The following is a 104,414-nucleotide window of genomic DNA, read 5'->3' on the forward strand; positions in this document are numbered from 1 at the left end:
AGCTCGGGGTGAGACATGTTCGCCGAATATCTCTCCTCCGCCCTCGTCACTTTGTTGGTAACGCTCGACCCGCCGGGCCTGGCGCCGATCTTCCTGTCGCTGACGCGCGGCATGTCGGCGAGCGAGCGGCGGCAAGTCGCGGTCCGCGCCTGCATCATCGCCTTCTGCATCATGGCCTTCTTCGGCCTCGCCGGCGATGTCGTGCTGAAGGCGCTCGGCGTCTCGCTGCCGGCCTTCCGCATCGCCGGCGGCTTCCTGCTGTTCTGGATCTCGTTCGAAATGGTGTTCGAGCGCCGCAACGAGCGCAAGCAGCAGACCGCCGAAACCGCGATCACCCAGGACCATATCCGCAATGTCGCCGCCTTCCCGCTGGCGATCCCGCTGATGGCGGGGCCGGGCGCGCTGACCGCGATGATGCTGCTCGCCGGCCGCGCCAATGGCGATATCGCAATGCTGTCCTCGCTCGCGGCGATCTGCGGGCTGGTCATCCTCTCCTGCCTCGTCGTCTTCCTGATGGCGGTGCCGATCGCGCGCCTTCTGGGCGTCACCGGCAATGTTGTGCTGACCCGTCTGCTCGGCGTCATCCTCGCCGCGCTGGCGGTGCAGTTCGTCATCGACGGCGTGCGCGCCGTGATCCGAAGCGGCTGAACCGCCCCGGATCGCGCTTCGACTCAGGCTGCTCGCACCAGCCGCCAGCGGGCGATATCAACGAGCAGGAAGGCCACAAGGCTCATGCCCACCAGCGGCAGCGCCCAGCCCAATCCCGCGGCAACGCCGGCCGCAATCGCCCTGCCCGCCCAGCCAAGCCGTAGCCAGGCCTGGACCAGCGTGCGCGGCAGCGAGCCCGGCGCCGGCCGCTGGCGCCACCAGATTCGGTAGCCGAGCACGGTCGTCACGATCAGCCCGAGGCCGAGCCCTGCCATGAGCACCTGGTTCGGCCAGCCGAACAGGATGCCCATATGGGCATCGATGCCCCAGCGGATCAGCTTGGCGATCAGCGGGAAGGTCTCGAAATCGGCCCGGCTGACCACGGAGAGATCGCGCGGATCGAGCGCGACCGTGTCGACCTGCGTCGGCCAGCTCCGATCGTATTCCCGCACCAGCCAGGCCTGCCCCTCGGCCCGGGGCGGGCGCATCTCGACATGCGGAGAATCGATGCCGGCCGCCTTTGCAGCGCCGAGCACGGCGTCGAGCTGCTGGACGCTACCAGGGGCCGCTGCTCCCACCGCCTGACCATGGTCGCCATGATGGGCATGCTCATTCACGGCAGGCGCGGTGCCGAGCTTCAGCGAGACCGAGGGCGTGACCCAGCCGAGATTGGCCCGCAACGCATCGATCCGGTCGCCGGCGTATTTCGACCAGGTCAGTCCGGTCACCGACAGGAAGACGAGGCCGAGCGAAAGCGCCAGCCCGATCAGCCCGTGCCAACGCCGGTCCCGCAACGCCGGATTGGCGCGCGCCCGCTCGGCGGCCTTGGGGTTGCGTCGCCAGAACCACATCAGCACCCCGCCGAGCACTACCGCCCAGAGCCAGGACGCGGCGAACTCGCTGTAGTTGCGGCCGAATTCGCCGAGCAGCAGGTTGCGATGCAGATAGTCGAGCTGCGTCCGGAACGGCAGGATGCCGCTGGTGCCGTAGACGATGAGGTCGCCCTTGATCGCCAGCGAGACCGGGTCGACGAAGATTGCCCGGCTCTCGGACTCGCCGAGGCCGGCTTGAGCGAACATTACGCGCGTGGTCCGGCCTTCGGCTGGTGCGGGGCGGATGGCGAACAAGCGCGGCCCGTCGCCGATATGCTTGCGGGCAGCCTCGGCCTGGGCGGCGAGCGAGGCGGGCTCGCCTGTCGTCGTTGCCGTCAATTGCTCGCGATAGATCAGGCTCTCGATCTGCGGCGTCAGCACATAGAGCGTGCCGGTCAGCGCCGCGATCAGGATGAACGGGCCGACGAACAGCCCGGCATAGAAGTGCAGCCTCGCGATGAAGGCCTTGAATTCGGACGATAATGCGAAGGCGCGGCCGGCATCGGTGCGCGGGCGGGTATCCGCGTGAGCGGTCATGGCTGGATTTCCCGAAATAGACCTGCCGAGATGCCGCCGGCGCGCTGGGCTGGCGGGACATTCGGTGATTGCACGGAAAGCGGCCAGAAGGCCGCTGCGGCGTCAGGTCCGGACGGGAGGCCCTCTCGGGCGGGCGGCGAGCCGCTCCCGTCCCGGCAGCGGTCGCCCGGTCAGATTGTCGAAACCGACGATCGTGGCGCCGGGCTCGACGTTTTCGGGGAGCGCCGGCCGGTCGGGCGGCGCATAGGCCGCGCCGATCCAGGCGCAGCCGAGCAGGCAGCAGGCCGGCAGATGCGGGGCAGGCTCCTCGCCCGGCAGCGGAACGCTCTCGGAGCCGGGCGCGCACAGAGCGATATGGGTAGCGCGATCGAGCAGCGCCGGTGCAAGGCTCTGCCCGGACACGACCGCGCCGAACAGTCCCTGCAGCACGAGCACATAGGCCGCGATGATCGCGACCCAGGATCTCGCTCTGATAGACTTGGCTGCGTTCAAGGACAGGCTCCCCCGCACCGTCGATAACGACGTGCCTGGTCCCTGTCCATCAGCCGAAGCGCCGCAGCGGCTTCACGCCTTGACGTAGACCCACGCCTCCTTGCCGGAGGCGAGTTTGACGCTGATCCGCTTGTAGTCGGCGACCTCGTAGCGGTCAGCGGCCGCGAGCTCCTCGGCGCTGATGCTGAACACCTTGCCGGGCACGCTGTCGCTGGGATCATCGCTCGGCGCCACCACCGGATGGAAGCGCTTGCCGCTGGTCCGGATCACCTCAGGATCGGTGATCTCCAGCATAGTCTGGGCAAAGCCCGGCATGGCGTCGTCATGGCCGTCGAGCAGGCGCCCGAACGAGGCGAACTGGACGTTCTCCTGCTGCAGCGTGCCGTAGGAGAACAGAAGGATGCTGCGTTCCTCGGCCATGCTGCGGCTCCTGCCCTGGCGGCTAGAGTGCCGCCAGCAGCTTTTCGCGTGCCGCGCGCGAGCCGGCAAGGCGCTGCCGTGCCGCAGCCAGGATCGCCTCCGGCGCCTCCTGCGGCGTCCCCGCCCGGAACGGCGGCTCAGGCGCATATTCGAGCGAAAGCTGGATCGTCTGCGCCTCCTCCTCGCCGAGCAACTCGGCGATGACGGTCAGCCCGAAATCGATCCCGGAGGTGACGCCGCCGGCGGTGATCAGATTGCCGTCGCGCACCACGCGCCCTTCCGTAGGAATGGCTCCAAATCGAGCCAGCAAGTCATGCGCGTTCCAGTGGCTGGTCGCGCGCTTGTCCTTCAGCAAACCTGCCATCCCCAGCACCAGCGATCCCGTGCAGACCGAGGTGAGATAGCGCACCTGCCCGGCCCGCTCGCGCAGGAAAGCGAGGACCGCCTCGTCCTGCAGCAACGGGTTCACCCCGGCCCCGCCCGGCACACAGAGCACATCGAGCGGCGGGCACTGGGCGAAGGTCGTGGTCGGCGTCAGCGTCAGCCCGGTCGCGGCTTTCAGCGGCGCCGTATCCTTCCAGATCAGATGCACCTGCGCATCCCTCGCCGAGGCGAAGACCTCATAGGGGCCGGTGAGGTCGAGCTGCTGGACCTGCGGAAAGACAAGAATGCCGAAGCTGAGGGACATGGCGCGGTTCTCCTGATTGACGATCCAAGCCTAGCGCGCAAAGCTCTGGCCGAACTGCCAAGCACCCCTCGCTTCATGCCAAACATGCGCCGCATCGAGATCCTGACCTTCGCCGGCGGACAGTTGCTCGACATCGCCGGGCCCTTGCAGGTCTTCGCCACCGCCAACGATCTGGCTCAACTTGCCGGCCGGCCCCTGCCCTATCAGACCGCGGTTGTCGCCGCGGAAGACCGCGTCGTCACCAGCGCAAGGCTCGAACTGGGCGCGGTGCCGCTTCCTGAGCCGGCCACGCCGCTCCACACGCTGGTCGTCGCTGGCGGCTACGGCGTCAACGCCGCCTGTCGCGATGCGGCGCTGGTCGACTGGGTCCGGCAGCGTGCGGCCACCGCCGAACGCATCGCCTCGGTCTGTAGCGGCGCCTTCCTGCTGGCGGCGGCGGGCCTGCTCGATGGCAAGCGCGCCGTGACGCATTGGGGTCGCTGCGCCGAATTCCGGGCGATGTTTCCGCAGGTGCGGCTGGAGCCCGATCCGATCTATATTCGCGACGGCGATGTCTGGACTTCGGCCGGCGTCACCGCCGGGATCGACCTCGCGCTCGCTCTGGTCGAGGCCGATCTCGGCCGCGAGCCGGCGCTCGCCATCGCCCGCCAGCTCGTCGTCTTCCTCAAGCGCCCCGGCGGGCAAGCCCAGTTCAGCGCCGCGCTCACCTTGCAGGAAAAGGACGAGCGCTTCGACCGCCTGCATGGCTGGATCGTCGAGAACCTGCGCGGCGATCTCTCGCTGGAGCGGCTGGCCGGGGAGGCGAATATGAGCCTGCGCAGCTTCGCCCGGCATTATCGCCAGGCGACCGGCCGCACGCCGGCCCGCGCCGTCGAGGAGATCAGGATCGAGACGGCGCGCCGCCTGCTCGAACAAGGGCTTTCCGTCGCCCAGGCCGGCCGGCGCTGCGGTTTCGGCTCGGAGGAAACCCTGCGCCGCGCCTTCCTGCGCCGGCTTGGAGCGAGCCCGCAGGCCTATCGCGACAGGTTCGCGGGGTAGCGGACTATCCGCCTCTACAGCAGCAGCTCCATGACCCTCTCGCCATTGGCACGCTGTTCGCCCGTATCCTCAAATCCTTGCGCCCGATAGAAGCCATGCGGCCCGGCAGCGCCGGGCAAATAGCTCAGCCTGGCGATCCTGTACCCAAGCGCGGGCAGGCCCTTCAGCCAGAGCGCGATCGCTTCGCGCCCATAGCCTTTGCCCTGGTGGCGACGATCGATCATGAAGCGCCAGAGGAAGCAGTTCGCGCCGTCGCCCTCGGGCCGCCACATGATGAAGCCGACCGGCTCCTCGTCGGCATAGATCGCCCGAAACACGGCGGCGGGGTTGAAATGGGCTTGCGCGATCGAGACCGCATTGGGCGCAACGAAACCTTTCTGCGCCTCATGCGGCTCGAGATCGCAGATCGTCCGCACGGTCTCGGCCGTGATCTCGCGCAGCGTGACGACAGGCGTAGTCAAGCGATCAGCCTCACTTCTCCAGGAAGGCCTTCACTGCCCCTTCCGCCTGCTTCATCGAGATCACGCCGTCGAGATGGCCGCGCGTGCCCTGGATGGTCACATGGGTAATGTCACGCCCGGCCTTCTTCGCTTCCGCGACGGTGCGCTGGATCATCTCGTCCGGGAAGACCAGGTCCTTGGGCTGGCTGACGATCAGCAGCGGCGCCTTGATCCGGCTCATCGCGTCGGCGAGCGACTTGCCGCCGGCGGCATAGAGCTGGTTGGCCTTGACCAAATAGAGAAAATGATTGGCATCCGAGACCTTGGCGCGCGCCTCGCCGGCATTGTCCAGAATGCTCTGGACCTGGAACTTGTTGCCGAGCGCTTTCCCCGGATCCTCGCCCTCCTTGGCCGGACGGCGGCCGAAGGTGCCGTTGGTCCAGTCGCCATGGTTGGCCTGCAGCGTCACAACCGTCAGGGCCTTGGCGAGGCCGGCATTGGGCGGCGTCTTGCCGTAATAGTCGCCCTTGTTCCAGTTCGGATCGACCAGGATCGGCGCCGCCCAGACATCGAGCCAGGCGATCAACTGGGCGTCGGCCTCGGCCGCCCCGATCACCGCCATCGCCTTGCCGACCATGTCGGGATAGCTTGCCGCCCACTCATAGGTCTGCAGCGCCCCCATCGAGGGGCCGGCAACCATGACCAGCTTCTTGATGCCAAGACTCTCGACCAGGGCCTTCTGGACGTTGACGAAATCGCCGATGGTCACGACCGGGAAATCGAGCGCGTAGGGCTTGCTGGTATCCGGGTCGATCGAGGCCGGGCCGGTGGTCGTCACCTTCGGGTCGCCGGTGTTGAGATTCACCAGCGTGTCGGAGGACAGCACGAAATACTTGTTGGTGTCGATCGCCTTGCCAGGCCCGATGATCGCATCCCAATAGCCGGGCGCCGCGTCGGCGGCCGCATATTTGCCGGCGGCGTGCGAATTGGCCGAGAAGAAATGGCAGATCAGGATCGCATTGGATTTATCGGCATTGAGCGTGCCGTAGCTCTCCCAGCCGACCTTGACGTTTTTCAGCGTACGCCCGCCTTGCGTGGTGTAGCTCGGCAGCTCGAAGACCTTCTTCTCGACGATCAGATCCTGCGCCTCAGCCATTCCCGCCACCACCACGCCTACCACGCCGAGCACACCAGCGATCCAGCCCTTCATGCCGCACTCCTCCGCTCCGGCCGGGTTCTCGGCCTTGAGCAAGATCAGAGCGGATTTGTCCGGCTAACGGAAGGGGCTGTTTGCCGTCATTCTCGGGCGGAGCGCAGCGCAGATCCGAGAATCTCTGGACGAGAAGGCGTGGACGAGAGCCCCATTCGGCCTGAGATGCTCGGGTCAAGCCCGAGCATGACGCCAAGCCGGCCTCACAGCGTCTCGAGCAGCCCCTTGATCAGCGCCCTGCGCGGCGCGATCGAGGAGATCAGCGCGTATTCCTGCAGGGTGTGGGCCCCGTCGCCGTCGATGCCCAGCCCGTCCAGCGTCGGGATGCCGAGCGCGGCGGTGAAGTTACCGTCCGAGCCGCCGCCGGTCATCGGGCAGTCCTGAAGGTCGAAGCCGACCTTCGCCGCCACCGCGCGTGCCTGTTCGTAGAGCGCGGCGACTTCCGGAGATTTCTCATAGGGCGGCCGGTTCATGCCGCCGGTGACGCTGAGCTTCACATCCCGGTCATGCGATTTGAGGCCGAGAATGCGCTCCTCCATCGCGACACCATCAGCCACCGTGGTGACACGGCAATCGACGCTGAACCAGGCATGCTGGGGGATGACGTTGGCGGCGGTGCCGCCGCCGACCAGCGCCACCGTGGTGGTGATGCCGCGCGCATAATCGGTCATGCCCTCGATTGCCAGGATCTGGTGCGCCGCCTCGCGGATGGCGTTGCGACCATCGGCATGGCGCGAGCCGGAATGCGCCGGCCGGCCTTCCAGCTTGACCTCGAACCGGCCGACGCCCTTGCGCGCGGTGACGATCTTGCCGCCCTCGCGGGCCGGCTCGGTCACCAGCACCGCCTTCGCCTCGCGGCCGATATCCTCGATGAGGGCCCGCGAGGTCGGCGAACCGATCTCCTCGTCCGGCGTGAACAGAAAGACCAGCGGGCGCTGCACCGCGCCGGATTTCGCGGCGTCCTTGAAGGCCTGCAGCGCCAGCCAAGCGCCGCCCTTCATGTCGTAGACGCCGGGGCCGTAGAGCCGGTCGCCCTCGACGCGGACGGGCAGGTCCTTCGCACTGGTGCCGACCGGATGGACCGTGTCGAGATGCGACATCAGTGCGATCGCCTTCTCGCCGTTCCGGACACCGGCACGCAGGATCAGGGTGTCGCCGAGTCCGTCACGGCCGGGAATGCGCTCGACGGCGATCGGCAGGCCTTCGACCTCATTGGCGACGAGGTCCATCATGCCGTTGACGCCGGGCACGTGATGAGTGGGGCTCTCCAGCGCAACCCAGACGGAGAGCGCGGGGACGGCGGGATCGTGAATGGTCATGATGGGAGGTTTTTCGCAGGAAAGCGTGGCGACAACAGGACATCGGCCGATTTGCCGGCTTTGTCCATGCGCAAACAAGCCCGCCTGACCTGCAAAGCGACGATTATTCTTTATTTTATCGGAGCCCTGTCGGGAATGCCTCCGCTGCTTCGTCCTCGTAGCAAATCTACCGAGGACCCGACCATGCTCCCGCCTGCTGCCCCAGCCTCAGCCAGACTGCCGGCCTGGCCCCTGCGCGGCCTCGTGACGGCGCTTGCCGGGTTCATTGCGGTCCTCGCGCTCGCGCTGCTCGCAGATCAGCTCCTGCGCTCGCTCGGCCTGCCGCCACCGGCAGCCCAGCCCATGCCCGAGCTTGGCCGCCAGGCGCTTACGGTTTGGCTGCGGGCAGGCTGCCTGCTGCTCGGCGGCCTCGTCGCCAGAGCCGCGTGCTCTAGATGCGCTTGACGTTCCAGAAGGTCGGAAAGCTCGGCAGCACGCCTTCCAGCTTGCGGCTGAAGGCCGTCGGCTGAAAATACTGGCCGAGCGGCGCGTAGGGCACGTCCTCGAAGGCCTGCTTCTGCAGCTCGGCCGCGATCTTCTGCTTGGACGACAAGTCGGAGGCTTCCATCCAGGCCTCGCGCAGGGCCTCGATCTTCGGCGCCACCGGCCAGCCCGGCCAGGCGGCCATGCCATTGCCGCGCAGCGAGATGTGGCCGACGGGGTCGAGGATATCGATGCCGTTCCAGCCGGTGAAGAAGCAGTTCCAGCCGCCATTGCCGGGCGGCTCCTTGTTGGCCCGGCGTGTCACCACCGCGCCCCAGTCCATCACCTGGTAGTCGACATTCATGCCGATGCGCTTCAGCATTTCGGCGCCGACCTCGCATTCTGCCTTGAGATTGGCGAGATCGGTGACACCGAGCAGCACCACCTTCTCGCCCTTGTAGCCGGCCGCCGCCAGCGCCTGCTTGACCTTTGCGATGTCGCGCGGCCCGTTCAGCACCTCCATGCCGGCATCGTTCGCCATCGGCGTGCCCGGCGGGAACAGGCCGACGCCGGTGCGCCACAGCGTCTTGTCTGGGCCGCCCACCGCCTCCATGAACTCGGCCTGGTCGATCGCCATCAGCACGGCGCGGCGGATCGCCGGATTGTCGAAGGGCGGATGCAGATGGTTCATCCGCATGATCGCGATCGAGCCGGTCGTCTCCTTGATCGCGACCTCGAGCTTCGGATCCTTGGCCAGTAGCGGCAGAATGTCCGGCAAGGGCTGCTCGACCCAGTCGATCTCGCCGCTCTGCAGCGCCGCCGCCGCGGTCGCCGGGTCCGGCAGGGTATGCCATTCGATCCGCTCGACATGGACGATCTTCGGCCCAGCGGTGCGGCCGGGCTTGCCGTCGCTGCGCGGGACATAGCCCGCGAACTTCTCATAGACCGACCGGTTGCCGGGCTGGCGCTCGCTCGCGATGAAACGAAACGGTCCGCTGCCGATCACCTCGGTGATCTGCGTCGTCGCCTCGGTCTTCGCCAGGCGCTCCGGCATGATCACCGGCACCGAGGCCGTCATCTTGGCGAGCGCGTCGGGCAGCAGCGGGAACGCCTTCTTCAATCTGAACCGCAAGGTCTTGTCGTCGACGGCGACCAGTTCGTCGGTCTGCGCCATCAGCGTCTGGCCGAAGGAATCGCGTTTGGCCCAACGGTTCAGGCTGGCGACGCAATCCCTGGCCAGCACCGGCGTATCGTCGTGGAATTTGAGGCCCTCGCGCAGCTTGATCGTCCAGCTCTTGCCGTCGGCCTCGCCGAGCGCGCCTTCGGCCATTTGCGGCTGCGCCTTGTAGCTCTCGTCCTGCCCGAACAGCGTGTCATAGGCCAGGAAGGCGTGATTGCGGGTGACGGTCGCCGTCGTCCAGATCGGATCGACGACGGCAAGATCGCCCTGCGGCACGAACTTGATCACGTTCTTGTCGGCCCCGCGGCCGATATTGGGTTTGCTGACCGCAAAGGCGGCAGCCGTGCCTGCGATGAAAGCGCGACGTGTCGGCATTTCAAGCTCCCTGGCAACAGGGCGTCGATCCGGGATGGTGAAGCCCTGGCGATACGGCGGGCGTCAGGCAACCAGCATGCCAGCAGACGGTCAAGCCGGCCGCCGGCGATCACCGGGATCGTTCAAGCTGCGTCGCGCAGGTCGCCGAGATCGAGCTCGACCAGGAAGTTAGGATCGGCCTCGACAAGCAAGGCCAGGGCGGCATCGTCTGCGAGGGAATCGGCCAGCAAACGTGCCTCGTCGCGGGCAGCCTCGGCGTCGAGCCGGCGCAGCAGTGCCATCAGCGCATTGGCCTGCGGTCCTTCCAGGCCCTCGCAAGCGATCAGCACTTCCGCCAGCAGGTCCCGGTCGATGCCGCCCCCTCGCCTCTCGTCCGGGCCCGCCTGCTTCAGCGCCGCCACAGCCGCAGCGAAGGCCGGTAGCAGGGCCTCCGGCATCGCCGCCTTGCGATAGAGCGCCTTCACGCCGGCGCCGCGTCGGTCCCAGAGCAGCGCCCGCACACGCTTCAGCGGCAGGTCGGAGAGCGCCGCGAAGGCAGCCTCGGCCAAAGCCGGCTCGCCGCTCAGCAGCGAGCGCAGGATCACGCCCGGCGTCAGGCGGCCATTCTCGCGCAGGCAATCGACGATCGCGGGGGCATCGCTCGCCTCGCCGCCGGCCGCGAGCGCGACCGCGACCCGCTCGGTCGATTCGCGGGCGAGCCGGGTGCTGCGCTCCTCGGTCAGCCAGCCGCAGCCGGAGACGAAGGCAGCGAGCGCATCGGAAACCTTGGCGGCGATCGCTTGCCGCAAGCCCATCGGCAGGTCGTCGCGTGCCAGCATGGCTTCGCGGACGGCGCCGGCCTCGCCCTCGCGCTCGAAGATGCGCTCCAGCGAGAAATCCGGAATCTCCGCCGTCGGATTGGCGAGCAAGGCGACCAGCGCCTCCTCGCAGCCGACTTCAGCCAAGGCAGCGCAAATGCCGGGCGACAGCCAGGCCCGCTGCGCGATCGCGCGCTGGGCGAGATCGTCGCCGATTGCCGCGGCATCGACCAGATCGGCCTCGGTCAGCACCGGCGACTGCGCCAGCAGCAGCGCCGCAATATCGCTCTGCTCGGCGATCAGCCCAAGCACTAGATTGCGCGGCGCCTGCGGCGCGGCCGCGAGCACTTCGGCGAGCGCCCGGCGCACCAGGGGCGAAGGATCCTCCACCAGTGCGATCAGGGCCGTCTCGGCTTCTCGCCTGTCCGCGGGCGACATCGCCGAGCGCAGATAGGCTCCTGCCAGCGCGGCGGCGCCTTGAGCCCGCGCCTCGGCCGGGGCGGTGCGGGCCCAGAGCAAGAAGCGTCGTACGATCATCCGCGCCTTCCATGGGTCATGAACTGGCTGAGATCGAGTGGTCCGCGCCGCGCCTTGCGCATGGCGACCGGCTCGCCGGAGGCTGTCTGGGTATCCGCGACCGAAAGATCGCGCGGCCGCGACGGCGGCAGCGGCGCGTTGACGGTCGCAGCGGCGGCGCTGGTCGCGCCGCCCGTGCTTTCAGTCTTGGCGGTCTTGCCGGAGGAGGACGCCTCGCTTTCGCTCGCCGACGAGCCAACACGCGGGAAGTAGCGCGTCGCCGGATCGTCCGCATTGCGGGAGGCACCCCCGCTGCGCGGCGTGGTCCAGAGATTGGCGACCGCCTTCGAGACAGGCGCGCGCGGCCCTTCGGTCGAGAACAGGCCGATGAGCCCCTTGGCTCGGCCAGGCGCCAGGGCGGCGGCGATCGGCGCCACCGGCGGCTCGGCGGCATAGGCGGCAGCGGTCGCGGGCGCCCCAGCCGGGCGGGCTTGCGCCAGCATGGCGCCGGTCGTCGCCGCGACCTGGGTGTTGGCGTGACTGGCGGCGAGCAGGCCGTAGACCTCCTGGGCGCTGCGGGCCCGGCCGGCCTTGTCGTAGAAGATCGAGCGGTTTGCGGCGGCAGCTTCGGGAAAGTCGCGGGCGGCGGCGCGGGCCGGGTCGTTCGCAGCCGTCCGGATCAGGTCGGACGCGCCACGCGCGCCGAGCACATGCGCCATATAGAGCTCGCCGGCCTGCGGCTGGCGCCCGAGCGCCTGGCCGAGCTGCTCGGCATTCTTCTGGGTCAGCGCGCCGGCCATCACCGTCGCGACGTGCGGATCGGTGCGCAATTGCAGGATCTTCTCGCGCAGCGCCGGATCGGCGACGGTCAGACGGCCATTGCCGTCTTCGCTGATCGCGCCGGCATAGTTGGCCATGCCCTGCTTCGGGCCTTCCTGACGCATCATCGACAGCCAGGTCTGCTCGATGAACTGGAACAGCCCGGTAGCGCTCGAGGTGCGCGCTTTCGCATCCGGTTCGAGCGCCGATTCGCGTTGCGCGGTCTTGAGGAGATAGTCGAAGCCGATACCGGTCTTGTCCGCGCCTTCCTTGATCGCGCTGACGACAGGACTGGCAGGCGTTGTCTCGCGGGTGCTCGGCGTGCTGAAAAGGAACATGAGGTCACTCGGGCCGCTGCCGTTCCAGGCGGACCGGAGCACCCGCAGAGACTGGACCGATTATGGTAAGCGAACCGTTAAAGCGGCCGTTTGCCAGAGGCGGCTCGGAACCGAAAAAATCCCACAGGAGCAAGACGATGGCGGAAGCGGCGCGGCATAAGCGGGGCGGGCTCTATTTCGAGGATTTCGAGATCGGCGCCTCGATCGACCATCGGCTGACCCGGACGGTCACGCAGATGGACAACATGCTGTTCTCCAACATGACGCTGAATCCGCAGCCCTTGCATATCGACGCGCATTTCTGCGCGACCGAGACCGAATGGGGCAAGCCGCTGATGAACTCGCTGTTCACGCTCGGCCTGATGATCGGCATATCCGTCAACGACACCACGGTCGGCACCACCATCGGCAATCTCGGCATGACCGACGTCACCTTCCCCGCCCCCCTCTTCGAGGGCGACACCGTGAACTGCGTGACCGAGATCGTCGCCAAGCGCGAATCGAGGTCGCGGCCGGATGCCGGCATCGTCGACTTCCACCACCGAGCCTACAAGCAGGACGGCACGCTGGTGGCGCAGTGCCGCCGCCAAGCCTTCATGAAGAAGCGCCCGACCGGAGGGCAGGCCTGATGCGTTCGCTCCTCTTCGTCCCCGGCGACAACCAGAAGAAGCTGCAGAAGGGCCTGGACAGCGGCGCCGACGCGCTGATCCTCGACCTCGAGGATTCCGTCGCGCTCGATGCCAAGCCGGCGGCGCGCGAGCTTGCCCGCGATTTCCTCACGGACGTCACCACCCGCGCAAAGCGCCCGCGCCTGATCGTGCGCGTCAACGCGCTGACGACGGGCATGACCGAGGCCGATCTCGATATCGTCATGCCGGGCGGGCCTGATGCGATCATGCTGCCGAAGTCCGAAGGCGGCCCCGACCTCAGCCATCTCGCCGCCCATATCGCGGTGCGCGAGGCCGAATACGACCTGCCCGACGGCGCGACCAAGATCATCGCCATCGCCACCGAGACCGGAAAGGGCATCTTCGGCCTCGGCAGCTATGCCGGCGCCAGCCACCGCCTCTCCGCTCTCACCTGGGGGGCGGAGGACCTCTCGGCCGATCTCGGCGCCGAGACCAACCGGCTGGAGAGCGGCAGCTACACCGATCCTTACAGGATCGCCCGCTCGCTCCTGCTTTTTGCGGCTTCAGCCGCGCAGGTCGACGCGATAGACACGGTCTTCACCGCCTTCCGCGACGAGGCGGCCTTGCGCGCCGAATGCATCGCCGCGCGCCGCGACGGCTTCACCGGCAAGATGGCGATCCACCCGGCGCAGGTGCCTGTCATCAACGAGGTCTTCTCGCCCTCGCCCGAATCGCTCGCAAGGGCCGAGGCGATCATCAAGCTCTTCGACGAGAACCCCGGCCTCGGCGTGATCGGGCTCGACGGCGAGATGCTCGACCGGCCACATCTTATGCGCGCCCGCCGCTTGAAGGCGCGCGCGCAGAAGCTGGGCTGATCGGCATCAGGCATCGGATTGGGCGCAGGCGGGCGCTGCGCCGGCCAGCGCCTGGCGCTTGGCACCACCGAAGATCAGGAAGCTGATCGCAGCCAGGACGCCGGCGCTGACGCCGCCATAGAGCATCACCCAGCCGAAGCCCTGGACCAGCGCCGCATGCGCTCCGGCACCGGACGGGTCGTGCAGCGCCAGGGCCGGATAAGCCTCCCGCAGCGAGCCGAGATTGCCGGCTGCGATCGATGAGGCCAACGCCTGCAATTGCAAGCGATCGAAGGCGGCCGAGACGGCGTCCGGCAGCGAGCGCCTGATGCCCTCGACCAGGATCAGCCCCATCACCGCGATGTTGATCGCGAGCGCGATCAGCCGCGCGCTGATGTCGATGCTCGACGCCATGCCCGAGCGGCTGCTTGGAACCGAGCCGGTTGTCGTGTTGGTCACGGCGGTGTTGGTCAGGCCGAGACCGATTCCCGCCAACAGGGCGCCGGGCAGCAGGGTTGCCCAGCTCGCCTGGACAAGGCTACTGCCGAACCACATCGCGATGAAGCCGGCGCCCATCGCAAGCATCCCCAGGGGAATGACGGCTTGCGGGCCATGGCGCCGCAGCAAATGGTCGGAGACCGGCGGCATCAGCATGAAGGGCACGGTATAGGCCAGCAGCAGCAGCCCGGCGGCCTCGCTGCCGAGTCCGAGCCCGCTCTGGAAGTAGATCGGCAGATAGATGATGAACGGCCAGTAGCTGAAATTCATGCCGATGCAGCCGATGATCGCGCCGCTGAAGCGGCGAATCCGGAACACCGAGAAGTCGAACATCGGCTGCGCCGCGCGCCGCTCCACCGCCAGGAAGGCGAGGAAGCTGGCCAGGGCCAGGCCGGCGAGGCCGAGTGCCGCGGCGGCGCCGAGCTCGGCCCCCTGCGTGATCACATAGGCAAAGCCGAACACCGCCAGGGTCAGGGTGACGATGCCGGCGACGTCGAGCGTCTTGGCCTGCGGATCCCGCGATTCGCGGATACCGATCGCAGCCGGCGCCAGTGCCAGGACGGTCAGCGGGACATGGACCAGGAAGACCCATTGCCAGCCTGCCAGGCTCGCGATCAGGCCGCCGATCACCGGGCCGAAGCCGAGCCCGACCCCGGTGACGACGCCCCAGATGGTGAAGGCCCTGCCCCGCTCGCGCCCCTCCGGGAACTGATGAGAGATGATGGCGACGGCGCAGGTGAGCATGGCGCCGCCGGCCATGCCCTGCAGGAACCGGCCGGCGATCAGGATCGCGGCGTTCGGCGCCAGCCCACAGATCAGCGACGTCACGCCGAAGGACGCGGTCGTCGCTACGAAGAGGCGCTTGCGGCCATAGCGGTCCGCCAGCGTTCCCGTCGCCATCAGCACCGCCGTGCAGGCGATGGTGTAGGCGTTCATGATCCATTGCAGCGCCTTGAAATCGGCGGGCAGCACCGCTTCCAGCGTCGGCAGGATGACCGGGACGCTGGAAATCTCGAGGCCGAACATCAGGCTCGCCAGACAGGCGCCCGCCAGTGCGGCTGCATTTCGCGTGGAATGAGAGATCGCCATGACGAGCACCTTTCGGGATCGATCCGCATCGCTCGGGATCGACGGAGGCACCTCGTCTAGGGGCAGCCTAGACATGATAGAAATGATTTAATTTCCTATAATTCAGTCCATATGATAATAAATCTTCGCCATGGATTTCGCTCCTGAACTGTTGCGCGCGCTCGTCGCCGTCGCCGAGGCTGGCGGGTTCACCCGCGCGGCAGAGCGCCTGCACCTGACCCAATCGGCGGTCAGCCATCAAATCCGCAGGCTGGAGGACCAGATCGGTACGCCGCTCTTCGTCCGGACTACGCGCAAGCTGGCGCTGACCGAGGACGGCGAGGAGTTCCTGCACCATGCCAGGCAGATCTTGCAGGCCCATGCCGCCCTGAGCCGGCGCTTCCAGGCGTCCTCGCTCGCAGGCTCGGTTCGTTTCGGCGTGCCGGAGAACTTCCTCGGCGATGAGCTACCGCATTTGCTGAGCCGCTTCGCCCGCACCTTCTCGGCCGTGCGCGTGGAGGCCTCGGTCAGCGTCTGCCAGGATTTCAGCGCCAGGATCGAGAGCGGCGAGCTCGACCTCGCCGTGGCGATGCGCCGGGCCGGCGAAACCGGCGGGGCCGTGCTGCGCCGATCGCGCTATGTCTGGGCCGCGGCCGAGGACTTTGCGGTTCCGCCGGGCTCGTCGCTGCCGCTGGCGCTGTCAAACCCGCCCTGCCTCTGCCGTACGGTCGCCGTCGAGGCGCTGGCCGGCTCCAACGTCGAATGGCATATCGGCTTCACCTCGGCCAATCTGCACGGGCTGCGGGCGGCGATGCTGGCCGGGCTCGGCGCGTCCATCATCGCCTCAGACGAGATCGAGCCGGGTATGAAGGTTCTCGCGCCGAGCTATGGCCTGCCGCCGCTGCCCGATCTCGAATTCGCGCTGATCTGGTCTCCCGGCGGCAAGACGCCCTGCGCGCGCGAGCTCGGCCGGCTGATCGCCGACGCTGCGAGGAGCTTCGGCAGGCCGGTGCTGCATCGGTCCGCGCCGCCCAAGGCACTGGCTGGAAAATTGGGTTAGCCGAATCCGCCAACCGATTCGGCTGATCCGGGTTTTCCGGACCCCCGCCGGGAAACGACGACCGATTTAGGAACGGCTCGCCTTCACTTGATCTGCCGGCATTGGTGGCGCGCCGCGCTTGCCAGGCACTCCTGCGCCTTGCTGGCGGCGTTCAGTTCGCGCAGCAGCCAGAACCCCGCCCCGGCCATCACCAACACGGCGATGATCGCGAGCAAGTTGACGGTCATGCGCCAATGCTCGTCCGGCTCCTCGTCCTGGGGCCGGACCATGGCGCTCAGCCTCCGGCCGGCCGAACGATCGAGAACAATTCGCTGACTTCGGCATAGTCGCTGTAGCCGCAGCGCGCGATCGGATTGGCCTTGGCCGTGTCGAAGCGGCCGTCATGGACGAAGGCCTCGCCGACATAGGCCGCGACGACCTGGCCGAGGACCATCCAGCGCGGCACGTCGTTGCCGTCGATGTCCTTGAGCTGCTGGATGGAGAGCAGCTTGCATTCGAGCGCGGCGGGACTTGCTGCCACCCGCGGCGGCTTGACGATACGGGACGGCGCCATCTCCAGCCCGGCATGGACATATTCATTCTCGCCGCGCGGCAGTGGCGCCGAGGTCAGGTTCATCTGCTGGTCGAGCGCCTTGGTCACCAGGCTGCAGGTGAACTCGCCGGTCTCCTCGATGAAGGCGACAGCATCCTTCTTGTTCTCGGAGGAGAACATCACGATGTTCGGCCGCGACGAGATCGCGTTGAAGAAGCTGTAGGGCGAGAGATTGACCTCGCCCCTGGCGTTGACCGCGCTGATCCAGCCGATCGGCCGCGGCGCGACGATCGCCTTGAACGGGTCGTGCCTGAAGTCGAGATCGAGGCCCTCATCGGTGTAGTACATCGCGCTCACGCTCCGAACCGGCTGACGATGGCGGCGAGATCGGGCCGCTCGCGGTCGGCCGGGCGGCCATCCGCCTTGCCGAGATGGACGAAGCCGGCGATGCGCTCGTCGGATTCGAGCCCGAAGGCGTCCAGCACCTTGCGGTCGAAGGCGAACCAGTTGGTCAGCCAGGAGCCGTTGAAGCCGAGCGCCTCGGCCGCGATCAGCATGTTCATGCAGACGGCGCCGGCCGAGAGCTCCTGCTCCCATTCCGGAATCTTCTCGTGCTTGCGGGCCCGCGAGACCACGGCGATCACGATGGGGGCATGGAGCAGGCGCTTGCGCTCGAACGCGACCTTGTCCTCGTCGGCCTGCGGATTGCGCTCCTTGAAGACGGCTCCGACGATCTCGGCTGCCTTCTCCTTGGCAGCCCCGGAGAAGACGATGAAGCGCCAGGGCGCGAGCTTGCCATGGTCGGGCACGCGCGCCGCCACGGTCAGGATCTCGCGCAGTTGCGCATCGTCCGGCCCCGGAGCGGTGAGAAATTGCGGCGGCACCGAGCGACGGAGCTTGAGCAGGGAGAGCGTGTCGGTCATGAACGATCCGGATGATGGCGCAGCGACGGGGATGACGGTTCCCAGTTAAGGTTTCGCCATGATGAGGACAAGCGAACCTGCTCCTTCACCGGTGCAAGGACGATGACGGCGCAGCGCATGTTTCAACGCGACGAGTTCAAGGTTTCGATGGCGCTTCCCGTCACGGCAGCGCGCGCGATGGTGGCAGCACTGCTTGTGTCCTTGTCGGTCTCGGGCCTCGCTATCGCCCAGGTGCCCGGTGCGGCGCCGTCGTCGACGACACCCGCCCCCTTGCCACCCCTCGCAGCGCCGACGGCACGCCCCGGCCAAGCCATGCTCACGCTGAGCGCCCAGTTTTCTGGCAACCGCAAGCCGATTCGCTCCGGGCTGGTCTGGCGCGTGCTGACCGAATCCGCCGACGGCTCGCCGCCCAAGATCGTCGCGCGCTCGAACGAGGCCGAGCCCAGCTTCGTGCTCGATCCCGGCGTCTACCTGCTGCACGCCGCCTATGGCTTCGCCAGCGCGACCAAGCGCGTCACGCTCGGCGCGCAGGGCCTGAGCGACCGGCTCAGCGTCAGCGCCGGCGCACTCTCGCTCGCCGGCTCGATCGGCGAGACGCCGATCGCGCCGGCCCAGCTCAACTTCTCGATCTTCGTGCCGCTGCAGGGCAATTCGGAGGGGCGCCTCGTCGCCTCCAACGTCAAGTCCGGCGAGCTGATCCGGTTGCCCGAAGGCACCTATCACATCGTCTCGACCTATGGCGATTCGAACGCCATCCAGCGCTCCGACGTCCGGGTCGAATCCGGTCAGGTCACCCAGGCGACGCTGCATCACCGCGCCGCGCAGGTGACTTTGAAGCTGGTCGCCGGACCGGGCGGCGAGGCTTTCGCCGGCACCGCCTTCAGCGTGCTCACACCGGGCGGCGACGTCATCCGCGAAGCGATCGGCGCCTTCCCGCAAGTGATCCTGGCAGAGGGCGACTATGTGTTGATCGCCCGACAGGAAGGCCAGGTCTTCTCGCGCGACTTCAAGGTCGAGGCCGGACGCGACCGCGATATCGAAGTGATCGCGCGCTGAGGCGGTTCCGCACCGTCTTTCCGAGGCTTCGCGCAGCGAAGAGCCCGGAATGCAGAACCGATGCCATGGATGGACTGAACACCGCAGCGTCGAGCTCCTGCTATGTCTGCTATCGGTTCTGGATTCCGGGCTCGCTGCTACGCAGCGCCCCGGAAAGACGAAGAGGTTCGCGTCCTCAATTCGTCGGCTTGCCGGGCTCGCTCCCCTCGCCGAGTTCGGCGACGATGCCGTCGGCAAGACGAATGCCGAGGCAGCGGTAGCCGGACTCGACCACCTGGAGCCCGTCCATGCCGACGATCTCCTCCTCGCTGAATTGCTTCGAGCCCGACCAGCTCTTCATCATGCCATAGCGCGGGAAGATCGGAACCCCGCTCTCGCTTGCCGTCTTCGCCAGCACCGCGCGGTAATCGTCGTATTTGGGGTAGCGCCCTTCGCGCGGCAGCCAGGGCATGTCCATCAAGACGAGATCGATCGCGGCCTCCTGCAGCTTGTGGGTGCCCTTGCGCAGGATCTTCGCCAGCTTCTCTTCGCCGATGTCACGAATGGCGTCGTTCACCGCCGTCTGCCAAATCACCAGAGACGGCTTCTCGGGGATGACCTCGGCCTCGAGCCGTAGATACATCTCATAGGCCGATTGGCCGCCGACGCCGAGATTGAGCACCTTGATCTCACGCCCAGGCAGGCGCCGGCGCAATTCGGCTTCGAGAACGGCAGGGTAGCTGCGGTCGGGATCGCTCGCACCGGTTCCGGCAGTGCTCGATGAACCGAGCGCGACAATGGTGAGCCGGTTGGTTTCGGTCAGGGCACGTTTCGATGCCGGCAGCGGCGGCTTGAAGGGATGCTGGGCCGAGCTGACGCGGCAGCGTCCCTCGTTCATCGGCGCAAGCGATCGTGGCCCCGCCTCAGCCGGCAAGGCCGACGCCAGAAGCAAGAGAGCAGCGCTCAGACCGTAGCGGCCTGCTCGCGCGGGGCGCTGGCGGCGCGTGCCGTGAGCGTCTTGTACCACGAGAGAAATGTTCCTAGCCCGAGCAGGATGGTAATCCCGCCCAACGTCACGAGCAACTGGACCCAAAGGGTGAAAGAGGTCTCCGCAAGGATGATCTGTCCGGCGATCGCGAGCACTATACCCGCGCAGAACACTTCGAGCGAATGCCGCCCTAGCGCAGCCAGCCGCCGGCCGGCCAGTCCGCTCAGCATGGCCGCGTCGGGCCGCACGAAACGCAGCACGAGCCAGCTCAGCGCCGCCAGATGGACGACGCGCGGCCAGGCAAGATTGGTCTTGTCGGTGCCGATCTGCAGGCTGTCGATCCAGTCGTTCATAAAGGCGATGCCGAACGGATTGCCCGAGGACAGCTTCACCATCGCGGCGAACAGCAAGACGGCCCCCGCCGCGATATCGAGCAGGCGCAGCTTCGGCATGCTCGCCCCGACGAGACCGAGGCGGCCGATGACGACGCCGAGCGTGAACAGCAACTGCCAGGCAAAGGGGTTGAAGAACCAGCCCCCCTCGCCCGGATGGTTGGGCAGGTTGAGGCCGAGATGGGTCGCGCCCTGCCAGATCGCGACCGAGATCGCGAGCGCCGCGAGCGGGCTCGTCCGGGCGGTGACGTAGATCAGTGGAAAGGCCGCCAACAGCACGATGTAGAGCGGCAGGACGTCGAGATAATAGGGCTGGTAGATCAGTCCCAGCGCGTTGACGATCGCCGCCGGCGTGTCGCTGAAGAAGGGCTGGATGTTGATCGCCTCGACATAGAGCGCGTTCTGGGTGCGCACCACCGCCGTCGCGACGATGCCGCAGACCAACACGAACAGCGCCAGATGCGCGATGTAGAGCGTCCAGATCCGAGCGCCGACCTTGAGCGAGCCGACGAAGAGCCCGCGCTGGTCGATCAGCCTGCCATAGGCGAAGGCGGCCGAGATGCCGGCCAGCAGCACGAAGACGTCGGCGGCGTCGGAGAAGCCGTAATTGTGCGGCATCGCGGCCGAGACGATGTTGCCCGGCATGTGGTTGACGAAGATGACGAGCAGGATCAGGCCGCGGATCACGTCGATGCGCAGGTCGCGGCCGGGCGAAGCCGCTTCGCGGGGCCCCTTTCCGAACAGCATCAGGCGCCAGAATCCGCTCACGTCACCACCGCATCCACCTGCACGGCCTGTGAGGCGGCCGCACATTCGTTCATCTACCGTTCATCTTAACATTGTGTTGCGAGCAAGGCTCCGCAGCAGCGGATCACAAGCCTGTGCGCCAACGTGAAGGACGAGCTTGGGTTCGGCGGTAGCGGGCGCCCGCAGCGCCGCGATCCGTCATTGGCTTCAACAGCCTGTAACGGATCGCATCACTATTGAACGAGTGATGGCATGTCCTAGGCGAGCGGCGGAGCTGCGCTAGGCGCTTGCATCCTCGGCAGCCTTCGCCGCATCGCGCTTCTTCTCGACCCGGCGCACCGAGAACACCGAAAGCTCGTAGAGCAGCAGCATCGGGATCGCGAGCATGAGCTGCGAGATCACGTCGGGCGGGGTCAGCACCGCAGCGACGACGAAGACGAAGACGATGGCGTAGCGGCGCTTGTCCCTCAGGAACTGGGCATCGATGATTCCCGCCTGGCCGAGCAGGGTCAGGATCACCGGCAGCTGGAAGGAGATGCCGAAGGCGAAGATCAGCGTCATGATCAGCGACAGGTATTCGCTGACCTTGGGCAGGAGGGCGATGCCGGCCTGCCCGTCCGTCGCCGCCTGCTGCATGCCGATCGAGAACTTCATCAGCACCGGCATGGCGAAAAAGAACACCATCGCCGCACCGAGCAGGAAGAAGATCGGCGTCGCCGCCAAATACGGCGCGAAGGCCTGGCGCTCGTTCTTGTAGAGACCGGGCGCGACGAATTTGTAGATCTGCGTCGCGATCACCGGGAAGGCAAAGAAGCCGGCGCCGAAGGCTGCGATCTTGATCTGGGTGAAGAGGTACTCCAGCGGCGCGGTGTAGATGAGCTGAACGTTTGCGCCCGGGCCCGCCGCCCAGATATAGGGCTGGACCAAGATGTTGTAGATCTGCGTCGCGAAAGCAAAGCAGATGAAGAACATGATCAGGAAGGCGATCAGCGACTTGATCAGCCGCGAGCGCAATTCGATCAGATGGTCGATCAGCGGCGCGCGCGACGCCTCGATCTCGTCCTCGCCGGCACGCTTTGGCTCGGTATTGGCCTCGACGACGCTGCTCATGCCGTCTCTCCGCCCTCGACCTCGGCCGCCTTGGCCTTGCGCTTGCGGACGGGCTTGGCCGGCGGCTCCTCGGCCGGAACAGCTTCAGCGGCCACGACAGGCTCTTCGGTCGCGACGGTCTTGCGGCGACGCTTCGGCTTTGTGTCCGCATCAGGCTCGGCGACAGGCGCCGGCTCGATGCTGACGGGGGCCGGCAACTCAGGTGCCGGCAGCGCAGCGAGCGTCGCCTCGGCGTCCCTGATCACCTTGTCGTCGGCCGCGGCCGGCTTCGAGGCGTCGGCGGCGCCGAAATCCTTCATCGGCTCGATCGGATCGAAATTGGTCGAGGCCTGGATCGAGTTACCGATGTCGTCAACCTGCTTCTTCAGGTCGGTGAGCTCGGCCTCGCGCATCGCGTCGTTGAACTGGCCCTGGAACTCGGAGGCCATGCGGCGAATCTTGCCGATCGCCTGCCCAGCCGTGCGCAGCGCCCCGGGCAAGTCCTTGGGGCCGATCACGATGAGCGCGACGCCCCCGATCAGCAGCATTTCGCTCCAGGCGATGTCGAACATCGACGGCCGGTCCTTCAGGAAACGTCATGCGCCGCCATGGCGGCGCGGACTCAGGCCTTGGTCTCGGCCTTGGCCGGCTGCGGCTGCGCGGTCTGCGCCGCCCCGTCGATCACCTTGGGATCGGCCGGCTGCTGGGCGGCCGGCGGCGGCGTCTCGTCCTCGGCCATACCCTTCTTGAACGACTTGATGCCCTTGGCGACGTCGCCCATCAGTTCGGACACCTTGCCGCGGCCGAACAGCAGCATGACGATGACGCCGACGACGATCCAGTGCCAGATGCTGACGCCACCCATGGCGGTACTCCTCCGAAATTGAACGCGCGGCCCGACTTGTCCCGACGGGCCAGATGCTTGTGCCGGAAACTAGGTGTCCCCTACAGGGAACACAAGGACTTCGTCCATCGTAATATCGATACCGACATCCTCGCCCTCGACGACGGAATCCCGCCGCGTCGGCAAGCGCGCCATCAGCAGCTTGTCGATGCCATCGACCGCGAGCTCGATATGGTCGACCTCGCCGAGGAAACGCCGCGTCACCACCCGCGCCGGCAGGCAGAACCCTTTCGGAACCAGCCTGACCGCCTGAGGACGGATAGCGAGCACCGCGGCTCCGTTCGGCAGGGCCGGCGCTGGAAAGCGCCCGAGCGGCGTATCGACCTCGCCATCGCGGACGACCGTCTCGATTTCAGTAAGATCGCAGAAAAATCGGGCGGCAAAGAGGCTGGCGGGGCGGCGGTAGAGTTCCTCGGCTGTGCCGGTCTGGACAATGCGGCCCTGCTGCATCAGCACGATCCGGTCGGCGACGCGCATCGCATCCTCGGGATCATGCGTCACGATGATCGAAGTCGCGCCGATCTCCTGCAGCAGCGCCATGGTCTCGTCCCGCACGGCATCGCGCAGGCGGCGATCGAGATTGGAGAAGGGCTCGTCCATCAGGAGCACGCCTGGACGCGGCGCCACTGCGCGCGCCAGGGCCACACGCTGCTGCTCGCCGCCGGAAAGCATGTGCGGATAGGCCTCGGCGAGGTCGGCGAGGCCGACGCGGGCGATGGCGCGCAGCGCCGTCGCGTCGGCTTCGGCATTGCCATAGCCGCGCAGGCCGAAGCGGACATTCTCGCGCACCGAAAGATGCGGGAAGAGCGCGTAATCCTGGAAGACGAGGCCGACCCCCCTCGCCTCCGGCTCGACGAAGTGAGCCGGCGAGGAGACGTCGCGCCCTTCGAGCAGAACACGCCCCGAACTCGGCCGCTCGACGCCAGCCGCGAGCCGCAGCAGCGTCGTCTTGCCGCAGCCGGAATGGCCGAGCAAAGCGACGATCTCACCCGGGGCGACCCTGAGCGAGACATTGTCGAGTGCCGTCACCGCGCCGAATCGCTGGGTGACGCCGTCGAAGCCGAGCGCCATCGGGATCGCGGCGCCGGCGGTGCCGCGCCGTCCCCACCCCAGCCAGCGCATCCTGCTTTCGGTCCGAGCCAAGTCGTTCTCCTGCCGGCCCGCCGGGCGCGATCGCCTGCGCTGTGCTAGCTGGCGTCGCCGTCGTCAAGCGGCGTGAAGAGGTCGCCGAGCGGATCCTCGTCGTCGCGCAAGCCCGGATCGTCGTCCGGCACCGGCACGGTGAGGTCCTTGGCGAGGCGTCCCTCAATGAAGCCGGCGCCCTTCAACTCCTCCAGCCCCGGCAGGTCGTCGATGCGGTCGAGCCCGAAATGGTCGAGGAAGGCGGGCGTCGTGCCGAAGGTCACCGGCCGCCCCGGCGAGCGCCGTCGCCCGCGCAGACGCACCCAGCCGGCTTCGAGCAGGATGTCGAGCGTGCCCTTGGCGGTGGCGACGCCGCGGATCTCCTCGATTTCGGCCCGCGTCACCGGCTGGTGGTAGGCAATGATGGCGAGCGTCTCCAGCGCGGCGCGCGAGAGCTTGCGCGGTGGCTCAGCCTCGGGCGCCAGCAGATAGGCGAGATCGGGCGCGGTGCGGAAAGCGTAGCCGCCGGCGACGCGCTGCAGCGTCACCCCGCGCAGGGCGTAGGTCTGCTGCAATTCGGCGATCACCCGCTCGATCGGCACATTCGCGGGCACCGATTTCGCGAGGTCCTCGGCCAAAAGCGGCTGCACCGAGGCAAACAGCAAGGCCTCGACGATGCGGCAGGCGCGCGCCAGCGCCTCGTCGGCATCCCAATCCTCCTCGTCCTCGCGTTCGGCTTCAGCGACGGCCATCAGCGCCTCACATGCCGAGCGTCGGCGGCCGCGCCGAGCGGCGCCGGACATACAGCGGCGCGAAGGCACCATCCTGGCGCAGGTCGAGCAGGCCCTCGCGCACCATCTCCAGCATGGCTGAGAGCGAGGAGGCCCGGACCGTCGCGCTCATCGTCTCGGCGGGCAGGCCATGGCTGCTAATATAGCGGGTGAGATAGCCGTCGATCGCGGTCCATTCGCCGGCCTCCCCGACCAGCCGCGCCAAAGCCTCGCGCGCCTCGGCCAGCGACAGCACCTGGCGCTGGCCGACGCTCATCGGCTGGCGGATGCGCTTCTGGCGCTGCTGCGCATAGGCGGCCAGGAGGTCGTAGAGTTCGGCCTCCCAGACCGGCCGCCCCTCGGAAGCGATCACCTCCGGTTCGCCGCGGGCGAAGACGTCGCGGCCGAGCCGTTCACGGGTGGCGAGCCTCTGTGCCGCAGCGCGGATCGTCTCCAGCCGCTTCAGGCGCAGCGCCAGCGCCGTGGCGAGATCGGCCGCGCTCGGCTCCTCGCCCTTGGGCGGCTCCGGCAGCAGCATGCGTGACTTGAGGTAAGCGAGCCACGCCGCCATCACGAGATAATCGGCGGCGAGTTCCAGCCGCAGCGCCCGCGCCGTCTCGATGAAGGAGAGATATTGCTCGGCCAGCGCCAGGATCGAGATGCGGGAAAGATCGACCTTCTGGCGCCGCGCGAGATCGAGCAGCAGATCGAGCGGCCCTTCATAGCCGTCGACGTCGATCACGAGCGAGGGTTCGCCGGACGCGCGTTCCGGCGTGCCGTCCTCCTGGAATGGCAGCTCAGCGGCCATCGATGGCCAATTCCCCATGACGTGCCCCGCCGGATCGGCGGAGCCACAACCCCGGGCAGAGAATCAGCCTAACCGCCGCCCAAAGCAAGGGTGCTGGCAAGCTGCGCGCGGGCACTGTCCACATCGAGCGGCTCGGGCTCGTGCCGGATCCGCGCCAGCGCCATCGCGGCGCGGCGGGCGCGCTGGCCGGTCATCTCCGGAACGGTGCCGGCGATCGCGACCATCTCCTCCATGATGCCATGGCAGTGCAGCACCACGTCGACGCCGGCGCGGACCGCCGCCTTGGCCTTCTCCTCGAACGAACCTGAGAGCGCCTTCATCGAGATGTCGTCGGTCATGATCAGCCCGTCATAGCCGAGCTCACCACGCATGATCTCTCTGACAATCTTCCGCGAGATCGTCGCCGGCCGGCGCTTGTCGAGCGCGGTGAAGACGACATGCGCCGTCATCGCCAGCGGCATGTCGGCGAGATGCCGGAACGGCCGGAAATCATGGGCGCGCAACTCGTCGAGGCTGGCTTCGACCACCGGCAGGTCGTGATGGCTGTCGGCCTTCGCCCGGCCATGGCCAGGCATGTGCTTGATCACCGGCAGCACACCGCCGGCCAAGAGTCCCTCGGCCGCCGCGCGGCCGAGCGTCGCCACCATGGCGGGATCGCGGGCATAGGCGCGGTTGCCGATCACGTCATGGCTGCCGGCGACGGGAACGTCGAGCACCGGCAGGCAGTCGACATCGATGCCGACGCTTTTGAGATCATGCGCCATCAGGCGCGCCGAGAGCCGGACGATCTCGCGCTGCTGCACGGGGTCGTTGATGGCGAGGAAGGCCAGCGCCGGCGGATAGGGCGGCCAGTGCGGCGGGCCCATGCGCTGCACCCGCCCGCCCTCCTGGTCGATCAGGATCGGCGCCTGCCAGCCGACGCAATCGCGCATCTGCGCCGTCAGCGCAGCCACTTGCGCCGGATCCTGCGTATTGCGCTTGAACAGGATGAAGCCCCAGGGCCGCGCGTCGCGGAAGAAGGCCCGCTCGTCGGGGGTGAGGCTCGTGCCGAGGCAACCGGCGATGAAGGCGCGCGAGATCATGCGGTGGTTATCGCCGATTCGGCGGCGATGAGCATTGCTTACCCGTCATTGCGGGCTCGCCCTCTCCGCCATGCAAGCCCTTGTGAGGAGAATGACCGCAGCGCTCGGTCGGCGCTCAACGCGCCTTCTGGCCGAACAGGACAGCCTTTTCCTCTGGCGTCGAGATGCCGGCCGGGTTGCGCAGCTCCTCGGCAACCTTGAGGCCGCGCTGCACGGCGGGCCGCGCCAGCATCGTCTCGAGCCAGCGCCCGACATTGGGAAACTGCTTGATGTCCTGGCCCTGGCGCTCCCAGCCGCGGGCCCAGCCGACGCAGGCCATGTCGGCGATCGAATAGTCGTCGCAGATATAGTCGCGGCCTTCGAGGCGCCGGTTCAGCACGCCGTAGAGGCGGTTCGCCTCGTTGGTGTAGCGGTCGATCGCGTAGGGCACCTTCTCGGGCGCATAGATGCGGAAGTGATGGGTCTGGCCGAGCATCGGGCCGAAGCCGCCCATCTGCCAGAACAGCCACTCGTCGACGGCGACGCGGCCGCGCTCGTCCGTCGGATAGAACTGCCCGGTCTTGCGACCGAGATATTGCAGGATCGCGCCGGATTCGAACACCGAGATCGGCTTGCCGTCCGGCCCATCGGGATCGACGATCGCCGGCATGCGGTTGTTCGGCGAGATCGCCAGGAATTCCGGCTTGAACTGATCGCCCTTGCCGATGTTTACCGGGATGACGTTGTAGGGTAGCCCGGTTTCCTCGAGCATGATGGTGATCTTCCAGCCGTTCGGCGTCGGCCAGTAATGGAGATCGATCGGCTTGCCCTGCACTGCTGACATTGTCCCAGTCCTCGCGGGTTGTTGCGGGTCGACAGGACATCTAGGCCTCGGGCGAGCCTCCTGTAAGAACCCAGCCTGCGCGCCGGGCGCGGGCGCGGCATGCGGGCAACGCGCTCACAGCTCCAGCTTGAAGCCCTCATGGCTCTGGTCGAAGCCGAGGCGACGATAGAAGCGGTGCGCCGCCTCGCGCGACTTGTTCGAGGTGAGCTCGACCAGGCCGGCGCCGTTCTGGCGAGCGAAGTCGACCGCATGGGCGACCATGGCCTCGCCGATGCGCCGGCCGCGCAAGGCCGGATCGACATGGACGCTTTCGAGCTTGGCGCGCTTGCGGCCGCGATTGATCAGGCCGGGAATCAATGTGACCTGCAGGGTGCCGACGACCTCGCCCTCCAGCTCGGCGACGAAGAGCGTGTTGTGCGGGCTGGCGGCAACCTCGTCGAAAGCGTCGAGATAGGAGGGATGTGCCGCCTCCTGCGCGATCTCGCCAGCGCTGCGCGTCTGCTTGGCGGAGCCGAGCATGATCAAGGTGGCGATGCGGGCTGCGTCCTCCCGGCGTGCCTCGCGCATCGTGACGCCGGAAAGGGCGGCGGTCTCGGTCATCTCGGTCTCCGTGGATTTGCCGGCGATGCCCTCAGATCATCACCAGGCGCTTGGCCATGATCAGCGTGTTGGGCGTGTCCTCGCGCCCATCGAAGCGAGCCTGGCGCTGCAGGAAGAAGCCCATGCGCTCATAGAAGGCGATCGCCAGCTCGTTCTGGCTCTCGACCTCGAGCCGCGCCACCGGCGCCTCGGGAAAGCAGGCGAGCGCGACCTGCAGCAAGGTACGCCCGATTCCCTCGCCCTGCCGCGCCGGCGAGACATAGAGCCGCGTCAGCATCGCCGCCCGGTCGGGCTCGCGGCGAGCAGAGGCGGTACCGACGATCTCCTCGCCCAGAAGCGCAACCAGGAAGACGCCGCTGTCGCGGCCGAGCTGGGCCGCCAGCGCATCGAGCGAGTGCCAGGCATTGGTGATCTCGGCGACGCGGCGCCAGCCATAGATGCCGTCATAGGCGTCGTGCCAGGTCTCGACCAATAGCGAGCGGACCGCCGGCAGATCGGCGGCGAGCGCATCGCGGATGATCAAGTCCTTCTGCGTCACTCGATGCCTAATTTCTTCTTCAGGATCTCGTTAAGCGCCTGCGGATTGGCCTTGCCGCCCGAGGCCTTCATCGCCTGGCCGACGAACCAGCCGAGCATGGTCGGCTTCGCCTTGACCTGCTCTACCTTGTCCGGATTGGCGGCGATGATCTCGTCGACCGCCTTCTCGATCGCGCCGGTGTCGGTGACCTGCTTCATGCCGCGGGCCTCGACGATCTCGCGCGGGTCGCCACCCTCGGTCCAGACGATCTCGAACAGGTCCTTGGCGATCTTGCCCGAAATCACGCCCTCGCCGATCAGATCGACCAGGCCGCCGAGCTGCGCCGCCGAAACCGGCGAGGCCGAGACGTCCTTGCCTTCCTTGTTGAGGCGGCCGAACAATTCGTTGATCACCCAGTTCGCAGCGGCCTTGCCGTCACGCCCCTTCGCGACCGCCTCGAAATAATCGGCCTGCTCGCGCTCGGCGACCAGCACCGAGGCGTCATAGGGCGAGAGCCCGTATTCGGCGATGAAGCGAGCCTTCTTGGCGTCCGGCAGCTCGGGCAGATGCGCCTTCAGCTCGGCGATGAAGGCGTCGTCGAATTCGAGCGGCAGCAGGTCCGGATCGGGGAAATAGCGATAGTCGTGCGCCTCTTCCTTGGAGCGCAGCGAACGGGTCTCGCCCTTGCCTGGATCGTAGAGCCGGGTCTCCTGGTCGATCGTGCCGCCATCCTCGAGGATACCGATCTGGCGGCGGGCCTCGACCTCGATCGCCTGCCCGATGAAGCGGATCGAGTTGACGTTCTTGATCTCGCAGCGCGTGCCGAAGGGCGCGCCCGGCTTGCGCACGGAGACGTTGACGTCGGCGCGCAGGTTGCCCTTCTCCATGTCGCCGTCGCAGGAGCCGATATAGCGCAGGATGGTGCGCAGCTTGGAGACATAGGCCTTGGCCTCGTCGGCCGAGCGCAGATCCGGCTTGGAGACGATCTCCATCAGCGCAACGCCCGAGCGGTTGAGGTCGACGAAGCTCATGGTCGGGTGCTGGTCGTGCATCGACTTGCCCGCGTCCTGCTCGAGATGCAGGCGCTCGATGCCGACACTGATCTGCTCGGTCGGCGACAGATCGACCGCGATCTCGCCCTCGCCGATGACCGGGTGCTTGTACTGGCTGATCTGGTAGCCCTGCGGCAGATCGGGATAGAAATAGTTCTTGCGATCGAAGACCGAGCGCTTGTTGATCTGGGCGTTGAGGCCGAGGCCGGTGCGGACCGCCTGGCGCACGCACTCCTCGTTGATCACCGGCAACATGCCGGGCATCGCCGCGTCGACAAGGCTGACATGGGCATTCGGCTCGCCGCCGAAGGCGGTCGAGGAGCCGGAGAACAGCTTGGCGTTGGAGGTGACCTGCGCATGGATCTCGAGGCCGATCACGATCTCCCAGTCGCCGGTCGCGCCCTTGATCAGCTTCTTCGGGTCGGCGGGACGGACATGCGCATTCATGAGAGGACTTCCATGCGGTGTTGCTGCTGACGCGGGCGCGCGCGTCCTCCAGGTAGAGCTTCCGCCCGTCGCCAGCAAGCGCATGTGCGCGGCCGGCTTCACGGAGTCTTGCAACGACAATGAGCCGCCGCGATGAAAATTACACCAAAATGTCGAGTGAAGAAACTTGACAATCGTCAGCGGGATGGAGTTGTTGCGCGTTGGCCGGAAACCGTGAAGGTTGCGCCGCGCCCGCATTTTCGGAGTTTCACATGATCCGCCGCTCCAGCCGGGCCTTCGTCGCCCTGGCGGTCCTGCTTCCGGCCCTCTCAGCCGAGGCTCTTGCGCAAAGTGCGCCGCCGGCCCCCCCGGTCACCGTCGCGACCCCGCTCGCCAAGCGCGTCACCAATTGGGACGAGTTCACCGGCCGGTTCGAGGCCAGCGAGCAGGTCGATGTGCGCGCCCGCGTCTCGGGCTTCGTCGAGTCCGTGCATTTCCGCGATGGCGACCTCGTCAAGTCGGGCGATCTGCTGTTCACCGTCGACCAGCGGCCCTACAAGCTCGCCGTCGACGCTGCCCGGGCCGAGGTGGCGCGCGCCAAGGCGCAGGTCGACCTCGCCCAGAACGAGGTCGAGCGCGCCGAAGGCCTGACGCAGAACCGCACCATCACCGCCCGCGACATCGACCAGCGCCGCGCCAATCTCAACAGCGCGATCGCCAGCCAGCAGGCGGCCGAGGCCAATCTGAAGACGGCCGAGCTCAATCTCGAATGGACGCAGGTGCGCGCGCCGCTCGCCGGCCGCGCCTCGAACCGGCGCGTCGACGCCGGCAACCTGATCGCCGGCGGCCAGTCGGGCGCGACGCTGCTGACCACGATCGTCGCGGTCGATCCGATCAAGTTCGTCTTCGACGCCTCCGAGGCCGACTATCTGCGCTATTCGCAATCGCAGGATCTGCGCAAGCCCGGCACGCCGGTTCGCGTGCGGCTTTCGAACGAAACCAAATGGGACCGCGAAGGCAAGATCGACTTCGTCGACAACGCGCTGAACGCCCGCTCGGCGACGATCCGCACCCGCGCCGTCTTCCCGAATCCGGACGGCCTGTTGACGCCTGGCACCTTCGGGCGGCTGCGGCTGTTTGCCGGCGAAGCCGATGCCCTGCTGGTGCCGGACTCGGTGATCGTCTCCGACCAGGCCAACAAGATCGTGCTCACCGTCGGCGCTGAGAACAAGGTCGTGCCGAAGCCGGTTCAGCTCGGCGCGATCAGCGACGGGCTGCGCGTCATCACCAAGGGCCTGACCCCGGCCGACAAGGTGATCGTGACCGGTATCGCCAACCCGATGGTGCGCCCGGGCGTGGCTGTGACGCCGCAGCCGACCGAGATCAAGGCGGCCGCCGCCAACTGATGGCCTGAACAGGCCGCGCCAAGAGCGGACGGCATCTTCCGTCCGCCCTCCTCTCTTTGGCCAGGACCAAAGCATGTTCCGCTTCGCCCATTTCTTCATCGACAGGCCGATCTTCGCCACCGTGCTCTCGGTGCTGCTGACGATCGCCGGCGCCATCACGCTGCGCACGCTGCCGATCGCTGAGTATCCCGAGATCGCCCCGCCGACGGTTACGATCACCGCGAACTATCCGGGCGCCTCGGCAGAGGTCGTCGCCTCGACGGTGGCCGCACCGATCGAGCAGGAGGTCAACGGCGTCGACGACATGCTCTACATCTCGTCGCAGTCGACCGGCGACGGGCGCGTGACGATCAACGTGGTCTTCAAGGCCGGCACCGATGTCGACCAGGCCCAGGTGCTCGTGCAAAACCGCGTCTCGGCCGCCGAGCCGCGCCTGCCGCAGGAGGTGCGCGCGCTCGGCCTGCAGGTCCGCAAGGCCTCGCCGGACTTCCTGATGGTCATCCACATGCTGTCGCCGGACGGCTCGCGCGACCAGCAATACGTCTCGAACTACACCACGCTCAACGTCAAGGACGTGCTGACCCGCGTCGAGGGCGTCGGCGACGTGCAGGTCTTCGGTGCGCGCGACTATTCGATGCGCGTCTGGCTCGATCCGGCCAAGGTCGCGGCCCGCAACCTGACCGCCGGCGACGTCGTCGCCGCGATCCGCGCCGCCAACATCCAGGTCGCGGCGGGCGCGATCAACCAGCCGCCGGCGACGTCGGATGGCGCCTTCCAGCTCTCGGTCAACACGCTCGGCCGCCTGACCAGCATCGACGAATTCTACAACATCGTCGTCCGCTCCGATGCCGATGGCGGCACGATCCGCGTGCGCGACATCGCCCGCGTCGAGCTCGGCGCGCAGGACTATCTGTCGAACTCCTATCTCGACAACAAGGAAGCCGTCGCGATCGGCGTGTTCCAGCGCCCCGGCACCAACGCGCTAGCTGCGTCTGACGCTCTCATCCGGACGATGAAGACGCTGTCGGCCAACTTCCCGGCCGGCGTCGAATACACCATCGTCTACAACCCGACGGAGTTCATCCGGGAATCGGTCTCGGCCGTGGTGACGACGCTGTTCGAGGCGGTCGTGCTCGTCGTGATCGTCGTTATCCTGTTCCTGCAGACCTGGCGCGCCGCGATCATCCCGATCATCGCGATCCCGGTCTCGCTGGTCGGCACCTTCCTGGTGATGAGCGCGGTCGGCATCTCCTTCAATACGATCTCTCTGCTGGCGCTGGTGCTGGCGATCGGCATCGTCGTCGACGACGCGATCGTCGTTGTCGAGAACGTCGAGCGCTATCTGGCGCAGGGCATGAGCGCCGTGGACGCGGCCCACAAGACCATGGACGAGGTCGGCGGCGCCCTGCTCGCGATCGCCCTGGTCCTCTGCGCCGTGTTCATCCCGACCGCCTTCATCACCGGCCTGCAAGGCACGTTCTACCAGCAGTTCGCGGTGACGATCGCAGCCTCGACGGCGATCTCGTGCTTCGTCTCACTGACGCTGTCGCCGGCGCTGGCCGCGATCCTGCTGAAGCCGCACAGCCATGAGGAGCCGAAGGGCTTCCTGGCCGTGCTCAGCGCGCCGCTGCGCTGGTTCTTCAAGTACTTCAACAAGGGCTTCGACTGGCTCTCGCGCGCTTATGGCGCGGTGACCTCGCGCCTGATCCGCTTCGGCGTCATCATGCTGCTGGTCTATGCCGCGCTGATCGCCGTTGCTGGCCAGCGCCTCGCCGCCATCCCGACCGGCCTCGTGCCGCAGCTCGACCGCGGCTACTTCATCGCTGTGTTCCAGCTGCCGCCGGGCTCGTCGCTGCCAAGAACCGACGCAGTCATCCGGAAGGCGACCGACATCCTGCTGTCGCGGCCGGGCGTCGCCCATGCCGTCGCCTTCGCCGGCCTCGATGGCGCGACCTTCACGCTCGCGCCCAATGCCGGCGTCGCCTTCGTCACGCTCTCCGACTTCCGCGAGCGCGCCAAGGCCGGTCTCACCACTCAGGCCATCCTCAACGACCTGCGCACCCAACTCTTCGGGATCGGCGAGGCCTTCGCGCTGATCATCGAGCCTCCGGCGGTTCCAGGAATCGGCAGCGGCGGCGGCCTCAAGGGCTATGTCCAGGATCGCGGCGGACGCGGCCTGCCCGCCCTGGAAGCCGCGACCTGGGCGGTGGCGGGCACGGCCGGCCAGACACCGGGCATCCAGCAGCCCTTCACCCTGTTCTCGACCAGGACGCCGCAGATTTATGCCGATATCGACCGCACCAAGGCCGAAATGCTCGGTGTGCCAGTGACCCGCATTTTCGAGACGCTGTCGGTCTATATGGGCTCGGCCTATGTCAACGACTTCAACATCCTCGGTCGCACGTTCCGCGTCACGGCCCAGGCCGACAACCCCAACCGGCTCGACATTCGCGACGTTGCCGATCTGAAGACGCGCAATGCCGATGGCGAGATGGTGCCGATCGGCTCGGTCGCGACCTTCTCCGACACGACCGGCGCCTATCGCGTGCCGCGCTACAACCTCTATCCGGCAGCCGAAGTGCAACTGTCGATGGCGCGCGGCTACTCGACCGGTCAGGGCATCGCAGCGGTCGAGCAGATCGCGCAGAAGGTCCTGCCGGCCGGCTTCGGCTTCGAATGGACCGAGATCGCGCTGCAGGAGAAGCTCGCCGGCAACACCGCGATCATCGCCTTCGGCCTCGCCGTCGTCTTCGTCTTCCTGCTGCTGGCGGCGCTGTACGAAAGCTGGACCTTGCCGCTGGCGGTCATCCTGATCGTGCCGATGTGTATCCTCGCGGCCATGGTCGGCGTCGACTACCAGAACTTCGACCGCAACGTGCTTGTCGATATCGGCCTCGTGGTGCTCGTCGGCCTTGCGGCGAAGAATGCGATCCTGATCGTCGAATTCGCCAAGCAGGCCGAGGACGAGGGCATGAGCCGGCGCGATGCGGCGATCGCGGCGGCCAGGACCCGGCTGCGGCCGATCCTGATGACCTCGCTCGCCTTCATCCTCGGCGTGCTGCCGCTGACGATCTCGATCGGCGCCGGCGCCGAAATGCGCCAGGTGCTCGGCGTCGCCGTGTTCTCGGGGATGATCGGCGTGACCGCCTTCGGCCTGCTGTTCACCCCGGTGTTCTACGTCGTGGTGCGCTGGCTCGCCTCGCTCGGCAGCAGGAAAAAGCTGGCGGAGCCAAAACAGGCGACGCCGCAGGCGCACTGACGGGGCAGAGCAATGAGCGCCGCCGCCATTATCATCGGCATGATGGTGGCGGTCGTTCTCCTGCTCGTCGCGGGCAAGGCGCTGGCTTCGTACAAGCGCCTGCGCCGCGCGGAGTTCATCCGCCGCTACCCTTGGCCACGCGGACTGCTCGACAAGCTGGACGCCCACCATCCCGGCTTCACCCGCAAGGAGACGGCGCTGGTCTCCGAAGGCCTGCGGCAGTTCTTCCTGGCCTATCTCAACTCCGGGCGACGCGAGGTCGCGATGCCCTCGCAGGTCGCGGACGATCTCTGGCACGAGTTCATCCTCTACACCCGCGACTATGGCCGCTTCTGCAACCAGGCCTTCGGACGCTTCCTGCACCACACGCCGGCGGTCGCCTTGCGAGAGGGCGCGCCCAGCGACAATTCTGCGCTGCGCCGCGTCTGGTGGCATTGCTGCCGCGACGAAAACATCGACCCGATCCGCCCGACGCGCCTTCCGCTGCTGTTTGCGCTCGACACCAAGCTCAAGATCGCGAACGGCTTCGCCTACACGCCCGATTGCGAGGCGCTCAGGCGCAATGGCGACCGCGGCACGCAATGCGGCGGCGACTTCTCCAGCTCGTCATTCGACGGCGGCACCAGCGGCTTCGGCGACAGCGGCAGCTCCGATGGTGGAGGCGGCGATAGCGGCGGAGGCGATGGTGGCGGCTGCGGCGGTGGCGGCGGCGACTGAGCCGAGCCTCAGTTCTGCTTGATCTTCGAGCCTTTGATCACGACGTCAGAGCTCGCCGTGACGTTGATCTTGCCGCTCGCCCGGATGCTCACGTCCTTGCCCTTGAGATCGACAGAACCGTCCTTCTTCAGGTCGAGCTCGGCCGAGCCTGCGTCGAGCAGAATGGCGTCGGCAGCCTTGACCGCGAGCGACTTGCCGCTGGCGATCTCGAAATCCTTGCTGCTGTCGAGATCGATGCTGACGGCGGCTGCGACCTCGAAGGCCCGCGTCGCCAGGCTGATCTCGCGATTGGCGTTCATGGTCAGCGCAGTGCCGGCGAAAACGCCGATGCTGGTTCCCGCGGTAGTCCGCATGCCGGCGCCGACATTGACGACATAGGCCGAGCCGACCGCCGTGCGAAAATTGCTGCCGACCGTGAGCGCCAGCTCGGCACCAACATTGATGGTGCAGGTGCCGCCGACCGTGATCGAGAGCCCGGCCGGGGCGGTGATCGCGACAGTGCCGCCACGCCCGACATTGACCGCCTGCAGCAGGGCCGCGAGCTGCGCTTCGAGTGCGGCGATCCGGCGACTCAAGGCCTCGACTTCCGGACTCGCCATGGCCCATCCCCTGCTTTTGCGCGCAGCCGACCTAATCTATCACGAACTGCGGCGGCTCGCGGCAGCCCTATCCCTTTGCGCCACGAAACCAATCCGCCTCAATAGGCGTATCAGAGCACCGCAGCGAGAAGGCCCGATCGAGTGACAGCACGCCCTGCCCTGCTCTGGTTTCGCGACGATCTGCGCCTGTCCGACAATCCGGCCCTCAGAGCTGCGATCGAGCGCGGTCCGCTGATTTGCCTCTACATCCTCGACACATCGCCCGATCGCCGGCCGCTCGGCGGGGCAGCGCGCTGGTGGCTGTCGCGCTCGCTGACGGCGCTGTCGGAGGCCATCGCGGCCAAGGGTGGCGAGCTGCTCATCCTGCGCGGCGATCCGGCGGAGCTGTTGCCGCGCGTCGCTCGCGAGACGGGTGCCGGCTACGTCGCCTGGAACCGACGGTACGACAAAGCTGCGATCGAGCTCGATAAATCGCTGAAGGCCACGCTCATCGACAGCAGCATCGAGGTCGAGAGCTTCAACGCCAATCTGCTCAACGAACCCTGGCAGGTCACGACCAAGGCGGATGGGCCGTTCAAGGTGTTCACGCCCTATTGGCGCGCCGTGCGCGAACGCGGCGAGCCGTCGGCGCCGCTTCCGAAACCGCGCCAGCTCAGCAAGGCCCGACTGCCGGCCGCGCTACGCCAGCAGGCTCTCGCGGTCTCGGATCTTGCCCTCGAACCGACGGCGCCCGACTGGGCCGGCGGGCTGCGTGAAGCCTGGACGCCCGGAGAAGATGGAGCCCGGCAGCGTCTCAACGCTTTCGTAGGCGAGGCGATCGCCGGATATCGTGAAGGGCGAGATCGGCCGGATAAGCCCTCGACCTCTCGGCTGTCGCCACATCTGCGCTTTGGCGAGATCAGTCCGCGCCAGATCTGGCATGCGACGACGGCGGCGCTGGCGGCAGGCGATACGCCGGGTTCGGCTGGCGACGTCGAAAAATTCTTCAGCGAGATCGGCTGGCGCGAGTTCTCCTACCATCTGCTCTTCCACAATCCGGGCCTCGCCAGCGTCAACTATGATCGCCGCTTCGACGCGATGTCCTGGGAGAAGGACGAAACCGGCCTGAAGGCGTGGCAGAAGGGCCTGACCGGCTATCCGATCGTCGATGCTGGCCTGCGCGAGCTCTGGCAGACCGGATGGATGCATAATCGTGTCCGGATGATCACCGCGTCCTTCCTGATCAAGCATCTGCTGACCGATTGGCGCGCCGGCGAGACCTGGTTCTGGGACACGCTGGTCGATGCCGACCCCGCCAACAATCCGGCGAGCTGGCAATGGGTCGCCGGCTCCGGTGCCGATGCCGCCCCCTATTTCCGTGTCTTCAATCCGGTGACACAGGGCGAGAAATTCGATCCGAAGGGCGTCTACGTCCGGCGTTTCATCCCCGAGTTGGCTAGGCTCGACGACAAGTTCATCCACCGCCCCTGGGAAGCGCCGGCGGGCGAACTGAACAAGGCGGGGATCGTTCTCGGCCAGGACTATCCAAAGCCGATCATCGCGCTGGACTTCGGCCGCCAACGCGCCCTCGACGCCTTTGCCGCCCTTCGTTCAGAATAGCCCGCCACCATGACGCCGCCTCCCGCCTCCTTCGTCACGCGCGCTTCGCTGGCCGTTGATCTCACCAAGCTCGGCCTTGCTCCTGGCGATGCCGTGATGGTCCACGCGGCCGTGAGCAAGGTCGGCCGTCTGCTCGATGGCCCTGACACCATCATCTCCGCGCTCTGCGATGTCATTGGCCACGAGGGCACCGTCCTCGCGTATGCCGATTGGGAAGCGCGCTATGAAGATCTGTGCGACGAGGACGGCCGCGTGCCGCCGGAATGGCGCGACCACATCCCGCCCTTCGATCCGCAGCGCTCACGCGCGATCCGCGACAACGGCGTGCTGCCGGAGTTCCTGCGGACGACGCCCGGTGCATTGCGCAGTAGCAATCCTGGCGCCTCCATCGTCGCGCTCGGAGCGAAGGCGGAATGGTTCACCGCCGATCATCCGCTCGACTACGGCTATGGCGAGGGCTCGCCGCTCGCCAAGCTCGTCGCCGCCGGCGGCAAGGTGCTGATGCTCGGCGCTCCGCTCGACACGCTGACGCTGCTACACCATGCCGAGCACCTGGCCGACATCCCCGGCAAGCGCATCAAGCGGGTCGAGGTGCCGCTGGCGACGCCGGCCGGCAGGCAATGGCGCATGATCGAGGAATTCGATACCGGCGATCCGATCGTCGACAGGCTGGCCGAGGACTATTTCGCGGAGATCGTGACCCAATTTCTCGCCAGCGGCCAAGGCCGACAGGGTTTGATCGGTAGCGCTTCTTCCGTGCTGGTCGGTGCGGCGGCGATCACCGCCTTTGGCGTGAGCTGGCTCGAAACGCGGTTCGGCTCAGGCTCGCCGTGATTGTGAACGCCACCGCCCAAGCAGTTGGGCACAGAATCTTCTCCGCTACACCGCCCCGTCGCGCCTGCCGCCGCGATGCTCGCCGGCCAGTTTTCGGATCGCCCAGAAATAGGCCGGGTAAGGCAGCAATCGCATCCCCTTCATTAGCCAGGCGAGACGACGGGGGAAGACGATCTCGAAGCCGCCTCGGGCAAAGCCCTCGACGATGCGCACGGCCGCCGCCTCCAGCGACACCATGAACGGCATCGGAAAGCTGTTGCGCTTGGTCATCGGAGTTTCGACGAAACCCGGATTGACCAATTGCAGGCGGATGCCGTGCCGTTCGCAATCGAACCGCAGCGCCTCGCAGAGATGGATCGCAGCCGCCTTGGAGGCTCCGTAGGCGGCCGCGCCCGGCAGGCCGCGATAGCCCGCCAGCGAGGCGTTGACCGCGATCTGGCCCTTGCCGCGCGAGGCCATGCGCTCGGCGACGGCGGCGGCGCCTCGCACGACACCGATGAGATTGACCGCGAAGACCTGCTCAAAGGCGGCGACGTCGATCAGGCCCGGTCCGTTGCGCGGGGCGATGCCGGCATTGAGGAAGGCGAGCGCGATCGGCCCGTGCACGCTCTCGATGCCCTCGACCACTGCGGCCATGGCGGCGGGATCGGCGACGTCGCCGACATGGGCGACGATCCGCCCCGGCAGCCCGCCGGCGCTGAGCGCCAGCGCCTCGAGCTTGTCGAGCCGGCGCGCCGTCGCGGCGACCGTCCAGCCGCGCCGCGCCAGTTCCAACGCCACAGCCGCGCCGATGCCGGAGCTCGCCCCGGTCACCCAGGCGACGCCATCCTGCGGTTCGATGCGCGGCGGGGTCATGTCTCGATCGGGCCTCCATGCCGCGGCAGTCTTGTGCCGGACCCTAGTGATGACAGGCCCGCAGCGGAAGCCCTGCCGATGACGGGGCCACTTGGCCTCCACCGGCTTTTCCAGCCCGGCCTCGCCTGCGATAAACCGAGCGAACCATGGAGATCGCGATGCCGACCGAATTGCTGTTCCGAGACGACGCCTATCTCAGCGAGACGCCCGCGACCGTCGTCGCGATCAATGAGCGCGGCGGAATCGAGCTCGATCGGACCGTATTCTACGCCACTGGCGGCGGCCAGCCGGGCGATGCCGGCGTGCTCGTCCGCGGCGACGGCTCCGAAATCGCGATCGGCACCGCGATCTACAATCCCGAGGACAAGAGCCGCGTCCTGCATGTCCCGCTCGAAGGCCAGGCGGCGCCCGCCATCGGCGATATCTTAACGGCAAAGCTCGACTGGGAACGCCGGCTGAAGCGCATGCGCATCCATACAGCCTTGCACCTGCTCAGCGTCGTCCTGCCCTATCCGGTCACCGGCGGCGCGATCGGCGACGGCGACGGAAGGCTCGACTTCGACATCCCCGAAGGCGGGCTCGACAAGGCCGAGCTGACCGAGAAGCTCAACGCCCTGGTGGCGAAGAACGCAGCGATCAGCGAGCGCTGGATCACCGACGAAGAGCTCGATGCCAATCCCGGCCTGGTCAAGACGATGTCGGTCAAGCCGCCACGCGGCTCAGGCCGGGTCCGGCTGGTCTCGATCGAGGGCATCGACCTGCAGCCCTGCGGCGGCACGCATGTGCGCAACACCTTGGAGATCGGTGCCGTCGCCGTCACCGATGTCGAGAAGAAGGGCAAGCAGAATCGGCGCGTGCGCATCGCACTCGCGTGAAGTTTCCATCATAACATCCTGAGAACAGACTCTTTCGAGGAACCGCGCATGGCCCGCAACGACATCTTCGTTTCCACGCAATGGCTGGCAGAGCGGCTCGACGCGCCGGATATCGTCATCGTCGATGGCTCCTTCTATCTTCCCGCCCAGAACCGCGATGCCGATGCCGAATATCTGCAGCAGCGCATTCCCGGCGCGGTGCGTTTCGACATCGACGCGATCAAGGACGAGAATTCCAGCCTGCCGCACATGCTGCCGCGGCCGGACGCGTTTGCCGCCGCGGTCGGTGCCATGGGCATCGGCGACGGCATGCGCATCGTCGTCTATGACGGGCTTGGCCTGTTCTCGGCGCCGCGCGTGCGCTGGACCTTCCAGACCTTCGGCGCCAAGGACGTGGTCATCCTCGAAGGCGGTCTGCCGCAATGGCTGGCCGAAGGCCGGCCCGTGAGGGATGGCGCGCCACGTATCCGTGCGCCGCGCACATTCACCGCCAGGCTCGACCATTCCGCCGTCGCCGACATCGACGACGTGGCGCGGGCGCTTGAGAGCGGCGCGATCCAGGTGGTCGATGCCCGCCCGGCCGATCGCTTCCGCGGCGAAGCGCCGGAGCCGCGCCCGGGCCTGCGCTCCGGCCATATGCCCGGCGCGCTCAACCTGCCCTCCTCGACGCTGGTGGCCGATGGCAAGCTCAAGGAACCGGAAGCCCTCGCCGCTGCCTTCCGCGAGGCCGGCGTCGACATCGACAAGCCGCTGCTGACCAGCTGCGGCTCGGGTGTCTCGGCGGTGATCCTGTCGACGGCTCTGGAGCTGCTCGGCAAGCCGGCGCGCGCCGTCTATGACGGCTCCTGGGCCGAATGGGGCGCGAGCGAGCGCCCCGTCGCGACCGGGCCGGCGAAACAGAAGGACTGAAGCGCACTATCTCGTCATGGCGAGGAGCGCAACGAGGAAGCATGTCGAGCGAGCCCTGCTGGATTGCTTCGCGGAGCTGTCCTCGGGCTTGCCGAAGGCAAGACCCCGGGAGCTCGCAATGACGGAGAAATCAGCGCCAAAATTGCATGAGCCTCCCTTGGCAGAGGCGGCAACCCTGCGCATGCTGCATCCGTTCTGGGGAGCCGCTCATGACCTATTGCCTCGGGATCCTGCTGCCGTCGGGGCTGATCCTCGCCTCAGATTCCCGCTCCAGCGCCGGTGTCGACCAGATCGCCGTGGTCAAGAAGCTTGCTCTGTTCGAGGTACCGGGCGAGCGGGTGATCGCGATCCTCTCGGCCGGGAATCTGGCCACGACGCAGGCCGTGATCACCATGATCCGGCAATACACCAGGCATAAGCAGGACAGCGCCGCGGGCGGCGAGAATCGCGACATCCTGGCGGCGCGCACCATGTTCGACGTGGCGCAGATCGTCGGCGGCGTGCTGCGCGAGGTGCTGCGCCTCAACCGCAGTTTCGTCGAGCCCTATGGCGATCCGAACGGCTCCTTCCTGGTCGCCGGCCAGATCGCCGGCGAGCCGCATCGGCTTTTCCAGGTCTATTCGGCCGGCAATTTCGTCGAGGCCTCCGGGCGGACCCAGTTCCTTCAGCTCGGCGAGACCAAATACGGCAAGCCGATCCTCGACCGGGCCTTGCAGGAGGCCAGCGGCCTCGACGAGGCAGCCAAGCTCGCCCTGCTCTCCTTCGACGCAACGGTGCGCTCCAATCTCTCGGTCGCACCGCCGATCGACCTGTTGCGCTACGAGGCCGACAGCTTCTCGACCCGGCATCTCGCCAAATATGACAGCCACCATCCCTATTGGACGGATCTGCGCCAGCGCTACAGCGATGGACTGACGGCGCTGGTTGCGAGTTTGCCGGCGCCGGATTTCCCCGCCTGACTACTGCAGCAGGGCAACCATCGCCGCATAGCCGCGGCGACGGGCATGTTCGAGCGGCGTCGTGCCCTCGCGATCGGCTAGGTCGCGCCGTGCGCCCGCCGCGACCAGCGCCTTCACCGTCTCGACATGGCGCGGGCCGCCATTGCCGAGAATCACCGCCTCGATCAGGGCGGTCCAGCCGAGATTGTTGACATGGTCGAGCGGTGCGCCGGCCGCGATCAATTCACGCACCACGCCGTCATGGCCGAGATGGGCGGCCGCGATCAGAGCCGTGCCCTGATAGGGGCTGGTTATGGCGCGCGGATCGCCGCCAATGGCGAGCGCGGTACGCATCGTTTCGATATCGTCGGCGACCGCCGCGATGGTGATCGCATCATAGGCCCGGCCATCGAGCGCGCGCGGATCGGCGCCCGCCTTCGCAAGCTCGCGCATCGCCTCGCGCTGGCGGGCATGGGCTGCGACATGCAGCGCGGTGCGGCCCTGGCCGTCGCGAGCTTCGAGGCCACCGCCAGCCGCAACCGCCTGCCGGAGGGCCGGAAGGTCGCCGCGCCAGGCCGCCAGATGCAGCCCGTCATAGACGGATATCTCGGCCGGAGACGGCGGCACCTGAGCTTCTGCGATTTCGCTCGCGCCCATTGCCGCAGCGATGAACAGTGCCGAAAATCCATTTCGGCAAACGTTCGCCCCGCGTCGTTTCGTCTCAGGCATCTGCTTACGGCCCCCATTTTCGCGCAAACGGCGCGAAAAATCGCAGTGTGCTCAAATTAAGGTCAGCCTTGCTGCCCCCTCCCCCTTGCGAGCCGAGCCGGAGCGCCCTATCTCCTGTGCACCGCAACAGAGATGTTGCGGCGCCCTCCTTGGGCGTTTCCTCCCTAGACTTGGGCCTGCGCTCTGGCGTGGGCCTTTTTCTTTGCGGGGAAGGCTAGCGCGGCCGGCATCGGGCACGCAACGATCAATCGATCGCAATCATCACGTCGGAGGCCTTCACCACAGCATAGGCTGCCGCCCAACTGCGAGCGTGAGCTCGTCGACCGCGGCATCGGTGATCGCCGAGGTGACGATGGCGCCGCCGACATCGAGCGTCACATGGGCGGTGGTCGAGCCCTTCACGATCTCGACGATGGCACCATTGAGCTGGTTGCGGGCGGAAATCTTCATGCTGATCTCCTCGATCTGACATCGTCGCGAGATCGTACCAGGCGGACTCGACCTTTGGTGACTCGCCGTTATATTCAGCCGCACATAGCGACGGCTGCCGCAGCGAGGACCCTCATGTCATCGAACCGCCGAAACGTGGGCTTCAGCTTCGTGGGCTTCACGGCCGCGCTGCTGATCGGCGTCGCCTCCTTCACCGGCCCGGCCTTGGCTCAGAGCAAGGAACTGGTGGTCTTCGCCGCCGCGAGCCTGAAGAACGCGCTCGACGAGGCCACAGCTAACTGGACCAAGGATAGCGGCAAGCCCGCGCCGAAGATCTCCTATGCGGCGAGCAATGCGCTGGCCAAGCAGCTTGAGCACGGCGCGCCGGCCGATCTCTTCCTTTCGGCCGATCTCGACTGGATGGACTACGCCCAGCAGAAGAACCTGATCGTCAAGGAGAGCAGGGTCAGCCTGCTCGCCAACCGGATCGCGCTGATCGCGCCGTCCGATGCCAAGACCACGGCAACCTTGGCGCCGGGCGTCGACCTCTCCGCCGCGCTCGGCCAGGGCCGGCTCGCCATGGGCAATGTCGATTCGGTGCCGGCCGGCAAATACGGCAAGGCGGCGCTGGAGAAGTTGGGCAGTTGGGACAAGGTCAAGGACAAGGTGGCGCAGGCCGACAACGTCCGCGCCGCGCTGCTCCTGGTCTCGCGCGGCGAAGCGCCGCTCGGCATCGTCTACACCACCGACGCCGCCGCCGACCCGAAGGTTAAGGTGATCGCGACCTTCCCGGAGGATACGCACCCACCGATCGTCTATCCCGTCGCCATCACCAAGGAATCGGCCAATCCCGACGCACAGGCCTTTCTGACCTGGCTGCGCGGCAACGGCGCCAAGGCCAGCTTCGAGAAGCAGGGCTTCACGGTGCTGAACAAGCCCGCCTCGTCATCGTGAGCGACTGGCTGTCCCCGGAGGAATGGACGGCCGTCCGCCTCAGCCTGATTGTCGCCACCACAGCCATGCTGGCGAGCCTCCCCTTGGGGCTCGCCGTCGCCTGGCTGCTGGCGCGCGGGCGGTTCTGGGGCAAGTCGCTGCTCGAGGCCGTCATCCATCTGCCGCTGATCCTGCCGCCGGTCGTCACCGGCTATCTGCTGCTGATCGGCTTCGGCCGTCGTGGGCCGATCGGCCAGTTCCTCCATGACTGGTTCGGCATCGTTCTCTCGTTCCGCTGGACCGGGGCTGCGCTCGCCTGCGCCGTGATGGGCTTTCCGCTGATGGTCCGGGCGATCCGGCTCTCGATAGAGGCGATCGACCGCAAGCTGGAAGACGCGGCCGGAACGCTCGGCGCCAGTCCGTTCTGGGTGTTCCTCACCGTGACGCTGCCCCTTGCTCTGCCCGGCATCCTGGCCGGGATGATCCTGTGCTTCGCCAAGGCGATGGGCGAGTTCGGCGCAACCATCACTTTCGTCTCAAACATCCCCGGCGAGACGCAGACCCTGCCCTCGGCGATCTACACCTTCACCCAGGTGCCCAATGGCGACGCCGGGGCGATGCGGCTGACCCTGATCTCGATCGCGATCTCGGTCGCGGCGCTGTTCGCTTCGGAGTTCCTGGCACGTTTGGTCGGCCGGCGGATCGCCGTCGAATGAGCGCGGTCATCGAGGTTTCCGTGGCGCATCGGCTGGGCGCCTTTTCGCTCGATGCTGCCTTCGCCTCCGACGGGCGGCTGACGGCTCTGTTCGGCCGCTCCGGCTCGGGCAAGACCTCGCTGGTCAAGGTGATCTCCGGGCTGATCCGGCCGCAGGAAGGCCGCATCGTCATCGACGGGCGGGTGATGGTCGACCGCGCCGCCGGTATCTTCGTGCCGAAGCACAAACGCCGCATCGGCTATGTCTTTCAGGAGGCGCGGCTCTTCCCGCATCTCTCGGTGCGGCAGAACCTGCTCTATGGCCGCTGGTTCGCGCCGAAGGCCGAGGATGGCGGCAGCAGGCTCGACGACGTGCTCGACCTACTCGGCATCGGCCATCTGCTGCAAAGGCAGCCGGGCGCGCTGTCCGGCGGCGAGAAGCAGCGCGTCGCGATCGGCCGGGCGCTGCTGGCTAAGCCGCGGCTGCTGCTGATGGACGAACCGCTCGCCTCGCTCGACGAAGAGCGCAAAGCCGAGATCCTGCCTTACATCGAGCGCCTGCGCGACGGCTTCGGCATCCCGATCGTCTATGTCTCGCATTCGATCGCCGAGGTGGCGCGGCTGGCGACCCATCTCGTCATCCTCGACCAGGGCAAGGTCTCGATGAGCGGGCCGACGGCCGAATTGATGTCGCGCCCCGATGTGCCGATCCTCTCCATGTCGGCGGAAGCCGGCGCGATCCTCGATGCGCGCGTCCTGCGCCACGAGCCGGGGCACGCGCTGACGATCCTGGAGACTGCGGCCGGCCCCTTGCAGATAGCCCGCCGCAACGTTCCGGAAGGCACGGCGCTGCGCGTGCGCATCGTCGCCAGCGACGTGATGCTCAGCCTGAAGCCGCTCGACGGGATCAGCGCGCTCAACGTCCTGCCCGGACGCGTCTCGGCGATCGGCGCCCGGCACGGCGATGGCGGTTCGCTGGAAGTGAGACTCGACTGTGGTGGCGCCGGCCTGCTCGCCCGCCTCACCGTGAAATCGGCCGAGCAATTGCAACTGAAACCGGGCAGCCCGGTTTATGCCGTGATCAAGAGCGTCTCGATCGATACCCCCTGAGGGCTCAGGCCTTCTTGCTGGGCTCGCGGGCAGGCGCCGTCGGCGAGACGGCCGCGCGCAGGGCTGCGATCTGCTCGGCGGCGGCCGCCAGCGTCTTCGCTTCGATGGCGCGGTAATTCGCGACGATCTCGCGGCCGAGCGGGGTCAAATGCGCGCCGCCGCCCTTCGCCCCGCCAGGCTGGGCCTCGACCAGCGGTGACTTAAAAATGCGGTTGAGATCGTCGACCAGCAGCCAGGCACGGCGATAGGACATCTTCATCGAGCGGCCGGCGGCGGAGATCGAGCCGGTCGCGCCGATCGCCTCCAGCAACTGCACCTTGCCGGGGCCGAGGCGCCCGCCCGGCGTGAAGTCAAGCCGGAAGCTGAAGCGCGTCGCCGGCAAGGGCTGGTCAGCCTTCGACAAATCCCCGCCCCTCCGCAGCCGCGCGCGCTCAATAGAGCCGCGAGCGATAGGCCTCTTCGAGGTTGGCGTCGGCCTCGGCAGCGTCGACCGCCCTGGTCTGCTCCGCGACAATGCGGCCGAGCGTCGGGAAGCTCGAGCGCTCGACCTGCGCCTCCTGCGCCCAGAGCTTCGAGCGCAGCAGCGCCTTGCCGCAATGGAAATAGGCCTCGTCGACCTCGACGATCAGGCCGAGCTTCGGCGCCTTCTCCTGCATCGCCATGGGCTCCAGCAGCACGGCGTCGGTGGTCATCCGCGCCCTGCCGTTGACGCGCAAGGTCTCGGTGATCCCCGGAACGAAGAAGACCAGGCCGACGCCCGGCGAACTCAGCACGTTCCGGAAGGAATCGACCCGGTTGTTGCCGCGCCGATCCGGGATCAGCAGCGTGCGCTCATCGAGGACCTCGACGAAGCCCGGCCCGTCGCCGCGCGGGCTGGCATCCACCCCGCCCTCCCGATCGGCAGTGGCCAGCACCAGGAAGGGCGACAGCGCGATGAAGTCGCGGCAAAACTTGTCGAGCCGATCGAGCACCTTCTTCTGAACGACCAGGGACTCCTCGCCGACGATCGCGCGCAGCTGGGCTGCATCGTCGACCGTGGTGCCGGGCTTCTGGCTGATCGCGCTCATCTCAATTCTCCAAAAGGCATGCCGGCCCAGCCGGCGAAGCAGCCATAACATGGGCTTCGAAATCGGTCGAAGCTCGCCGCACAACCTTCAGGTGATGCGCCGGACGCTGTCGGCGATCGCGTCCGGCTCGAACAGGCGCTTCCAATCCGGTTTCAGGATCGTCTCCTTGCCGAAGACGATCGCCTTGTTGCAGGCGTCGGAGAACACGCCCTGGACCTCGCCGAAGGTCACCGCCGCCAGGATGTTCATATGGCCGAGCAGGAAGTCGCGCGCCGCCTCGCGTGGCACGCCGCGGGCGATCGCCTCCTCCATCGCCTCGCGCATCGCATCAAGCAAGGTCGCGCAGACGGTTTCCGAGAGGCCGGGCTCCAGGATCGCCATCTGCTCGACGGTGACGCGGTGCGAGCGCATCACCGGCGCCCAGATCGCCCGCGCGACCTCCTCGCCGAGGGCGTAATGCGCCTCCGGCCCCTGCATCAGCGCGTTGACGATGTGCTGCTTGGCCGCAACGCCGCCGAAATGGTCGGCCCGCGCCGCCGCCTCGGTCTCGTCATTGAAGATCGGCGGGTGGCAGGGATGGGTGACGAAATAGGTGATGTCGGCGCGCTCGGGCAAATGGCCGGCATGGGGCGCCGCTGCATCGAGGATGACGACGATCGTCCCGGCCGCCAGCTTCGGCACGAGGCCGGCCGCGACCACCCCGACGGCGGTATCCGGCACCGCGAGAATCGCGACGTCGGCTCTCTCGATCGCCGCGTCCGGATCGACGCACTCGGCACCGAAAGCTTCGCGGATGCGTTCCCGTCCCGCCGGGCTGATCTCGACATGGCGGGTCTCGAACCGCGAACGGGCGAGATTGTGGCCGAGCCGCATGCCCATCTTGCCGCCTGCGCCGAACAGTGCGACCACCGTCATCGTTGTCCTCCCGCATCCGCGCGTCCGTTGCCGACGCTGCCCGACAAGCTCGCAAGGCTTTCCGCCGGACGTCAACGCTTGTGTCCCAGCGCTTTCGTGTCCCCGTTGTCCGGCTGGCGCATAGGGTGCCCACCAATCTTGCATGCAAGACAGCGCTGACAATTGACGCCTCGGATTGATGACGGGATAGTCGCCGCCTCTGTCACGCTTTCCGGACCATCATGCCCCGCCCGACGCCGTCCACTGCCCTTCAAGCCTTGCGCGTGCTCGATCTGACGCGCGTGCGCGCCGGACCGACCTGCACCCGCATCTTCGCCGATTTCGGTGCCGACGTGATCAAGGTCGAGAGCCCGCCGGGGCTCGATCCGAACGAGAACATGAGCGGGCCGCGGCATGGCTACGACATGCAGAACCTGCATCGGAACAAGCGCTCGCTGACGCTCAACCTCAAGAAGGAACCGGCCAAGGAAATCCTGCGCAAGCTGATCGCCGATGCCGACCTGCTGGTCGAGAATTTCCGGCCCGATGTGAAGGAGCGGCTCGGCCTCGATTTCGAGACACTGCATGCGCTCAATCCGCGCCTGATCCTGGTTTCGATCTCGGGCTTCGGCCAGAGCGGGCCTTACCGCCTGCGCGCCGGGTTCGACCAGATCGCGCAGGGCATGGGCGGGATGATGTCGGTCACCGGCCTGCCCGGCCAGGGGCCGGTGCGTGCCGGCATCGCCGTCGCCGATTCCGCCGCCGGCCTCTATGGCGCGATCGGCGCGCTGGTGGCGCTGCAGGAGCGCGCCGTCTCGGGCAAGGGACAGTGGGTGCAGACCTCGCTGCTCGAAGCCCAGATCGGCATGATGGACTTCCAGGTCGCGCGCTATCTGGTCGAAGGCAAGGTGCCTCCGCAGGCCGGCAACGACCATCCCTATGCGACGCCGATGGGCGTCTATGCGACGCGCGACGGCCACATCAATCTCGGCGTCGGCGCCGAGGGGCACTGGCGCTCCTTCTGCGGCGCGCTTGGCCGGCCTGAGCTCGCGACCGATCCGCGCTATGACAGCATGGAGAAGCGCTTCGCGGCGCGGCCGGAGCTGCGCGTGCTGCTCGAGGAGATCATGTCGACGCAAGACAGCGCCTACTGGCTCGACGCCTGCGAGAAGGCCTCGGTGCCGGCCGGGCCGATCTACGCGGTCGATGCCGTCTTCGACGACCCGCAGGTCCAGCACCTTGGCATCGCGCAGCCGGTCCGGCATCCCAAGCTCGGCGAGATTCGCGTCGTCGGCGAGCCGGTCAGCCTGTCACGCACACCCTCCAGCATCGCGACTCCGACGCCGGACGCCGGCGACCACAATCTCGAAATCCTCACCGAGCTCGGCTTCGACGAGGCGGCCATCGCCGACCTCAAGGCCGAAGGCGCGATCTGAAAGGCATTTAGATGAACGATGAGATCCTCTACGACGTGGCCGGAGGGGTCGGCACGGTCACGCTCAACCGGCCGCAGGCGCGCAATGCGCTGACCTTCGCCATGTATGAGGGACTGGCCGAGATCCTCGGCAATCCCGAGAAGCACGGCGCGCCGAAGGTGTTCGTGGTGACGGGCGCCGGCGAGAAGGCCTTCGCCGCCGGTACCGACATCTCGCAGTTCCGCGAGTTCAAGACGGCCGAGGACGCCCTCGCCTATGAGAACCGGATCGAGCGGGTGATCACCACGATCGAGAGCTGCCCGGTGCCGACCATCGCGGCGATCGCCGGCGCCGTCACCGGCGGCGGCGCGGCGATCGCCTGCGCCTGCGACCTCAGGATCGCAACGCAATCGGCCCGCTTCGGCTTCCCGGTGGCGCGCACGCTCGGCAACTGCCTGTCGATGGCGAACTATGCCCGCCTCGCCAGTCTGCTCGGCCCCGCCCGCGTCAAGGACATCATCTTCACCGCAAGGCTGGTCGAGGCTGAGGAGGGCCACCGCATCGGGCTCTACAACGAGCTCGTCGCCGACCATGCCGCGCTGATGGCGCGGGTGAAGGAGCTGGCGGAAACGATCCGTGGCCACGCACCTCTGACGATGCGCGCCACCAAGGAGGCGCTGCGTCGTCTCACGGCAGCGGCGAGCGCCGATATCCACGGCGATGACCTCGTCACCCTCTGCTATACCAGCGCCGATTTCCGCGAGGGCATGGAAGCCTTCCTCGGCAAGCGCACGCCGAACTGGCAAGGCAGATGAGCGAGACCGTCGGCTTCATCGGCCTCGGGTTGATGGGCGCGGGCTTCTGCAAGCGCCTGATCGCGACCGGCCGCAGCGTCGTCGGCTACGACCTCGACCCGGCCCGGCGGGCTGAAGCCGAAGCGCTCGGCGTCGTCCTCGCCGCCTCGCCTGCCGAGGTGGCCGAGCGCGCCAATCCCGTCTGCATCGCGGTGACCACCACCAAGGCGGTGCAGGCCGTGGTCAGCGGCGACGGCGGCATCCTCTCGGCGAAGCTGCAGCTAGGCGCCATCGTCATCGACTTCTCGACGACCGAGATCGGCGTGACCAAGGCGCTCGCGGCGGCGCTGGCGGAAGCCGGCATCGGCTTCATCGACGCGCCTGTCTCGGGCGGCCCGCCGGCGGCTGAGGCCGGCAAGCTCGCGATCATGGCCGGCGGCACACCGGAGGCAATCGCCGCGGTGCGGCCATTGGCGGAGAGCCTCGGTCTCTTTACCCATATGGGCGCGGTCGGCGCCGGCCAGGCGACCAAGCTGGTCAACCAGGCACTGTGCCTGACCAACTATGTGGTCGTGGCGGAATCGCTGCGGCTGGCGGAGGCCTATGGCGTCGACGCCGACAAGATCCCGGCAGCGCTGGCGCCCGGCCTCGGCAATTCGGCGGTGCTGCAGGCAATGATGCCGCGCATGGTCGCACGCGACTTCGCGCCGAAGGGCTATGCCAGGCAGGTATTGAAGGACCTCGAAATGCTGATGGAGGCCGGGCGCGAGCAGCACCTCGCCATGCCCATGGTCGCCCAGGCGACGACGCTCTACCGCATGCTGGTCGCGCAGGGCGATAGCGAACTCGACGCGATCGCAGTGCTGAAGATGCTTCCGGAGGTTGGGCAGGCGAACTGAGGATAGGCACGCAACTGCCTATGCCGTCTTTCCGGGGCGCTGCGCAGCAGCGAGCCCGGAACCCATGAACACGACATGGATCCAGTTCGTCATGCTCGCCCTTGTGGCGAGCATCCACGTCTTGAACACCGAATTGCCCGGAGGAAGACGTGGATGGTCGGGACAAGCCCGACCATGACGGAAAAGGCCGTGTTCATGGGTTCCGGGCTCAGGCCTGCGGCCTGCCCCGGAAAGACGGTGTGCGGCTCAACGCCCCTCGGCAACCCCTCCCCTCTCCTTCAAGGCCGCGACGAGTCCCGACAAGCCGTTGCGGACATGCTCGCGTAGGCGCTGGCTCGCCAGGGCGGCGTCGCCGGCGGTGAGCGCCGCCAGAATCTGCTCATGCTCCTGGATCGCCATCTTCCAGCGCTTCGGCCAGAGATTCGACGAATAGCGGGCGCGGTCGACCCGAAGCGCCAGCAATTCCCAGATCCAGAGCAGGACCGGATTGCCGGCGAGCTCGACGATCCGGCGATGGAAGGCCTTGTTGGCCTCGAAATAGCCCGGCAGCTCGTCGCGGGTGTGATGCAGCATCATCCTGTAGTGCAGCATGCCGATCTCGGCGACGGCCTCGTCCGTGGCGCGCGCCGCAGCGAGTTCCCCCGCCAGCCCCTCTATCGTCGAAACGACATCGATCAGCGCCTCGATCTCGCCGACATCGAGCTCGGCGACGACCGAGGACTTATTCGGGAGCGCGCGCAGCAACCCGTCCTGCGTCAAGGTCTTGATCGCCTCGCGCACCGGCGTGCGCGAGACGCCGAGCTGCAGGCAGAGCTCGCGCTCATTCAGCTTAGCACCCGGCGCCAGCGCCCCGGTGACGATCAGATTGCGCAGTTTTGCGACCGTGCTGCCGTGCAAGGCGCCCTTGCGCCGGCCCGGCTCGGGCTGCGGAACCTGAGCGAGAAGCGCTGCGAGCGGGGTCGTATCGGCCGAACTATCCATAACGCCCTGTATATCGCGCGGCCGGCTCGCTGTCGAAAAATTCTTGCATACAAGAATTCAGAGACCTAGAACGGAGCCGCCGGCTCGCCGGCACCCCTTTCCGCAATCCGGACAGCGCCATGCACATCGTCGACCTTTCCATGCCGATCGCGCCGCATTTCCGCTGGCCGGTGGAGCTTTCGATCAAGGGCGACATCGCGGCCGGCGACCAGTTCCGGGTGTCGAAGATCAACGGCCCCTGCCATGGCTTCTCGCATGTCGACGCCGCCGCGCATTTCGTCGCCGGAGCGCCGACGATCGAGGCGACGCCGCTCAGCCAAGTGGTCGGGCCCTGCCGCGTGCTCGATCTGAGCGCGCGCCCGGCCAATCAGCCGATCGGCCCCGAGCACCTCGCCGCCGCCGATCCCGGCGGGGCCGAGGGCGAGATCCTGCTACTGGCGACGCAGTGGAACGACCGGCGCGATTACAACGACAAGAGCTTCTGGACTGAAGCACCCTGGCTGACGCTTGAGGCGGCGCAGTGGCTGGCGCAGCGCAAGCCGAGCGCCGTCGCTTTCGACTTCCCGCAGGACTACCCGATCCGGCTCCTGCTCGAAGGCAAGGAGGTGCCAAAGCCCGAGCATGTGACGCACCATGTCCTGCTCAGCCATGGCGTCACGCTGATCGAATACGTCGTCAACACCAGCAAGCTGACGGCGCCGCGCAACCTGTTCTCGGCGGCGCCGCTGCTGATCCCGAACGCCGACGGCGCTCCCGCCCGCATCTACGCCATCGAGGGCCTGGCCGTCTGACAGTCCGCTCCAAACTCATCAGCCCTCATCCTGAGGAGCGCTCGCAGAACGCGTTTCGAAGGATGGTCCCAGGAGGCTCCGGAACCGGCTGGAGCATCCTTCGAGACGCAGCCTAAAGGCTGCTCCTCAGGATGAGGGCTGAGGAAACGTCCCAATCGAACGAAAGATGCAATCCCAGTGAACATCGAGAACCTGTTCGCGCTGAAGCCCAGCACCCCCGATCGCGTGATCTCAGCCGCCTTGGTCGGCGCCGGCGAGTTCGGCGCGAGCTTCATCGGCCAGGCCCGCCGCGCGCCGCACATAGAGCCGCGCGTCGTCTGCGACCTCGACATCGGCCGCGCCCGCAAGGCCGCGCTCGCCGGCGGGCTCGACGAGAGCGAGATCGTCGACTGCCATAGCGGCACCGAGGCCAAGGCGGCACTCGATCGCGGGCTGGTCGCGCTGATCGGCGATGCCGCCCATCTCGAAGGGCTGCCCATCGACGTCGTCGTCGAGGCGACCGGCGATCCGGAGGGCGCGGCGATGACTGCGCTGGCGGCGATCGAGGCCGGCCGTCATCTCGTCATGGTGACCAAGGAGGCCGAATGTATCATTGGCCCGATCCTGGCCCACCGCGCCAGGCTGAAGGGCGTCGTGCATACTCCGGTCGACGGCGACCAGCCGAGCCTGCTGATCGGCCTGATCGGCTGGGCGCGCATGCTCGGCCTGCCGATCGTGGCCGCCGGCAAGTCGTCGGAATCCGATTTCGTCTGGGATGCCGAGGCCGGCACGGTCACGGCCTGGGAAAAGGCCGCGCCGGCCGCCGATTTCGCCGCGGCCTTCGGCAAGCTCGGCAGCGATCCGCTCGCACTGCTGGACGCCCGCGCCAGATTGCCCTTCCCCCGCGCCACCGTGCCCGATCTCTGCGAGATGGGCATCGTCGCCAACCATACCGGGTTGATGCCCGATGTCGCGGCGATGCATGCACCGATCGCCCGCACCACCGAACTGCCGAGCCTGTTCCGGCCGGCAGCCGAGGGCGGCCTGCTCTCGGGAATCGGCCGGGTCGACATGTTCAACTGCTTGCGACGGCCGGACGAGCTTTCGTTTGCCGGCGGCGTCTTCGTCATCGCCGAGACGCCTGACCTCGCCACCGGCAAACTATTTGCCGGCAAAGGCATCCCCTGCTCGCCGGATGGCCGCTATGTCCTGCTGCACAATCCGGTGCATCTGCTCGGGGCGGAGGCGCCGATGTCGGCGCTGTCGGCCGCGCTGCTCGGCCAGTCGACCGGCGGCGGCGAGGTGCTGCCGCGCGTCGACCTGACGGCGCGGGCAAGCCGCGACCTTGAGCCCGGCGAGACGCTGACCATGGGCTATCGCCATGTCATCGAGGGGCTGGAGCCGCAATTGACCCCTGCCCGGCCGCTCGGCCCGAGCGAGCCTGTCCCTTACTACCTCACCACCGGCCGGCCGGTGGTGCGCAAGGTCGCCCGCGGCGCCGTCGTCACCTGCGCCGACATCGCGCTCGACGAAAGCACCACACTGGTTCGCCTTCGCCGCGAGCAGGACACGTTGTTCAACCCCGGCGCGCTTTGACTTTGCGGCAACATTCTGTATGCAGCATACAATAATCGCCTCAACCTAATCGGACGTGGCGGCGCTGAGGAAACGATCGGGAGGCAGGGATGACGGGCGCGAGCTCCGGACCGGCCGGGCACAGCCCGAAGGACACCTGCCTTCCGTCGCAGCGGAGCTGAGCCATGGTGGCCAGCTCCGACCAGCGCGTCCGCTTCCTCGCCTCCGGCGCCGATGACGACCTGCCGATCATCGACGCCCACCACCATTTCTTCGACCTCGCCCGCAATTATCACCCCTGGCTGAGCGACCATCCTGTCGCCTTCCGCTATGGCGACTACAGTGCGATCAAGCGCGACTTCATGCCGGCCGATTATCGCCGCGCAACCAGTGGGCATCTCGTCGTCGGCAGCGTGCTGATGGAAGGCGAATGGAACCCGCGCGATCCGATCGGCGAAATGCGCTGGGCTTCCGAGGTCGCGCACGAGCACGACCTGCCGAGTGCTGCGATCGGCCAGATCTGGCTCGATCGCGACGATGTCGGCGAGGTCGTCGCGGCCTATCGCGAGATGCCACTGGTCCGCAGCGTCCGGCACAAGCCCAAGGCCGTCGCGCGCGACGAGCACCGCCCGGGCTTCGTCGCGCCCGGCTCGATGCGCGATCGAAAGTGGCGCGACGGCTATGCCCTGCTCGCCGCTGCCGGGCTCAGCTTCGACCTGCAGACGCCCTGGTGGCATCTTGATGAGGCCGCCGAGCTCGCCCGCGATTTCCCCGAGACCACCATCATCCTGAACCATGCCGGCCTGCCGGCCGATCGCAGCGCCGAGGGGTTCAAAGCCTGGCGGGCGGCAATGGACCGGCTGGCGCGTGAGCCGAACGTCGTCGCCAAGATCTCCGGCATCGGCGTGCCCGGGCAGGCCTGGACGCTGGAGCTGCAGGCGCCGGTGATCGAGGGCGTAATCTCGGCCTTCGGCGCCGAACGGTGCGCCTTTGCCAGCAATTTCCCGGTCGATAGCCTCTGCGCCTCGTTCGGCACGATCTTCGACGTGTTCAAGGCGGCGGTCCGCGAGCGGCCGGCGGCCCAACGCCTCGCTCTGTTCCACGACAACGCTGCGCGCTGGTACAGGCTCGCTGCCGGGGGAGATCAACCATGAGGCTGCGCGGCCTGCTCCTGCGCCTGACCGAGGATGTGCTGATCGCCGGCTTCGTCGTGATGATCGCGATGGTCTTCGGCAATGTCGTGCTGCGCTATGCCTTCAGCTCCGGCATCATCTCCTCGGAGGAATTGTCGCGGCTGATCTTCGTCTGGCTGACCTTCGGCGGCGCCTTCCTGGTGGCGAAGGACGGCCAGCATCTCGGCATGACCACCGTCGTCACCATGCTCGGCCGCAATGGCCGCTGGTGGTGCCGCCTCGCGGTCGAGACGTTGTCGCTGCTCTGCATGGGCATGCTGGTGGTCGGCTGCTGGCAGCAGGCTTCGATCAACATGGAGAACCATCAGCCGGTTACCGGCGTGCCCGTCGCGGTGACGTATCTCGCCGGCCTTCTCGGCGGCATCGGCATCGGCGTGCTCAACCTGATCGCGCTGGCAAGGCTGCTGACCGGCCGCATGCCCGATGACGAGCTCGTCGTCGGGGCGGAATCGGAAGAGCTCACCGCCTTCGAAGCCCATCAAGCGGCGGAGAAGCGGCCGTGACCGTCCTCGTCTTCCTCGGCTCGCTGATCGGCGCGATGATGCTCGGCATGCCGATCGCGATGGCGCTGCTGGTCTGCGGCGTCGCGCTGATGCTGCAGCTCGGCACCTTCGACTCGCAGATCCTGGCGCAGAACCTGATCGGCGGCGCCGATTCCTTCCCGCTGATGGCGGTACCCTTCTTCATGCTCGCCGGCGAGCTGATGAATGCCGGCGGCCTGTCGCGCCGGATCATCGCGCTGGCGGTGACGCTGGTCGGCCATGTCCGCGGCGGCCTCGGCTATGTCGCGGTGCTGGCGGCGCTGGTGATGGCAAGCATTTCCGGCTCGGCCGTCGCCGACACCGCCGCGCTCGCGGCCATCCTGCTGCCGATGATGCGTCAGGCCGGCTACAACCTGCCGCGCGCCGCCGGGCTGATCTCGGCCGGCGGCATCATCGCGCCGGTGATCCCGCCCTCGATCGGCTTCGTCGTCTTCGGTGTCGCTGCCGGGGTCTCGATCACGCGGCTTTTCCTAGCCGGCGTTGTGCCCGGCATTCTGATGGGCCTCGCGCTGATCCTGACCTGGTACATCGTCGCCCGCGACGAGCCGGCCGCCCGCGTCAAGCGCGCATCGCTGCGCGAGATCGGCCATGCCGTCCTCGACGGGCTCTGGGCGCTCGGCCTGCCGGTGCTGATCATCGGCGGCATGAAGGCCGGCGCCTTCACCCCCACCGAAGCGGCGGTGGTCGCGGCGGTCTATGCCGGGTTCGTCGGCGGCTTCATCTATCGCGAATTGAAGCTCGAACATCTGCGCCCTGCCCTTTTGGCGGCGCTGAAGACCTCGGCGGCGGTGATGTTCCTGGTCGCGGCGGCGATGGTCTCGGCCTGGCTGATCACCATCGCCGACATCCCGGGCCAGGTCTCGGCTCTGCTCGGCCCGCTGATCGAGTCCAAGACGCTGCTGATGCTGGCGATGATGTTCCTCGTCGTCATCGTCGGCACCGCACTCGACTTCATCCCAACCGTGCTGATCCTGACGCCGGTGCTGATGCCGATCGTCAAGCAGGCCGGGATCGACCCGGTCTATTTCGGCGTCATGTTCATCATCAACAACGCCATCGGCCTTTTGACCCCGCCGGTCGGCACCGTGCTCAATGTCGTCTGCGCCGTCGGCCGCATCCCGATGGATCGCGTCATCAAGGGCGTGATGCCGTTCCTGCTGGCGCAGCTCGCCGTGCTGCTGCTGCTGATCTTCGTGCCCGAGATCGTCACGGTCCCGGCGCGCTGGCTCTACGGGCGCTGACGCGCCCGCCCGAACGACAACACAGGGAGGAGACGCTCATGACCATCACCCGCAGGACTGCCCTCACCGGCGCTGGCGCCGGCATCGCCCTCTTCGCCATCGGCCGCCCGGCCCTCGCGCAAGCGACGAAATTGCGCTTCGCCCACCCGCATCCGGAGGCCGACAGCTGGCACAAGGCGGCGCTGCTCTTCGCCGAACAGGTCAAGGCCAAGAGCCAGGGCCGCTACGAGGTCCAGGTCTTCCCGAATGGCGCGCTCGGCTCGGACGCGCAGACGATCAGCGCGGTGCGCGGCGGCTCGCTCGACATCTGCCTGACCGGCAACCCGTTCTTCACCGGCCTCGCGCCGAAGCTCAACGTGCTCGACCTGCCGTTCCTGATCCAGAGCCGCAAGCATGCGGCGGCCGTGATGGACGGCCCGATCGGCGACGGCCTGCGCAAGGAGCTCGAAGGCTCGAACCTCAAGGCGCTCGCCACCTGGGAGATCGGCTGGCGCAACCTCACCAACAACCGCCGGCCGGTCGCGACCGCCAACGACATCAAGGGCCTGAAGATCCGCACCACGCCGAACCCGGCCCATATCAAGGCCTTCCAGCTGCTCGGCGCCATCCCGACGCCGATGGCCTTCACCGAGCTCTTCACCGCGCTCGAGACCGGCACGGTCGACGGCCAGGAGAATCCGGTGACGCTGATCCTCAACGCCAAGTTCAACGAGGTGCAGAAGCATCTCTCGCTGACGCGCCACGCCTTCACCACCGGCCCGGTCGTGATGAACAAGGGCAAGTTCGACGCGATGCCGGCCGACATCCAGCAAATGCTGGCGTCCATCGCGATCGAATGCGCCGGCATCCAGCGCAAGATGAACGAGGACACGGAAGGGTCGAGCCTCGACGCGCTGAAAAAGGCCGGCATGCAGGCGGTCGAGACGCCCGACCGCGACTCCTTCGCCAAGGTCGTGACGGTCGAGGTCGAGAAGGAGTTCGTCGGCAAGTACGGCAGCGACGTGCTGGACGCGATCAAGAAGACCGCGGTCTGAGGGCCCACGCCTCAACACCGCCTTGTACGATGGAAGAGTGGATGGTCGGGACAGGCCCGACCATCACGAGAAGGGCTCCGCGGGAAGGAGAGCAATTCTCTCGATCTCACAGCACAGACAGACAATTTTGGCGTAGCTGTCGACCTAAAGAGAACGTTGTTGGCTTTTTGCGCGGCGCCATGGCGCAGCGACGGACTCAGGCATAGCTCAGCCTCCACTGAGCAACTGCCTTCCGAGGCCAGCCATGACGACCGCGCGCCAGCTTCACTTGGGGGCCTTCACGCGCCCCGTCAGCATCCATACCGGCGCCTGGCGCTATCCCGGCGCCTATCCCGATGCGAACTTCAATTTCGGCCACCTCAAGCGCTTCGCGCAAAAGCTGGAGGCCGGCAAGTTCGACGCCTTCTTCATGGCCGACCATCTCGCCGTGCTGAACATGCCGGTCGAGGCGCTGAAGCGCAGCCATACCGTGACCTCGTTCGAGCCGTTCATCCTTCTCTCGGCGCTCGCCGGCGCGACCCAGCGCATCGGGCTCGTCGCCACCGCCTCGACCACCTTCGACGCGCCCTATCACATCGCCCGGCGCTTCGCTTCGCTCGACCATATCAGCGGTGGCCGCGCCGGCTGGAACATCGTCACCACCTCGAATCCGGACGCCGCGCTGAATTTCGGCCTTGATGCCGAAGTCGACCACGGCGAACGCTATGACCGGGCGCGCGAGTTCTACGATGTTGTCACCGGACTATGGGATTCCTTCGCCGACGACGCCTTCATCCGCGATCGCGACAGCGGGCTTTATTTCGACCCGGATAAAATGCGGCGGCTCGATCACAAGGGCGAGCATCTCTCGGTGCGCGGGCCGCTCAATATCGCAAGGCCGCCGCAGGGCTGGCCGTTGATCGTCCAGGCCGGCGCCTCCGAGCCCGGCCGCCAGCTCGCCGCCGAGACGGCCGAGGTCGTGTTCGCCGCGCATGGCACGCTCGCGGCCGGCCAGGCCTTCTATGCCGACGTGAAGGGCCGGATGGAGAAAATCGGCCGCAATCCCGACCACCTCAAGATTCTGCCGGGGGTGCTGACCGTCGTCGGCGACAGTGTCGAGGAAGCGCGCGAGAAACGGGCGCTGCTCGATCCCTTCGTGCACTATGACAGCGCCATCGCCTCGCTTTCGATCGCGCTCGGCCATGACGCGACCGGCTTCGATCCGGACGGCCCGCTTCCCGAGATCCCCGAGACCAACCACAGCAAGAGCGGCCGCGAGCGGACGATCGCGCTCGCCCGCCGCGAGAACCTGACCGTCCGCCAAGTCGCCCAGCGCCTTGGCGGCTATGGCGGGCTCGCCTTCGTCGGCACGCCTAAGACGATCGCCGACGAGATGGAGCAATGGCTCACCGAGCGCGGCAGCGACGGCTTCAACGTGATGTTCCCCTATCTGCCGGAGGGGCTCGACGACTTCGTCGACAAGGTCGTGCCCGAACTGCAGCGACGCGGCCTGTTCCGCCGGGAGTATCAGGGGCCAACGCTGCGCGATCATCTGGGCCTGCCGCGGCCGGCCAACCGGCATTTCGCCTGAATATTCCCCGGGAGACCGCCGCCGGGGACAATTGCGCCTGCTGTCATCAAACCTTTGAACAGCCGTTTCATTGACCCGGCAGCGGCGTTTGCGAATGATCTGAATATCGAGCCGCAGCGATGCGGGCCGGTCGCGGGATTTGCCGGAGCAGCTTGCACCGCGTCACCAAAGCTAAAAGCGCCACGAGACTGTCGTGGGCTCCCAGTCAGGAGACGCATGATGGTCTACGTGCTCTATTTTGCTACACGGCAGCTGCGGCGGCTCTCTGCCTTCCTGCTCTGGACGCGCAGCTGCCCCCCGCGCTCCGACCGGTCATAACCCTCGCAAAATCCGCGCAGACGGCGCATATCCAGCCTCGACGGTACGGAGGCGACGATGTTCCAAGCGGCGACGATCTCGGCCACCGACAAGCCGGGCTTCTACACGGAGCTCCTGCAGCAGCTGGAAGGCCTGCTGCATGGCGAGCGCGACGCGATCGCCAACGCCGCGAACCTCTCAGCGCTGCTCTTTGACGCGATGCCACGGCTGAACTGGGCCGGGTTCTATCTGATGCGCGGCGGCGAGCTGGTGCTCGGCCCGTTCCAGGGCAAGCCGGCCTGCGTGCGCATCCCGGTCGGGCGCGGCGTTTGCGGCACGGCCGTTGCCAAGCGTGAATCCATTCGGGTCGAGGACGTGCATGCCTTCCCCGGCCATATCGCCTGCGACGCCGCTTCGCGCTCCGAGCTGGTCGTGCCGCTGATCCGCGATGGCGATGTCATCGGCGTGATCGATCTCGACAGCCCCGAGCCCGGCCGCTTCGACGCCGACGATCAGGCCGGCATCGAAGCGATCGCCAGCCTCTACCTCGAAGCCAGCGACCGCTTCTGAGGGGCTCAGTTCGCCCGGCGCGGGTCGGGCTTGCTGCGATTGGCGCCCTGACGCTCCAGCATCCAGCCCGGATATTCCTTAGGCAGCGCGCTGACAGCGTCGAGCTTCGCCAGCTCTTCGGCAGTGAAGCTGATCTCGCTCGCGGCAATGTTCTCCGCGAGCTGCTCGGGCCGCTTGGCGCCAATGATCACGCTGGTCACGGCTGGCTGGTGCAGCAGCCAGGCGAGCGCCACCTGCGCGACCGAGGCCTTGTGCGCCTCGGCGATCGGCCGCATCGCGTCGATGACGTCATAGCCGCGCTCGCGATCGACCGGCGGGAAGTCGAAACTGGCCCGCCTGCCCTCGCCGCCCTGCTCGTTGCGGCGGTCATATTTGCCCGAGAGCAAGCCGCCGGCGAGCGGGCTCCAGACCATCAGACCGACCTTCTCGGAGAGCAGCATCGGCGCGATCTCACGCTCGAGGTCGCGGCCGGCAATGGTGTAATAGGCCTGCAGCGAGGCGATGCGGGCCAGATGCTTTCGCTCGGAGATGCCGAGCGCCTTGGCGACCTGCCAGGCCGCCCAGTTCGAGACGCCGACATAACGCACCAGCCCCTGCCGGACGAGCGCATCGAGCGCTTCCAGTGTCTCCTCCATCGGCGTGACGCTGTCGAAGGCGTGGATCTGGTAGAGGTCGATATGGTCGAGCTGGAGCCGCTTCAGGCTGGCCTTGGCCTGTTCGAGGATATGATAGCGGCTGGCGCCAGAGCCGTTCGGCCCCTGCCCCATCCGGCCGTAAACCTTGGTGGCGATGACGACCTCGTCCCGCGCGATGCCGAGATTGCGCAAGGCCTGGCCGGTGATCAGCTCGGAATTGCCCTCGGCATAGACATTGGCGGTGTCGATAAAGTTAATGCCGGCATCGAGCGCGGTCTTTACAAGCCCATCGGCCTCCTGCTGGTCGAGCCGGCCAATATGGCCCCAGATGCCGGCATCGCCACCCCCGAAGGTCATGGTGCCCAGGCACAGTTCGGAGACGAGCAGGCCGGTCTGGCCAAGCGTTTGATAGCGCATGACGTGTCTCTTTCGACGATTGGATTTTTTCGACTGACGAGGCCGCGGCGCGAAACGCCGATATGGCGTGAGGCGGCCTCCTGACAGGATAGGAGCCCGACCTGCGACCGCGCAACGCGCCGGCGCTCACCGTTGCGTGATCAGCCGGCGACGATCAGTTCGCAGCGCGCGTCGCGGATCATCTGTGCGGTCGCGGCAACCGGTTGCCGGTCGGTAACCAGCGTCGAGATCTCGCTGAGATGGGCAAGGCGCGACATCGCTACACGGCTGAACTTGGTGTGGTCGGCGAGCAGGACCGAACGGCGGGCATTACGCAGCATGGTGCGTCCGACCACCGCCTCGTCGTCGCGATATTCGAGCAGGTTCCCGGCCGCGTCGATACCGCCGATGCTCGTCAGGTGCAGGTCGCAGCGATAATTCTCGATGAAGGCGGCGGCATGCATGCCGCCGCAGGCCCGGTTCGGCCCGAGCCAGTGCCCCCCCGTGATCAGGATCGAGATCTCCGGACACTTGTCGAGGATCGCGGCCGCCGCGGTGCTGTTGGTGACGACGCGCAGGCCGCGCGGGCGGCGCTCGGCGATCGCCTTGGCGAGCGCGTCCATGGTCGTGCCTGGCGTGATGAAGAACGAGGTTCCGGGCGTCACCAGCTCGGCGGCGGCCCGCGCCATGGCGGCCTTCTCGGTTGCCGTCTCGACCACGCGCAGGCCGTAATCCGTGTTCGCCGTCGAAAGATTGGCGCTGGCCCCGCCATGATGGCGGCGCAGCAGGCCGCGATCGGCGAGGTCCTGCAGATCGCGCCGCACGGTCTGCGGCGTGACGTTGAAGGCCGAGACGATCTCCTCGATCGCGACATAGCCGCGCTTGCCGAGGATATCGAGAATGTCGGCGTGGCGTTTGCTCAGCGGTTCCATTGCAGGCCTGCGTCAGAGCCTCATTCGGGTCGGCGTCATAGCTCGATTGCTTGGAAGTCTCTACGACCGCAGAGTCTCTACACGCAACGCGCGTTTGCGAAAATGGTGTTGCGAAAGTGAAAGCCTCGGGCATCATCCATTTCGCCGCGCAGCCGGATCCTGCCGGCACGACAGAGAATGAGATCCGGCGGGACGAAACATGCTGACCACGCGGCCAGGAAGCCGGCGGACACGCCTTATCCAATCGATCGCCCTTTCCGGCAGGGAATGCCGAGCATGAGCGGCCGCCGGATCGTCTGTGTCGGCAATCTCGTCCAGGACGAGGTTTTCGAGGTCGAGGCCCTGCCCTCGGCCGGCATCAAGACCGGCGTGCTCGGCTATACCGAGCGCTTCGGCGGGCCGGCCGCGACGGCAGCGGTGGCGATCTGCCATCTCGGCGGGAAGGCCGCCTATTGGGGCCGGGTCGGCGCCGACGCCGCCGGCGAGACGGGCTTGCGGCTGCTGCGTGGCCATGGCGTCGACTGCAGCGGCGTCGCCATCCTGCCGGAAGGGCGCACGCTGCGGGCGATCGTCCTGGTCGACAGGCGCGGCGAGCGCAGCATCGTCTCGAACCGGCACAGCCTCTCGCAGGATGCGAGTGTGCTGCCGCAAGCTGGCCTCGACCAGGCGGGCGCCGTATTGGCCGATACACGCTGGCCGGGCGGCGCGGGAATCGTTCTCGATCGCGCCCGTGCAGCCGGCATTCCCAGCGTGCTCGACGTCGACGGCGGCACGCCGGAGGACAACCAGCGTCTGATCGCCAAGGCCGACCATATCGTCTTCTCGGCCGAAGGCCTGCGCGACTACGCCGGCGACGGCCCGGCCGAGGTGCTGCTGCAGCGCTGCGCCGATGGTTCCAGCAAGGTCGTCGCGGTGACGCGCGGCAGTGCCGGCAGCCTCTGGCTGATCAATGGCGCGCTCGTCAGCGTCCCCGCCTTCAAGGTCGCAGCGAAGGACACCACCCGCTGCGGCGATGTCTTCCACGGCGCCTATGCGCTCGGGTTGTGCGAGGGGCAAAGCCCGGTCGAGGCGGCGCGCATGGCGGCGGCTGTCGCGGCGCTCAAGGCCGAGCGCGCCAATGGCTGGGATGGCATGCCCGACCGCGCCGCCGTCCAGGCGCTGCTGGCGACCGGCGAGACCCATCCGGACTGAGGCTCCCGTCGATTGCGCATTGCAACACGGCTTATGCTGCAATGCGCGAAAACGATAATATTACTTGCGATAACGAAAACGCCGTGCATTCATGTGAACGTGACGAGGCAGCGGCCCAACCAGCCTCGCCGGACGCCCCGGACACCCGCCGGCGCTGTCCGTTTCGCAGCCGTTTTCGAAGGTATAACCCATGGCATGCGCCTCGCTCGCTGAACTGACCGATGACCTCAAGACGATCGGCGTCGATCTTTCCAGCTCCTCGCCCGACTTCAGCAAGAGCAAGCGCCCGCCGGATGCGATGATCGACCGCTGGGCCGAGACTGCGGCGCTCGCTGAGCTTGAGGCACGCTCCGTCGCGATCTGGGCGATCCGCGAGGCCGCCCATGCCGCCGGCATCGTGCCGGCCTCGATCCAGGAGCTTTATCTCGCCTGCGCCGCCGGCAAATGGTCGGGCAAGACCGTGCCGGCGATGAACCTGCGCGGCTGGAGCTACCATACCTGCCGCGCCGTCTTCCGCGCCGGCAGGGAGCTCGATTCCAAGCTGTTCATCTTCGAGCAGGCGGTGGGCGAAGCGCTTTACGCCCAGCAGCCGCCACTGGAATACGCCGCGGCGGTGCTGGCGGCGGCGCTGCGCGAGGGCCATGTCGGCCCGGTCTTCCTGCAGGCCGACCACGACCAGATCAACGCCAAGGCCTATCTCGCCGATCCGAAGGCGGAAGTTCGCAAGCTCGAAAACATCATGCGCGAGCAGATCGCGGCCGGCATGTACAGCATCGACATCGACGCCTCGACGGTGGTCGACCTGTCGCTGGCGACGGTCGAGGACCAGCAGCGCGTCAATGCCGAGCTGACCGCGCATTTCACGCAGTTCGTGCGCGGCATCGAGCCCAAGGGCGTCTCGATCTCGCTCGGTGCCGAGATCGGCGAGGTCGGCCACGAGAATACGACGCCGGAAGAGCTGCGCGCCTTCATGAAGGTCTATCTCGAGGAGATGTCCAAGCGCGGCCCCAAGCTGCCGATCGTCAGCAAGATCTCGATCAATTCCGGCACCTATCACGGCGGCAAGGTGCTGCCGGACGGCACGCTTGCCGAGGTCAATGTCGACTACGACCTGCTGAAGACGATCTCGACGATCTGCCGCAAAGAGTACAACATGGCCGGCGCGGTCCAGCACGGCGCCTCGACCCTGCCCGGCACGCAACTCGCCAAGCTTCCGAAGGCGGAAGCAGTCGAGGTCCATCTCGCGCTCGGCTTCAACAACCTGATCTTCGACCACCCGGCTCTGCCGCAAGCGATCAAGGACCAGATCCGCGAGTACACCTTCGCCAATCACCTTTCGGAGAAGGGGGCGGGCGAGACGGATGCGCAGTTCTTCTACAACACCCGCAAGAAGTCCTGGAAGGTGATGAAGAAGCCGTTCTGGGAAATGCCGAAGGAGGCCGAGACGGCGATCATGGCCTCGCTGCAGGAGATGTTCCGCAACATGTTCACCTGGATGAATGTCGGCGGAACGAGCAGGCTGGTCGACGAGAACACGACCCTGGTCAAGGTCGCCCCGGCGGTGCCGGAGGCCCTGCGCAAGGCACGCGCGGCCTAGAAACCTACGCCCGTTCCGGCGCCCGCAACGACGGATGCGCCGCTGACCAAGAAGACTGCCAACAAGATAACCAACGGGAGGAAACGCATATGGATCAGCACCGCAGGTCTTCCTTGCTGACGCTCGCGGCAATGGCGTTCGCCTCGGCGATCAGCCTGCCGACGCTCGCCCTCGCCCAGCAGAAGGAGGTGCGCTGGGGCCAGTGGAAAGGCACCGAGGTCGGCGAGAAGTTCATGGGCGAGCTCAAGGCCGCCTTCGAGAAGGACCATCCCGACATCAAGCTGACGCCGGTCGACTCGCCTTTCACCGGCTTCCATGACCGCGCCATCGTGCTGCACCAGGCCAAGAAGCTGCCGGACGTGCTGCTGGTCCAGGTCGATTGGGTCGCCGAATTCGCCGATCTCGGCATGATCGAGCCGCTCGACGCGCGCATCGCCAAGGAGCCGAAGGAATTCTTCGCGAACATCCCGGAGACTTTCCACGCCAAGTGGAAGGGCAAGCAGTACTATCTGCCGATCGAGAGCGGCGCGGTGGCGCTGTTCTGGAACACCGACCGGTTCAAGGAAGCTGGCCTGTCCGGCCCGCCGAAGACCTGGGATGAGTTCGCCGAATACGCGCGCAAGCTGACCAATCCCGACAAGCGCCAGTTCGCGGTCACCGGTACGCTGCAGGCCGAGCCGCCGACCAACATGACCTATGACATCTACCCGCTGCTGCTGCAGGGCGGCGCGACAATCATGGATCCAGCGACCAACAAGGCCGTGTTCAACAGCCCCGAAGGAGTCGCCGCGATCGAGTGGTACATCGAGCGGATGAACAAGGACAAGGTCTCGGTGCCGGGCGTGCTGAGCAATGGCGAGAAGGAAAAGCGCGCCAACTTCGCCTCCGGCAATGTCGCGATGATGTTCGAAGGCCCCTGGGGCGTCGCCATCCAGAAGCAGCTCAATCCGAACCTCAATTACGACATCGCGCCGCTGCCGAAGGGCAAGAGCACCGGCACCATGGTGCGCGGCTCGCTCAACACCATCAGCAGCCAGGCGCAGGACAAGGACGCGGCCTGGACCTTCGTGAAATGGCTCTCGGGCCCGAAGGGCATCGAGATGTGGGCGAAGGGCACCGGCGGTTTCCCGGCTCGCACCGACGTCGCCAACCAGGACTGGTTCAAGGAGCGCAAGCTCTTCCAGGCCTTCGTGACACAGATGGCGCAGCCGAACGCGCAGTCGCCGTTCCTGTCGATGCCGAACGCCGTGCAGATGAACAAGGTGATGACCACCGAGATCCAGAACGCGGTGCAGGGCAAGAAGACCGCCAAGCAGGCGCTCGATGACGCTGCGGCCGAGTGGAACAAGGTCCTCGCCGCGGCGAAGTGATCCGGACCCATCGGGTCTTAATGTGCAAGTCGTCCCGGGCGACCGAAGGGAGACCCGGGACCCATGCCTGAGCCTTCGTCTGTGAGGCTCCGGCATGGATCCCGGATCTCCGCTTCGCTGCGTCCGGGATGACCACCGATTTTCTGACAGGCCGGCCATGAGCCGACCTTCCGCAACGATCGGCGAGTCATGCTGCTGACGCTCAAACGCAAATACCGCGAGGAAGTTCTGGCCGCGTCCTTCCTGTGGCCATCGCTGCTGATCCTCGTCGCGCTCCTGATCTATCCGCTGATCGATGTGGTCCGCCTGAGCCTCCACGACAGCAACCTCCAGCGCGAGGTCTGGGTCGGCTTCGACAATTATATCGCGCTCGCCAACGACCCGCTGTTCTGGCGCGCCTTCTGGCAGACCGTCGTCTTCACCTTCTTCAGCGTCGTGCTGCATCTGGTGATCGGGCTCGGCCTGGCGCTCCTGCTCAACATGAACCTCGACCCGGCCTTTCGCACGCTCGCGCGCGGCCTGCTGATCGTGCCCTGGCTGCTGGCGCCGACCGTCGCCGGCATGATCTGGGTGCTGATGCTGCAGCCTTTCGGCGTGCTCAACGGACTTCTCGCCTCGCTCGGCATCATCGACGCCAACTTCACCATCTCCTGGCTCGGCGATCCCTCGACGGCGCTGGGGTCGGTGACGGCGATGAACGTCTGGCGCGCCTTCCCCTTCTTCATGGTGATGCTGCTCGCCGGCCTGCAGGCGATCCCGAAGCAACTCTACGAAGCCGCCGAAATCGACGGCGCCTCGCTGTTCCGGCAGTTCTGGCACATCACCCTGCCGCAGCTGCGCGGCGTCATCACCACGATCGTGCTGCTCGACTCGATCTGGACGTTCCGCGCCTTCGACCCGGTCTATGTGATGACCGGCGGCGGACCGGCGCACGCCTCGGAAGTGCTGGCGACGGCGATCTATTTCGACGGCTTCCAGAAGCTGAAATTCGGCTACGCCTCTGCCGAGGCCGTGGTGATGTTCATCGTGCTCTTCATCGTGAGCGCCATCTATGTCCGCCGCACCATGAGCAATCAGCAATGACCGTCGCCCAGCTTGGCGCTGCCGCACACACACGGCCCTATCTCGGCAAGATCGGCATTCGCGGGCGCGAGCGCCTGATCAACGCCGCGTCCTATCTTCTGCTGCTGATCGCGATAGCGATCGTGTTCTTTCCGCTCGCCTGGATGCTGACGGTCTCGGTCAGGCCGAACATCGAGGTAATGCGGATGCCGCCGACATGGCTGCCGGAGATCTTCACGCTGGAGGGCTACCGCAAGATCTTCGCGAGCCCGCGCTATCTCCTCGTCTTTGCCAACACGATGGTGATCTCGCTCTTGGTGACCGTGCTTTCGCTGATCCTCGGGGCGATGGCGGCCTATGCGCTGGCGCGCTTCAAATTCGCCGGCCAGCGGGCGGTGCTGATGTTCCTGATCACCACGCAGATGTTCCCGCTGGTGCTGCTCTGCATCCCCTATTTCCGGATCTTCATCACGCTCGGGCTCTACGACACCCGGACATCGCTGATCGTCGTCTACCTGACCTTCACCTTGCCCTTCTGCATCCTGATGCTGCGCAGCTATTTCATCAACATTCCCCGCGACATCGAGGAAGCGGCGATGGTGGACGGCTGCTCGCGGCTGGGCGCGATCTTCAGGACGCTGGTGCCGATGTCCTATCCCGCCTTCATCGGCGCCGGGCTCTACACCTTCCTGCTCGCCTGGAACGAGTTCCTGTTCGCGGTGGTGCTGATCGAATCCTGGGAGAACCGGGTGCTGACCATGGCGATCTACAGCCTGATGGCCGAGTTCGTCACCGACTGGAACACGATGATGGCGTTCTCGGTGCTGGCGAGCCTGCCGCTGGTGATGGCCTTCATCTTCCTGCAGAAGTTCATGGTCCAGGGCATGACGGCGGGCGCGCTGACCTCGTGAGGCAGTAGCGGGAGAATGATCGCCGTCATTCCGGGGCGATCCGCAGGATCGAGCCCGGAATCCATGAACATCGTCTCTTGCCGCAGGAGGCACATGAAGGCCGGTTCTTTGCGGGAGCGTCGTGTTCATGGGTTCCGGGCTCAGGCCTATCGGCCTGCCCCGGAAAGACGGTGATCACCCACCGGCACGCTGAGCCCCGCCTTGACGCGGTCCATCGCCACGAAAGTCCGGAACTTGCGGATGTTGGCGTCGGCGAAGAAGAGCCGGCGCGTCAGTGCCTCGTAGGCCGCCATGCTCGGCACTAGCACGACCAGCATGAAATCGACCTCGCCGGTGACGTAGTAGCATTGCTGCACCTCCGGCGCGGCGAGGAAGGCACGCTTGGCGGCGTCGATATCCCTGGCCGTTTCGCTGACCAGCTCGATTTCGACGAAGATAGTGATCGGGTGGCCGAGTGCCGCCGGCTCGACGATCGCGACATTGGCGGTGATGACGCCGTCCTTCTCCATCCGGCGGATGCGGCGCTGTACCGCCGGCGCCGACAGATTGACCTTCTCACCGATCACCCGCTGCGGCGTGGTGTTGTCCTGCTGCAGGATGGAGAGGATCGCCCGGTCGAAGGCATCGAGGGCGGCAGCGGTCGGTTCGCTCAAGCGCGGCTCCAAGGACGATGATCGTGAAACAAACTTGCAAGGCAGACGGCTGATTGCAGCGCCTGTTTCACGCCGCTTGCAATATCCATTCGCTGGACATCGCAAAGAGGCAAGCCATGCTCCTGCTGAACCAGCTCCCGGATTTCCGCCAGCCGCTCCATCCGGTCGATGCGGAGACGCTCGGCCCCGTCGGCGCCGACGCGATCGAGCGGCACCTCGCAGGCCGGGCCGAGCATGTGCCGACGCCGCTGCGGGCCCTGCCCAGCCTGGCCACGGAGCTCGGCATCGGCGCTCTGCATCTCAAGGATGAGGGCCAGCGGCTCGGCCTCGGCAGCTTCAAGGCGCTCGGCGGCGCCTATGCCGTGACGCGCCTGGTGCTGGAGGCGGCAGCTGAGCGGCTTGGACGAACGCTCGACGAAGCCGAGCTGACCTCGCCGGAGGTTCGCGCGATCGCGGCCGGGATGACTTTCGCCTGCGCCACCGACGGCAATCACGGCCGCTCGGTCGCGCAGGGCGCACAGCTCGTCGGCGCGCGCTCGGTGATCTTCATGCATGGCGGCGTCAGCGAGCCGCGCGCCGCGGCGATCGCCCGCTTCGGTGCGCAGATCGTGCGCGTCCCCGGCACCTATGACGATTCCATCGTCGAGGCCGCCCGCGTCGCCAAGGAGAACGGCTGGACCACCGTCTCCGATACCTCCTGGGACGGTTATGAGCGCATCCCCGGCCTCGTCATGCAGGGCTACACCGCCATCATCCGCGAGGCGCTGCGGCAGCTGCCGGAGCCGCCGACCCATGTCTTCGTCCAGGCCGGCGTCGGCGGCATCGCGGCGGCGATCGCAGCGCAACTCTCGCTCGTTCTCGGCGACAAGCGACCGATCTTCACCGTGGTCGACCCGGCCCGCGCCGCCTGCCTGTTCGAGAGCGCCCGCGCCGGGCGACCGACCAAGATCGCCCATGGCGAGCCGACTGTGATGGCAATGCTGGAATGCTACGACCCCTCGCCGCTCGCCTGGCGCGTGCTGTCGCGCACGGCCGACGCCTTCATGACGGTCGAGGATGCAGTCGCGGTCGAGGCGATGAACCGGCTCGCGCGCCCCGCGGGCAGCGACCCGGCGATCGTCGCCGGCGAGAGCGGCGCCGCCGGTTTCGCCGGACTGCTCGCAGCGCTGCGCGATCCGCAGGCGCGCGCGGCGTTGAAGCTCGATGCGTCCTCGCGCGTCTTCGCCGTTGTCACCGAGGGCGCGACCGATCCGGAGCGGTATGCCGAGCTGGTCGGGCTGACGCCGGCCGACGTCGCCGGGACGGCGTGATGTCGGACAAGCTGACGCTGCTCTACCAGAGCCATTCGCCCTATGCCCGCAAGGTTCTGGTCTGCGCCCATGAGCTCGGACTGGCCGATCGCCTCGATGTGATCCATCACGAGACCAGCCCGACCAACCGCAACGACGCCGTGTTCGCGCAGAACCCGCTCGGCAAGGTGCCGGTGCTGCTGACGCCGGATGCCGGCGCGCTCTTCGATTCCGTGGTGATCTGCGACTATCTCGACCGGCTCGCCGGGCAAGGCTCGCTGATCCCGCGCGACGGGCCGGCACGCTACGAAGCGTTGCGCCTGCAAGCGCTGGCGCAGGGCCTGTGCGATGCCGGCATCGCGGTGCGCTGGGAGACCGAGCGCCGGCCGGAAGCGCTACGCTACGCGGCGCTCGCGGCGGGCCAGACGACCAAGCTCATCGAGGCCTATGACTATCTAGAGGCGCAGACCGATCTCGACGGGCCGGTCACGGTCGGCCAGATCGGGCTGGCGACGGCGCTAGCCTGGCTGAGCTTCCGCCGCCTGCCCGATTTCCGCGCGCGGGCGCCAAAGCTCGCCGGCTGGTATGACCGCTTCAACCAGCGCCCGTCGATGCGCGCCACGGCCTATGAGGGCGAGACGCAGGACTGATCCTCAGCTCTCGATCGGGACCATCGCGGCAACAGCCAAGTCGCCAGGACGCTCGCTCTGGGCCAATCCCTCGGCGACGCCGACGCGATCGGCCAGCGGGCGGTTCTGGCTCATCTTGCGCTTGCCTTCGAGCCTCGTGATCGCGATGCGCAGGCCGACGATGCCGCGTAGCTGCGCCCGCACGAACTCCGGCGGCGCGTCATCGACCGCCCAGGGCTGCGCCCGCGTGCTCTCGTGCAGGTTGGTCAGGCGCGTGACGGCCTCGAGCAGGCGCTCGGGATCGTCGAAGAACTCGGCCTGGCCATAGGCGTGGACCGCCTGGTAGTTCCAGGTCGGCACCACCTTGCCGGTCTCGCGCTTGGTTTCGTACCAGGACGGCGTGACATAGGCGTCGGGGCCATTGAACAGGACCATAGCCTCGCCGATCGCCGCGGCCTTCCATTGCGGATTGGCGCGGGCGAGATGGCCATGGAGCACGCCGAACTCGCCCTCCTCCGGCGCCAGGATCAGCGGCAGCGGTGTCGCGAGCAGCCCCTCGGCCGTAGCGGTCACGAGCGTGGCCAGCCGGGAGGCACGCATCATCGCGTGGATCTCGGCGCGGTCGTCGACGCGGAAGGCCGGTGGGGTGTACATGGTGAGTCTCCTTGCGGTCGCCGCCCTCATGCCGCTAATCTGGCCTGCATGAAACGACCAGTTTCGAGCATTCCGACTGGACCAGTCGAAAGTGAGATCGGCGCCCAACGCCGGGTCATCGCGGCGATCAAGCGGGAGATCGCGGCCGGTGTCCATGCGCCTGGCTCGCGCCTGCCGTCGACGCGGGCGCTCGCCGCCGAATGGGGCCTGTCACGCGCCACCGTCACAGCCGCCTTCGAGCAATTGGCTGCCGAGGGCTATCTCGAAACCCGGCCGGGTGCGCGGGCTCGGGTTGCCGCAGGACTGGTGCGGATAGAGCCGACGCCAGGATACACGCCCTCGCGCCCAGCCGAGCTGTCCGCCTATGGCCGGCGGCTGGAAGCGGCCAACCCTATTCCGTGGGCCCCGCAGCCCTTCGCGCTCGATTTCCGCTATGGCGAGCTTGCCGGCAGCGATTTCCCAACGCTCGCCTGGCGGCGGACGCTGGCGAAGGCGGTGACGAAGCGGCCAGCCCGGCTGCGCTATGGCGACCCGCGCGGCCTCCCGGAGGTGCGGACAGCCTTGCAGGGTTATCTCTGGCGCGCCCGGGGCCTACGCTGCGAGATCGACGACATCCTCGTCGTCAACGGCTCGCAGCAGGGCTTCGATCTTTGCACCAGGCTATTGCTCGATCCCGGCGACCGCGCTGTGATCGAGGACCCTGGTTACAACCTCGCACGCCAGGCCTTCCTGGCGGCGGGCGCCGAGCTTGCGCCGCAGCCGGTCGATCGCGAGGGCATGCAGACCGCTGCGTTGCCGCCAGCGCGGCTCGCCTTCGTGACGCCCTCACATCAATTGCCGCTCGGCAGCATCCTGTCGGCGCCGCGCCGGCAGGAACTGCTCGCCTGGGCGGCGCGCCATGGCGCGGCGATCATCGAGGACGATTACGACGCCGAGTATCGCCATGGCGTCGGCCCAGTGCCGACCTTGCGCTCGCTCGATCAGGCCGGCAGCGTGATCTATCTCGGCACTGTCTCGAAGACGCTCTCCCCGACCCTGCGGCTCGGCTATCTCGTGCTGCCGCCAGCGCTGCGCGAGGTTTTTGCCCGGGCCAAGCGAATGGTCGACCGCCATACGCCCGAGCTCGAACAGGCCGCCCTGACCGAGCTGATCGAAAGCGGTGCCTATGAGCGGCATGTCCGCCGCATCCGGCGCCGCAATGGCGAGCGACGAGCCGCCCTGCTGAAAGTGCTGCGCGAGCGGCTGGGCGAGCGCGTCAGTATCGTCGGCACCGATGCCGGCCTGCATATCCTCGCCTGGATCAACGGGCTGCCGCAAACGCGCGAGGCCGAGCTGACGGAGCGGGCAGCGGCGGCCTCGCTCGGCCTCTATGGCGTCAGCGGGCTCTATGATCGGCCGAACGATCCCGAACGCCGTGCCGGGCTCGTCATCGGCTATGCCGCGCTCGACGAGACGCAGATCGCTGCCGGCATCGCGCGGCTGGATGGCTTGCTGTCGGAGCTGGGCGCCTAAACCTCAATCCCGGTACACCGGCTCCTCGGCGTCGAGCTGGCGGCGGATCGAAGCCAGGTGCAGCCGAGCCGATTCCGGATCGCCCTCACGCATCTGCTGGTAAGCCGCTTCGGCGATCTCGGGTTTGACCGGCAGCACCTGGCGGCCGGTCGAAAGCGCCAGCGCCTGCACCTCGCAAGCGCGCTCGAGATAATAGAGATCGTCCCAGGCCTCGGCGATGGTCGGGCCGAGCACCATGACGCCATGGTGCTTCATGAAGACGATGTCGGCGTCGCCGACCGCGCCGGCGATGCGGTCACCCTCGCGCTCGTCGAGGGCAAGGCCGTTATAGTCGCGATCGACCGCGGTGCGGCCGTAGAACTTCAGCGCGGTCTGCCCGGCGAAGATCAGGGGATCGCCCTCGGTCATCGAGAGCGCCGTCGCATAGGGCATGTGGGTGTGGAAGGCGACGCGGGCGCGCGGCAGGTTCTTGTGAATGCGGGCGTGGATGTAGAAGGCCGTCGCCTCGGGCTGGCCCTCGCCGGCGACGACATTGCCGTGGAAGTCACAGATCAGCAGCTTGGAAGCGGTGAGTTCGCGGAAGGCCCAGCCATAGGGATTGACGATGAAGAGGTCGTCATAGCCCGGCACCAGCGCCGAGAAATGGTTGCAGATGCCCTCCTCGAAGCCATAGCGCGCCGCCATGCGGAAGCAGGCGGCGAGATCGCGCCGGGCCTCCCAGACCGCATCTGAGTCGAGGTTCGGCTGGTTCGGGCCGGCGGAGACGACTGCCGGCGTCGCACCGGGCTTGAGGGAATGTGCCATGACGCCAGTCTAGGGCCGTGTCGACGCCGGGCAAGCGTGTCGCCCTGCATCGGGGGAACAGCCCCGCGGTGATCGCCGCATATCGGCTGAACCGCTCCTATCTGCACGCGCCTGCGAATGCGCCGGCACCGCCGCTCCGGGCCCTTGCAAGAGGCGCTCTGCCTTGCCCCGAGATCAGCCGTAGCGCGCTTCCGAGCGCCGATCGATCGCCAGCGCCGCCAGCGTGCAGAGCGCGCCGGAAAGCAGGTATATGCCGACCCAGGCAAGACCGAAGGTGCTCGACACCGTCAGCGCCACCAATGGCGCAAAGCCGGCGCCGATAAGCCAGGCGAGGTCGGAGGTGAGGGCCGCGCCAGTGTAGCGGTATTGCTGGCCGAAGCTCGAGGCGACGGCGCCGGCCGTCTGGCCATAGGAGAGGCCGAGCAGCCCGAAGCCGATGATCACATAGATCGTCTGCCCGGCCAGGCTATCGCCAAAGAGCAGCGGCGCGATGATGCTGGAGAGGCTGAACAACCCGATCATCGCGCCGGACAGCAGCAGCGTGTTGCGACGCCCGATCTGGTCGGCGACCAGGCCGGAGGTGACGATCGCCCCGGCGCCGACGACGCCGCCGGCGGCCTGGACCAGCAGGAATTCCGAGACCGAGCGATTGGTGAAGAGGTTGATCCAGCTCACCGGGAAGATGGTGACGAGGTGGAAGAGCGCGAAGCTCGCCAGCGGCACGAAGGCGCCGAGGATGAGCGTGCGGCCATGGGCGCGAACGAGCTCGGAGACTCGCATCGGCACCAGCTCGCGCGTGGTCATCAGCTCCGCGAATTCATGGGTCGCGACCATGCGCAGCCGCGCGAACAATGCGACGACGTTGATGGTGAGCGCGACGAAGAAGGGATAACGCCAGCCCCAGCTAAGGAAATCCTCCTTCGAAAGCGCGCCCTCAAAATAAGCGAAGAGCCCGGCGGCAAGGATGAAGCCGAAGGGCGCGCCGAGCTGCGGCAGCATCGCGTACCAGCCACGCCGGTTGGCCGGGGCGTTGAGGGCCAGCAGCGAGGACAGGCCGTCCCAGGCGCCGCCGAGCGCGATGCCCTGCAGCAGGCGGAAGGCAGCGAGGATGACGCAGGACCAGATGCCGATCGTCTGGTAGCCCGGCAAAAAGGCGATCGCGGCAGTCGAGCCGCCGAGCAGAAAGAGCGCCGCAGTGAGCTTGGTCGTCCGGCCGTAATTGCGGTCGATCGCGAAGAACAGCACCGAGCCGAGCGGGCGCGTCACGAAAGCCAGCGCGAAGATGCCGAACGCGTAGAGCGTGCCGGTGAGTCGGTCGACGAAGGGAAAGACCAGCTCGGGGAAGACCAGCACGCAGCCAAGGCCGAAGACGAAGAAGTCGAAATATTCGGACGTCCGCCCGATGATGACACCGAGCGCGATATCGGCCGGGCTGACATGGTCCTTCCCGTGATCCTCCGCCGGAAGGGCCGATGTCTGGATCGTCGCGTCAGCGCTCATGACCGCGAATTCCTACGCTGGCGGCCGCCCGGAGAGACCGGACTTGCCCGCACCTCTGACAAATGGATACGGTGGATAGAAGCAACACGTCAAACTGCCGCAATGGGACAGATTGTCTTATGTGCGGCGCGAAAGAATGGACCTAGAGAACGTCAGTTCCCGGAACGGGGAGGCCTCGACTCTCTTGCGGATCTTTCGAATCATAGCGGTTCTCCCGCTTTTCGCGCTCCTCGGCGGCTGCCAGTGGGTGCTCCTGGCACCATCAGGCGATGTTGCGCTGCAGCAGAGAAACCTGCTTCTGGCCTCCACCGCGCTGATGCTGCTGATCATCATTCCGGTGATGGCGCTGACGATCTTCTTCGCCTGGCGCTACCGCGCCTCGGCCAAGGCGGTCTACGATCCGGACTGGAACCATTCGCTGCCGCTCGAGGTGGTGATCTGGTCGGTGCCGCTGCTGATCATCGTCGTGATCGGCGCGATGACCTGGATGGGCACGCATCTGCTCGATCCCTATCGCCCGCTCAACCGTATCGCGGCCGGCAAGCCGATCGTCGAGGCGCGTGCGGGCAGCGCCGCGGTCAGGAAGCAGCCGCTGGTGATCCAGGTCGTGGCGCTCGACTGGAAATGGCTCTTCCTCTACCCGGCGCAGGGCATCGCCTCGCTCAACGAGGTGGTGGCGCCGGTCGACCAGCCGATCGAGTTCCGCATCACCTCCTCGGCGGTGATGAATTCGCTCTTCATCCCTGCGTTGGCCGGCCAGATCTACGCCATGCCGGGCATGCAGACCAAGCTCAACGCCGTGATCAACCATCCTGGCGAATTCGAGGGCTTCTCGGCCAATTACAGCGGCGCCGGCTTTTCCGACATGCGCTTCCGCTTCCGCGGCGTCGACGACAAGGCCTTCGGCGACTGGGTGCAAAGCGCGATCCGCAATGGCAGCACGCTGGGGCGCGAGGAATATCTCGTGCTGGAGCGCCCGAGCGAGCGCGAGCCCGTGCGCTATTTCCGCGATATCCCGCCTGATCTCTTCACGGCCATCCTCAACATGTGCGTCGACCGCGCCAAGATGTGCACGCGCGACATGATGGCGATGGACGCCAAGGGCGGCGGCGGCAAGGAGGGCATCCATACCGTCGCAGCGCTCGAATACGACAAGAGCGTGCGCCGCGGCGGACAGCCGCTGCCGCCGCGCCCGTTCGTGATGGCGATCTGCAGGCCGACCGATGTGTACGGCGCCGCGGGCGTGACCGCCCGCGCCGTCAACTGAGCCGCGAGGCGAGGCGAACATGACCTCCTATCCCGACTGGTGGAAGCTCCTCTTCGGACGCCTCACCCTCGAATCGTTCCCCTATCACGAGCCGATCCTGGTCGTGACCTTCGCCGTCGTCCTGCTCGGCGGTCTCGCCCTCGTCGCGCTGATCACGAAGTACAAGCTCTGGGGCTATCTCTGGCATGAGTGGTTCACCAGCGTGGACCACAAGAAGATCGGGATCATGTACATGATCCTCGGCGTCATCATGCTGCTGCGCGGCTTCGCCGACGCGCTGATGATGCGCGGCCAGCAGGCGATCGCCTTCGCCGGCAACGAGGGCTACCTGCCTCCGCACCATTACGACCAGATCTTCACCGCCCATGGCGTGATCATGATCTTCTTCGTGGCGATGCCTTTCGTCACCGGGCTGATGAACTATGTCGTGCCGCTGCAGATCGGCGCGCGCGACGTCGCCTTTCCCTTCCTCAACAATTTCAGCTTCTGGATGACGGTCGGCGGCGCCGTGCTGATCATGGCCTCGCTCTTCATCGGCGAATTCGCCAAGGTCGGCTGGCTCGCCTATCCGCCGCTCTCGGGGGCCGCCTACTCGCCCGGGGTGGGCATGGACTACTACCTCTGGGGCCTGCAGATCGCCGGCATCGGCACGACCTTGTCCGGCGTCAACCTGATCGCGACCATCGTCAAGATGCGTGCGCCCGGCATGGACATGATGAAGATGCCGGTCTTCACCTGGACGTCGCTGTGCACCAACGTGCTGATCGTCGCGACCTTCCCGATCCTGGCGGCGACGCTCGCGCTGCTGACGCTCGACCGCTATGTCGGCACCAACTTCTTCACGAACGATCTCGGCGGCAACCCGATGATGTACGTGAACCTGATCTGGATCTGGGGTCATCCTGAAGTCTACATCCTGATCCTGCCGATCTTCGGCGTCTATTCCGAGGTCGCCTCGACCTTTTGCGGCAAGCGCCTCTTCGGCTACGCCTCGATGGTCTATGCCACGGTGGTCATCACCATCCTGTCCTATCTGGTCTGGCTGCACCACTTCTTCACGATGGGCTCCGGCGCCAGCGTGAACTCCTTCTTCGGAATCACGACGATGATCATCTCGATCCCGACGGGGGCGAAGATCTTCAACTGGCTGTTCACGATGTATCGCGGCCGCATCCGCTTCGAATTGCCGATGATGTGGCTCATCGCCTTCATGCTGACCTTCGTCATCGGCGGCATGACCGGCGTCATGCTGGCGGTGCCGCCGGCCGACTTCGTGCTGCACAACAGCCTGTTCCTGATCGCCCATTTCCACAATGTCATCATCGGCGGCGTGGTCTTCGGCGTCTTCGCCGGCATCGCCTACTGGTTCCCCAAAGCCTTCGGCTTCAAGCTCGACCGGTTCTGGGGCGTCCTCTCCTTCTGGTTCTGGGTGATCGGCTTCTACGTCGCGTTCATGCCGCTCTACGTCCTCGGCCTGATGGGCGTGACGCGCCGCCTCAGCCGTTTCGAGGACCCTTCCCTGCAGATCTGGTTCGTGATCGCGGCCATGGGTGCCGTGCTGATCGCGCTCGGCATCCTCTGCTTCCTGATCCAGATCGGCGTCAGCATTCTGCGCCGTGAGCAATTGCGCGATACCACCGGCGATCCCTGGGATGGGCGCACGCTGGAATGGTCGACCTCCTCGCCGCCGCCGGCCTACAACTTCGCCTTCACCCCTGTCGTGCACGACCTCGACACCTGGGCCGACATGAAGAAGCGCGGCTACCAGCGCCCGCTCGGCGGCTACCGGCCGATCCATATGCCAAAGAACACCGGCGCCGGCGTGATCATCGCCGGGCTCGCGACGCTCTGCGGCTTCGCCCTGATCTGGTACATCTGGTGGCTGGCGGCGCTGTCCTTCGTCGCCGTGATCGCGGCTGTGATCATCCATACCTTCAACTACGACCGCGACTTCCACATCCCCGCCGACGAGGTCCTGCGGGCGGAAGATGAGCGCACCCGGCTTCTGGGCCAGACCTGAGGGCGACGATGACGGCGACAGCGCAAGGTTCCGACAAGGCGGACGTCCCGGTCTTCCATTTCGGCGAAGGCGAGCCGGAGCACCATCCCGGTGATTCGACCGTGCTCGGCTTCTGGCTCTATCTGATGAGCGACTGCCTGGTCTTCGCGGTGCTCTTCGCGACCTATGGCGTGCTCGGGCGCAACTACGCGGCCGGCCCGTCCGGTGCCGACCTGTTCGACCTGAAGCTGGTGGCGGTCAACACCGCCATGCTGCTGTTCTCCTCGATCACCTATGGCTTCGCCATGCTGGCGATGGACAAGGGCCGACAGGCGGCGATGCAGGGCTGGCTCATGGTCACCGGGCTCTTCGGCCTCGCCTTCCTCGGGATCGAGCTCTACGAGTTTGCCCATCTCATCCATGAGGGCGCGACGCCGATGCGCAGCGCCTTCCTCTCCTCCTTCTTCACCCTGGTCGGAACGCATGGCCTGCACGTCACCTTCGGCCTGATCTGGCTCGTTGTGCTGATGGTACAGGTGTCGCAGCACGGGCTGATTCAGGCTAACCGCCGGCGCCTGATGTGCCTTTCCATGTTCTGGCACTTCCTCGACGTCGTCTGGATCGGCGTCTTCACCTTCGTCTACCTGATGGGTGTGCTGAAATGAGCCAGAACCAGGCAGAGGCGCAGCGCGGCCACCACGACGCCCATCATGACGGGCACGACGCCCATGGCGCGGCGCATGGCAGCATGCGCGGCTACGTCACCGGCTTCCTGCTCTCCGTCGTCCTGACTGCGATCCCGTTCTGGCTCGTGATGAACGACGTGCTGAGCAATTCGACGCTGACGGCAATCGTGATCATGCTCTTCGCCGCCGTGCAGATCGTCGTCCACATGGTCTATTTCCTGCACATGAACGGCCGCTCGGAGGGCGGCTGGACGATGCTGGCGCTGATCTTCACGATCCTGATTGTGGCGATCGCGCTCGCCGGCTCGCTCTGGGTGATGTACCACCTCAACACCAACATGATGCCGGATATGCACCGGATGTGAGGCGAGGCCCGTGTCCTCCAACACGGCTGGCCGGCGCGGCGGCGCCGTCCGGATCGGCTTCATCGCGGGCTTTTGCGTCGCCGCACTGGTCTGTGCCGGCCTCGGCATCTGGCAGGTCCAGCGGCTGTTCTGGAAGCTCGACCTGATCGCCCGTGTCGAGGCGCGACTGAAGGCACCGCCCGTCGCCGCTCCAGGCCCGGCGCAGTGGAACGGCATCAACGCCTCTGCCGACGAATATCGTCGGATAGCCCTGGAAGGTCGCTATCTCGAGGCGCCGGAAACACTGACGATGGCAGTGACCGAGCATGGCGCCGGCTTCTGGGTTATGGCGCCGTTCCGGGCCGATGCCGGCTTCACCGTCCTCGTCAATCGCGGCTTCGTGCCGGAGGGCAAGCGCGCCACCGACGACAGGCGAAAAGCCTCAAACGACAAAACAAGACTCGTCGGCCTGCTACGGCCGAGCGAGCCCGGCGGCGGTTTCCTGCGCGCCAACGATCCCAGGGCCGGCCGCTGGTATTCGCGCGACGTGGCCGCGATCGCGCAGGCGCAGGGATTGGGGCAGGTCGCGCCCTATTTCGTCGATGCGGATGCGGCTGCCGAACCCGGCCCGCTGCCCCGGGGCGGGATGACGCAAGTCAGCTTCCGCAACACGCATCTGGTCTATGCGCTGACCTGGTTCTGCCTGGCGCTGATGAGCGCCGGCGCGGCGGCGTTCCTGATCACCCGCCGGGCCGACGACCCGACCATGTCCTGAAGGACAAGGCGAAGCGCCCGGCCGGTCAGCAGGCCCGGCATTCGAACGGCTGGATCTGCGCCCGCCCCTGCAGGACGACGATCCGTTCGGCCGCACCGTCGGGCTTCACTCGGATCACGCCCTCGTCCTCGCATTCGTCGATGAAATACGCGGGAAGACCGGCACGAAGGGCCTTCTCGATCGACTGCTGGCGAAATTGCTTCAGCTTCTCATGGTCCATGGCGAGCTCCATTGCGCATGAGCCGGTGGCACCCTTCGAGTGCGATTTGGGGTTGTGTCGGAGATTTTCAAGCGCCGGGCCCGAGCGCAGCGCCCCAGCTCGCACCGCTCGGTCATGCGCACAGCGCGCGTTCAGGAACCGACGGCACCCGTATTGGCAATTTTAAATGATTATACGTATAAACTATTGTAATTGCTATATTTTTTGAACGATGGCAGGTTGCCACGGCCTCTCGCGGCACTGTTTTTCACCAGAACGCTCATGGACATTCCGACTTCCCCGCCATCGTCCGAGCCTATGCCGGCAGGCGATCATGGCTGCTGCGTCGCCGGCCGATCTGGCAAGATCGTGAAGGTGGTCCCGAGCTCCGCGGTCTTTAACGGCGAGACCGAAATCGGGATCGAGCATCATGGAGAGATCTATCGGCTGAAGATCACTCGTCGGGGGAAACTGATCCTCACCAAGTGACCGGCGCCAAGCCGCCGACCACCCTGCCCTCTCAGTCGCTCTGGCGATCCGCGCACGGAAATTGTCCTGCGCTTCCCAATGAACCGGATCCAGCATGGGGCGGGACGCAAGCCCCGCCACCCGATCAACCCGCTGCGCTCTCTTCCTCAGAACGTGCCCTTGAGGCCGGCGCCGAACATGCGCGGTTCGGTCATGCTCGCCTCGGTGCCGCCGATGCCGCGATTCTGCTGCATATAGGTCGGCTTGCGCTCGTCGAAGACGTTCTTGACGTAGCCATAGACCTGCAGATTGTCGGTGATCTGATAGCTCGCCCGCATGTCGGCGATCGTATACGGCTTGATCAGATAGAGGCGCGTATTGGCGACGTCGGAATAATAGCCGTCGGTGTGCCGAAGCTGGGCGGTGAAGTTGAGCTTGCTGGTGATGTCCCAGCTCACGCCGAAGCTCAGCATGTAGCCCGGCGACTTGGCGAACTCGTTGCCCTTGTAGCCGGCATTGGCTGAGATCCTGTCGATCTCGGTGCGCAGCAGGCCGGCGCCGGTCTTGAGCGTCAGATTGTCGAGCAGGCGGTAGTCGGCGTTGACCTCGAGCCCGTAGGCGTGCGCCTTCTCGGCGTTGATCGCATAGGACTGGACGACGCCCGTCGTCAGTACGACCGGGATGAAATACTGGGCGTTTTCGAAGTCGGTGTAGAACAGGTTGCCGCTGACGTTCAGCCGGTTGTTCAGGAGGCTGGCGCGGGTGAACAGCTCATAGTTCCACAGCGTCTCCTCCTTGAACGGCTGCCAGCGGCCGGCGGTGAGGTTGAGCGAGACGCCGCCGGGATTGTAGCCGCGATTGACCAGCGCGCCGACGGTCCAGTCCGGCGTCACCGCATAGGCGATCGAGGCCTTCGGCAGCACCGCCTGGAAGGTCTTGTCGAAATCGACGCCCTGCCGCGCGAAGACGGTCCTGCCCTCGCGCTCGATCTGGTCCTGCTGGAAGCGCAGCGAGCCGTTGAGGGTCCAGCGATCGGTCAGGCGATAGCTGACTTCGCCAAAGACGCCGAGATTGCGCTTGGTGTCGTCGAAGGTGGATTGGCCGTTGAGGTAGAGGATCTCGTCGGTCTTGGTGTGGGCGTAATAGACGCCGGCGACGCCGCTGAGGACGTCGCTCTGCTCGCCATAGGTCAGGCGCAGCTCGTTCGAGATGTTGGTCTGGTCGATATGGGCGTCGCCATTGCCGAGAAGGTCCGTCTTCCGGCTCACCGAGAGGTCAGTGTATTGCGTCTGGTTGAACAGCTTGAACCGGTTGCCGAAATCATAGCTGAGGTCGAGGATGCCGGTGTTGCTGATCTGCTTGAAGCTAGGCATCGTCGTGGTGACGTGCTTCAGCCGGCTGAACGGGAAAGAGGCCGCTTCCTGGCTCGGCCGATTGCTCTCATTGCGCGAATAGGTCAGCTTCGCCTCGAAGCCGGGCAGCTCGGTCGGGCGCCAGAGCAGCTTGGCGCGCAGGTTCAGGTTCCGGAAATCCTGGTCGGCATAGCGCCGCTGGAAGTTCGGGCTGACGTAGTCGATGAAGGTGTCGCGGCCGGAATAGTCGAGCGTGATCCGCCCCGCGAGCTGCTCCTTGATGATCGGGCCGGACAGCATCAGCGCCGTGCGCCGGGTCGCATAGCTGCCGTATTCCGCGAGGAAACCTGCTTCCGGCGTGAAGGTCGGGTCCTTGGTGTTGACGATGATCGCGCCGGCGATGGCGTTCGCCCCTTGCGAGGTCGTCTGCGGCCCGCGGAAGACCTCGATGCTCTTAACGTCCCAGGGCGAGACCGCGCCGAAATAGAACTCATTGTAGCTGAGATAGTGGCCGTCGACGTTGATCGTCGCGCGCGGCACCGTGCCACCCCAGAACGAGTTCTGTCCGGTGAGCGGACCTTGCGTGTCCTGGCCGCGGATGATCGGAGCGCTGACCGTGTCGGTGTAGATCACGTTGGGCGTGCCGACGAGGATTTCCGACACGGTTGCGTTGCCGGTGTTCTCACGGGCGATGTCCTTGTCGGTTTTGACCGAAACCGACGTGGCCGTGTTCTTCAGGTCGCGTTCGACTTTCTCGCCGGTGACCGTGATCGCGTCGAGCTCGATCGTTCCCGCGTAGGCAGCCGGATTGCTTTGCGCGAAAGCCGGCGCCACGGCAGCGACAGCGATGAGCGATACGAAGCTGACGCTGCGCATCGGGACAAGCTTGGACGACATGATGTTCCCCACCACTCGAATCTCGCTGGCTGGGGACAGGGCCGTGGCTTGCGAGGATCACATCAGATGATCCTACAGTGCGGGATGCGTTCCGCATGTCAACATGAGCCAGGCCAGTCTTGCCATATTGCCCCAGGCTGTGCTTTTCCGGTCGCAGTGATCGGGCCCGATCACTGCCGGGCGTTTGGAAGTGCTCGAATGAGAGCGCAGCTTGTCCCGGTACGGCTGCCGGTGCCACAAAGCGCAGGCCGGCCTCCGGCGCGCCCTTCCGCCGCGATTCGCATGATGACGAGCCCCGACACCACCAAACGCTCCGCGACGATCCAGTCCGTCTCGATCGCCGCCCGCTTCCTCGACATCCTGGCCAAGGCGGACGGACCTCTGGTCCTGGGCGAGATCGCCCGGCGGGCGCGCACCGGCTCGTCCACCGCGCATCGCTACATGCAGAGCCTGGTCCGGGAGGGGCTGGCGGCGCAGGACGAGGTCACCGGCCATTACGATCTCGGCCCGGCCGCGCTGAGCATCGGGGTTCGCGCCATCAGGCGGATCGACGCCGTCGAGGTGGCGGCGCGCGCGATGAAGGCGCTGGCCTCGCGCATCGCCGCGAGTTGCGGCGTCGCGATCTGGACGGAGCGCGGCCCGACCATCGTGCGCTGGTATCGCAGCACGGATTTCGCAATCAGCACCGTGACGCTGGGCGATGTCCTGCCGGTCGACAACACCGCCTGCGGCTTCGTCTTCCAGAGCTACCTGCCTAAGGACGCCATCGCCGCCGCCCGCAAGGAGCAGCCGGCTTCCTTTCGCGGTGGCAATCGCCCGCCGGCCCAGATGCTCGACGCCATCAGGCGCGACGGCGGCGCGGAACTGAACGAGCATCTGTTCTCGCTGCTGACCGGCAAGGCCGCACCGGTGTTCAACGCGCTCGGCGAGATCGCCTGCGTCGTCACCACCGTCTCCTTCGTCAAGACGGCCGAGGCCCAGGGCCATCGCGCCGCGCTGTTCGCGGCGGCGCAGGCGGCGACGCGGGAATCGGGTGGTTAGCCAGCTCATTTCCCGTCGGCGAGACGCAGGTGCTCGCGCAGCGTCGCACCTTCATAGTCGCGGCGGAACAGGCCACGCCTTGCCAGTTTCGGCACCAGCTCGTCCAGAAACAGCTGCAGCGATTGCGGGGAGCCCCCGGGTATCGCGATGACGCCGTCGATCGCGCCCGCCTCGAACCAGTCGACGATCTCGGCCAGGACCTCGTCGACAGTTCCGACGCAGACCCAGTGGGCCGAGCCGACGACTTCGGGCCGAGCCAACACCTGCTCCACCGTCGGACGGTTCGCCAGGATGAAGCGTCGCAGCAACTCGGCATGGGTACGGCTGCGAACCGGCGCATCCGCCGGCGGCAGCATCTGCGGCGTCAGGCGTGCTTCGGCCGGCAGATCGCCGAGGTCGAGCCCCAGGACCGATTTCACTGCGTTTCGCCTCTGTTCCGAGGTGATATGGGCATGCGCCCGCGCATGCAGTGCCCAGGCCTCTTCGCGCGTCTCGGCGAGGAAGAAATGCAGGCCGGGCAGCACGCGCACCGAATCCGGGCTGCGGCCATGTCCCTGCGCCCGCCGGCGCAGATCGCCGCGCAATTCGATGCCGGCCTCGCGATCGGGCGTGGCGGCGAAGGTGGCGTTGGCGATCGAGGCGGCGAAGTCGCGCCCGATATCAGAGGCGCCGGCCTGGAACAGCGGCGGCGGCCCAGCGGCGTGGCCGGGCACGTTGAGCGGCCCTTTCACGCTGAAGAATTCGCCGCGATGGTCGATCGCGGCGCTCGGCGTAGTGCCGGTCAGCGCCGCATGCGGATAGCTCCGCCAGAGCCGGCGCATGACATCGGTGAATTCGGCCGCCTTGCGGTAGCGGACCTCCGGCGGCGGCATCGGTGCATCGCCGAAATTCTCCGCGCCCTCGATCGAGGTGACGATGTTCAGCCCGGCGCGCCCCCGGCTGATCCAGTGCAGTGACTGGATCTGCCGGGCGACGACATAGGGCGGATTGAAGCTGGTCGAGACGGTGGTGACGAGCCCGATTCTGTTGGTCTCGCGGGCGATGGCGGTCATCAGGAGCGTCGGGTCGAGGCCGACGAAGCCGCCACCGGCCATGCCCGGATGCAGCATGAGGTAGTCGGGCTTGAAGACGAAATCGAGCTTTGCCCGCTCCGCCATCCAGGTCAGCTCGAGAGTGAATGCGACAGGATCGTTGACCGGTCGGAGCGGGCCGTCGGCGCGCTGCCCTTTCAGCCAGGTCGGCGTGAGGCTCAAGCCGATATGGAGCTGCCGGGTCTCAGCCATGGCTCCGCCCTTTCGGCACGATCAGCGGCGCCCCTGCGACCGGATCGGGAATGACGACGCAAGGCAGGCCGAAGACCTTCTCGACCAGCTCCGCCGTGACGATGCCGGCCGGGCTGCCCTCGGCGATGATCGCCCCGTCCTTCATCGCGACGAGATGACTGGCGTAGCGGCAGGCCTGGTTGAGATCGTGCAGCACCGCGACGACCGTCCGCCCCTGCGCATTGAGCTCGGCGAGCAGGTCGAGCAATTCGATCTGATGGGCGATGTCGAGGAAGGTCGTCGGCTCGTCGAGCAGCAGGATCGGCGTCTCCTGCGCCAGCACCATCGCGATCCAGACCCGCTGGCGCTGGCCGCCGGAGAGCTCGTCGACCGGCCGGGCCGCCAGCGCCTCGATGCGCGTCGCCCGCATGGCGGCGGCAACAGCCGTCTCGTCGGCCTTCGACCACTGGCGCAGGAAGGATTGGTGTGGATAGCGGCCGCGGGCGACGAGGTCGGCGACCGTGATGCCGTCGGGGGCGATCGCGCTCTGCGGCAACAGGCCGAGCCGCCTTGCGACCTCCTTCGCCGGACGCTGGCCGATCTGTCGCCCGTCGAGGATCACCTGGCCGGCGGCGGGCGTGAGCAGCCGCGACAGCGCCCGCAGCAGGGTCGACTTGCCGCAGGCATTGGGGCCGACGATCACGGTGAATGAGCTATCGGCAATCCCCAGCGAGAGGCCGGTCGCGATTGTGCGCGCCTCGTAGCGGAGCGTGACCGCATCGGCATGGAGGCGATAGTCTGGTCGCGCAGTACTTTTCAATTCTTCCAATCTACAGTCGATGTCATCGAATTTGCAGGCTTCGACGGCATCCCTCTCGGCTCTATTTGTGGTAAAGCAGTCACCGCGGGCGGCTTTACGCTCGATAGCGGACTTCCAGTGCCGCGTCCATATTGCATGGCGGGACACGATCCGTCATGAGGAATGCTCTGCGTGTGTCGACACGCATAGTCGCGGTCGGGGCCCGACTCCGCCCCCCGCAGGACCACACCGGCCAGATGGATCGACGATGCCCTTCATCAAGCTCTTCATCGCCGTCATCGCTGTCGCAGCCGCCTTGGGCGGCACCGGCCGGCCGGCCAACGGCCAGGACACCGGCTGGCCCCGGACCATCCGGCATGCCGGCGGCGGGCTGACGCTGGCCAGGAAGCCGCAGCGTATCGTCTCGACCACGCCGAGCGTGACCGGCATCCTGCTGGCGATGGAGGCGCCCCTGCTCGCGAGCACCGCGACGACGCCGAGCTCGCTCACCGACGCCAGGGGGTTCTTCTCGCAATGGGCCGGCGATGCCGACAGGCGCGGCGTCAAGGTGCTCTATCCCAATCTGAAGTTCGACATCGAGGCGGTGCTCGGCTGGAAGCCGGACCTGGTGATCGCTTCGACCACCGGCGCCGACAGCATCCTGCCGCATCGGGCCGAGCTGGAGGCGCTGGGCGTCCCGACCCTGGTGGTCGATTATTCGAGCCGGAGCTGGCAGGAGCTGGCGAGCGAGCTCGGCAAGGCGACCGGCCTGGAACAGGAAGCGGCCGCCGCGATCGGCCGCTTCGACGCCGATCTCGCCGCCGCGGCAAGCGCCATTGCGGCGAAGGGCAGCAAGGCCAGCATCGTCGGCTACAACATCGCCGGCAGCTATTCGGTGGCGCGTGTCACGAGCCCCGTCGCCAAGCTCATCACCGGGCTCGGGTTCGAGGTGGTCGGCCTGCCGCCGGAGCTGCGGCCGAATTCGGCGCGCCCCTCCGATTTCGAGTTCTTCTCGCGCGAGAATCTCTCGGCCGCCATCGCTGCCGATACCGTCTTCCTCCTGCGGGCGACCGAAAAGGACGTCGAGGCCTTCCTGGCCGAGCCGATCCTTGCCAATCACCCGGCGGTCGCCGGCAAGCGGGTCTATCCGCTGGGCCTGACCTCCTTCCGCATCGATCCCTATTCCGGACGCCAGATCCTCGAACAGCTGCGCGCGAGCTTCGCCAAGCCATGAGACACCGCAGGCGCCGATGGTGGGTCGCCATCGGCATCATCGCGCTCGCTCTGCTGGCGTTGGCGAGTCTCGCGGTCGGCTCGCGGCCGATCCCACCCAGCACGGTGCTCGCTGCACTGCAGGCCCATGACCCAGGCAACGACCTGCATCTGATCGTCTGGGAGCTGCGGGTCCCGCGTTTGATCACCGCGGTCTTGGCCGGTGCGGCGCTCGGCCTCGCCGGCGCGATCATGCAGGCGGTCACGCGCAATCCCCTGGCCGAGCCCGGCCTGCTCGGCATCAATGCCGGCGCGGCGGTCGCCGTGGTACTCGCCGTCACGCTGCTCGGGCTGACGCGGCCCGCTCACTATGTCTGGTTCGCAAGCCTCGGCTCCGGGCTCGCCGGCGCCGCCGTCTTCCTGCTCGGACGGGTGCATGAGACCGGCACCAATCCCGTCCGTCTCGTGCTCGCCGGCGCTGGGCTTTCGATCGTGCTGATCGCGATCACCGGCATCGTCATCCTCAACGCGCCGCCGACCGCCTTTGACGATTTTCGCCACTGGGCCGCCGGCTCCGTCGAGGGAGCGAGCATCGAGGCCGTCGCGGTGCTGGCGAGCTGCACCATCGCGGGCTTTGCCATCGCCCTCTCGATCGTCGGCGGCCTCAACGCCCTGGCGCTGGGCCAAGAGCTCGGCCAGGCGCTCGGCGCCGCCCCGCGCACGATCTGGCTCCTCGCCTGCCTGGCCGTGATGCTTCTGGCCGGAGCCGCCACCGCCGCCGCCGGGTCGATCGGCTTCGTCGGCCTGATGGCGCCGCATCTGGCGCGCGCCGTCGTCGGACCGGACCATCGCTGGATCCTGCCTTCCTCGGCGCTGTTCGCCGCGCTTCTCCTGCTCGGCGCCGACGTGATCGGACGCGTAGTCGCGGCTCCGTCGGAGATTGCGGCGGGAATTGTCGTCGCGCTCATCGGCGGCCCATTCTTCATCCTCGCCGTACGCCGTTTCCGTGTGAGCCGGGCATGAGTACACACGCGATATTGAGGCTTGGCCCGCTCTCGCTGCGCTGGCGGCCGCGCACGGTGATGATTTGCATGGGGCTGACCGCAGTCGGCGTCGCGCTCGCCATCGTCCTGCTCGGCACCGGCACGCTCGCCTTCACCTCGGCCGAGATTGTCGCCGCCTTGTTCGGCCGGTCGGAGAATCCGATGGCCGAGCGCGTGATCTGGGGCTTGCGGCTGCCGCGCATCGTCACCGCGGCCTGCGTCGGGGCGGCGCTCGGCATGGCGGGCGCGATCTTCCAGTCGATCTCGCGCAATGCGCTCGGCTCGCCCGACATGATCGGCTTCACGACCGGTGCCGCGACCGGCGAGATCGTGCAGATCATCCTGTTCGGCGCCGAACCGCTCGCGGTCTCGCTGGCGGCGGCGCTGTCCTGCATGGCGACGGCGGCGCTCGTCTTCCTGCTGGCCCTGAAGGGACGCGTCACCGGCGGCCATCGGCTGGTGCTGATGGGCATCGGCGTCGGCGCGACGCTGACGGGCGTCAACACGATGCTGCTGGTGGCGAGCGATCTCGACCGGTCGATCTCCGCCCAGATCTGGCTGGCGGGCTCGCTTTCGGCCCGCAGCTGGTCGCATGCCGTGCCGGCGGCGCTGGGCCTTGCGCTGATCATTCCGGTCGCGCTGCTCTACGCTCGCCGTCTTGCCCTTCTCGAAATGGGCGACGATGCCGCCCGCCAACTCGGGATTCCCGTCGAGCGCACAAGGCTCGCCATGGTGATGACCGCGGTCGGGCTGACCGCGCTGGCCACCGCCGCGACAGGCCCGATCGCCTTCATTGCCCTCGCCGGTCCGCAACTGGCGCGGCGCCTTTGCCGCTCGCCCGACGTGCCGCTGTTGTCCGGTGCTGCGATGGGCGCCGTGCTGCTGCTGGCGGCCGATCTGATCAGCCAGCGCTTTCCGTCGGGGCTCAACCTGCCGATCGGATTGACGACCGGCCTGCTGGGCGGAGCCTATCTGCTCTGGCGGCTGGCCCGCGACGCAAAGGTCTAAAGGCGGCGAGCGACCCAAGCACGTTCCAATCGTCAGGGCCTGTGCCGCAGGCTCTCCCTGCGATCGCTCGCCGAAGCCCCGGGAACGACCAAGCCGCAATGGCACGATTCCTGATTGGCCGATTCCCGGGCTTCCAGGGGAATGACTGAAAGGCATGATGCCAAATCTGCGGATCCTCATCGTCGATGCGAACCAGGTTCGGGCCGCGATCATCGAGGAAGGGCTGCGCGAAGCGGGCTATGACCAGCTCATCCGCCTCTCCGCCACCACCGGCCTGGTCGCCGCCATCGAAGCCCATGACCCCGATGTCGTGGTCATCGATCTCGAGGACCCGAGCCGCGACGCGCTCGCCGACATGTTCCTCGTCAGCCGGCATGTCCGCCGGCCGATCACGATGTTCGTCGACCAGTCGGACTCCGCCTCGATCGAGGCGGCGGTCGAGGCCGGCGTCTCCGCCTATATCGTCGACGGGCTGAAGAAGGAGCGGATGCGGCCGATCCTGCAGACCTGCATCAGCCGCTTCAATGCCTTCCGCAAGCTGCGCGAAGAGCTCGACGAAGCCCGTTCCCAACTCGAGGATCGCAAGACGATCGACCGCGCCAAGGCCATCGTCATGCGCTTGAAGGGTCTCTCGGAAGAGGACGCCTACGCGCTGATGCGCCGCACCGCGATGAACGAGAAGCGCAAGCTCGTCGACATCGCCCGCTCCCTCATCACCGCCGCGGAGATGCTCAAATGACCACGCTGCACCTTCGGGTCGGCTTCATGCCCCTGGTCGATGCGGCATTGCTGGTCGCTGCGGCCGATAGCGGCATCGCCGAGGGCCACAGTCTTTCGCTCGAACTCGTGCGCGAGGTGTCGTGGTCGAATCTGCGCGACCGCCTGCACGTCCGGCTCCTCGACGCCGCGCACATGCTGGCACCGGCGGCGATCGCCTCGACGCTCGGGATCGGCGGTGTGACCGCGCCGATGGCGGCACCGCTGATGTTGAACCTGAACGGCAATGCGCTGACCCTGTCGCTGCGGCGCTTCGAGGAATTGGCACGCCTCGCACGAGGTGATCTGGCCGACCCGTCGGTGTCAGCGCAGGCGCTCGCAGCACTCGTCGCCACCCGCAAGACTTCCGGCCTGCCGCCGCTCGCCTTAGCCGCGGTCTTCGGCTTCTCCTCCCACACCTATCTGCTGAACGACTGGATGGCGCGCGCCGGCATCCGCCTCGGCGAGGATATCCGGCTCGCAATCGTGCCGCCGGTCCGCACGGTCGAGGCGCTGGCCAGCGGTGAGATCGACGGCTTCTGCGCCGGCGCGCCTTGGAACACCCTGGCGGTCGAGGCCGGGATCGGCGCGATCCTGCATTGCGGCGTCGATCTCATGCCAAATTGCCCGGAAAAGGCACTGGCTTGGCGTGCCGACGACATCGGGCGTCGCGGCGAGGCGGTTACGCGCCTCAACGCCGCCCTCATCGAAGCGAGCCATTGGGCTTCGGACGAACGCAATTGGCCAGCACTGGCCCGGTTGCTCGCAGCGCCCGATCGCCTGGCCGCTCCCCCTGCCCTGATCGAGGCGATCCTGCGCGGTGAGATTATTCAGGGCGGCGGCCGCCCACCCCGGCAGGTGCGGTCCTATATCCGCTTAGACCCCGCCGCGATCCGCCCCGATCCGGCTCATGCCGATGCCCTGCTCGCGGCGATGTCGCGGGCCGGGCACGTCGTGATCACACCCGAATTGAGCGAGCGGGCGCGGGCGGTTTTCAGGCCGATCGCTGCAGGCGTCGCGCAAAGGTGAAATTCTAGGCGCGCCTAAAAATTATGCGGATGCGGCAGAATTGTGCGACGCACAAGAGCTTCAGTCGGATGCAAGTCGCGCCGGGCCATCATTAAAAATTGAGACAATTCAAATACTTGACAACGGTCAGCGAGTTGGCACGGTCTTTGTAAAGATCATCTCGACCGCGGCCAACGCTGCCCGCGAGCAAGTTCGAAATCGGAACGCACAGCAACGCCGCTGTCGAAGGAGCCCGGCAGGGCGCTTTCGCGCGGCGTTTTTGTTTTCGCGGACACCCCAACTTCGCCGCTTACGAGAGGGATCGATGACGAAGACCGTTCAGAGCAGGGCCCTGGTCCTTCCGGTTAAGCCGAGCCGCCGCAATTTCCTGAATCTGACTGGCGCGGCGGCGGTCGCCGCCGCGGCTAAGCTCGCCCTGCCGAACGGCGCCTTCGCGCAAGGCACCGGACCCGAGGTCAAGGGTACGCGCCTCGGCTACATCGCGCTGACCGACGCGGCGCCGCTGATCATCGCCAAGGAGAAGGGTCTCTACGCCAAATACGGCCTGCCCGACATGGACATCGCCAAGCAGGCCTCCTGGGGCGCGACGCGCGACAACATGGCGCTCGGCTTCAAGAACAACGGCATCGATGGCGGCCACATCCTGCGCCCGAAGACGCATCTTTATTCGACCGGCAAGGTCATGCAGAACGGCCAGCAGCTGCCGATGTACACACTGCTCAACCTGAACCAGGACGGGCAGGCGATCTCGGTCTCCAACGAATACAAGGACCTCAACGTCCAGAAGGACGCCTCGCCGCTGAAGCAGGCCTTCGAGCGCAAGAAGGCAGCCGGCAAGGAACTGACCGCCGCCATGACCTTCCCGGGCGGCACGCACGACCTCTGGATTCGCTACTGGCTCGCCGCCGGCGGCATCGACCCCGACAGCGACATCAAGGTGATCGTGGTGCCGCCGCCGCAGATGGTGGCGAATATGAAGGTCGGCACCATGGACTGCTTCTGCGTCGGCGAGCCCTGGAACGAGCAGCTGGTCAACCAGAACATCGGCTACACCGCGCTGACCACCGGCGAGCTCTGGTTCAAGCACCCCGAGAAGATCCTCGGCATGCGCGCCGATTTCGTCGACGCCAACCCGAAGGCGACGCAGGCCATCCTGATGGCGGTGATGGAAGCCCAGCAATGGGCCGACAAGATGGAGAACCGCCAGGAGCTCGCCGAGATCGTCGGCAAGCGGCAATGGTTCAACGTCCCGGTCGGCGACATCAACAAGCGCCTGCAGGGCGACATCAACTACGGCAATGGCCGCGAGGCTAAGGGCACCAATCTCTACATGAAGTTCTGGGGCGAAGGCGGCACCGTCTCATATCCCTGGAAGAGCCACGACAGCTGGTTCGTCACCGAGAACATCCGCTGGGGCAAGTTCGACACCAATACCGACATCAAGGCGCTGGTCGACAAGACCAATCGCTCGGATCTCTGGTCGGAGGCCGCCAAGACGCTTGGCGTCGCCAATGCGGTGAGCGGTGACTCGCGCGGCGTCGAGACCTTCTTCGACGGCGTGAAGTTCGACCCGGCGGCGCCGCTCGACTACCTCAAGGCGCTCAAGATCAAGCGGGTGGCGTGACGCCATGGCCGAGCCGCTCGTCATCGTCGGCAAGGGCATGGCGGCGACCAGGCTGGTCGACGAGCTCAGCCAGCGCGCGCTCGGCCGCTATTCCATCGCGGTGATCGGGGCCGAGCCCCGGCTCGCCTATAACCGCGTGCTGCTCTCGCCGCTGCTCGCCGGCGAGATCGGCGAGCCCGAGATCGAGCTGAAGCCCGCCGCCTGGTGGCAGGCGCGCGGCGTCTCGATGCTCTATGGCAAGCCGGTCACTCGTCTCAACCGGGCCGCGAAGTCGGTGACGCTGGCCGATGGCCTGACCCTGCCATATGGCAAGCTTGTCCTCGCCACCGGCTCGAAGCCGCTGAAGCCACCTTTCCCGGGCGGCGAGCTGCCCGGGGTCGCGACCTTCCGCGACACCGCCGATGTCGAGGCGATGCGCGGCTATGCAGAGCGCGGCGCCCGCGTCGTCGTCATCGGCGGTGGCCTGCTCGGGCTGGAAGCGGCCTATGGGCTGGCGCGGGCGGGCGGCAAGGTGACGCTGCTGCATCTCGTCGACCGTTTGATGGAGCGGCAGCTCGATGCCGAAGGCGCCGGCCTGCTTGCAGCGGCGATGGCCCAGCGCGGCATCGCGGTCCGTCTGAACGCCTCAACCAAGGGCTTCGTCGGCAGGGACAAGGTCGAGGCGGTCGAGCTCGCCGACGGCACTCTCATCCCGGCCGATCTCGTCGTCATCGCCATCGGCGTACGCCCTAACATCGATCTCGCCGACAACGCCGGTATCGCCACCAACCGTGGCATCGTCGTCGACGATCACCTGGCGAGCGACGACCCGTCGATCTTCGCCATCGGCGAGTGTGCCGAGCATCGCGGCCAGGTCTATGGCCTGGTCGAGCCGGCCTATGAGCAGGCCCGCGTGCTGGCGACGCGGCTCGCCGGCAAGGATGCGAGCTATTCCGGCTCGCTGCTCTCGACCAATCTCAAGGTCTCTGGCGTCGGCGTCTTCTCGGCAGGTGAGTTCGAGGCCGGCGACGGCGCCGAAGTCATGGTGCTGCGCGACCCGTCATCCGGCGTCTATCGCAAGTTCGTGCTGCGCGAGGGACGGCTCGCCGGCTGCGTCCTCGTCGGCGATACCGCCGGCGCGCTGTTCTATCTCGGCCTGATCCGCTCGCAGCAGGACATCGCGCCGATCCGCGCCGACCTGCCCTTCGGCGAAGCCTACTGCGCGAGGGCGGCCTGATCATGCGCCACGACGCCCCGCTCGCCGGTCCGGTCCCGACACGCACCACCTGCCCCTATTGTGGGGTCGGCTGCGGCGTGCTCGCGACACCGGACGGAAAGGGCGGCGCGGCGATAGCCGGTGATCCCGACCACCCGGCCAATCGCGGCCGGCTCTGCTCCAAGGGCTCGGCGCTGGGCGAGACGCTCGGCCTCGGCACCCGTGTGCTGCATCCGCTGAAGCGCAGCGCCCGCGGCACCTATGACCGCGTGTCCTGGGAGGAGGCGCTCGATGCGGTCGCTGCCGGGCTGAAGGCGATCATCGACCGCGATGGCCCCGAGTCGGTCGCCCTCTACCTCTCTGGCCAGCTCCTGACCGAGGATTATTACGTCGCCAACAAGCTGATGAAGGGCTTCATCGGCTCGCCGCATGTCGACACCAATTCGCGGCTGTGCATGGCCTCGACGGTAGCGGGCCAGCGCCGCGTGTTCGGCTCCGACACCGTGCCGGGCTGCTATGAAGACCTCGACAGCGCCGACCTGATCGTGCTGGTCGGCTCCAACACGGCCTGGTGCCACCCGATCCTGTTCCGCCGTATCCAGCAGAACCGGGCCGAGCGCGGCGCGAAAGTTGTCGTGATCGATCCGCGCGTCACCGCGACCGCGGAGGATGCCGATCTCACTTTGGCCCTTAAGCCGGGTTCGGATAGCGCGCTCTTCGCTGGCCTGCTGATCCATCTCGCCGATACCGGACTGCTCGACCACGACTATATCGAGCGCCATGTCGCCGGCTTCGAGGCCGCTCTCGCCAATGCCCGCGACATCGCGCCGAACCTCGCTGCGGTCGCAAACCTGACCGGACTCTCCAAGACGGATATCGCAAGCTTCTACGCACTCTGGGCCAGCACGCCGGCCGTCGTCACCGCCTGGAGCCAGGGCGTCAACCAGTCGGCGCAGGGCACCGACAAAGTCGCCGCGATCCTGCATTGCCATCTCGCCAGCGGCCGCATTGGCAGGCCGGGTGCCGGCCCGTTCTCGCTGACCGGACAGCCCAATGCCATGGGCGGGCGCGAGGTCGGCGGACTCGCCAACATGCTCGCCGCCCATATGGGCTATTCGTCCGCCGAGATCGACCGGGTCCGCCGCTTCTGGCGCGCGCCGCGCATGGCCCAGGCCGAAGGCCTCAAGGCCGTCGCGATGATGGAGGCCGTCACTGAGCGCCGCATCAAGGCGATGTGGGTGATGGCGACCAATCCGGCGGTTTCGCTGCCGCGCGCCGACGCGGTTCAGGCGGCGCTGCGCGGTCTCGATCTCTTCATCGTCTCCGAGAACGTCCTTTCCAACGACACGCTCGCCGCCGGCCCGCATTACATCCTCCCTGCCGCCGCCTGGGGCGAGAAGGACGGCACCGTCACCAACTCCGAGCGCCGCATCTCGCGCCAGCGCGGTTTTCTGGCCCTGCCGGGCGAGGCGAAGCCGGACTGGTGGATCATCTGCGAGGTCGCCGAACGGCTCGGCTTCGAGGAGGCGTTCGACTATGGCGGCCCGCACGAAATCTATGCCGAGCATGCCGCGCTATCGGCCTTCGAGAACGCCGGCAGCCGCGACTTCGACATCGGCGCCCATGCCGAGCTGACGCGCCGCGCCTATGATGGGCTCGCCCCGGTGCAATGGCCGGCTCCCGTCGATAGGCCGGAAGGTACGCCGCGGCTCTTCGCCGATGGCGGCTTCTTTGCCGCCGACCGCAAGGCGAAGCTGCAGCCGCTCGCCATTCCTGCGCTCGCCGCCGCGACCAGCGACACTTTCCCGCTGCTGCTCAACACTGGCCGCGTCCGCGATCACTGGCACACGATGACCCGCACCGGCCTCAGCGCCCGGCTCTCGGGCCATATCGCCGAACCGACCGTGCTGGTGCATCCGGACGATGCGGCGCGCTTCGGCCTTGCCGAGAAGGGCTTTGCCCGGATCGCCACAACCCATGGCGCTGTCATCCTGAAGGTCGCACTCGATCCGGGTGCGCAGCCGGGCTCCCTCTTTGCTCCGATCCACTGGTCAGCGGAGAACGCCTCCGGCGCCCGTGTCGGGGCCGCTGTCCAGCCTCTTGTCGATCCATTCTCCGGCCAGCCGGAGCTGAAGGCGACGCCGGCTGCGATCGTGCCGGTATCCTTCCGTTCGCGCGGCTTCCTGCTCGGCGCCGACGGTTTCGTACTGCCTAAACGAAGTTGGTGGACGCGCGTCGCGGTCGAGGGCGGGCAAGGCCTGCTCTTCGCGACGCCGGCCGATGTCGCCGAGATCATGCAGCTCGCCCGCGAGGCCTTCGGTCCGGAAGGGTTGCTCGAGATGGTCGATGCCGAACGCGGGCTCTATCGCTGCGCCCTGATCCGCGACGGCCGGCTCGCCGCCGCGCTCTTCCTCGGGCCGGATCACGACGCTCCCGTCTGGGATGCGGTCAAGCTCGCATTCGCCGGCGGCGAGGTCGATCCGGGCCAGCGCCTCGCGCTCCTCTCCGGCCGCAGCCTCGACGGCGCCGCCGATCAAGGGCCGACCGTCTGCGCCTGCTTCGGCGTCGGGCTGAATGCGATCCGCGCCGCCTTCGCCGAAGGCGCCACCATCACGGTCGAGGATATCGGCCGCAAACTGAAGGCCGGCACGAATTGCGGTTCGTGCCTCCCGGAGATCCGCCGCATCGGCGCGCAAGCCCGCGTCGAGGTGCCGGCATGAACGCACCGATCGATCACAGGAGTGACGTAATGGGTCAGGCTGCCTTGAAGTCGGCGAGCACGGGGGCGGAGGTCATCGCCTTGCCGGCAAACGGCGCCGCAGTCGTGGCGTTGCCGCAGGCGACCGGAAAGCCCCTGCGCGAAACGCTGGCGCCGCTGGTAAAGTCGGTGCTGGTCACGGTGCTGCCGCCGCTCGGCACCGTCGCCCTCATCCTGCTGTTCTGGCAGATCGCCGCCTCCGGTCCGCAGTCGTCATTGCCACCGCCGAGCAAGATCTGGGAAGAGGCCAAGGACCTGATCACAGAGCCGTTCTACTGGGCCCGCTCGCAGGATATCGGCCTCGGCTGGCGCATTCTGGTCTCGCTCCAGCGCGTCGCCATCGGCTTCAGCCTTGCCGCGATCGTCGGCGTCCTGCTGGGGGCGCTCGTCGGCCAGTCGGTCTGGGCGATGCGCGGCCTCGACCCGGTCTTTCAGGTCCTGCGCACGGTGCCGCCGCTGGCCTGGCTGCCGCTCTCGCTGGCGGCGTTCCGCGACAGCCAGCCCTCGGCGATCTTCGTGATCTTCATCACCGCGATCTGGCCAGTGATCATCAACACCGCCGTCGGCATCCGCAATATCCCGCAGGACTATCGCAACGTCGCGCAGGTGCTGCGGCTGAACCAGATCGAGTTCTTCTTCAAGATCATGGTGCCCTCGGCGGCCCCCTACATCTTCACCGGCCTTAGGATCGGCGTGGGCCTGTCCTGGCTCGCCATCGTCGCGGCGGAGATGCTGACCGGCGGCGTCGGCATCGGCTTCTTCATCTGGGACGCGTGGAACTCCTCGCGCCTCTCTGACATCATCGTGGCGCTCGTCTATATCGGCGTGGTCGGCTTCGTGCTCGACCGGCTGGTCGCCTTCATCGGCGCGATCGTCACCCGCGGCACCGCGGCGAACTGAGGATCGCGACCATGACCAGCGCCTATCTCAAGATCGACCATGTCGAGAAGACCTTCCAGCGCGGCGCGGCTTCGACCAACGTGCTGAAGGATGTCAGCCTCGTCATCGACAAGGGCGAGTACGTCTCGATCATCGGCCATTCCGGCTGCGGCAAGTCGACCTTGCTCAATATCGTCGCCGGCTTGACGCCGGTGAGCGCCGGCGCCGTGCTGCTCGAAGGCAAGGAGGTCAATGCGCCCGGCCCGGAGCGCGCCGTGGTCTTCCAGAACCATTCGCTGCTGCCCTGGCTTTCGGTCTACGACAATGTCGCGCTCGCCGTGAACAAGGTCTTCGGACGCAGCAAGAGCAAAGCGGAGCGGCATGACTGGATCATGCACAATCTCGACCTCGTCCAGATGGGCCACGCCAAGGACAAGCGCCCGGGCGAGATCTCCGGCGGCATGAAGCAGCGTGTCGGCATCGCGCGCGGCCTCGCCATGGAGCCGAAGATCCTGCTGCTCGACGAGCCCTTCGGGGCGCTCGACGCCCTGACCCGCGCCCATCTGCAGGATTCGATCATGCAGATCCACGCCACGCTCGGGAACACGATGATCATGATCACCCATGACGTCGACGAGGCCGTGCTGCTCTCGGACCGGATCGTGATGATGACCAACGGCCCCTCCGCCCGGATCGGCGAGGTGCTCGATGTCCGGCTCGAGCGCCCGCGCAAGCGGCTCGAGCTGGTCTCCGACCGCACCTACATCGCCGCGCGCGAGGCGGTGCTGAAATTCCTCTACGAGCGGCACCGCTTCGTCGAGGCGGCGTGACGGAAACGCCCATGAGCAACGACTTCTCCCCCGAGCAGAAGCGCTATCTCGAAGGCTTCATGAGCGGCCTGCAGTCGGCTCGCGCTGCGCGTGGCCTCGGCCCGCTCGGCGGTGCCGGCAGCGCTGGCAATGCCGCGCCGTCGGGGCCCGACAAGGAGCATGCGCAGGCGCAGGCGAAGACCGTCGCCGCGGGCGGCAAGCTGGTCGATCAGGAGAAGTGGAAGGCGGCCGAGCATCCCTTCGATGCCTATGCCCGCTTCAAGCAGCAGGCGGGATCAGGCACCTATCCCAAGCCCGAGGACAATTTCCGCTGGCGCTATCATGGCCTGTTCTATGTCGCCCCGGCGCAGGACAGCTATATGTGCCGGCTGCGCATTCCCAACGGCATCCTCAAGGCCTGGCAGTTCGAAGGGGTCGCCGACCTCGCCGAGCGGTTCGGTGGCGGCTACAGCCACGTCACCACCCGCGCGAATCTCCAGATCCGCGAGATCAAGGCCGAAAACGCACCGCTACTGCTCGAAGGCCTCGCCGATCTCGGCCTCACCGCCAAGGGCTCCGGCGCCGACAACATCCGCAATGTCACGGGCTCGGCGACCGCCGGCATCGACCCGCTCGAACTCCTCGACACCCGGCCGCATGCCCGCGCCTGGCATCATCACATCCTGAACGACCGCTCGCTTTACGGCCTGCCGCGCAAGTTCAACGTCGCCTTCGACGGCGCCGGCTCCGTAGCGACGCTGGAGGACACCAACGATATCGGCTTTCAGGCGATCGAGATCGGCGAAGGCGCTTCGTTCGAAGGGCAGTCGGTCGAGCCCGGCATCTGGTACCGGCTCGCGCTCGGCGGCATCACCGGCCATCACGACCTTGCCCGTGACACCGGCGTCATCGTAGCGCCGTCCGATACGGTTGCGGTCGCGGATGCGATCGTGCGTGTTTTCATCGCCAATGGCGACCGTACCAACCGCAACAAGGCGCGCCTGAAATACGTCCTCGACGCCTGGGGCTTCGACAAGTTCCTCGCCGCCGTCGAGGAGAGGCTCGGCCGCCGGCTGGCCCGGGTCGACGCGGGCTTCGTCAAGCCGCGCCCGGTCTATGATCGCCTCGCCCATATCGGCGTGCACCGGCAGCTTCAGCCCGGGCTCAACTGGATCGGCGTCGCGCTGCCAGTCGGCAAGCTCACCGTGGCACAGATGCGGACCATCGCAGCAATCTCCAACACTTGCGGCGACGGCGATATCCGCCTGACCGTCTGGCAGAACCTGCTGATCTCGGGCGTGCCGGACGCCAAGGTCGACGATGTCATCGCCAATCTGCAAGCGATCGGCCTCTCGGCCGAGACCTCGGTGCTCCGGGCTGGGCTTATCGCCTGCACCGGCGCGACCGGCTGCAAGTTCGCCGCCGCCCACACCAAGGAGGATGCGCTCGCCATCGCCGCTCATTGCGAGCCGCGCATCACCCTGGACCAGCCGGTCAACATCCACCTGACCGGCTGCCATCATTCCTGCGCCCAGCACTATATCGGCGATCTCGGCCTGATCGGCGCCAAGGTACCTGTGAACGAGGAGGGCGACACCGTGCCAGGCTACGACCTCCTGGTCGGCGGCGGCTATGGCGTCGACGGCGGCATGGCCCGGCCGTTCCGCGAGAAGGTCAGGGCCGAGCAGGCGCCGGCGCTGGTCGAGGCGATCCTGCGCACCTGGCAGGTCCATCGCGCCGCGCCCGACGAGAGCTTCGTCGCCTTCGCCCGCCGCCATGAGATCGCGGCGCTGCAGGCTCTGGTCGCTGAGTCGGGAGAAGCGGCATGACCGTGCAGACGCCGAACCCGCTCGTCCAGGTCCTGCCGGAGGCCGCGCCGTTCAGCGAGGAGCAGCGCTCCTGGCTGAACGGCTTCTTCGCCGGCCTGCTCTCGCTCGACAATGCCGGCGTCACTGCGCTGTCGCCGGCAGAGAACGCCGCGGTGTTGGGCGAGGCCGATGACGGCGCGCCCTGGCACGACCCGGCGATGGCGATCGCCGATCGCATGCAGCTCGCCGAGGGCAAGCCGCTGCCGCGCAAGCTCTTCGCCGCCATGGCGCAGCAGGATTGCGGCCAGTGCGGCTATGTCTGCGAGAGCTATTCGGCCGCGATCGCCGAGGGCAAGGAAGGCCGGCTCAACCTCTGCGCGCCCGGCGGCAAGGAGACTTTGCGCCAGCTCAAGGCGCTGATGGAGGATGGCGGCGCTGCTCCCGCCACCGCGCTAGCCGAGGCTGCGCCTGCAGTCCCTGCCGGTCCAATCGGCCGCTGCCGCGAGAACCCGGCGCTCGCCACCTTCCTGTCGCGCCGCAAGCTCAATGGCGAGGGCTCCGAGAAGGAGACCTGGCATGTCGAGTTCGATCTCTCCGAGAGCGGGCTCGACTACATCGTCGGCGACGCCTTCGGCATCGTCGCGCAGAACGATCCACGCCTGGTCGATGCCGTGATCGCGCTGCTCGGCGCCCGGCCCGACGCCGATCTCCGCGGCAAGACGCTGCGCGAAAAACTGCTGGCCGATTGCGCGCTCGGGCCGGCGCCGGACGCGCTGTTCCAGCTGATCTCCTATGTGACCGGCGGTGAGACCCGCCAGAAGGCCAAGCGCCTCGCGGCCGGCGAGGACCCGGACGGCGATCTCGACCGGCTCGACGTGCTCGGCACACTGCACAAGTTTTCCTCGGCGCGGCTCTCGCCCGAGGCTTTCGTCGAGGCGCTCGATCCGCTGCAGCCGCGGCTCTATTCGATCTCCTCCTCCTTCAATGCCACGCCGGGACGCATCTCGCTGACGGTCGACACCGTCCGTTACAAGATCGGCAGCCGCCCCCGCTGGGGCGTCGCCTCGACCTTTCTGGGCGAGCGCGTACAGCCCGGCGACAAGGTCCCGGTCTATGTCCAGCGCGCCCATGGCTTTTGCCTGCCGGCGAATCCGGAGACGCCGGTGATCATGTGCGGTCCCGGCACCGGCATCGCGCCGTTCCGCGCCTTCCTGCACGATCGCAAGGCGACCGGCGCGAAGGGGAAGAACTGGCTGTTCTTCGGCCATCAGCGCCGGGCTTCTGACTTCTTTTACGAGGACGAGCTCAACGCGATGAAGCAGGAGGGTGTGCTCACCGGCCTCACCCTCGCCTGGTCGCGCGACGGCAACGAGAAGATCTACGTCCAGGACCGCATGCGCGAACGCGGCGCCGAACTCTTCGCCTGGCTCGAGCAAGGCGCCCACTTCTATGTCTGCGGCGATGCGAAGCGCATGGCCAAGGATGTCGAGCGCGCCATGGTCGACGTCGTCATCGAGCACGGCAGCCGCTCGGTCGACGAAGCCGTCGCCTATGTCGCGGCGCTGAAGAAGGCCGGGCGCTACCAGGCCGACGTCTACTAGAGGTTCGACGCCCCACGCGCTCAATCGGAGCGCGCTCGGCTCTTGCGCGGCTCGGCAGCCGCAACAACACATCCGTCTCCATTCAGTCCTCCCAGCTCTTCCGGATAACCCTGGCCCGCTGCCGGAAGATGACCCGGTCGCTCGGGAGGTTGACCTTCGCGGCAATATAGGCAGCTTCTGCGGCGAAGAAGAAGTTGGTGTTGGCTAGGACGGGATCCGCGGACGCAGCCGTTCCCCGCCCGCGGCTGCACACTTTGGCTGAAGTCCACGGTTCTGGACATCTGCGCGAGCGTAGAACGAAAAGTCGAGCATCATTGCTTGTCGGATACGAGAATCTCAATCGTCGGCTGGGCCGGGGTTCTGCTGATCCCCTCGCGCACGCACGCTCCTCGGATCGCGCCGCCGCCCTTCACGTCGATTGGCAAGCTGCAGCTCGATGATCTGCGCGGCATGCACAACTTCGGCCTGAACGCGCTCGAGCAGTTCATGCCCGCCAGCCGGCATGGCGGCTATACGGTCACGGGCCTCCCGGGCATTCTCCCGCACGAGCTGGCATAACTCGGCGACGCGCTGGAGCGTGTGCGCAGGATTCAGGCCGACTCTGCGCGCCAGGATCTGCCAATCCGATCCCTGGATCTCCGCGGCAACCCGACGCTCACCGAGTTTCTGGGCCATGCTGGCCGTGATGTGGGGGTATATCTTCGCACAGAGCACATCGTAGAGGGGAGCGAGACGCGCCGAGCCTCCGGCGCCGATCTGGAGCGCGTAGTTCTTGGCGTGGGCATCGGTGTTACCGCAGATCACGTTGAAGATCACGCCATCGAGCAGGTCGAGGCGTGCACCAGGTGAGACATGCCGCTCGACGGCTCCGAAGAGCTCGACCAGACCCGGCCCGCTGCGCACCTCACTACCGCGTCCACCTGGGGCGTATTCGTATTTGTCCTTCGGATAGATGCCCAGCGCCTGGGCGAGATCCTCCTGGTGAACGCGCTGGATGCCGGCCGGCGTCTCGATCCGATCATAGCGCTCGACCAGCAGGTAACTGCGTCGAACTGCGCGGCCGGTCGTGACCGCGGCCGCCCGCAGGCCGATCAACCTGGCTAGCGTGAGGCAGAAGGCCTCGTTCTGGACGCTCGCCTTCAGCCGTTCGACATCAGGCTTCAGGATATGCGTCGAGGGCGTGCCCTCGAGTGGAACTGCGATCTTGCCGTCGACAATGGCGATGCCGAGCTTTTCCTGAACGCCCGCCAGCGACATCGAGACGCCGCGCTCGCCGACGAGCATCGGCTTCATCGGCAGGTTCGAGATGATCTGCTCGAGCTCGTCATTCGTCTCGACGACATGAAATCGGTTGCCCCCCTCCCGCGGCTGTCCGAACGCCAGAGCTCCGGCCGTGTCGCGCCCCATCCGGGCGAGGAGGCCCAGAATGTTCTGGGGCGCGATCTGGAGGATCTGGCCGATCTCCGCGAGATGCGTCTCCGGCAGCAGGTTCGCGAGCCAGGGTAGGATGACCTTCGCCTCATAGGGCTCGGCCCGCAGCGGCATCGTCACCGAGATAGGGAAGGCGGATTGACCTGAGACCCTTTTCTCCTCCGGTCTGAGGGAGAGTCCTGGGTTTCGTTTCTGGCCTCATGCGGCCTGTTTTTCCAGCGTGGATTTGAGGGCGAACT

Annotated in this window: 101 protein-coding genes and 2 pseudogenes; 56 read left to right on the forward strand and 47 right to left on the reverse strand. The window is 66.9% G+C overall.

The window, feature by feature from the left end; translation table 11 throughout:
• Positions 1-15 precede the first annotated feature (15 nt).
• Positions 16-648, forward strand: a complete 633-nt coding sequence (locus tag ACFPOB_RS07625; RefSeq protein ID WP_377797159.1) for a MarC family protein — start codon at positions 16-18, stop codon at positions 646-648.
• Positions 649-671: 23 nt separating this feature from the next.
• Here ACFPOB_RS07625 and ACFPOB_RS07630 read toward each other — a convergent pair whose 3' ends face one another.
• The 4 genes from ACFPOB_RS07630 to ACFPOB_RS07645 all read right to left on the reverse strand — a co-directional run bounded on the left by ACFPOB_RS07630 (position 672) and on the right by ACFPOB_RS07645 (position 3,657).
• A complete protein-coding gene (locus tag ACFPOB_RS07630) occupies positions 672-2,057 on the reverse strand; it encodes a PepSY-associated TM helix domain-containing protein (RefSeq protein ID WP_377797161.1) in 1,386 nt (461 codons plus the stop codon).
• A 102-nt stretch (positions 2,058-2,159) separates the two neighbouring features.
• Positions 2,160-2,549, reverse strand: a complete 390-nt coding sequence (locus tag ACFPOB_RS07635) for a hypothetical protein (protein WP_377797163.1) — start codon at positions 2,547-2,549, stop codon at positions 2,160-2,162.
• 72 nt (positions 2,550-2,621) lie between these two features.
• A complete protein-coding gene (locus tag ACFPOB_RS07640; RefSeq protein WP_377797165.1) occupies positions 2,622-2,969 on the reverse strand; it encodes a gamma-glutamylcyclotransferase family protein in 348 nt (115 codons plus the stop codon).
• 22 nt (positions 2,970-2,991) lie between these two features.
• Entirely contained in the window at positions 2,992-3,657 is a 666-nt protein-coding gene (locus tag ACFPOB_RS07645; protein ID WP_377797166.1) for a DJ-1/PfpI family protein, read from the reverse strand.
• Positions 3,658-3,741: 84 nt separating this feature from the next.
• Between ACFPOB_RS07645 and ACFPOB_RS07650 the strand changes: the two genes are divergently transcribed.
• Positions 3,742-4,695, forward strand: a complete 954-nt coding sequence (locus ACFPOB_RS07650; RefSeq protein ID WP_377797344.1) for a GlxA family transcriptional regulator — start codon at positions 3,742-3,744, stop codon at positions 4,693-4,695.
• Between the two features lie 14 nt (positions 4,696-4,709).
• Here ACFPOB_RS07650 and ACFPOB_RS07655 read toward each other — a convergent pair whose 3' ends face one another.
• The 3 genes from ACFPOB_RS07655 to ACFPOB_RS07665 form a co-directional block, all read right to left on the reverse strand.
• Positions 4,710-5,156 carry a GNAT family N-acetyltransferase gene (locus tag ACFPOB_RS07655; protein WP_377797167.1) on the reverse strand — a complete coding sequence of 149 codons (447 nt, stop codon included), beginning with the start codon at positions 5,154-5,156 and terminating at the stop codon, positions 4,710-4,712.
• A gap of 10 nt (positions 5,157-5,166) precedes the next feature.
• A complete protein-coding gene (locus ACFPOB_RS07660) occupies positions 5,167-6,345 on the reverse strand; it encodes an E22 family MetX-like putative esterase (protein ID WP_377797169.1) in 1,179 nt (392 codons plus the stop codon).
• Positions 6,346-6,548: 203 nt separating this feature from the next.
• Positions 6,549-7,664, reverse strand: a complete 1,116-nt coding sequence (locus tag ACFPOB_RS07665; RefSeq protein WP_377797170.1) for a M20 family metallopeptidase — start codon at positions 7,662-7,664, stop codon at positions 6,549-6,551.
• Positions 7,665-7,730: 66 nt separating this feature from the next.
• Between ACFPOB_RS07665 and ACFPOB_RS07670 the strand changes: the two genes are divergently transcribed.
• The gene (locus ACFPOB_RS07670; RefSeq protein WP_377797172.1) at positions 7,731-8,108 is read left to right on the forward strand and encodes a hypothetical protein; all 378 of its coding nucleotides are present in this window, start codon (positions 7,731-7,733) and stop codon (positions 8,106-8,108) included.
• On the opposite strand, the gene ACFPOB_RS07675 is transcribed toward ACFPOB_RS07670, so the two are convergent.
• The 3 genes from ACFPOB_RS07675 to ACFPOB_RS07685 form a co-directional block, all read right to left on the reverse strand.
• Positions 8,095-9,681 carry an ABC transporter substrate-binding protein gene (locus ACFPOB_RS07675; protein ID WP_377797174.1) on the reverse strand — a complete coding sequence of 529 codons (1,587 nt, stop codon included), beginning with the start codon at positions 9,679-9,681 and terminating at the stop codon, positions 8,095-8,097. The genes ACFPOB_RS07670 and ACFPOB_RS07675 overlap by 14 nt on opposite strands.
• Positions 9,682-9,803: 122 nt before the next feature.
• On the reverse strand, positions 9,804-11,015 hold the full coding sequence (locus ACFPOB_RS07680; RefSeq protein WP_377797176.1) for a DUF2336 domain-containing protein: 1,212 nt from the start codon (positions 11,013-11,015) through the stop codon (positions 9,804-9,806).
• Positions 11,012-12,151: a transglycosylase SLT domain-containing protein gene (locus ACFPOB_RS07685; protein WP_377797178.1), complete on the reverse strand. Its 1,140-nt coding sequence runs from the start codon at positions 12,149-12,151 to the stop codon at positions 11,012-11,014. The genes ACFPOB_RS07680 and ACFPOB_RS07685 overlap by 4 nt, the downstream gene beginning before the upstream one ends.
• A gap of 137 nt (positions 12,152-12,288) precedes the next feature.
• Between ACFPOB_RS07685 and ACFPOB_RS07690 the strand changes: the two genes are divergently transcribed.
• The gene (locus tag ACFPOB_RS07690; RefSeq protein WP_377797180.1) at positions 12,289-12,780 is read left to right on the forward strand and encodes a MaoC family dehydratase; all 492 of its coding nucleotides are present in this window, start codon (positions 12,289-12,291) and stop codon (positions 12,778-12,780) included.
• Positions 12,780-13,655 (forward strand): HpcH/HpaI aldolase/citrate lyase family protein, encoded by an 876-nt coding sequence (locus ACFPOB_RS07695; protein WP_377797182.1) that lies wholly within the window; start codon positions 12,780-12,782, stop codon positions 13,653-13,655. The genes ACFPOB_RS07690 and ACFPOB_RS07695 overlap by 1 nt, the downstream gene beginning before the upstream one ends.
• A 6-nt stretch (positions 13,656-13,661) precedes the next feature.
• On the opposite strand, the gene ACFPOB_RS07700 is transcribed toward ACFPOB_RS07695, so the two are convergent.
• Positions 13,662-15,221, reverse strand: a complete 1,560-nt coding sequence (locus tag ACFPOB_RS07700) for an MFS transporter (protein ID WP_377797184.1) — start codon at positions 15,219-15,221, stop codon at positions 13,662-13,664.
• Between the two features lie 130 nt (positions 15,222-15,351).
• Between ACFPOB_RS07700 and ACFPOB_RS07705 the strand changes: the two genes are divergently transcribed.
• Positions 15,352-16,260: a LysR family transcriptional regulator gene (locus ACFPOB_RS07705; protein ID WP_377797186.1), complete on the forward strand. Its 909-nt coding sequence runs from the start codon at positions 15,352-15,354 to the stop codon at positions 16,258-16,260.
• A gap of 83 nt (positions 16,261-16,343) precedes the next feature.
• On the opposite strand, the gene ACFPOB_RS07710 is transcribed toward ACFPOB_RS07705, so the two are convergent.
• The 3 genes from ACFPOB_RS07710 to ACFPOB_RS07720 are packed head-to-tail and all read right to left on the reverse strand — an operon-like array spanning position 16,344 to position 17,715.
• Positions 16,344-16,529 carry a hypothetical protein gene (locus ACFPOB_RS07710; protein WP_377797188.1) on the reverse strand — a complete coding sequence of 62 codons (186 nt, stop codon included), beginning with the start codon at positions 16,527-16,529 and terminating at the stop codon, positions 16,344-16,346.
• Between the two features lie 5 nt (positions 16,530-16,534).
• Positions 16,535-17,140 carry a flavin reductase family protein gene (locus ACFPOB_RS07715; RefSeq protein ID WP_377797190.1) on the reverse strand — a complete coding sequence of 202 codons (606 nt, stop codon included), beginning with the start codon at positions 17,138-17,140 and terminating at the stop codon, positions 16,535-16,537.
• Positions 17,141-17,145: 5 nt separating this feature from the next.
• Complete coding sequence (locus tag ACFPOB_RS07720) at positions 17,146-17,715, reverse strand: nitroreductase family protein (RefSeq protein WP_377797192.1); 570 nt, start codon at positions 17,713-17,715, stop codon at positions 17,146-17,148.
• Positions 17,716-17,832: 117 nt separating this feature from the next.
• Here ACFPOB_RS07720 and ACFPOB_RS07725 point away from each other — a divergent pair, with 117 nt between their 5' ends.
• A complete protein-coding gene (locus tag ACFPOB_RS07725; RefSeq protein WP_377797194.1) occupies positions 17,833-18,771 on the forward strand; it encodes a hypothetical protein in 939 nt (312 codons plus the stop codon).
• 175 nt (positions 18,772-18,946) lie between these two features.
• Here ACFPOB_RS07725 and ACFPOB_RS07730 read toward each other — a convergent pair whose 3' ends face one another.
• The 13 genes from ACFPOB_RS07730 to gatB form a co-directional block, all read right to left on the reverse strand.
• Positions 18,947-19,648 carry an SGNH/GDSL hydrolase family protein gene (locus ACFPOB_RS07730; RefSeq protein WP_377797196.1) on the reverse strand — a complete coding sequence of 234 codons (702 nt, stop codon included), beginning with the start codon at positions 19,646-19,648 and terminating at the stop codon, positions 18,947-18,949.
• Positions 19,649-19,713: 65 nt separating this feature from the next.
• Positions 19,714-20,898: an OpgC family protein gene (locus tag ACFPOB_RS07735; protein WP_377797198.1), complete on the reverse strand. Its 1,185-nt coding sequence runs from the start codon at positions 20,896-20,898 to the stop codon at positions 19,714-19,716.
• 258 nt (positions 20,899-21,156) lie between these two features.
• Entirely contained in the window at positions 21,157-21,987 is an 831-nt protein-coding gene (tatC, locus tag ACFPOB_RS07740) for a twin-arginine translocase subunit TatC (protein ID WP_377797200.1), read from the reverse strand.
• Complete coding sequence (gene tatB, locus ACFPOB_RS07745) at positions 21,984-22,538, reverse strand: Sec-independent protein translocase protein TatB (protein WP_377797202.1); 555 nt, start codon at positions 22,536-22,538, stop codon at positions 21,984-21,986. Before tatB ends, tatC begins: the two co-directional genes overlap by 4 nt.
• A 50-nt stretch (positions 22,539-22,588) precedes the next feature.
• A complete protein-coding gene (locus ACFPOB_RS07750) occupies positions 22,589-22,831 on the reverse strand; it encodes a twin-arginine translocase TatA/TatE family subunit (protein ID WP_377797204.1) in 243 nt (80 codons plus the stop codon).
• Positions 22,832-22,900: 69 nt separating this feature from the next.
• A complete protein-coding gene (locus ACFPOB_RS07755) occupies positions 22,901-23,992 on the reverse strand; it encodes an ABC transporter ATP-binding protein (RefSeq protein WP_377797346.1) in 1,092 nt (363 codons plus the stop codon).
• A gap of 65 nt (positions 23,993-24,057) precedes the next feature.
• On the reverse strand, positions 24,058-24,744 hold the full coding sequence (scpB, locus tag ACFPOB_RS07760) for an SMC-Scp complex subunit ScpB (protein ID WP_377797206.1): 687 nt from the start codon (positions 24,742-24,744) through the stop codon (positions 24,058-24,060).
• Between the two features lie 7 nt (positions 24,745-24,751).
• Positions 24,752-25,570 carry a segregation and condensation protein A gene (locus ACFPOB_RS07765; protein ID WP_377797208.1) on the reverse strand — a complete coding sequence of 273 codons (819 nt, stop codon included), beginning with the start codon at positions 25,568-25,570 and terminating at the stop codon, positions 24,752-24,754.
• A gap of 68 nt (positions 25,571-25,638) precedes the next feature.
• Positions 25,639-26,652, reverse strand: a complete 1,014-nt coding sequence (gene nagZ / locus ACFPOB_RS07770) for a beta-N-acetylhexosaminidase (protein WP_377797210.1) — start codon at positions 26,650-26,652, stop codon at positions 25,639-25,641.
• 115 nt (positions 26,653-26,767) lie between these two features.
• Positions 26,768-27,475 carry a glutathione S-transferase N-terminal domain-containing protein gene (locus ACFPOB_RS07775; RefSeq protein ID WP_377797212.1) on the reverse strand — a complete coding sequence of 236 codons (708 nt, stop codon included), beginning with the start codon at positions 27,473-27,475 and terminating at the stop codon, positions 26,768-26,770.
• A 114-nt stretch (positions 27,476-27,589) separates the two neighbouring features.
• Positions 27,590-28,075, reverse strand: coding sequence for a GNAT family N-acetyltransferase (locus ACFPOB_RS07780; protein ID WP_377797214.1), 486 nt, complete (start codon positions 28,073-28,075; stop codon positions 27,590-27,592).
• A gap of 31 nt (positions 28,076-28,106) precedes the next feature.
• Complete coding sequence (locus tag ACFPOB_RS07785) at positions 28,107-28,613, reverse strand: GNAT family N-acetyltransferase (RefSeq protein ID WP_377797216.1); 507 nt, start codon at positions 28,611-28,613, stop codon at positions 28,107-28,109.
• Complete coding sequence (gene gatB / locus ACFPOB_RS07790) at positions 28,610-30,091, reverse strand: Asp-tRNA(Asn)/Glu-tRNA(Gln) amidotransferase subunit GatB (protein WP_377797218.1); 1,482 nt, start codon at positions 30,089-30,091, stop codon at positions 28,610-28,612. The genes ACFPOB_RS07785 and gatB overlap by 4 nt, the downstream gene beginning before the upstream one ends.
• A gap of 251 nt (positions 30,092-30,342) precedes the next feature.
• On the opposite strand from gatB, the gene ACFPOB_RS07795 reads away from it, so the two are divergent.
• From ACFPOB_RS07795 to ACFPOB_RS07805, 3 genes are all read left to right on the forward strand, one after another.
• Complete coding sequence (locus ACFPOB_RS07795; RefSeq protein WP_377797220.1) at positions 30,343-31,476, forward strand: efflux RND transporter periplasmic adaptor subunit; 1,134 nt, start codon at positions 30,343-30,345, stop codon at positions 31,474-31,476.
• 73 nt (positions 31,477-31,549) lie between these two features.
• Positions 31,550-34,735, forward strand: coding sequence for an efflux RND transporter permease subunit (locus ACFPOB_RS07800; protein WP_377797221.1), 3,186 nt, complete (start codon positions 31,550-31,552; stop codon positions 34,733-34,735).
• Positions 34,736-34,747: 12 nt separating this feature from the next.
• Positions 34,748-35,452, forward strand: coding sequence for a glycine-rich domain-containing protein (locus tag ACFPOB_RS07805; protein WP_377797223.1), 705 nt, complete (start codon positions 34,748-34,750; stop codon positions 35,450-35,452).
• Positions 35,453-35,460: 8 nt separating this feature from the next.
• On the opposite strand, the gene ACFPOB_RS07810 is transcribed toward ACFPOB_RS07805, so the two are convergent.
• Positions 35,461-36,051: a DUF2345 domain-containing protein gene (locus ACFPOB_RS07810; protein WP_377797225.1), complete on the reverse strand. Its 591-nt coding sequence runs from the start codon at positions 36,049-36,051 to the stop codon at positions 35,461-35,463.
• A gap of 141 nt (positions 36,052-36,192) precedes the next feature.
• On the opposite strand from ACFPOB_RS07810, the gene ACFPOB_RS07815 reads away from it, so the two are divergent.
• Together ACFPOB_RS07815 and aac(3) are read left to right on the forward strand one after the other, a co-directional pair.
• Positions 36,193-37,650 carry a cryptochrome/photolyase family protein gene (locus tag ACFPOB_RS07815; RefSeq protein ID WP_377797226.1) on the forward strand — a complete coding sequence of 486 codons (1,458 nt, stop codon included), beginning with the start codon at positions 36,193-36,195 and terminating at the stop codon, positions 37,648-37,650.
• A gap of 9 nt (positions 37,651-37,659) precedes the next feature.
• The gene (gene aac(3) / locus ACFPOB_RS07820; RefSeq protein WP_377797228.1) at positions 37,660-38,484 is read left to right on the forward strand and encodes an aminoglycoside 3-N-acetyltransferase; all 825 of its coding nucleotides are present in this window, start codon (positions 37,660-37,662) and stop codon (positions 38,482-38,484) included.
• 45 nt (positions 38,485-38,529) lie between these two features.
• On the opposite strand, the gene ACFPOB_RS07825 is transcribed toward aac(3), so the two are convergent.
• Positions 38,530-39,339, reverse strand: coding sequence for an SDR family NAD(P)-dependent oxidoreductase (locus tag ACFPOB_RS07825; protein ID WP_377797229.1), 810 nt, complete (start codon positions 39,337-39,339; stop codon positions 38,530-38,532).
• A 146-nt stretch (positions 39,340-39,485) separates the two neighbouring features.
• On the opposite strand from ACFPOB_RS07825, the gene ACFPOB_RS07830 reads away from it, so the two are divergent.
• The 3 genes from ACFPOB_RS07830 (at position 39,486) to ACFPOB_RS07840 (ending at position 42,082) form a co-directional block, all read left to right on the forward strand.
• Positions 39,486-40,214, forward strand: coding sequence for an alanyl-tRNA editing protein (locus ACFPOB_RS07830; protein ID WP_377797231.1), 729 nt, complete (start codon positions 39,486-39,488; stop codon positions 40,212-40,214).
• Between the two features lie 48 nt (positions 40,215-40,262).
• Positions 40,263-41,123 carry a 3-mercaptopyruvate sulfurtransferase gene (gene sseA, locus ACFPOB_RS07835; RefSeq protein ID WP_377797232.1) on the forward strand — a complete coding sequence of 287 codons (861 nt, stop codon included), beginning with the start codon at positions 40,263-40,265 and terminating at the stop codon, positions 41,121-41,123.
• A gap of 209 nt (positions 41,124-41,332) precedes the next feature.
• Positions 41,333-42,082 carry a proteasome-type protease gene (locus ACFPOB_RS07840; RefSeq protein WP_377797234.1) on the forward strand — a complete coding sequence of 250 codons (750 nt, stop codon included), beginning with the start codon at positions 41,333-41,335 and terminating at the stop codon, positions 42,080-42,082.
• On the opposite strand, the gene ACFPOB_RS07845 is transcribed toward ACFPOB_RS07840, so the two are convergent.
• A complete protein-coding gene (locus ACFPOB_RS07845; protein ID WP_377797236.1) occupies positions 42,083-42,688 on the reverse strand; it encodes an ankyrin repeat domain-containing protein in 606 nt (201 codons plus the stop codon).
• 346 nt (positions 42,689-43,034) lie between these two features.
• Positions 43,035-43,240: pseudogene (locus ACFPOB_RS07850) on the reverse strand (TOBE domain-containing protein).
• A 114-nt stretch (positions 43,241-43,354) separates the two neighbouring features.
• On the opposite strand from ACFPOB_RS07850, the gene modA reads away from it, so the two are divergent.
• Genes modA through modC form a run of 3 tightly spaced genes read left to right on the forward strand, consistent with a single transcriptional unit; the run spans position 43,355 to position 45,956 of the window.
• Positions 43,355-44,173, forward strand: coding sequence for a molybdate ABC transporter substrate-binding protein (modA, locus tag ACFPOB_RS07855; protein WP_377797238.1), 819 nt, complete (start codon positions 43,355-43,357; stop codon positions 44,171-44,173).
• On the forward strand, positions 44,170-44,868 hold the full coding sequence (modB, locus tag ACFPOB_RS07860) for a molybdate ABC transporter permease subunit (protein ID WP_377797239.1): 699 nt from the start codon (positions 44,170-44,172) through the stop codon (positions 44,866-44,868). Before modA ends, modB begins: the two co-directional genes overlap by 4 nt.
• Complete coding sequence (gene modC, locus ACFPOB_RS07865) at positions 44,865-45,956, forward strand: molybdenum ABC transporter ATP-binding protein (protein ID WP_377797241.1); 1,092 nt, start codon at positions 44,865-44,867, stop codon at positions 45,954-45,956. Before modB ends, modC begins: the two co-directional genes overlap by 4 nt.
• Positions 45,957-45,960: 4 nt before the next feature.
• Here modC and ACFPOB_RS07870 read toward each other — a convergent pair whose 3' ends face one another.
• The 3 genes from ACFPOB_RS07870 to ACFPOB_RS07880 all read right to left on the reverse strand — a co-directional run bounded on the left by ACFPOB_RS07870 (position 45,961) and on the right by ACFPOB_RS07880 (position 47,938).
• Entirely contained in the window at positions 45,961-46,359 is a 399-nt protein-coding gene (locus ACFPOB_RS07870; RefSeq protein ID WP_377797243.1) for a winged helix-turn-helix domain-containing protein, read from the reverse strand.
• A gap of 28 nt (positions 46,360-46,387) precedes the next feature.
• Entirely contained in the window at positions 46,388-47,023 is a 636-nt protein-coding gene (locus ACFPOB_RS07875) for a pyridoxamine 5'-phosphate oxidase family protein (protein ID WP_377797245.1), read from the reverse strand.
• Between the two features lie 87 nt (positions 47,024-47,110).
• A complete protein-coding gene (locus tag ACFPOB_RS07880; protein ID WP_377797247.1) occupies positions 47,111-47,938 on the reverse strand; it encodes a phosphogluconate dehydrogenase C-terminal domain-containing protein in 828 nt (275 codons plus the stop codon).
• A 221-nt stretch (positions 47,939-48,159) separates the two neighbouring features.
• Here ACFPOB_RS07880 and ACFPOB_RS07885 point away from each other — a divergent pair, with 221 nt between their 5' ends.
• Genes ACFPOB_RS07885 through ACFPOB_RS07895 form a run of 3 tightly spaced genes read left to right on the forward strand, consistent with a single transcriptional unit; the run spans position 48,160 to position 51,025 of the window.
• Positions 48,160-49,353, forward strand: a complete 1,194-nt coding sequence (locus tag ACFPOB_RS07885; RefSeq protein ID WP_377797249.1) for a CaiB/BaiF CoA transferase family protein — start codon at positions 48,160-48,162, stop codon at positions 49,351-49,353.
• 11 nt (positions 49,354-49,364) lie between these two features.
• Positions 49,365-50,147: an enoyl-CoA hydratase/isomerase family protein gene (locus tag ACFPOB_RS07890; RefSeq protein ID WP_377797251.1), complete on the forward strand. Its 783-nt coding sequence runs from the start codon at positions 49,365-49,367 to the stop codon at positions 50,145-50,147.
• The gene (locus ACFPOB_RS07895) at positions 50,144-51,025 is read left to right on the forward strand and encodes an NAD(P)-dependent oxidoreductase (protein WP_377797253.1); all 882 of its coding nucleotides are present in this window, start codon (positions 50,144-50,146) and stop codon (positions 51,023-51,025) included. The genes ACFPOB_RS07890 and ACFPOB_RS07895 overlap by 4 nt, the downstream gene beginning before the upstream one ends.
• A gap of 246 nt (positions 51,026-51,271) precedes the next feature.
• Here the strand turns inward: ACFPOB_RS07895 and ACFPOB_RS07900 are convergent, their stop codons facing one another.
• Positions 51,272-52,006, reverse strand: a complete 735-nt coding sequence (locus ACFPOB_RS07900) for a GntR family transcriptional regulator (protein WP_377797255.1) — start codon at positions 52,004-52,006, stop codon at positions 51,272-51,274.
• A gap of 119 nt (positions 52,007-52,125) precedes the next feature.
• Between ACFPOB_RS07900 and ACFPOB_RS07905 the strand changes: the two genes are divergently transcribed.
• The 8 genes from ACFPOB_RS07905 (at position 52,126) to ACFPOB_RS07940 (ending at position 60,798) form a co-directional block, all read left to right on the forward strand.
• On the forward strand, positions 52,126-52,797 hold the full coding sequence (locus ACFPOB_RS07905) for a cyclase family protein (RefSeq protein ID WP_377797256.1): 672 nt from the start codon (positions 52,126-52,128) through the stop codon (positions 52,795-52,797).
• A 177-nt stretch (positions 52,798-52,974) separates the two neighbouring features.
• A complete protein-coding gene (locus ACFPOB_RS07910) occupies positions 52,975-54,372 on the forward strand; it encodes a flagellar biosynthesis protein FlgA (protein WP_377797258.1) in 1,398 nt (465 codons plus the stop codon).
• A gap of 164 nt (positions 54,373-54,536) precedes the next feature.
• Positions 54,537-55,505, forward strand: coding sequence for an amidohydrolase family protein (locus tag ACFPOB_RS07915; RefSeq protein WP_377797260.1), 969 nt, complete (start codon positions 54,537-54,539; stop codon positions 55,503-55,505).
• Positions 55,502-56,047 (forward strand): TRAP transporter small permease, encoded by a 546-nt coding sequence (locus ACFPOB_RS07920; protein WP_377797262.1) that lies wholly within the window; start codon positions 55,502-55,504, stop codon positions 56,045-56,047. Before ACFPOB_RS07915 ends, ACFPOB_RS07920 begins: the two co-directional genes overlap by 4 nt.
• Positions 56,044-57,327 carry a TRAP transporter large permease subunit gene (locus ACFPOB_RS07925; protein ID WP_377797264.1) on the forward strand — a complete coding sequence of 428 codons (1,284 nt, stop codon included), beginning with the start codon at positions 56,044-56,046 and terminating at the stop codon, positions 57,325-57,327. Before ACFPOB_RS07920 ends, ACFPOB_RS07925 begins: the two co-directional genes overlap by 4 nt.
• 38 nt (positions 57,328-57,365) lie before the next feature.
• Positions 57,366-58,361: a TRAP transporter substrate-binding protein gene (locus tag ACFPOB_RS07930; RefSeq protein WP_377797266.1), complete on the forward strand. Its 996-nt coding sequence runs from the start codon at positions 57,366-57,368 to the stop codon at positions 58,359-58,361.
• Between the two features lie 244 nt (positions 58,362-58,605).
• The gene (locus tag ACFPOB_RS07935) at positions 58,606-59,931 is read left to right on the forward strand and encodes an LLM class flavin-dependent oxidoreductase (RefSeq protein ID WP_377797268.1); all 1,326 of its coding nucleotides are present in this window, start codon (positions 58,606-58,608) and stop codon (positions 59,929-59,931) included.
• Positions 59,932-60,306: 375 nt separating this feature from the next.
• Complete coding sequence (locus ACFPOB_RS07940; protein WP_377797270.1) at positions 60,307-60,798, forward strand: GAF domain-containing protein; 492 nt, start codon at positions 60,307-60,309, stop codon at positions 60,796-60,798.
• 5 nt (positions 60,799-60,803) lie between these two features.
• On the opposite strand, the gene ACFPOB_RS07945 is transcribed toward ACFPOB_RS07940, so the two are convergent.
• Together ACFPOB_RS07945 and ACFPOB_RS07950 are read right to left on the reverse strand one after the other, a co-directional pair.
• On the reverse strand, positions 60,804-61,850 hold the full coding sequence (locus ACFPOB_RS07945; RefSeq protein ID WP_377797272.1) for an aldo/keto reductase: 1,047 nt from the start codon (positions 61,848-61,850) through the stop codon (positions 60,804-60,806).
• A 140-nt stretch (positions 61,851-61,990) separates the two neighbouring features.
• Positions 61,991-62,761 (reverse strand): DeoR/GlpR family DNA-binding transcription regulator, encoded by a 771-nt coding sequence (locus ACFPOB_RS07950; RefSeq protein WP_377797274.1) that lies wholly within the window; start codon positions 62,759-62,761, stop codon positions 61,991-61,993.
• Between the two features lie 276 nt (positions 62,762-63,037).
• Between ACFPOB_RS07950 and ACFPOB_RS07955 the strand changes: the two genes are divergently transcribed.
• The 5 genes from ACFPOB_RS07955 to ACFPOB_RS07975 all read left to right on the forward strand — a co-directional run bounded on the left by ACFPOB_RS07955 (position 63,038) and on the right by ACFPOB_RS07975 (position 68,892).
• Complete coding sequence (locus ACFPOB_RS07955) at positions 63,038-63,952, forward strand: PfkB family carbohydrate kinase (RefSeq protein WP_377797275.1); 915 nt, start codon at positions 63,038-63,040, stop codon at positions 63,950-63,952.
• A 190-nt stretch (positions 63,953-64,142) separates the two neighbouring features.
• Positions 64,143-65,549 (forward strand): hypothetical protein, encoded by a 1,407-nt coding sequence (locus ACFPOB_RS07960; RefSeq protein WP_377797277.1) that lies wholly within the window; start codon positions 64,143-64,145, stop codon positions 65,547-65,549.
• Positions 65,550-65,638: 89 nt separating this feature from the next.
• Entirely contained in the window at positions 65,639-66,919 is a 1,281-nt protein-coding gene (locus ACFPOB_RS07965; protein ID WP_377797279.1) for an ABC transporter substrate-binding protein, read from the forward strand.
• 189 nt (positions 66,920-67,108) lie between these two features.
• Positions 67,109-68,002, forward strand: coding sequence for a carbohydrate ABC transporter permease (locus tag ACFPOB_RS07970; protein WP_377797281.1), 894 nt, complete (start codon positions 67,109-67,111; stop codon positions 68,000-68,002).
• Positions 67,999-68,892 (forward strand): carbohydrate ABC transporter permease, encoded by an 894-nt coding sequence (locus ACFPOB_RS07975; protein WP_092156986.1) that lies wholly within the window; start codon positions 67,999-68,001, stop codon positions 68,890-68,892. Before ACFPOB_RS07970 ends, ACFPOB_RS07975 begins: the two co-directional genes overlap by 4 nt.
• A 146-nt stretch (positions 68,893-69,038) precedes the next feature.
• Here ACFPOB_RS07975 and ACFPOB_RS07980 read toward each other — a convergent pair whose 3' ends face one another.
• The gene (locus tag ACFPOB_RS07980) at positions 69,039-69,545 is read right to left on the reverse strand and encodes an Lrp/AsnC family transcriptional regulator (protein WP_377797283.1); all 507 of its coding nucleotides are present in this window, start codon (positions 69,543-69,545) and stop codon (positions 69,039-69,041) included.
• A 116-nt stretch (positions 69,546-69,661) separates the two neighbouring features.
• Between ACFPOB_RS07980 and ACFPOB_RS07985 the strand changes: the two genes are divergently transcribed.
• Positions 69,662-70,855, forward strand: coding sequence for a diaminopropionate ammonia-lyase (locus ACFPOB_RS07985; protein WP_377797285.1), 1,194 nt, complete (start codon positions 69,662-69,664; stop codon positions 70,853-70,855).
• Between the two features lie 11 nt (positions 70,856-70,866).
• The gene (locus tag ACFPOB_RS07990; RefSeq protein ID WP_377797348.1) at positions 70,867-71,484 is read left to right on the forward strand and encodes a glutathione S-transferase family protein; all 618 of its coding nucleotides are present in this window, start codon (positions 70,867-70,869) and stop codon (positions 71,482-71,484) included.
• A 3-nt stretch (positions 71,485-71,487) separates the two neighbouring features.
• Here the strand turns inward: ACFPOB_RS07990 and ACFPOB_RS07995 are convergent, their stop codons facing one another.
• Positions 71,488-72,117 carry an FMN-binding negative transcriptional regulator gene (locus ACFPOB_RS07995; RefSeq protein WP_377797287.1) on the reverse strand — a complete coding sequence of 210 codons (630 nt, stop codon included), beginning with the start codon at positions 72,115-72,117 and terminating at the stop codon, positions 71,488-71,490.
• A gap of 48 nt (positions 72,118-72,165) precedes the next feature.
• On the opposite strand from ACFPOB_RS07995, the gene pdxR reads away from it, so the two are divergent.
• On the forward strand, positions 72,166-73,629 hold the full coding sequence (gene pdxR, locus ACFPOB_RS08000) for a MocR-like pyridoxine biosynthesis transcription factor PdxR (protein WP_377797288.1): 1,464 nt from the start codon (positions 72,166-72,168) through the stop codon (positions 73,627-73,629).
• Between the two features lie 3 nt (positions 73,630-73,632).
• On the opposite strand, the gene ACFPOB_RS08005 is transcribed toward pdxR, so the two are convergent.
• Both ACFPOB_RS08005 and ACFPOB_RS08010 read right to left on the reverse strand, forming a co-directional pair.
• Positions 73,633-74,433 (reverse strand): aldolase, encoded by an 801-nt coding sequence (locus ACFPOB_RS08005; protein ID WP_377797290.1) that lies wholly within the window; start codon positions 74,431-74,433, stop codon positions 73,633-73,635.
• Between the two features lie 174 nt (positions 74,434-74,607).
• Positions 74,608-75,933 carry an MFS transporter gene (locus ACFPOB_RS08010; protein WP_377797292.1) on the reverse strand — a complete coding sequence of 442 codons (1,326 nt, stop codon included), beginning with the start codon at positions 75,931-75,933 and terminating at the stop codon, positions 74,608-74,610.
• A 136-nt stretch (positions 75,934-76,069) separates the two neighbouring features.
• Between ACFPOB_RS08010 and cyoA the strand changes: the two genes are divergently transcribed.
• Genes cyoA through ACFPOB_RS08035 form a run of 5 tightly spaced genes read left to right on the forward strand, consistent with a single transcriptional unit; the run spans position 76,070 to position 81,004 of the window.
• Positions 76,070-77,200 carry a ubiquinol oxidase subunit II gene (gene cyoA / locus ACFPOB_RS08015; RefSeq protein WP_377797294.1) on the forward strand — a complete coding sequence of 377 codons (1,131 nt, stop codon included), beginning with the start codon at positions 76,070-76,072 and terminating at the stop codon, positions 77,198-77,200.
• 19 nt (positions 77,201-77,219) lie between these two features.
• The gene (gene cyoB / locus ACFPOB_RS08020; protein WP_377797296.1) at positions 77,220-79,220 is read left to right on the forward strand and encodes a cytochrome o ubiquinol oxidase subunit I; all 2,001 of its coding nucleotides are present in this window, start codon (positions 77,220-77,222) and stop codon (positions 79,218-79,220) included.
• An 8-nt stretch (positions 79,221-79,228) separates the two neighbouring features.
• Positions 79,229-79,864, forward strand: a complete 636-nt coding sequence (gene cyoC / locus ACFPOB_RS08025) for a cytochrome o ubiquinol oxidase subunit III (protein ID WP_377797298.1) — start codon at positions 79,229-79,231, stop codon at positions 79,862-79,864.
• On the forward strand, positions 79,861-80,250 hold the full coding sequence (gene cyoD, locus ACFPOB_RS08030; protein WP_377797300.1) for a cytochrome o ubiquinol oxidase subunit IV: 390 nt from the start codon (positions 79,861-79,863) through the stop codon (positions 80,248-80,250). The genes cyoC and cyoD overlap by 4 nt, the downstream gene beginning before the upstream one ends.
• 10 nt (positions 80,251-80,260) lie before the next feature.
• Complete coding sequence (locus ACFPOB_RS08035) at positions 80,261-81,004, forward strand: SURF1 family protein (protein WP_377797302.1); 744 nt, start codon at positions 80,261-80,263, stop codon at positions 81,002-81,004.
• A 25-nt stretch (positions 81,005-81,029) separates the two neighbouring features.
• Here the strand turns inward: ACFPOB_RS08035 and ACFPOB_RS08040 are convergent, their stop codons facing one another.
• On the reverse strand, positions 81,030-81,224 hold the full coding sequence (locus tag ACFPOB_RS08040; RefSeq protein WP_377797304.1) for a hypothetical protein: 195 nt from the start codon (positions 81,222-81,224) through the stop codon (positions 81,030-81,032).
• A 261-nt stretch (positions 81,225-81,485) separates the two neighbouring features.
• Between ACFPOB_RS08040 and hemP the strand changes: the two genes are divergently transcribed.
• Entirely contained in the window at positions 81,486-81,692 is a 207-nt protein-coding gene (gene hemP / locus ACFPOB_RS08045; RefSeq protein WP_377797306.1) for a hemin uptake protein HemP, read from the forward strand.
• 146 nt (positions 81,693-81,838) lie between these two features.
• On the opposite strand, the gene ACFPOB_RS08050 is transcribed toward hemP, so the two are convergent.
• Entirely contained in the window at positions 81,839-83,920 is a 2,082-nt protein-coding gene (locus ACFPOB_RS08050; RefSeq protein ID WP_377797308.1) for a TonB-dependent receptor, read from the reverse strand.
• Positions 83,921-84,205: 285 nt separating this feature from the next.
• On the opposite strand from ACFPOB_RS08050, the gene ACFPOB_RS08055 reads away from it, so the two are divergent.
• The gene (locus tag ACFPOB_RS08055; protein ID WP_377797310.1) at positions 84,206-84,961 is read left to right on the forward strand and encodes an IclR family transcriptional regulator; all 756 of its coding nucleotides are present in this window, start codon (positions 84,206-84,208) and stop codon (positions 84,959-84,961) included.
• Between the two features lie 5 nt (positions 84,962-84,966).
• Here ACFPOB_RS08055 and ACFPOB_RS08060 read toward each other — a convergent pair whose 3' ends face one another.
• Positions 84,967-86,244, reverse strand: a complete 1,278-nt coding sequence (locus ACFPOB_RS08060) for an NtaA/DmoA family FMN-dependent monooxygenase (RefSeq protein WP_377797312.1) — start codon at positions 86,242-86,244, stop codon at positions 84,967-84,969.
• Positions 86,237-87,052, reverse strand: coding sequence for an ABC transporter ATP-binding protein (locus ACFPOB_RS08065; RefSeq protein WP_377797314.1), 816 nt, complete (start codon positions 87,050-87,052; stop codon positions 86,237-86,239). Before ACFPOB_RS08065 ends, ACFPOB_RS08060 begins: the two co-directional genes overlap by 8 nt.
• Before the next feature lie 238 nt (positions 87,053-87,290).
• On the opposite strand from ACFPOB_RS08065, the gene fepB reads away from it, so the two are divergent.
• The 12 genes from fepB to ACFPOB_RS08125 all read left to right on the forward strand — a co-directional run bounded on the left by fepB (position 87,291) and on the right by ACFPOB_RS08125 (position 102,744).
• The gene (gene fepB / locus ACFPOB_RS08070) at positions 87,291-88,256 is read left to right on the forward strand and encodes a Fe2+-enterobactin ABC transporter substrate-binding protein (RefSeq protein WP_377797316.1); all 966 of its coding nucleotides are present in this window, start codon (positions 87,291-87,293) and stop codon (positions 88,254-88,256) included.
• Positions 88,253-89,257: a FecCD family ABC transporter permease gene (locus tag ACFPOB_RS08075; protein WP_377797318.1), complete on the forward strand. Its 1,005-nt coding sequence runs from the start codon at positions 88,253-88,255 to the stop codon at positions 89,255-89,257. The genes fepB and ACFPOB_RS08075 overlap by 4 nt, the downstream gene beginning before the upstream one ends.
• Positions 89,254-90,285: a FecCD family ABC transporter permease gene (locus ACFPOB_RS08080; RefSeq protein WP_377797320.1), complete on the forward strand. Its 1,032-nt coding sequence runs from the start codon at positions 89,254-89,256 to the stop codon at positions 90,283-90,285. Before ACFPOB_RS08075 ends, ACFPOB_RS08080 begins: the two co-directional genes overlap by 4 nt.
• Before the next feature lie 154 nt (positions 90,286-90,439).
• Positions 90,440-91,024: an ANTAR domain-containing response regulator gene (locus ACFPOB_RS08085; RefSeq protein ID WP_092157020.1), complete on the forward strand. Its 585-nt coding sequence runs from the start codon at positions 90,440-90,442 to the stop codon at positions 91,022-91,024.
• The gene (locus ACFPOB_RS08090) at positions 91,021-92,070 is read left to right on the forward strand and encodes a CmpA/NrtA family ABC transporter substrate-binding protein (RefSeq protein ID WP_377797322.1); all 1,050 of its coding nucleotides are present in this window, start codon (positions 91,021-91,023) and stop codon (positions 92,068-92,070) included. The genes ACFPOB_RS08085 and ACFPOB_RS08090 overlap by 4 nt, the downstream gene beginning before the upstream one ends.
• Before the next feature lie 304 nt (positions 92,071-92,374).
• Positions 92,375-93,694, forward strand: a complete 1,320-nt coding sequence (locus tag ACFPOB_RS08095; protein WP_377797324.1) for a CmpA/NrtA family ABC transporter substrate-binding protein — start codon at positions 92,375-92,377, stop codon at positions 93,692-93,694.
• A gap of 4 nt (positions 93,695-93,698) precedes the next feature.
• Positions 93,699-94,910: an NAD(P)/FAD-dependent oxidoreductase gene (locus ACFPOB_RS08100; RefSeq protein WP_377797325.1), complete on the forward strand. Its 1,212-nt coding sequence runs from the start codon at positions 93,699-93,701 to the stop codon at positions 94,908-94,910.
• A gap of 2 nt (positions 94,911-94,912) precedes the next feature.
• Positions 94,913-97,609, forward strand: a complete 2,697-nt coding sequence (locus tag ACFPOB_RS08105) for a molybdopterin-dependent oxidoreductase (protein ID WP_377797327.1) — start codon at positions 94,913-94,915, stop codon at positions 97,607-97,609.
• 29 nt (positions 97,610-97,638) lie between these two features.
• Positions 97,639-98,547, forward strand: coding sequence for a nitrate ABC transporter permease (gene ntrB / locus ACFPOB_RS08110; RefSeq protein WP_377797329.1), 909 nt, complete (start codon positions 97,639-97,641; stop codon positions 98,545-98,547).
• Positions 98,548-98,558: 11 nt separating this feature from the next.
• Entirely contained in the window at positions 98,559-99,356 is a 798-nt protein-coding gene (locus ACFPOB_RS08115) for an ABC transporter ATP-binding protein (protein ID WP_377797330.1), read from the forward strand.
• Between the two features lie 11 nt (positions 99,357-99,367).
• Positions 99,368-101,164: a NirA family protein gene (locus ACFPOB_RS08120; protein WP_377797332.1), complete on the forward strand. Its 1,797-nt coding sequence runs from the start codon at positions 99,368-99,370 to the stop codon at positions 101,162-101,164.
• The gene (locus tag ACFPOB_RS08125) at positions 101,161-102,744 is read left to right on the forward strand and encodes a sulfite reductase subunit alpha (RefSeq protein ID WP_377797334.1); all 1,584 of its coding nucleotides are present in this window, start codon (positions 101,161-101,163) and stop codon (positions 102,742-102,744) included. Before ACFPOB_RS08120 ends, ACFPOB_RS08125 begins: the two co-directional genes overlap by 4 nt.
• A 336-nt stretch (positions 102,745-103,080) precedes the next feature.
• On the opposite strand, the gene ACFPOB_RS08130 is transcribed toward ACFPOB_RS08125, so the two are convergent.
• Both ACFPOB_RS08130 and ACFPOB_RS08135 read right to left on the reverse strand, forming a co-directional pair.
• Positions 103,081-104,151 (reverse strand): HipA domain-containing protein, encoded by a 1,071-nt coding sequence (locus ACFPOB_RS08130; protein WP_377797349.1) that lies wholly within the window; start codon positions 104,149-104,151, stop codon positions 103,081-103,083.
• A pseudogene (locus tag ACFPOB_RS08135) lies at positions 104,131-104,319 on the reverse strand (HipA N-terminal domain-containing protein); the annotation flags it as partial. The gene ACFPOB_RS08130 and the pseudogene ACFPOB_RS08135, both read right to left, overlap by 21 nt.
• Positions 104,320-104,414 lie beyond the last annotated feature (95 nt).

It is taken from the genome of Allobosea eneae (genome assembly GCF_042657265.1).
GTDB lineage: Bacteria > Pseudomonadota > Alphaproteobacteria > Rhizobiales > Beijerinckiaceae > Allobosea > Allobosea eneae.

Coding starts and splice junctions, on each gene's coding strand:
- cyoA (WP_377797294.1), top strand. CDS start 76,070: ATGGACCTAGAGAACGTCAGTTCCCGGAACGGGGAGGCCTCGACTCTC.
- ACFPOB_RS07725 (WP_377797194.1), top strand. CDS start 17,833: ATGTTTCAACGCGACGAGTTCAAGGTTTCGATGGCGCTTCCCGTCACG.
- ACFPOB_RS07720 (WP_377797192.1), bottom strand. CDS start 17,715: ATGACCGACACGCTCTCCCTGCTCAAGCTCCGTCGCTCGGTGCCGCCG.
- ACFPOB_RS07775 (WP_377797212.1), bottom strand. CDS start 27,475: ATGTCAGCAGTGCAGGGCAAGCCGATCGATCTCCATTACTGGCCGACG.
- ACFPOB_RS07960 (WP_377797277.1), top strand. CDS start 64,143: ATGGCATGCGCCTCGCTCGCTGAACTGACCGATGACCTCAAGACGATC.
- sseA (WP_377797232.1), top strand. CDS start 40,263: ATGGCCCGCAACGACATCTTCGTTTCCACGCAATGGCTGGCAGAGCGG.
- ACFPOB_RS08130 (WP_377797349.1), bottom strand. CDS start 104,151: ATGGGGCGCGACACGGCCGGAGCTCTGGCGTTCGGACAGCCGCGGGAG.
- pdxR (WP_377797288.1), top strand. CDS start 72,166: ATGAAACGACCAGTTTCGAGCATTCCGACTGGACCAGTCGAAAGTGAG.
- ACFPOB_RS07935 (WP_377797268.1), top strand. CDS start 58,606: ATGACGACCGCGCGCCAGCTTCACTTGGGGGCCTTCACGCGCCCCGTC.
- ACFPOB_RS07930 (WP_377797266.1), top strand. CDS start 57,366: ATGACCATCACCCGCAGGACTGCCCTCACCGGCGCTGGCGCCGGCATC.
- ACFPOB_RS08040 (WP_377797304.1), bottom strand. CDS start 81,224: ATGGACCATGAGAAGCTGAAGCAATTTCGCCAGCAGTCGATCGAGAAG.
- ACFPOB_RS07700 (WP_377797184.1), bottom strand. CDS start 15,221: ATGGCGATCTCTCATTCCACGCGAAATGCAGCCGCACTGGCGGGCGCC.
- ACFPOB_RS07680 (WP_377797176.1), bottom strand. CDS start 11,015: ATGATCGTACGACGCTTCTTGCTCTGGGCCCGCACCGCCCCGGCCGAG.
- scpB (WP_377797206.1), bottom strand. CDS start 24,744: ATGGCCGTCGCTGAAGCCGAACGCGAGGACGAGGAGGATTGGGATGCC.
- ACFPOB_RS07985 (WP_377797285.1), top strand. CDS start 69,662: ATGCTCCTGCTGAACCAGCTCCCGGATTTCCGCCAGCCGCTCCATCCG.
- ACFPOB_RS07755 (WP_377797346.1), bottom strand. CDS start 23,992: ATGCGCTGGCTGGGGTGGGGACGGCGCGGCACCGCCGGCGCCGCGATC.
- ACFPOB_RS07895 (WP_377797253.1), top strand. CDS start 50,144: ATGAGCGAGACCGTCGGCTTCATCGGCCTCGGGTTGATGGGCGCGGGC.
- ACFPOB_RS07765 (WP_377797208.1), bottom strand. CDS start 25,570: ATGGCCGCTGAGCTGCCATTCCAGGAGGACGGCACGCCGGAACGCGCG.
- ACFPOB_RS07705 (WP_377797186.1), top strand. CDS start 15,352: ATGGATTTCGCTCCTGAACTGTTGCGCGCGCTCGTCGCCGTCGCCGAG.
- ACFPOB_RS07900 (WP_377797255.1), bottom strand. CDS start 52,006: ATGGATAGTTCGGCCGATACGACCCCGCTCGCAGCGCTTCTCGCTCAG.
- cyoD (WP_377797300.1), top strand. CDS start 79,861: ATGAGCCAGAACCAGGCAGAGGCGCAGCGCGGCCACCACGACGCCCAT.
- nagZ (WP_377797210.1), bottom strand. CDS start 26,652: ATGATCTCGCGCGCCTTCATCGCCGGTTGCCTCGGCACGAGCCTCACC.
- ACFPOB_RS07795 (WP_377797220.1), top strand. CDS start 30,343: ATGATCCGCCGCTCCAGCCGGGCCTTCGTCGCCCTGGCGGTCCTGCTT.
- fepB (WP_377797316.1), top strand. CDS start 87,291: ATGCCCTTCATCAAGCTCTTCATCGCCGTCATCGCTGTCGCAGCCGCC.
- ACFPOB_RS07950 (WP_377797274.1), bottom strand. CDS start 62,761: ATGGAACCGCTGAGCAAACGCCACGCCGACATTCTCGATATCCTCGGC.
- ACFPOB_RS07710 (WP_377797188.1), bottom strand. CDS start 16,529: ATGGTCCGGCCCCAGGACGAGGAGCCGGACGAGCATTGGCGCATGACC.
- ACFPOB_RS07750 (WP_377797204.1), bottom strand. CDS start 22,831: ATGGGTGGCGTCAGCATCTGGCACTGGATCGTCGTCGGCGTCATCGTC.
- gatB (WP_377797218.1), bottom strand. CDS start 30,091: ATGAATGCGCATGTCCGTCCCGCCGACCCGAAGAAGCTGATCAAGGGC.
- ACFPOB_RS08105 (WP_377797327.1), top strand. CDS start 94,913: ATGCGCCACGACGCCCCGCTCGCCGGTCCGGTCCCGACACGCACCACC.
- ACFPOB_RS07780 (WP_377797214.1), bottom strand. CDS start 28,075: ATGACCGAGACCGCCGCCCTTTCCGGCGTCACGATGCGCGAGGCACGC.
- modC (WP_377797241.1), top strand. CDS start 44,865: ATGAGCGCGGTCATCGAGGTTTCCGTGGCGCATCGGCTGGGCGCCTTT.
- ACFPOB_RS07940 (WP_377797270.1), top strand. CDS start 60,307: ATGTTCCAAGCGGCGACGATCTCGGCCACCGACAAGCCGGGCTTCTAC.
- ACFPOB_RS07670 (WP_377797172.1), top strand. CDS start 7,731: ATGCGCAAACAAGCCCGCCTGACCTGCAAAGCGACGATTATTCTTTAT.
- ACFPOB_RS08120 (WP_377797332.1), top strand. CDS start 99,368: ATGAGCAACGACTTCTCCCCCGAGCAGAAGCGCTATCTCGAAGGCTTC.
- ACFPOB_RS07640 (WP_377797165.1), bottom strand. CDS start 2,969: ATGGCCGAGGAACGCAGCATCCTTCTGTTCTCCTACGGCACGCTGCAG.
- ACFPOB_RS07645 (WP_377797166.1), bottom strand. CDS start 3,657: ATGTCCCTCAGCTTCGGCATTCTTGTCTTTCCGCAGGTCCAGCAGCTC.
- ACFPOB_RS07650 (WP_377797344.1), top strand. CDS start 3,742: ATGCGCCGCATCGAGATCCTGACCTTCGCCGGCGGACAGTTGCTCGAC.
- ACFPOB_RS07675 (WP_377797174.1), bottom strand. CDS start 9,681: ATGCCGACACGTCGCGCTTTCATCGCAGGCACGGCTGCCGCCTTTGCG.
- ACFPOB_RS08050 (WP_377797308.1), bottom strand. CDS start 83,920: ATGTCGTCCAAGCTTGTCCCGATGCGCAGCGTCAGCTTCGTATCGCTC.
- ACFPOB_RS07840 (WP_377797234.1), top strand. CDS start 41,333: ATGACCTATTGCCTCGGGATCCTGCTGCCGTCGGGGCTGATCCTCGCC.
- ACFPOB_RS07830 (WP_377797231.1), top strand. CDS start 39,486: ATGGAGATCGCGATGCCGACCGAATTGCTGTTCCGAGACGACGCCTAT.
- ACFPOB_RS07695 (WP_377797182.1), top strand. CDS start 12,780: ATGCGTTCGCTCCTCTTCGTCCCCGGCGACAACCAGAAGAAGCTGCAG.
- ACFPOB_RS07800 (WP_377797221.1), top strand. CDS start 31,550: ATGTTCCGCTTCGCCCATTTCTTCATCGACAGGCCGATCTTCGCCACC.
- ACFPOB_RS08055 (WP_377797310.1), top strand. CDS start 84,206: ATGACGAGCCCCGACACCACCAAACGCTCCGCGACGATCCAGTCCGTC.
- ACFPOB_RS08125 (WP_377797334.1), top strand. CDS start 101,161: ATGACCGTGCAGACGCCGAACCCGCTCGTCCAGGTCCTGCCGGAGGCC.
- ACFPOB_RS07905 (WP_377797256.1), top strand. CDS start 52,126: ATGCACATCGTCGACCTTTCCATGCCGATCGCGCCGCATTTCCGCTGG.
- ACFPOB_RS07890 (WP_377797251.1), top strand. CDS start 49,365: ATGAACGATGAGATCCTCTACGACGTGGCCGGAGGGGTCGGCACGGTC.
- ACFPOB_RS07970 (WP_377797281.1), top strand. CDS start 67,109: ATGCTGCTGACGCTCAAACGCAAATACCGCGAGGAAGTTCTGGCCGCG.
- ACFPOB_RS08095 (WP_377797324.1), top strand. CDS start 92,375: ATGACGAAGACCGTTCAGAGCAGGGCCCTGGTCCTTCCGGTTAAGCCG.
- ntrB (WP_377797329.1), top strand. CDS start 97,639: ATGGGTCAGGCTGCCTTGAAGTCGGCGAGCACGGGGGCGGAGGTCATC.
- ACFPOB_RS07665 (WP_377797170.1), bottom strand. CDS start 7,664: ATGACCATTCACGATCCCGCCGTCCCCGCGCTCTCCGTCTGGGTTGCG.
- ACFPOB_RS07920 (WP_377797262.1), top strand. CDS start 55,502: ATGAGGCTGCGCGGCCTGCTCCTGCGCCTGACCGAGGATGTGCTGATC.
- ACFPOB_RS08100 (WP_377797325.1), top strand. CDS start 93,699: ATGGCCGAGCCGCTCGTCATCGTCGGCAAGGGCATGGCGGCGACCAGG.
- tatC (WP_377797200.1), bottom strand. CDS start 21,987: ATGAGCAGCGTCGTCGAGGCCAATACCGAGCCAAAGCGTGCCGGCGAG.
- ACFPOB_RS08005 (WP_377797290.1), bottom strand. CDS start 74,433: ATGGCACATTCCCTCAAGCCCGGTGCGACGCCGGCAGTCGTCTCCGCC.
- ACFPOB_RS07915 (WP_377797260.1), top strand. CDS start 54,537: ATGGTGGCCAGCTCCGACCAGCGCGTCCGCTTCCTCGCCTCCGGCGCC.
- ACFPOB_RS08115 (WP_377797330.1), top strand. CDS start 98,559: ATGACCAGCGCCTATCTCAAGATCGACCATGTCGAGAAGACCTTCCAG.
- cyoC (WP_377797298.1), top strand. CDS start 79,229: ATGACGGCGACAGCGCAAGGTTCCGACAAGGCGGACGTCCCGGTCTTC.
- modA (WP_377797238.1), top strand. CDS start 43,355: ATGTCATCGAACCGCCGAAACGTGGGCTTCAGCTTCGTGGGCTTCACG.
- ACFPOB_RS07945 (WP_377797272.1), bottom strand. CDS start 61,850: ATGCGCTATCAAACGCTTGGCCAGACCGGCCTGCTCGTCTCCGAACTG.
- ACFPOB_RS08010 (WP_377797292.1), bottom strand. CDS start 75,933: ATGAGCGCTGACGCGACGATCCAGACATCGGCCCTTCCGGCGGAGGAT.
- tatB (WP_377797202.1), bottom strand. CDS start 22,538: ATGTTCGACATCGCCTGGAGCGAAATGCTGCTGATCGGGGGCGTCGCG.
- ACFPOB_RS07880 (WP_377797247.1), bottom strand. CDS start 47,938: ATGACGGTGGTCGCACTGTTCGGCGCAGGCGGCAAGATGGGCATGCGG.
- ACFPOB_RS07690 (WP_377797180.1), top strand. CDS start 12,289: ATGGCGGAAGCGGCGCGGCATAAGCGGGGCGGGCTCTATTTCGAGGAT.
- ACFPOB_RS07630 (WP_377797161.1), bottom strand. CDS start 2,057: ATGACCGCTCACGCGGATACCCGCCCGCGCACCGATGCCGGCCGCGCC.
- ACFPOB_RS07625 (WP_377797159.1), top strand. CDS start 16: ATGTTCGCCGAATATCTCTCCTCCGCCCTCGTCACTTTGTTGGTAACG.
- ACFPOB_RS08080 (WP_377797320.1), top strand. CDS start 89,254: ATGAGTACACACGCGATATTGAGGCTTGGCCCGCTCTCGCTGCGCTGG.
- ACFPOB_RS07975 (WP_092156986.1), top strand. CDS start 67,999: ATGACCGTCGCCCAGCTTGGCGCTGCCGCACACACACGGCCCTATCTC.
- ACFPOB_RS07810 (WP_377797225.1), bottom strand. CDS start 36,051: ATGGCGAGTCCGGAAGTCGAGGCCTTGAGTCGCCGGATCGCCGCACTC.
- ACFPOB_RS07875 (WP_377797245.1), bottom strand. CDS start 47,023: ATGAGCGCGATCAGCCAGAAGCCCGGCACCACGGTCGACGATGCAGCC.
- ACFPOB_RS08090 (WP_377797322.1), top strand. CDS start 91,021: ATGACCACGCTGCACCTTCGGGTCGGCTTCATGCCCCTGGTCGATGCG.
- ACFPOB_RS07730 (WP_377797196.1), bottom strand. CDS start 19,648: ATGAACGAGGGACGCTGCCGCGTCAGCTCGGCCCAGCATCCCTTCAAG.
- ACFPOB_RS07995 (WP_377797287.1), bottom strand. CDS start 72,117: ATGTACACCCCACCGGCCTTCCGCGTCGACGACCGCGCCGAGATCCAC.
- ACFPOB_RS07885 (WP_377797249.1), top strand. CDS start 48,160: ATGCCCCGCCCGACGCCGTCCACTGCCCTTCAAGCCTTGCGCGTGCTC.
- ACFPOB_RS07825 (WP_377797229.1), bottom strand. CDS start 39,339: ATGACCCCGCCGCGCATCGAACCGCAGGATGGCGTCGCCTGGGTGACC.
- cyoB (WP_377797296.1), top strand. CDS start 77,220: ATGACCTCCTATCCCGACTGGTGGAAGCTCCTCTTCGGACGCCTCACC.
- ACFPOB_RS07955 (WP_377797275.1), top strand. CDS start 63,038: ATGAGCGGCCGCCGGATCGTCTGTGTCGGCAATCTCGTCCAGGACGAG.
- ACFPOB_RS07805 (WP_377797223.1), top strand. CDS start 34,748: ATGAGCGCCGCCGCCATTATCATCGGCATGATGGTGGCGGTCGTTCTC.
- ACFPOB_RS07965 (WP_377797279.1), top strand. CDS start 65,639: ATGGATCAGCACCGCAGGTCTTCCTTGCTGACGCTCGCGGCAATGGCG.
- hemP (WP_377797306.1), top strand. CDS start 81,486: ATGGACATTCCGACTTCCCCGCCATCGTCCGAGCCTATGCCGGCAGGC.
- ACFPOB_RS07715 (WP_377797190.1), bottom strand. CDS start 17,140: ATGTACTACACCGATGAGGGCCTCGATCTCGACTTCAGGCACGACCCG.
- ACFPOB_RS08075 (WP_377797318.1), top strand. CDS start 88,253: ATGAGACACCGCAGGCGCCGATGGTGGGTCGCCATCGGCATCATCGCG.
- ACFPOB_RS08085 (WP_092157020.1), top strand. CDS start 90,440: ATGATGCCAAATCTGCGGATCCTCATCGTCGATGCGAACCAGGTTCGG.
- ACFPOB_RS07685 (WP_377797178.1), bottom strand. CDS start 12,151: ATGTTCCTTTTCAGCACGCCGAGCACCCGCGAGACAACGCCTGCCAGT.
- ACFPOB_RS08060 (WP_377797312.1), bottom strand. CDS start 86,244: ATGGCTGAGACCCGGCAGCTCCATATCGGCTTGAGCCTCACGCCGACC.
- ACFPOB_RS07660 (WP_377797169.1), bottom strand. CDS start 6,345: ATGAAGGGCTGGATCGCTGGTGTGCTCGGCGTGGTAGGCGTGGTGGTG.